Source organism: Foetidibacter luteolus, from assembly GCF_009650435.1.
In the GTDB taxonomy this organism is placed as follows: domain Bacteria; phylum Bacteroidota; class Bacteroidia; order Chitinophagales; family Chitinophagaceae; genus Foetidibacter; species Foetidibacter luteolus.
This window is the reverse complement of sequence record NZ_VVIP01000003.1, coordinates 11238-126580: the sequence shown is the minus strand read 5'-3', so window position 1 is coordinate 126580 and position 115343 is coordinate 11238. Positions and strand designations below refer to the sequence as shown.

General features: G+C 44.4%; 96 protein-coding genes and 17 tRNA genes (1 of these 113 only partly in view). 39 read left to right on the top strand and 74 right to left on the bottom strand.

What is annotated here, in order from left to right:
* The 5 genes from F0364_RS00660 to F0364_RS00640 form a co-directional block, all read left to right on the top strand.
* A protein-coding gene (locus tag F0364_RS00660; RefSeq protein WP_153795808.1) for an adenylosuccinate synthase crosses the window boundary here: on the top strand, nt 1-53 show its 3' portion. 1210 nt of this gene lie to the left of the window's left edge; only the last 53 of its 1263 coding nucleotides appear in the window; its start codon lies beyond the left edge, outside the window; it ends in the stop codon at nt 51-53.
* A gap of 92 nt (nt 54-145) precedes the next feature.
* Entirely contained in the window at nt 146-598 is a 453-nt protein-coding gene (locus tag F0364_RS00655) for a hypothetical protein (protein ID WP_153795807.1), read from the top strand.
* 8 nt (nt 599-606) lie between these two features.
* A complete protein-coding gene (locus tag F0364_RS00650; protein WP_235920975.1) occupies nt 607-1923 on the top strand; it encodes an anthranilate synthase component I family protein in 1317 nt (438 codons plus the stop codon).
* A gap of 401 nt (nt 1924-2324) precedes the next feature.
* Nucleotides 2325-2957: a hypothetical protein gene (locus F0364_RS28800; RefSeq protein ID WP_207632446.1), complete on the top strand. Its 633-nt coding sequence runs from the start codon at nt 2325-2327 to the stop codon at nt 2955-2957.
* Between the two features lie 257 nt (nt 2958-3214).
* Entirely contained in the window at nt 3215-4051 is an 837-nt protein-coding gene (locus F0364_RS00640; RefSeq protein WP_153795806.1) for a DUF5694 domain-containing protein, read from the top strand.
* Between the two features lie 310 nt (nt 4052-4361).
* Here the strand turns inward: F0364_RS00640 and pheT are convergent, their stop codons facing one another.
* The 10 genes from pheT to F0364_RS00590 all read right to left on the bottom strand — a co-directional run bounded on the left by pheT (nt 4362) and on the right by F0364_RS00590 (nt 20338).
* Nucleotides 4362-6776, bottom strand: coding sequence for a phenylalanine--tRNA ligase subunit beta (gene pheT, locus F0364_RS00635; protein ID WP_153795805.1), 2415 nt, complete (start codon nt 6774-6776; stop codon nt 4362-4364).
* 85 nt (nt 6777-6861) lie between these two features.
* A complete protein-coding gene (locus F0364_RS00630; RefSeq protein ID WP_153795804.1) occupies nt 6862-7449 on the bottom strand; it encodes a glutathione peroxidase in 588 nt (195 codons plus the stop codon).
* A gap of 64 nt (nt 7450-7513) precedes the next feature.
* Nucleotides 7514-9718, bottom strand: a complete 2205-nt coding sequence (locus F0364_RS00625; RefSeq protein ID WP_153795803.1) for an alpha-N-acetylglucosaminidase — start codon at nt 9716-9718, stop codon at nt 7514-7516.
* 78 nt (nt 9719-9796) lie between these two features.
* Nucleotides 9797-11035, bottom strand: coding sequence for an acyltransferase family protein (locus tag F0364_RS00620; RefSeq protein ID WP_153795802.1), 1239 nt, complete (start codon nt 11033-11035; stop codon nt 9797-9799).
* A gap of 580 nt (nt 11036-11615) precedes the next feature.
* Nucleotides 11616-13232 (bottom strand): RagB/SusD family nutrient uptake outer membrane protein, encoded by a 1617-nt coding sequence (locus tag F0364_RS00615; RefSeq protein WP_153795801.1) that lies wholly within the window; start codon nt 13230-13232, stop codon nt 11616-11618.
* A 24-nt stretch (nt 13233-13256) separates the two neighbouring features.
* A complete protein-coding gene (locus F0364_RS00610; RefSeq protein ID WP_235920974.1) occupies nt 13257-16607 on the bottom strand; it encodes a TonB-dependent receptor in 3351 nt (1116 codons plus the stop codon).
* 498 nt (nt 16608-17105) lie between these two features.
* The gene (locus F0364_RS00605) at nt 17106-18338 is read right to left on the bottom strand and encodes a FecR family protein (RefSeq protein WP_153795800.1); all 1233 of its coding nucleotides are present in this window, start codon (nt 18336-18338) and stop codon (nt 17106-17108) included.
* A 119-nt stretch (nt 18339-18457) separates the two neighbouring features.
* Nucleotides 18458-19063, bottom strand: coding sequence for an RNA polymerase sigma factor (locus F0364_RS00600; RefSeq protein WP_153795799.1), 606 nt, complete (start codon nt 19061-19063; stop codon nt 18458-18460).
* A gap of 175 nt (nt 19064-19238) precedes the next feature.
* A complete protein-coding gene (locus F0364_RS29405) occupies nt 19239-19493 on the bottom strand; it encodes a triple tyrosine motif-containing protein (RefSeq protein ID WP_153795959.1) in 255 nt (84 codons plus the stop codon).
* A 772-nt stretch (nt 19494-20265) separates the two neighbouring features.
* Nucleotides 20266-20338 (bottom strand) — tRNA-Lys (locus F0364_RS00590).
* Between the two features lie 444 nt (nt 20339-20782).
* On the opposite strand from F0364_RS00590, the gene F0364_RS00585 reads away from it, so the two are divergent.
* A complete protein-coding gene (locus F0364_RS00585; protein WP_153795798.1) occupies nt 20783-21739 on the top strand; it encodes an ROK family protein in 957 nt (318 codons plus the stop codon).
* Here F0364_RS00585 and F0364_RS00580 read toward each other — a convergent pair.
* The 9 genes from F0364_RS00580 to F0364_RS00540 form a co-directional block, all read right to left on the bottom strand.
* Nucleotides 21736-22638 (bottom strand): 3-keto-disaccharide hydrolase, encoded by a 903-nt coding sequence (locus F0364_RS00580; RefSeq protein WP_153795797.1) that lies wholly within the window; start codon nt 22636-22638, stop codon nt 21736-21738. The genes F0364_RS00585 and F0364_RS00580 overlap by 4 nt on opposite strands.
* A gap of 397 nt (nt 22639-23035) precedes the next feature.
* Nucleotides 23036-23446 carry a Dabb family protein gene (locus F0364_RS00575; protein ID WP_153795796.1) on the bottom strand — a complete coding sequence of 137 codons (411 nt, stop codon included), beginning with the start codon at nt 23444-23446 and terminating at the stop codon, nt 23036-23038.
* Between the two features lie 50 nt (nt 23447-23496).
* On the bottom strand, nt 23497-24186 hold the full coding sequence (locus tag F0364_RS00570; protein WP_153795795.1) for an aspartate/glutamate racemase family protein: 690 nt from the start codon (nt 24184-24186) through the stop codon (nt 23497-23499).
* 85 nt (nt 24187-24271) lie between these two features.
* The gene (locus F0364_RS00565; RefSeq protein WP_153795794.1) at nt 24272-24868 is read right to left on the bottom strand and encodes a hypothetical protein; all 597 of its coding nucleotides are present in this window, start codon (nt 24866-24868) and stop codon (nt 24272-24274) included.
* A 166-nt stretch (nt 24869-25034) separates the two neighbouring features.
* Nucleotides 25035-26492, bottom strand: coding sequence for an RtcB family protein (locus F0364_RS00560; protein WP_153795793.1), 1458 nt, complete (start codon nt 26490-26492; stop codon nt 25035-25037).
* A 187-nt stretch (nt 26493-26679) separates the two neighbouring features.
* Nucleotides 26680-27744 carry a nucleotidyltransferase domain-containing protein gene (locus F0364_RS00555; RefSeq protein WP_235920973.1) on the bottom strand — a complete coding sequence of 355 codons (1065 nt, stop codon included), beginning with the start codon at nt 27742-27744 and terminating at the stop codon, nt 26680-26682.
* Nucleotides 27722-28486 (bottom strand): nucleotidyltransferase domain-containing protein, encoded by a 765-nt coding sequence (locus tag F0364_RS00550; RefSeq protein ID WP_153795792.1) that lies wholly within the window; start codon nt 28484-28486, stop codon nt 27722-27724. The genes F0364_RS00555 and F0364_RS00550 overlap by 23 nt, the downstream gene beginning before the upstream one ends.
* A complete protein-coding gene (locus F0364_RS00545; protein WP_207632445.1) occupies nt 28483-29049 on the bottom strand; it encodes a DinB family protein in 567 nt (188 codons plus the stop codon). Before F0364_RS00545 ends, F0364_RS00550 begins: the two co-directional genes overlap by 4 nt.
* A 403-nt stretch (nt 29050-29452) precedes the next feature.
* Nucleotides 29453-29528, bottom strand: a tRNA-Pro gene (locus tag F0364_RS00540).
* Between the two features lie 114 nt (nt 29529-29642).
* Here F0364_RS00540 and F0364_RS00535 point away from each other — a divergent pair.
* On the top strand, nt 29643-29822 hold the full coding sequence (locus F0364_RS00535) for a hypothetical protein (protein WP_153795790.1): 180 nt from the start codon (nt 29643-29645) through the stop codon (nt 29820-29822).
* Nucleotide 29823: 1 nt separating this feature from the next.
* On the opposite strand, the gene F0364_RS00530 is transcribed toward F0364_RS00535, so the two are convergent.
* The 4 genes from F0364_RS00530 to F0364_RS00520 all read right to left on the bottom strand — a co-directional run bounded on the left by F0364_RS00530 (nt 29824) and on the right by F0364_RS00520 (nt 32964).
* A complete protein-coding gene (locus tag F0364_RS00530; RefSeq protein ID WP_153795789.1) occupies nt 29824-31344 on the bottom strand; it encodes a TROVE domain-containing protein in 1521 nt (506 codons plus the stop codon).
* Between the two features lie 118 nt (nt 31345-31462).
* Complete coding sequence (locus F0364_RS28795; protein WP_207632444.1) at nt 31463-32089, bottom strand: slipin family protein; 627 nt, start codon at nt 32087-32089, stop codon at nt 31463-31465.
* Complete coding sequence (locus F0364_RS28790; protein ID WP_207632443.1) at nt 32067-32561, bottom strand: hypothetical protein; 495 nt, start codon at nt 32559-32561, stop codon at nt 32067-32069. The genes F0364_RS28795 and F0364_RS28790 overlap by 23 nt, the downstream gene beginning before the upstream one ends.
* Before the next feature lie 350 nt (nt 32562-32911).
* Nucleotides 32912-32964 (bottom strand) — tRNA-OTHER (locus tag F0364_RS00520).
* A gap of 513 nt (nt 32965-33477) precedes the next feature.
* Here F0364_RS00520 and F0364_RS00515 point away from each other — a divergent pair.
* Complete coding sequence (locus tag F0364_RS00515) at nt 33478-34497, top strand: helix-turn-helix transcriptional regulator (protein ID WP_153795788.1); 1020 nt, start codon at nt 33478-33480, stop codon at nt 34495-34497.
* Here F0364_RS00515 and F0364_RS00510 read toward each other — a convergent pair.
* The 18 genes from F0364_RS00510 to F0364_RS00425 all read right to left on the bottom strand — a co-directional run bounded on the left by F0364_RS00510 (nt 34494) and on the right by F0364_RS00425 (nt 39575).
* Nucleotides 34494-35573, bottom strand: coding sequence for an AAA family ATPase (locus tag F0364_RS00510; protein ID WP_153795787.1), 1080 nt, complete (start codon nt 35571-35573; stop codon nt 34494-34496). The two genes, F0364_RS00515 and F0364_RS00510, sit on opposite strands and share 4 nt — an antisense overlap.
* Nucleotides 35574-35713: 140 nt before the next feature.
* Nucleotides 35714-36457: a hypothetical protein gene (locus F0364_RS00505; RefSeq protein WP_153795786.1), complete on the bottom strand. Its 744-nt coding sequence runs from the start codon at nt 36455-36457 to the stop codon at nt 35714-35716.
* A gap of 137 nt (nt 36458-36594) precedes the next feature.
* The gene (locus F0364_RS00500; protein ID WP_153795785.1) at nt 36595-37080 is read right to left on the bottom strand and encodes a ribonuclease H-like YkuK family protein; all 486 of its coding nucleotides are present in this window, start codon (nt 37078-37080) and stop codon (nt 36595-36597) included.
* A gap of 43 nt (nt 37081-37123) precedes the next feature.
* Nucleotides 37124-37194: transfer RNA gene (locus F0364_RS00495), tRNA-Trp, on the bottom strand.
* Between the two features lie 343 nt (nt 37195-37537).
* Nucleotides 37538-37609: transfer RNA gene (locus F0364_RS00490), tRNA-Phe, on the bottom strand.
* Between the two features lie 21 nt (nt 37610-37630).
* Nucleotides 37631-37716 (bottom strand) — tRNA-Ser (locus F0364_RS00485).
* A gap of 7 nt (nt 37717-37723) precedes the next feature.
* Nucleotides 37724-37806, bottom strand: a tRNA-Ser gene (locus F0364_RS00480).
* A gap of 5 nt (nt 37807-37811) precedes the next feature.
* Nucleotides 37812-37895: transfer RNA gene (locus F0364_RS00475), tRNA-Tyr, on the bottom strand.
* A 5-nt stretch (nt 37896-37900) separates the two neighbouring features.
* Nucleotides 37901-37972, bottom strand: a tRNA-Asn gene (locus F0364_RS00470).
* Nucleotides 37973-38063: 91 nt separating this feature from the next.
* Nucleotides 38064-38137 (bottom strand) — tRNA-Lys (locus tag F0364_RS00465).
* A gap of 96 nt (nt 38138-38233) precedes the next feature.
* Nucleotides 38234-38305 (bottom strand) — tRNA-Met (locus tag F0364_RS00460).
* A 3-nt stretch (nt 38306-38308) separates the two neighbouring features.
* Nucleotides 38309-38384, bottom strand: a tRNA-Leu gene (locus F0364_RS00455).
* A gap of 7 nt (nt 38385-38391) precedes the next feature.
* Nucleotides 38392-38464 (bottom strand) — tRNA-Ile (locus F0364_RS00450).
* Nucleotides 38465-38470: 6 nt separating this feature from the next.
* Nucleotides 38471-38543: transfer RNA gene (locus tag F0364_RS00445), tRNA-Arg, on the bottom strand.
* 158 nt (nt 38544-38701) lie between these two features.
* Nucleotides 38702-38774 (bottom strand) — tRNA-His (locus F0364_RS00440).
* A gap of 5 nt (nt 38775-38779) precedes the next feature.
* Nucleotides 38780-38850: transfer RNA gene (locus F0364_RS00435), tRNA-Gln, on the bottom strand.
* Between the two features lies 1 nt (nt 38851).
* Nucleotides 38852-38927: transfer RNA gene (locus F0364_RS00430), tRNA-Glu, on the bottom strand.
* 90 nt (nt 38928-39017) lie between these two features.
* Nucleotides 39018-39575, bottom strand: coding sequence for a hypothetical protein (locus F0364_RS00425; RefSeq protein WP_153795784.1), 558 nt, complete (start codon nt 39573-39575; stop codon nt 39018-39020).
* A 643-nt stretch (nt 39576-40218) separates the two neighbouring features.
* On the opposite strand from F0364_RS00425, the gene F0364_RS00420 reads away from it, so the two are divergent.
* Complete coding sequence (locus F0364_RS00420) at nt 40219-41667, top strand: vWA domain-containing protein (RefSeq protein ID WP_153795783.1); 1449 nt, start codon at nt 40219-40221, stop codon at nt 41665-41667.
* A gap of 282 nt (nt 41668-41949) precedes the next feature.
* Here the strand turns inward: F0364_RS00420 and F0364_RS00415 are convergent, their stop codons facing one another.
* On the bottom strand, nt 41950-42378 hold the full coding sequence (locus F0364_RS00415) for a GNAT family N-acetyltransferase (protein ID WP_153795782.1): 429 nt from the start codon (nt 42376-42378) through the stop codon (nt 41950-41952).
* 170 nt (nt 42379-42548) lie between these two features.
* On the opposite strand from F0364_RS00415, the gene F0364_RS00410 reads away from it, so the two are divergent.
* From F0364_RS00410 to rnc, 3 genes are all read left to right on the top strand, one after another.
* Nucleotides 42549-42785: an acyl carrier protein gene (locus F0364_RS00410; protein ID WP_068244159.1), complete on the top strand. Its 237-nt coding sequence runs from the start codon at nt 42549-42551 to the stop codon at nt 42783-42785.
* Nucleotides 42786-42873: 88 nt separating this feature from the next.
* Entirely contained in the window at nt 42874-44127 is a 1254-nt protein-coding gene (gene fabF, locus F0364_RS00405) for a beta-ketoacyl-ACP synthase II (protein ID WP_153795781.1), read from the top strand.
* Between the two features lie 3 nt (nt 44128-44130).
* The gene (gene rnc, locus F0364_RS00400) at nt 44131-44838 is read left to right on the top strand and encodes a ribonuclease III (RefSeq protein ID WP_153795780.1); all 708 of its coding nucleotides are present in this window, start codon (nt 44131-44133) and stop codon (nt 44836-44838) included.
* Between the two features lie 213 nt (nt 44839-45051).
* Here the strand turns inward: rnc and F0364_RS00395 are convergent, their stop codons facing one another.
* Entirely contained in the window at nt 45052-45612 is a 561-nt protein-coding gene (locus F0364_RS00395; RefSeq protein WP_153795779.1) for a 2OG-Fe(II) oxygenase, read from the bottom strand.
* Between the two features lie 12 nt (nt 45613-45624).
* Nucleotides 45625-46125 carry a hypothetical protein gene (locus F0364_RS00390; protein WP_153795778.1) on the bottom strand — a complete coding sequence of 167 codons (501 nt, stop codon included), beginning with the start codon at nt 46123-46125 and terminating at the stop codon, nt 45625-45627.
* Nucleotides 46126-46298: 173 nt separating this feature from the next.
* Here F0364_RS00390 and F0364_RS00385 point away from each other — a divergent pair, with 173 nt between their 5' ends.
* The 8 genes from F0364_RS00385 (at nt 46299) to F0364_RS00350 (ending at nt 52147) form a co-directional block, all read left to right on the top strand.
* On the top strand, nt 46299-46676 hold the full coding sequence (locus F0364_RS00385) for a hypothetical protein (protein ID WP_153795777.1): 378 nt from the start codon (nt 46299-46301) through the stop codon (nt 46674-46676).
* A gap of 42 nt (nt 46677-46718) precedes the next feature.
* Nucleotides 46719-46949, top strand: coding sequence for a hypothetical protein (locus tag F0364_RS00380; RefSeq protein WP_153795776.1), 231 nt, complete (start codon nt 46719-46721; stop codon nt 46947-46949).
* Nucleotides 46930-47349 carry a putative toxin-antitoxin system toxin component, PIN family gene (locus F0364_RS00375; protein WP_153795775.1) on the top strand — a complete coding sequence of 140 codons (420 nt, stop codon included), beginning with the start codon at nt 46930-46932 and terminating at the stop codon, nt 47347-47349. Before F0364_RS00380 ends, F0364_RS00375 begins: the two co-directional genes overlap by 20 nt.
* A gap of 467 nt (nt 47350-47816) precedes the next feature.
* The gene (locus tag F0364_RS00370; RefSeq protein ID WP_153795774.1) at nt 47817-50105 is read left to right on the top strand and encodes a hypothetical protein; all 2289 of its coding nucleotides are present in this window, start codon (nt 47817-47819) and stop codon (nt 50103-50105) included.
* Between the two features lie 180 nt (nt 50106-50285).
* Entirely contained in the window at nt 50286-50654 is a 369-nt protein-coding gene (locus F0364_RS00365; RefSeq protein ID WP_235920972.1) for a DUF1360 domain-containing protein, read from the top strand.
* 82 nt (nt 50655-50736) lie between these two features.
* Nucleotides 50737-50985, top strand: a complete 249-nt coding sequence (locus F0364_RS00360; RefSeq protein ID WP_153795773.1) for a hypothetical protein — start codon at nt 50737-50739, stop codon at nt 50983-50985.
* 86 nt (nt 50986-51071) lie between these two features.
* A complete protein-coding gene (locus F0364_RS00355) occupies nt 51072-51851 on the top strand; it encodes a glycoside hydrolase family 25 protein (RefSeq protein ID WP_153795772.1) in 780 nt (259 codons plus the stop codon).
* An 83-nt stretch (nt 51852-51934) separates the two neighbouring features.
* A complete protein-coding gene (locus tag F0364_RS00350; RefSeq protein WP_153795771.1) occupies nt 51935-52147 on the top strand; it encodes a hypothetical protein in 213 nt (70 codons plus the stop codon).
* Between the two features lie 14 nt (nt 52148-52161).
* Here the strand turns inward: F0364_RS00350 and F0364_RS00345 are convergent, their stop codons facing one another.
* Both F0364_RS00345 and serS read right to left on the bottom strand, forming a co-directional pair.
* Nucleotides 52162-52584, bottom strand: a complete 423-nt coding sequence (locus tag F0364_RS00345; RefSeq protein WP_153795770.1) for a YybH family protein — start codon at nt 52582-52584, stop codon at nt 52162-52164.
* A 227-nt stretch (nt 52585-52811) separates the two neighbouring features.
* A complete protein-coding gene (serS, locus tag F0364_RS00340) occupies nt 52812-54083 on the bottom strand; it encodes a serine--tRNA ligase (protein WP_153795769.1) in 1272 nt (423 codons plus the stop codon).
* A 316-nt stretch (nt 54084-54399) separates the two neighbouring features.
* Between serS and F0364_RS00335 the strand changes: the two genes are divergently transcribed.
* Nucleotides 54400-55407, top strand: a complete 1008-nt coding sequence (locus F0364_RS00335) for an NAD(P)H-dependent glycerol-3-phosphate dehydrogenase (protein ID WP_153795768.1) — start codon at nt 54400-54402, stop codon at nt 55405-55407.
* Between the two features lies 1 nt (nt 55408).
* On the opposite strand, the gene F0364_RS00330 is transcribed toward F0364_RS00335, so the two are convergent.
* The 3 genes from F0364_RS00330 to hemH are packed head-to-tail and all read right to left on the bottom strand — an operon-like array spanning nt 55409 to nt 58700.
* Nucleotides 55409-57040: an amidohydrolase gene (locus tag F0364_RS00330; protein ID WP_153795767.1), complete on the bottom strand. Its 1632-nt coding sequence runs from the start codon at nt 57038-57040 to the stop codon at nt 55409-55411.
* A 29-nt stretch (nt 57041-57069) separates the two neighbouring features.
* Nucleotides 57070-57618, bottom strand: a complete 549-nt coding sequence (locus F0364_RS00325; protein WP_153795766.1) for a CopD family protein — start codon at nt 57616-57618, stop codon at nt 57070-57072.
* A gap of 44 nt (nt 57619-57662) precedes the next feature.
* Nucleotides 57663-58700 (bottom strand): ferrochelatase, encoded by a 1038-nt coding sequence (hemH, locus tag F0364_RS00320; protein WP_153795765.1) that lies wholly within the window; start codon nt 58698-58700, stop codon nt 57663-57665.
* 474 nt (nt 58701-59174) lie between these two features.
* On the opposite strand from hemH, the gene hemA reads away from it, so the two are divergent.
* From hemA to hemL, 10 genes are all read left to right on the top strand, one after another.
* Nucleotides 59175-60392 carry a glutamyl-tRNA reductase gene (hemA, locus tag F0364_RS00315; RefSeq protein WP_153795764.1) on the top strand — a complete coding sequence of 406 codons (1218 nt, stop codon included), beginning with the start codon at nt 59175-59177 and terminating at the stop codon, nt 60390-60392.
* An 82-nt stretch (nt 60393-60474) separates the two neighbouring features.
* Nucleotides 60475-61479, top strand: a complete 1005-nt coding sequence (locus F0364_RS00310; RefSeq protein ID WP_153795763.1) for a hydroxymethylbilane synthase — start codon at nt 60475-60477, stop codon at nt 61477-61479.
* Nucleotides 61466-62164 carry a uroporphyrinogen-III synthase gene (locus tag F0364_RS00305; RefSeq protein WP_153795762.1) on the top strand — a complete coding sequence of 233 codons (699 nt, stop codon included), beginning with the start codon at nt 61466-61468 and terminating at the stop codon, nt 62162-62164. The genes F0364_RS00310 and F0364_RS00305 overlap by 14 nt, the downstream gene beginning before the upstream one ends.
* A 72-nt stretch (nt 62165-62236) precedes the next feature.
* The gene (locus tag F0364_RS00300; protein WP_153795761.1) at nt 62237-62590 is read left to right on the top strand and encodes a four helix bundle protein; all 354 of its coding nucleotides are present in this window, start codon (nt 62237-62239) and stop codon (nt 62588-62590) included.
* A 39-nt stretch (nt 62591-62629) separates the two neighbouring features.
* Nucleotides 62630-63661, top strand: coding sequence for a uroporphyrinogen decarboxylase (hemE, locus tag F0364_RS00295; RefSeq protein WP_153795760.1), 1032 nt, complete (start codon nt 62630-62632; stop codon nt 63659-63661).
* 409 nt (nt 63662-64070) lie between these two features.
* On the top strand, nt 64071-64256 hold the full coding sequence (locus F0364_RS00290; protein WP_153795759.1) for a hypothetical protein: 186 nt from the start codon (nt 64071-64073) through the stop codon (nt 64254-64256).
* 30 nt (nt 64257-64286) lie between these two features.
* The gene (locus F0364_RS00285) at nt 64287-64985 is read left to right on the top strand and encodes an ATPase (RefSeq protein WP_207632442.1); all 699 of its coding nucleotides are present in this window, start codon (nt 64287-64289) and stop codon (nt 64983-64985) included.
* A 16-nt stretch (nt 64986-65001) separates the two neighbouring features.
* Nucleotides 65002-65973, top strand: coding sequence for an oxygen-dependent coproporphyrinogen oxidase (hemF, locus tag F0364_RS00280; protein ID WP_235920971.1), 972 nt, complete (start codon nt 65002-65004; stop codon nt 65971-65973).
* Between the two features lie 21 nt (nt 65974-65994).
* Entirely contained in the window at nt 65995-66969 is a 975-nt protein-coding gene (hemB, locus tag F0364_RS00275; RefSeq protein WP_153795757.1) for a porphobilinogen synthase, read from the top strand.
* Nucleotides 66970-67062: 93 nt separating this feature from the next.
* The gene (hemL, locus tag F0364_RS00270; protein ID WP_153795756.1) at nt 67063-68346 is read left to right on the top strand and encodes a glutamate-1-semialdehyde 2,1-aminomutase; all 1284 of its coding nucleotides are present in this window, start codon (nt 67063-67065) and stop codon (nt 68344-68346) included.
* Between the two features lie 321 nt (nt 68347-68667).
* Here hemL and murI read toward each other — a convergent pair whose 3' ends face one another.
* The 12 genes from murI to F0364_RS00210 all read right to left on the bottom strand — a co-directional run bounded on the left by murI (nt 68668) and on the right by F0364_RS00210 (nt 90546).
* On the bottom strand, nt 68668-69498 hold the full coding sequence (gene murI / locus F0364_RS00265) for a glutamate racemase (protein ID WP_153795755.1): 831 nt from the start codon (nt 69496-69498) through the stop codon (nt 68668-68670).
* A 62-nt stretch (nt 69499-69560) separates the two neighbouring features.
* Nucleotides 69561-70181, bottom strand: coding sequence for an OmpH family outer membrane protein (locus F0364_RS00260; protein WP_153795754.1), 621 nt, complete (start codon nt 70179-70181; stop codon nt 69561-69563).
* Nucleotides 70182-70270: 89 nt separating this feature from the next.
* Nucleotides 70271-70789: an OmpH/Skp family outer membrane protein gene (locus F0364_RS00255; protein WP_153795753.1), complete on the bottom strand. Its 519-nt coding sequence runs from the start codon at nt 70787-70789 to the stop codon at nt 70271-70273.
* Between the two features lie 32 nt (nt 70790-70821).
* A complete protein-coding gene (locus tag F0364_RS00250; protein ID WP_235920970.1) occupies nt 70822-73506 on the bottom strand; it encodes a BamA/OMP85 family outer membrane protein in 2685 nt (894 codons plus the stop codon).
* Nucleotides 73507-73766: 260 nt separating this feature from the next.
* Complete coding sequence (gene uppS / locus F0364_RS00245; RefSeq protein WP_153795751.1) at nt 73767-74528, bottom strand: undecaprenyl pyrophosphate synthase; 762 nt, start codon at nt 74526-74528, stop codon at nt 73767-73769.
* Between the two features lie 718 nt (nt 74529-75246).
* On the bottom strand, nt 75247-76116 hold the full coding sequence (locus F0364_RS00240; protein WP_153795750.1) for a DUF6089 family protein: 870 nt from the start codon (nt 76114-76116) through the stop codon (nt 75247-75249).
* Between the two features lie 58 nt (nt 76117-76174).
* On the bottom strand, nt 76175-77053 hold the full coding sequence (locus F0364_RS00235; protein WP_153795749.1) for an NAD kinase: 879 nt from the start codon (nt 77051-77053) through the stop codon (nt 76175-76177).
* Nucleotides 77054-77521: 468 nt separating this feature from the next.
* Nucleotides 77522-78961, bottom strand: coding sequence for a POTRA domain-containing protein (locus tag F0364_RS00230; protein WP_153795748.1), 1440 nt, complete (start codon nt 78959-78961; stop codon nt 77522-77524).
* 131 nt (nt 78962-79092) lie between these two features.
* Nucleotides 79093-79800, bottom strand: coding sequence for a LytR/AlgR family response regulator transcription factor (locus F0364_RS00225; RefSeq protein WP_153795955.1), 708 nt, complete (start codon nt 79798-79800; stop codon nt 79093-79095).
* A 254-nt stretch (nt 79801-80054) separates the two neighbouring features.
* Nucleotides 80055-81104, bottom strand: a complete 1050-nt coding sequence (locus tag F0364_RS00220; protein WP_153795747.1) for a sensor histidine kinase — start codon at nt 81102-81104, stop codon at nt 80055-80057.
* Between the two features lie 354 nt (nt 81105-81458).
* A complete protein-coding gene (locus F0364_RS00215; RefSeq protein ID WP_153795746.1) occupies nt 81459-89126 on the bottom strand; it encodes a S8 family serine peptidase in 7668 nt (2555 codons plus the stop codon).
* A gap of 364 nt (nt 89127-89490) precedes the next feature.
* Entirely contained in the window at nt 89491-90546 is a 1056-nt protein-coding gene (locus F0364_RS00210) for a PorV/PorQ family protein (RefSeq protein WP_153795745.1), read from the bottom strand.
* A 457-nt stretch (nt 90547-91003) separates the two neighbouring features.
* Between F0364_RS00210 and pnuC the strand changes: the two genes are divergently transcribed.
* The 3 genes from pnuC (at nt 91004) to F0364_RS00195 (ending at nt 93409) form a co-directional block, all read left to right on the top strand.
* Nucleotides 91004-91630, top strand: a complete 627-nt coding sequence (gene pnuC / locus F0364_RS00205; RefSeq protein ID WP_153795744.1) for a nicotinamide riboside transporter PnuC — start codon at nt 91004-91006, stop codon at nt 91628-91630.
* A 39-nt stretch (nt 91631-91669) separates the two neighbouring features.
* The gene (locus F0364_RS00200) at nt 91670-92773 is read left to right on the top strand and encodes an acyl-CoA dehydrogenase family protein (RefSeq protein ID WP_153795743.1); all 1104 of its coding nucleotides are present in this window, start codon (nt 91670-91672) and stop codon (nt 92771-92773) included.
* A gap of 366 nt (nt 92774-93139) precedes the next feature.
* The gene (locus F0364_RS00195) at nt 93140-93409 is read left to right on the top strand and encodes a hypothetical protein (RefSeq protein ID WP_153795742.1); all 270 of its coding nucleotides are present in this window, start codon (nt 93140-93142) and stop codon (nt 93407-93409) included.
* Here the strand turns inward: F0364_RS00195 and F0364_RS00190 are convergent.
* From F0364_RS00190 to F0364_RS00175, 4 genes are all read right to left on the bottom strand, one after another.
* Nucleotides 93406-94377 (bottom strand): alpha/beta fold hydrolase, encoded by a 972-nt coding sequence (locus F0364_RS00190; protein WP_153795741.1) that lies wholly within the window; start codon nt 94375-94377, stop codon nt 93406-93408. The two genes, F0364_RS00195 and F0364_RS00190, sit on opposite strands and share 4 nt — an antisense overlap.
* A gap of 169 nt (nt 94378-94546) precedes the next feature.
* Entirely contained in the window at nt 94547-94969 is a 423-nt protein-coding gene (locus F0364_RS00185) for a TerB family tellurite resistance protein (protein ID WP_153795740.1), read from the bottom strand.
* Between the two features lie 60 nt (nt 94970-95029).
* Nucleotides 95030-97087: a sensor histidine kinase gene (locus F0364_RS00180; RefSeq protein ID WP_207632441.1), complete on the bottom strand. Its 2058-nt coding sequence runs from the start codon at nt 97085-97087 to the stop codon at nt 95030-95032.
* A gap of 387 nt (nt 97088-97474) precedes the next feature.
* Nucleotides 97475-99700 (bottom strand): xanthine dehydrogenase family protein molybdopterin-binding subunit, encoded by a 2226-nt coding sequence (locus tag F0364_RS00175; RefSeq protein WP_153795738.1) that lies wholly within the window; start codon nt 99698-99700, stop codon nt 97475-97477.
* 98 nt (nt 99701-99798) lie between these two features.
* Between F0364_RS00175 and F0364_RS00170 the strand changes: the two genes are divergently transcribed.
* Both F0364_RS00170 and F0364_RS00165 read left to right on the top strand, forming a co-directional pair.
* Nucleotides 99799-100218: a lipocalin-like domain-containing protein gene (locus F0364_RS00170; protein WP_153795737.1), complete on the top strand. Its 420-nt coding sequence runs from the start codon at nt 99799-99801 to the stop codon at nt 100216-100218.
* An 86-nt stretch (nt 100219-100304) separates the two neighbouring features.
* Nucleotides 100305-100781, top strand: coding sequence for a YcxB family protein (locus F0364_RS00165; protein ID WP_153795736.1), 477 nt, complete (start codon nt 100305-100307; stop codon nt 100779-100781).
* 285 nt (nt 100782-101066) lie between these two features.
* Here the strand turns inward: F0364_RS00165 and F0364_RS00160 are convergent, their stop codons facing one another.
* Nucleotides 101067-102380, bottom strand: coding sequence for a Gfo/Idh/MocA family protein (locus tag F0364_RS00160; RefSeq protein WP_153795735.1), 1314 nt, complete (start codon nt 102378-102380; stop codon nt 101067-101069).
* A gap of 534 nt (nt 102381-102914) precedes the next feature.
* Between F0364_RS00160 and F0364_RS00155 the strand changes: the two genes are divergently transcribed.
* Nucleotides 102915-104147, top strand: a complete 1233-nt coding sequence (locus F0364_RS00155) for an ROK family protein (protein WP_153795734.1) — start codon at nt 102915-102917, stop codon at nt 104145-104147.
* 92 nt (nt 104148-104239) lie between these two features.
* On the opposite strand, the gene F0364_RS00150 is transcribed toward F0364_RS00155, so the two are convergent.
* From F0364_RS00150 to F0364_RS00140, 3 genes are all read right to left on the bottom strand, one after another.
* Entirely contained in the window at nt 104240-105088 is an 849-nt protein-coding gene (locus F0364_RS00150; RefSeq protein WP_235920969.1) for an HAD-IIA family hydrolase, read from the bottom strand.
* A gap of 14 nt (nt 105089-105102) precedes the next feature.
* The gene (locus tag F0364_RS00145; RefSeq protein ID WP_153795733.1) at nt 105103-106146 is read right to left on the bottom strand and encodes a hypothetical protein; all 1044 of its coding nucleotides are present in this window, start codon (nt 106144-106146) and stop codon (nt 105103-105105) included.
* A 760-nt stretch (nt 106147-106906) separates the two neighbouring features.
* The gene (locus F0364_RS00140; RefSeq protein WP_153795732.1) at nt 106907-107506 is read right to left on the bottom strand and encodes a GNAT family N-acetyltransferase; all 600 of its coding nucleotides are present in this window, start codon (nt 107504-107506) and stop codon (nt 106907-106909) included.
* 72 nt (nt 107507-107578) lie between these two features.
* Between F0364_RS00140 and glmS the strand changes: the two genes are divergently transcribed.
* Together glmS and F0364_RS00130 are read left to right on the top strand one after the other, a co-directional pair.
* Complete coding sequence (glmS, locus tag F0364_RS00135; protein ID WP_153795731.1) at nt 107579-109414, top strand: glutamine--fructose-6-phosphate transaminase (isomerizing); 1836 nt, start codon at nt 107579-107581, stop codon at nt 109412-109414.
* A 288-nt stretch (nt 109415-109702) separates the two neighbouring features.
* Nucleotides 109703-111919, top strand: a complete 2217-nt coding sequence (locus tag F0364_RS00130) for a DUF4954 family protein (RefSeq protein WP_153795730.1) — start codon at nt 109703-109705, stop codon at nt 111917-111919.
* A gap of 70 nt (nt 111920-111989) precedes the next feature.
* Here the strand turns inward: F0364_RS00130 and F0364_RS00125 are convergent, their stop codons facing one another.
* The 5 genes from F0364_RS00125 to F0364_RS00105 form a co-directional block, all read right to left on the bottom strand.
* On the bottom strand, nt 111990-112250 hold the full coding sequence (locus F0364_RS00125; RefSeq protein WP_153795729.1) for a hypothetical protein: 261 nt from the start codon (nt 112248-112250) through the stop codon (nt 111990-111992).
* A gap of 326 nt (nt 112251-112576) precedes the next feature.
* The gene (gene mdh / locus F0364_RS00120; protein WP_153795728.1) at nt 112577-113506 is read right to left on the bottom strand and encodes a malate dehydrogenase; all 930 of its coding nucleotides are present in this window, start codon (nt 113504-113506) and stop codon (nt 112577-112579) included.
* Between the two features lie 69 nt (nt 113507-113575).
* A complete protein-coding gene (locus F0364_RS00115; RefSeq protein WP_153795727.1) occupies nt 113576-114076 on the bottom strand; it encodes a thioredoxin fold domain-containing protein in 501 nt (166 codons plus the stop codon).
* A gap of 126 nt (nt 114077-114202) precedes the next feature.
* Nucleotides 114203-114580, bottom strand: coding sequence for a hypothetical protein (locus tag F0364_RS00110; RefSeq protein WP_153795726.1), 378 nt, complete (start codon nt 114578-114580; stop codon nt 114203-114205).
* A 49-nt stretch (nt 114581-114629) separates the two neighbouring features.
* On the bottom strand, nt 114630-115022 hold the full coding sequence (locus tag F0364_RS00105) for a hypothetical protein (protein ID WP_153795725.1): 393 nt from the start codon (nt 115020-115022) through the stop codon (nt 114630-114632).
* Between the last annotated feature and the right edge of the window lie 321 nt (nt 115023-115343).

The following is a 115343-nucleotide window of genomic DNA, read 5'->3' as shown; positions in this document are numbered from 1 at the left end:
CTGTAAAGTACGTTTCCAACGGCCCAGGCAGAGACCAGATTGTAAAGCTCTAAAAAGGCATTGGGGCACTGATTTTGTGGAGAAAAAATTTTTTTTGCTTTTTGAAAAACTCGTTGAAATTTTACGCAGATAATTCACCCGGACTATGGCACCAAAATCGAATAAAGTACCAAAATCAACCGGTCGCAAAGCGACACAACCAGAAAATGATCCAAAACCATCTCCCAAGTCTAAAAAAGAACTGGAAGATGATGATGATGATTTAGAAGATGATGAGGAACTTGATTTGAAAGCTTCCTCAAAAAAGTCTCCTAAAGCAGCCGCCAAGAAAGCAAAAGGCGATGATGATGACGACGACGATGAAGACGGCGAAGATGTAGTGGATGACTGGGAAAAACCCGAAGAAGAGGAAGAGTGGGATCCTGACTTTGATGAATTTGACATTCCCAAATCAAAGGGTAAAAAAGCAGCCACAGGCGGCGCCGGCAAAAAAGGCGGCGATGATGATGATGACTTTAAACTTGACGAAGACTTTAAAGAGTTTGACATGTTTAACGATTCATCCCGCTTTGACGACGACGAAGAAGACGATTTTTAACCGCTTACGTGCAACTACAACGCGTTTCTGCCACTTATTCTGTTAAGGATATACAGGCTTTTAAACAGCAAATGCTAAACTGGGCCAACCGGTTTAGCATTTGCTGTTTTCTTGATAACCAAAACTACCGCCAGGCACATTCCACCATTGAATGCCTGCTAGGTGTGGGCGCACTTACTTACATAAACGCCAACAGCAATGCCCTGCTTAAGCTGGATGCTTACTGCCGTAATGTAAACGACTGGCTTTTTGGCCACTTAAGCTACGACCTTAAGAGTGAAACAGAGGACATCGCCTCCACCCATACCGATCACCTGCATTTTCCCCTGGTTTATTTTTTTCAGCCCGAAATTGTTGTGCAGGTGCAGCAAAATGAAGTATCTGTTTTTTCTGCCACAGAACAGCCGGATGCGGTAATCCGCAACATATTAAAGCTACCTGCTACACAGCCGCCGCCAACAGCGGCAACCCGGCCTGTTAGCATACAGCCGCGTATTTCGAAAGAAGAATACATTAACAGCATACAAAAAATACAGCAGCATATTTTGCGTGGCGATTGCTACGAGCTAAATTTTTGCCAGGAATTTTTTGCCGAAAACGCGGTACTTAACCCCTTGCAAACCTGGCAAAAACTAATGGCTATTTCGCCCAACCCATTTGCTTCTTATTACCGGCTGGAGGATAAATACCTGCTTTGCGCCAGCCCCGAACGCTACCTGAAAAAAACGGGCAGCCGCATTATCTCACAGCCCATCAAAGGCACTTTCAGGCGGGATACCGCCGACAGCGGCCATGATGCCGAACTGAAAAACGCCTTATACCAAAGCGAAAAAGACCGCAGCGAAAACGTAATGGTGGTTGACCTGGTTCGTAACGATCTCAGCCGCGTTTGCGAGGAAGGCACTGTACAGGTAGACGAGCTTTTTGGCATTTACAGTTTTCCGCAGGTGCACCAGATGATCTCCACCATCAGCGGCAGGCTGCAAGCCGGCATTTCTTTTACGGATATCGTCAGGGCCAGCTTTCCCATGGGCTCTATGACCGGCGCCCCCAAACGCAGCGTAATGCAGTTAATAGAGCAGTATGAGCGTTCCCGGCGGGGCATTTTCTCCGGCGCGGTAGGCTACCTGGCCCCCGGCGGCGATTTTGATTTTAACGTCATTATCCGCAGCATTATGTACAATGCCGCCCGGCAATACCTCAGCTACCAGGTAGGTGGCGGCATTACCTTTTACAGCAACGCTGAAAAAGAATACGAAGAATGCCTGCTGAAAGCAACAGCCATAGAGCAGGTATTAAATCCCGCCATTACCCCCATCCCCTGAAGGGGGCTTGGCTCTTGTATGGTAAAGTTTTCTTATGAGCCCGGCAGGAGAACCATGAATGAAGCTTTACTTGCGTCGCACTCTTGTGCGGTTGGATTCGCTGCGCGGCTTTTCCTACCGTGTAGACTTTGTTTCTGCCGCCTTCGGCGCCAGAAACTTTGCAGGAGCATAGCCACGGAGGCACGGAAATCAATGCAAGAACAATTCTGCATCAGCAGGGCGACAAATAAATCCTCATCTGTTATTACCAGCTACATCTCCTGCTGACCGAACAAGGATATGCAACAAGATAAGTTTTCAGCTTTTGTACCTTCAGCCGGCTTATCATGGGGTGAACATTTGCCCATGCCTAGCCGGACGCAAAGCTGTAAATCGTTGATTGAAATTTTAATAGACATACTGTGGACAAAGAGACAGCAAGTTACATAAGAAACTATTTCAGCAATTTAATGACTGACAGTGAGAAGTTGGCATTGAAGCATCACATGTACTCTTATAAAACTGAGGATAGCCCTAAAATTAGAAGATTAATGGCTGACAAAGGTTTGATCAGTGAGGAACCTGAAGTAAAAGAATTTCTCAAAAACGGTTTCGAAGAATTTGAATTGAGTGTAGCCAGGCGAATAATGAAAGAATTACCGGAAAAGGTTTTTCTGAACAATTGCCCAAAGTGCAACAAACTTACAAGAACCCCGTTTGCAAGACAATGCCGACACTGCGGACATAGTTGGCATAACTTGACTGTTGCACAGTTTAAGCTTGAAAGTTGTTTTCAATTAACTGGCGGACATTTTTTCTTACTTGGACAAATCACAAAAGGAGAAATCAAGCAAGGTCAATTTATGGACTTAACGATGTTAGGACTTACCAAGCGACCTAAAATTGAAGCAGTTGAATTTGCACTCAAACGAAAAGAAGACAAAGCTTGGGAAGACTTTGGTCTTGGAACAAACGACCTAACAGAAGAAGATAAAGAGTATCTGAAAAATATCTGTTCGTTTAAGAGATTATTTGATATAACTAAAGAGACATGATATAGATGCCTACCAAATAGATAGTATTGGCAATAATGAGCCACCCAGCGCTGCTCTGCGAAGTCTTTTGCTAACAACAGTTCTGCATCTGCAGGGCGACGAATAAATCCTCATCTGTTATTACCAGCTACATATCCTGCTGACCGAACACGGATATGCAACAAGATATGTTTTCAGCTTATGTATCTTCGGCCGGTTTAGATTTCGGGCTGAACGTTTACTACACTAAACAAACCGTATTTTGAAATAATTTAACTATGAAAATGAAATTCAGGACATTAGTTTCACTTCTGCTGTTATCAACATTTACATTCGGACAAGAAAAAAACAAAATTTTGACCTTGGGGACATTTCATTTCCACCTGGTGAAATCGCAATTTGGTGTTGATTTTGACATCAACAGCAAAGACAAGCAAACAGAGCTCAATGAACTTATAAAGCAAATTGAAGCTTACAAACCAACCAAAATTTTTGTTGAATGGGAAAACAGCAAACAGACTGAATTGAACGAGCTGTATAGTTTATTTTTGAGGGACACATCTTTTGAACTCATAAAACAGAAATACGGAAAAAACGAAACGATGTATTTTGACAGCGAGGTTCAACAACTTGGATTCAGGCTTGCAAGGAATTTAGGGCACAAGAAGCTTTATGCTTTTGATCACATAATAAACGAACCCAATGACACTGTGATAGCTGCTATTCAAAAAGCAAATCAAAATGACTTAATGAATGACATTCAAAAAGAGTTTGGCGAGTATGCTCAAACAATTATCACAAAATTTCAGCAAGAAAACTCTTTAAAAGAATTGCTTCTCTTTTTTAACAGCAAAGATCTTGAGGACAAACTAAATAGTGGCTACATAAGCTTATTCAACAAAGCGGGAAGTAGTGAAGATTTTTCGGGCGCCTATTTTGTTTCTGAAAGATTCAGACGAAATCTTTATATGTATTCCTTAATCCAAAAACAAATAGAAAAAACAGGCGAAAGAATACTGGTTATCGTTGGCGGACAACATTCAGCCGGGTTTAGGGATTTTATCCGGGATGATAAAAATGTAGAAAAAGTTGAACTTGAAACAGTACTAAAATAAGGCACAGCATGTAACATCGTGGTTTGCGCATATAATTAGTGGCCTGCTCGGCTGATATCAACAAACCTCTTGCTGGGTAACGTGTCTGGCACCTTTCGGTGGCAGACACTACAGCGCTGCTCTGCGAAGTCTCCGGACTTCGCAGGTGTATGCATCAAGTCTCTGACTTGATGTTTTCCTACCCGGGTCTGAAAAGATGCCATGAAATACCAGCCGATGAACGGATTGCGACGCAAGGGACGATGCCACAGGGATATATCGCTGGTATTATAAAACGTAACTGCCTGCGCCAATGGCGCAGGGCAGGATGTTACTTTCTTATTTCGGCGCCCAGCTCTTCTTCAAAGGCTTTGATGAGCTTGCCGGTAAACGCGTCTATTTCTTTATCGGTAAGCGTTTTTTCTTCGTCGAGAAAGGTAAAGCTAACCGCCACGGATTTTTTGCCGGCGCCCAGTTTATCGCTTTCAAACACATCGAACAGGCGCACCTGCTGCAGTTTTTGCAAGCGTAGCTTCTCCACCGTTTTTTCAATGCTGTCGTAGTTTACGGCGCGGTCAACCACCAGCGCCAGGTCGCGTTGCACGGCCGGGAACTTAGGCACTTCCTGGTAGCGTATTTTTTGCTTTTCCACCAGTTTTAAAAGCTGCACAAAATCCATGTCCACAAAATACACGGGCTGCCTTATGTCGAATATGGAAAGCACATTGCCGGGCACTTCGGTTACCGAACCCAGCATTTGCTTGGCGGCTTTAATGCTAAGGCCAGCGGCATTTTCAACCGCGTCAAACTGAACGGCGGGCAGTCCGCACCAACTTAGTACCGCCTGCACCAGCCCTTTGGCGCTGTAGAAATCGTAGCCCTTCGCTTTTTCACGCCAGCCGCCTTCCTGCGTACCGGTTATGTACAGGCACAAACGTTCTTCCTCGCTGTAGGCGCCTGCTTTTTTTATGCTGTAGGTTTTACCAAACTCAAACAACAACAGGTTGCTGTTCTTGCGGTTAATGTTGTATGCAATGGTTTCCAGGCCGGTTTGCAGCATGGAGGGGCGTAGTATGTCAAGGTCTGCGCTAAGGTTGTTGAGCATTTTAACAGCCGTAGCCAGGGTTTCTTCAGAAAAGTATTTGCTGTTGGTGATGGAGTTGGTCATTATTTCGTGAAACCCGCGGCCCACCAGCCAGTTGGCAATTTTCTCCCGCAGGCTTTCCTTAAAACCTAACTCTTCCACCGCCGGGGAAATGGTAATGCTGGAAGGAATGGTAATATTATCAAGGCCGTCAATACGCACAATTTCTTCCACAATATCAGCGGGCAATTTAATGTCGGGCTTGCTGTAAGGCGCAGCCACCCATATTTCGTCCATGCCTTCTTTAATCCACTCAAAACCCAATGCCAGCAGAATTTTTTTAACCGTATCCGGGTGATAGTTTTTACCGCTTAACTTTTTAAGGTAATGGTGCTTCAGCGGCACATGCGTTTTTTCTTTGGGGCTGGGGTACACATCCACCACGTCGCTGGCAATTTCGCCACCGGCAATTTCCTTTATCAGCAATGCGGCACGCTTAAGCACGGTAACGGTGTTGGATATATCCACCCCTTTTTCAAACCGGGCCGCGGCATCTGTTCTTAAGCCATGCTTCAGGGATGTGCGCCGTATATCCACCGGGTTAAACCAAGCGCTCTCTAAAAAAATGTTGCGGGTGGTTTCTTTAACGCCGCTGCCAATGCCACCAAATACACCCGCTATGCACATGCCTTCTGATGCATTGCAAATCATAAGGTCTTCGGCAAAAAGTTTGCGTTCTTTACCGTCCAGTGTTGTAAAAATGGTATCGGCAGGCAGGTTTTTTACCACAACGGTGTTGCCGGTAATGGCATCAGCATCAAAAGCATGCAGCGGCTGGCCGGTTTCGTGCAGCACAAAATTGGTAATATCAACAATGTTGTTAATGGGGCGCTGGCCTATTGACAACAGCCGGTTTTTTAACCACTGCGGCGACTCTTTTACCGTAACGCCGGTAATGCTTACACCGGAATAGCGCTGGCAGGCCGTAGCGTTTTCAATTTTAACCTGTATAGGCAGGTTGTGGTTATCTGCCTTAAATGCATTTACGAAAGGCGTTTTGGGCTTGCTATCGTTTTTTACATGGTGTGTAAGGTAGGCGCAAACATCCCGGGCGGTGCCCAGGTGGCTCATGGCATCTATGCGGTTGGGCGTAAGGCCTATTTCGTAAACATAGTCGTGGTAAACTTTAAAGTATTCCGCGGCGGGTGTACCGGCTTTAATATCTGCGGGTAATACAATAATGCCGTCATGGCTGTTGCCCAGGCCTATTTCATCTTCGGCGCAAATCATGCCGTAGCTTTCTTCGCCACGTATTTTGGCCACTTTCATGGTAATTGGTTCGCCGTTAACCGGGTAAATGGTAGTGCCTACTGTAGCCACCACCACTTTTTGGCCGGCAGCCACATTGCTGGCGCCGCATACAATCTGCAGAGGTTCCGGCTGGCCGGTATTTACTTTGGTAAGTTTAAGCTTATCCGCATTAGGGTGTTGTTCGCAGGATAGCACTTCACCCACTACAAGGCCGGCAAGGCTGCCTTTAATGCTCTCAAACTTCTCCAGGCTCTCCACTTCAAGGCCAATAGAGGTAAGAATTTTGGATAATCTTTCCGGCTCAATACGCTCCGGTAAATACTCGCACAACCAGTTATAAGAAATTGTCATGAAATAGCTGCTTTGTTATATTGGAGTGCAAATATAGCGGTTGCGCAGTTGAAGCGGTTTTTTAACTGGCGGGCGGCCATAATGGTTATTCAACGGCTTGCAGCAACTGTTTGCTTAACGGAGAAACCGAAGGGCCAAAGTAACCGGTTAAAATACCGTTTTCGTTTACCAGGTATTTGGAAAAATTCCAGCCTGGCGGGCGGTTGTTCCAGCCATTAAGGGTTTTATCGGTAAGCCATGTGAACACAGGGTTTTGTTCAGCGCCTTTTACAACCACCGTTTTTTGCATCAGCGGAAAACTGATGCCGTAATTACGGTGGCAAAAGGCGGCAATTTGCGCATCCGACCCCTGTTCCTGCTGTTTAAAATCGTTGGCGGGAAAAGCCAGTATTACCAGTTTTTCGCCGGCCTTATCCTGTAATTGCTGCAATTGGCTGTACTGGCCGGTGTAACCACAATCGCTGGCGGTATTTACCAACAACACCTTTTTACCTTTTAGCTGTTCAAATGAAAAATACTTCCCGTTGTTAAGGGTGCTGTGCAGGCTGTAAAAAGAAACAGGCGGCACCGCATGCTGCCGGTTGGTTTCTGCATCCGTATTTTTTCCCGTAAGTTTTGTTAAGCCCATCCACAAGGGGTAAACTGCCCTTAAAACCTTTTGCCTTCCTGTCATATCAACTGCATTGCGGTTAACGTATTGGTCGACGAAACATACCGCTTCGCCGCTGTCAGCCTCATTACCAGGCCGCGACCAGCTTCCTGTATTTGGTATAGATTTGCTTCACAGTGATACCTGGCTCACCAGAGGGTTTTACTGGATAAGATTTACGGCTGTTTACCCATTTCCACTCCCATGACGAAATTTCCCTGTCAAAAGCCGCAACATCCAGCTCCACGCCTTTAACCAAAGCCTTTTGTGCAGCTTCAAAAAAAAGCTCCCATCTTGGTTTGTAAAAATCTTTCAAAAGCCCGGACCACTGGCGGCAGGAATATTCATGCAATGGGCAATCACTATACCCCCATAAAGTTATCAGGTCTTTGGCATTCATTTCGTACAATGCCTTTTCTTTTGCATTATTCCCCCAGGCCCTGGCCGTTTCCACCCAAGGGCCCAACAAAAAATCTTTTTGCGTGGCCAGTAGCTTATCCAGGTCGTTGATGAGGTCGGTAAAGAGAGAACAGTATTTTTTAAATCCGGCAAGGTCTTTACGTAAATAAGCTGCAGCTATATGCTGCTGCACCGGCAGGGCATAATCTGCAAGCACCTGCCTGGTAACATCCACCAAATCGTAAAGAAAGCCGCTACTGCCGTGACAGGCATCGGCAGCTTTTACGAGGGCATCCCAGGCCGGCAACAGATCAGTTGCTTTGTAGTTAAGCCTGGTTTTGGCCCAGCGGGTCATGGAATCAAAGGTAGGTCTCGCCTGTATTACCGACTCAGCGCCATCTCTAATGTATTTTTCTCCAGGTACAGCATACGCGGTCTTACGTAGTGTTTCCCATGCTGCAAGCGCATCTTTGTTTTCCACGCCATACCTGTTGCGAACATAACGTGGTAACCATTCATCTATTTTGATGACGGTGTCCTGCCAGATATGCTGGGTCATCAACTCATACATCACCGGGTTTTGCTCTATGCCCTCCATGGTAAGGCCGATTCCTTTCAGCTTGCCGCTTTTTGGATCGTGCAATGCTTTGGCAGGCTCATTGGCAACGGTTTCCATACGTCCAAATAAGTTGGTATTCCCTCCGAAATTGTGAATCATATTCCATATCCAGGGCTTACCATAAAACGCATCGGTACGCTTCCAAACCGGTTCTATTTCAGTAGCAAGGTCAAGAATTATCATCTTGTCATCTGGCACCGCTTTCAGCAATGCCTCGGTCTGCGGCTCGTTCCAAAACTTCCTGTCGCTATAAAATAGCCACCCCTGCATTACCCAGACGGCCGCCGTATCAGCCTCGTGCATACCATCGTACACACGGGCACTTAGCTGCGACAGGTAGGCAGGATCGTCTGAAGGAGGTTCATTCTCATTAAAAGTGTCAGCACTATACAAATGGTCTGTACCCAGGAGCTCTGTTTGCTTCTGTAAGAATTTCTTACCTATCTGCGCAAACAAAGGGTCTTCTACATCCAAAATGTATGTGTCGGCAAAACCGTTTGTCCAGTTAGTGGCCTTGAGTTTTGCTTTGGGAAACCTGGCCTTAAGGGCCGAAGGGACATGTCCTGTAAAAGCCGGCAGTACGGGCTTCATTCCCAAGGCCCGTTGGCGCTGTAGAATTTTTTTCTGCAGTTTATAATGACTCTCCATCCAGCTAAGTGGAAGAGGCCCACCCCATCCATCAATGTTACCCATCCAGAACCAGGCAAAATAGGCAGGCCCTGTAAAGAATTTCTTCAGTTCCTCGTCCGTAAGCCCCATTTCTTTATATACCAGATACCACGTATATTCTTCACCTGTGATAGCCAGCGGCAGGTTGATGCCATGCAGCGCCATCCAGTCAATCTCCTTCTCCCAGCGCTGCCAATCCCACCAGGCCATACTGTAGTTAAACGTGCAGTAATTAAGGTAATAGCGATATTGGTAGGGCGATGTTTTTCTGACCGGATTACCTGGCTTTGGCAAAACTACAGGCATGCGAATGTTGACCCCATTCCATGTTATCTGGGCATGGCAGTATTCTGTTAGATAGTAGTACAGTGCCGATGCAACAGATACACCATTGTTGCCTTTTAATACAATTTTATTGCCTGCAGTATCAATTCCGAATACATCTTTTTGGTCTGTAGAATCCAACTTTGTTACAATAAAGTGCGAAGCATGAGATGGCAAAACTCTTTTAATCAGAGCCTCAGAAGCGGCTACATCCAGTTGAGCCTGCAAAGTATTGAAGCATACTGATATAGATATTGCTAATAAAAACCTCGTTACAGTCATTATTCAAGTTTTTTAAAATAAAAATGTAAGATGTACAATTCCGCTTTCCCCTTTAAAACAACCCTGGCCACTACTGGCTTATATTTTCCAGAATATCTTTCGCCTATATAAAAAATGAAGCCCCCAGAATTGTATCAAACTGACACCAAACCATAATGCTGCGCCATGCCATATTTGGGGAAGTAAGTTTATTATGCCGCCAAACAGAAACTGTGAGGTGGATTCAAAATTCACAAGACCATGTGCAGCCAAATATATCAGGATGGAATTCCTGCCCATCCATACAAATGGGGATGCCCATTTGCGGTACATCTTTATATCTGTGGTATAATAAAACAAGGCAAGCAGCAGGGCGCTCCAACCTCCCGCATACAACACGAAAGAGCTCGTCCACATGGGTTTGTTGATAGGAAATACAACTCCCCAGCACACTCCGGCCAGTAACATCAGCAATGCGGTTATAAGTAATATCCTAAACTTTTTGATTGGGGTATAATGCGGTGATTGCCAACGCATAAGGCTTCCTGCAAGTACACCGAGGATGGCTGTTGCGATGGCAGGCAGGGTTGACAAAAGTCCTTCAGGATCATACATTCGCCGGTGCAGCTTTCCCGGTAACAACAGCCTGTCAACATAGCCGCTAAAATTACCGTCCGGAGTAATTACGCCTGCACCAAATCCAGGTACCGGGCACCACGACAGGATAATCCAGTAACCCAATAACAAACCCAGCAACCAATATACCTGTCCGCGCCAAGTAGTGTTAATATAAATAATTGCAGCAAAAAAACAGGATAACGCAATACGGCCAAGTACACTGGCAAATCTTGTTTGCTCATATCCCTTCCACTGCAACAAACCATTTACTACCATTCCAAGTAACAACAGTATAAGGGTACGTTTCAGCAGACTGTTGTATATCTTTTTTTTCACCTGGCCCTTGCTTACGCCACTGCTGTCCAACTGGGCTCCAATGGAAAAAGGCATGGAAACTCCTGATACAAATATGAACAATGGGAAAATAAGATCATAAAAAGTGAAACCATTCCACGGAGAATGATGCAATTGGTTGCTCAATGCCACCACTGCCGTTTCCCACCAGGACAGGTTTCCATTGATTGCTATTCGAAAGTTCTCGGGATTGCGTGTCAAATTACGATCCAGCATCACTGCGTCAGCCAGGCTGTGAAATATGCCTTCACCACTTACTATCCAGAACATGTCGAAACCGCGCAAGGCATCCAAAGAATATAACCGGCCATGATTTACAGGCTTTATGTCTGATGCCCCGCCGTTTTCCAAAATGTTTTTATCCATTATAAGATATACCTGCTGTTGCAGGATTATATTAGAATGTCAGTTAAAATTCCACAGGAATGCTGCGATTCCTGCACCCATCTTTTTTTCGCATCACAAATGTGTGAGATCTTTATTGCTGACGATAAAAGGCTTTACGCTGCGGTTGGGATATATTCTCAGAACTGAAATTGTGCATGATTAACAAGGTGAGCTCTTGCCTCACTCTATCGCATCTCTGCGAATAGAAGCTACCCTCAAATGATTGATGCGCCGACGTAATGTTCGGAGTAGTATTCCAAAAAATCAAATCGTATCTTAGAAGTATACAGAATTTGTTTATAATAGAGAGCAACATTTAGTGCAGTGTTTTTTATGAGCCAAACTTTCGGTACTGCTATTAAACCCAGTTGCGTCGCACTCTTCAGGTCCTTGTCCGCTATTCGGCATAATACGGTCAACATTATTAAGCCATCTCCGTGCAATACAAATTATGTCCAATAAGTGATCAGCAACACTGTCCGGGCCGCATCTACTCCACACGTGGACAACACAGGCATTCCTCTGCCTGTGTTGTCTGTGTTGTCTGTGTTGATAAAAATTAATACCCTGGATTTTGAGTTAGTGCGGGATTGAGGGTTAATGCATTGGTAGGTATCGGGAATATACGGTGGTTTACATCAGCATCCGTTTTATACCCCCAATGCCCTTCATATTTGCCAAAACGTATCATGTCGTTGCGGCGCCAGCCTTCCCATGCAAATTCCCGTGTTCGCTCCCCATAAAGCATTTCCAGCGTTACGGTGCTCCAGGCAGCAGTTGTTGTACGTTCCGCTCTAACCTGGTTAACCAGGGATAAAGCAGTTTGACCGTTTGTTACACTGCCGCCCCTCAAAATGGCCTCTGCTTTCATGAGCAGTATATCGGCATACCTGAACACCGGGATGTCATTGTTCTGGTTGCGGTTCGGTGAGGTGCCGTCTGGGTAAAATTTGATATTTCGATAGCCCATATTCCAGGCTATTTCATCGTTACCTGCATCAAACTGCGCTTCATCTTGCCGCAAGACAACATCCGGGGTAAGATTTACATGATACTGATAGGCACCAGACGGATCGGCGCCGGAATAGAACTGATCATAACCCTGATTGGTTGTGGTTACCATTATAGGTGTAATTCCGTCGTTCATATACTGTAATCCTGTCAGCCACTGTCCGTTCCTTACGTCGTTGGCATCGTTGAAGAATGCATAGTATTCCGGCAAAGTACTTGCAGGCCCACTGGGTGTAAATGGTAATGCAAATTTAGCACGCTCACTCCGGGGAACATCGTAGCGGGAGTGCAGATTAACACTTCTGAAGGGGAAGGAATTGGAAGCCGTCGGATCGTAAGGAATGGCAAAGATGAATTCTTTTGTTTGAGGGCCATTATCCGGATAAAACATTTTAAGATAGCCATCCTTCGGTTCCAGGCTGTATTTACCGCTTTGTATAATGGCATCGCAGGCTGCAATGCAATCCTCGTTACGGGCCGAGCCTGTGTATTGCTCGGCATTAAGGTACATCTTGGCAAGCAGTGCGTACGCAGTATACAAATTTGGACGGCCATATGTGGTAATACCTGTCGCATTGCTTAAATAAGGCAAACAGGCGCTTATTTCGGCTTCAATAAAATCAAATACCTGCGCCCGGGGTACATTAGGCTTAGGAGAGAAATCCCCGTAAAGGGTATCAATTGGCACGTTGCCGTAATTATCCATCAGCATAAAGTAAGCAAGGGCCCTTACCATTTTAAGTTCTGCAAGAGTGGTTTGCTTGAAGTTACCCGGGGACATGTTTTTATTAAGAATGGAAACCGCCTGGTTAGTGGCTCCTATAGTAGCAGCCAGCCAATACCAGTTGCCATTAACATATCCGTTATCTTTCGTCCAGGTATGATAGTGCATTTCTTTATTCTGTCCGCCATCGTACCAGTTACCACCCCTTGCAGGCATAATTCCTTCATCTGTGCTGAAAGATTGCTGAAAAAAATACTCAACTCCATAGTTGCCGCGCAAAGCCACGTAAGCTGGCCCCGCAGCTTGTACAAACTGTTCCGAATCCTTCGGAAATACGTCGGGTGTTAACTCGGTAGATACTGGTACGGCTACCTTGTGACAGGAGCATAGCACGCCCATTATAAAAAATAAAAAGAAGGTATATGCAGATACTTTTTTCATGAGACATGTTTTTTTGGAAGTTCACTAAAAAGACACGTTTGCGCCAAATAGAAATGTTCGTGTTTTGGGATAGAAATTGTTGTAGTCTACCCCTGGGGCGATACCCCCTTGGTTTACTTCAGGGTCAACACCCTTGAATTTCGTAATAACAAACAGGTTGTTTACAGAAACGTATATCCTCATCGTGCGGATATAACGCCCCGTGTTTTTGAAGTTGTAACCAAGTGTGGCGTTATCAAAGCGCACATAAGAGCCGCTTTCGATAAAACGTGAAGAGTATTTGTAAGCGTTCACGTCAGCCATGGATTCGCCCGCAACATCAACCAGTATATTGGCATACTGTGCGGTTGTAGGTCTGAAAAGGTCTGCCCGCGTTGCGTTGAAAATCTTATTGCCGAATACTCCGCGCAGGAAAAAGTTGAGATCAAAATTCCCGTATTTAAAACTGTTGTTCCACCCCACGAGAAGCTTTGGCTGGGCGCTGCCCAGGTAATGATAATCTGTGCCAATGGCGGGGTTGGTGGTCAATTTACCATCGCCGCCAACATATTGCGAAACACCATTTTCATCTTTGCCTGCATAAAGCAGCGAAAAAAACTGTCCCAGCGGTTTACCAGCCTTCAGTAGCTGCAAAGAGCTGCCCGACTGACCGCCACCTTCAGGATAGCTTACAGCCAGCGAGTCGCCGCCTGAAAACAACGGGTTGCTCAAGCTGGTAACCTTGTTGCTGTTATGCGCCAGGTTAAGGCCTGATGACCAGCTAAAATTTTTGTTTTTTACAAGTATTCCATTCAGACTTAGTTCAACTCCTTTATTATTCATGCTACCTCCGTTGGCTGTGATGGTGCCGGCAGGAATCAAAATGGGGTCAACACGATATGGATAGATCATGCCTGTAGTGTTTTTATTGTACCACTCCAAAGTGCCTGAAAGCTTGCCTTCCAGGATGGAAAAATCCAGGCCTATATTAGTGGTGGCAGTTTTTTCCCAGCGTAGTTCAGGGTTATCAGCCTGGGTAGGCCCATATGCGGCAACTTGCGTGCCGTTGTAGTAATAAGTCCCAAGGCTGCCAGAAATAAGCTGTGCGGTATAGGCATTAAATCCCGTAGAGTTACCTGTTACACCATAGCTGGCCCTTAATTTCAAATCGGCAAAGATCTTTTGGTTATCCATAAATTGCTCTTTGCTGATACGCCATGCCGCACCTACAGAAGGGAAGTAACCCCACTGGTTGTTGACGCCAAAAACAGAGCTTCCATCTCTTCTTAAAGAAGCTTGAAGCATGTACTTTTCCTGGTAATTATAGTTAACACGTGCAAAGTCTGAAATCAGCCTTATTTGCTGGTAGACCCCATTAGGACCAAAATTGATGCGAAAAGAGCTGAAAGCGTATGGATTGCTTAATGCGAGGTTGTTATAGGCTATATTGTCAACAGGAAAATTAGATGTAGATGCTTGGAAGCCGTCACCATTGATAAAATTCTGCCAGGAGTAGCCAAGCACGGCGTTTATGTTATGTGCTCCAAACCTCCTGTTCCAGGTGACATAAGTTTCCAGCAGCTTGCTGATATTTTGATAGGAGCTTCTGACCGCCTGGCCGTTTGAACCAAAGGTTTGCTGGGTATGGTAACCCAGGCCCGGGTCCGGATTATCATACATATTGTTATAGTTGTTTGTAAAATACTGATTATAGTAGGCGCCGTAGAGAGATGTTGTGTTCTGATACCCGATATTTAGATCCCAGCTAAGGCCAAAGGGCAGTTTGGCCTGTGCGGTAAAACTACCGACCAGGGCATTATACTTATTGTTCACCTGGCTGTTTGCCAGCATGGCCACGGGGTTATAATAACTTTGGTTAAAAAAATTTTCGAACCAACTGCCATCTGCGTTTTTTACAGGCGACACCGGCAGGTACTGGGTGGATTGAAGCAATATGGTATTGCGATAGGCAATATCATCGGAATTGGTATGGGAGTTAGTAACTGCAATGCCAAATTTAAGTTTATCGTTGAGGGCATACTGCTCAATTGCCAGGCGTGCGATTACACGCTCCATTGCACTGGTTTGCAATATTCCTTCTTTGCGCATATAGTTTACACTGGCAACATAGTTGCCATGCTCACCGCCACCGCTGAACGACAGGTTGTGGTTGTGGGAGACCGCGGAGCTGCGTTGTATGGCGGTCTGCCAGTCCGTATCGGCGCCCTTATCGTCCGCCGGGGCAAAAGCCAGGTTATTTTTTGCAAGAAAATCGCTTATCTGGGTGGCATTCATCATTTTGAGTTTGTTGGATACTTTTTCAAGACCCAGGTAACCACTGTATCCAATTTGTTGTCCTTTTTTGCCACGCCTGGTTGTAACCATAATAACACCGTTGGCGCCCCTGTTGCCATAAATGGCGGTGGCGGCAGCATCCTTTAGTACATCAATAGACGCTATATCGTCTGGCGCAATTACGGATATGTCAGCCCCCGGTATGCCGTCAATTACGTAAAATGGCGTTTGGGAACTGTTGATGGTAGAAGCGCCACGCATGATAACAGCGGCCGGCTTATTGGGATCGCCACTGGCAGAAATATTCAGGCCTGGTACTTTACCCTGTAATAACTGTCCCACATCACTGATAGCGCCTCTGTTAAGGTCTTCGCCTTTTACGGTGGATACCGCGCTGGTTAACGCCGCCCTGTTTTGCCTGCCGTAGCCAACAACAACAATATCATTCAGCACTACTTTGTTTTCAGCAAGTGTTACAGCCAAAAAGGCCTGGTCGCTAAACTCCACTTCCTTTGCATTGTAACCCACGTAGGTAAACACAAGTATTTCACCCTTGTTAACGGCAATACTAAAGTTGCCGTCTGCGTCGGTCGCAGTACCCTTTTTGGTATTTTTGATCATTACGCTAACACTATTCAGCGCAGTACCGTCAGCAGCAGTTACTTTACCCTTTACCATTACCGGAGGAGGCGGGGCCTGGTAATAAGCCGGTTCTTCCTTTAGTTTTATAATAATGGTACGGTCAACAATCACATAATCAAAACCCTGCATGTCCAGGCAGCTTTTGAGGGCTTCCTCAATGTTGACATCCTTAAGTTCAACGGTAATTTTATCCGCTTTTTTCAGCAGCGAGGTTTTGTACCAGAATGAGTAACCGCTCTGTTTTTCTATTTCAGAAAACACTTGTTCAAGCGATGCGTTTTTGGCTTTGAGTGAAATTTTCTGAGAAAACGCTCCGGCACTAACCTGTAAAAAGGTGGCAAGCATTAAAATAGTGGTCAATTTCATAACCAACAGCATTTTGGTAAACAGCCGGTTGTGGGCAAAGCTGAAAATAGCAAACCCTGGCTTACCGGTTTTGCAATAAGCAGTCAGATTCATACTTTTGTTTTGATTGGGTTAACAATAAACAGTTCCTGAAATAATTGTTTAGTCAGTAAAGATTAACTCAACATCGGCTGGGAGTGGTTCGAACACTTCCAGCTTCTTTGTTTAGTCAGCAGTTATTTTCTTGTCATGTAGTATCAAGTTTTGGTTTTAATGGTGATGTGTATATGGAAGTTGTTTATACTTATTTCTTTATGAAACGGATTATACTGCACACCGCATAAAACTGTGTAAAGAAAAACAGCCAGGCCGCACATTGCCGAATAGAATTACCAGGCGTACAAGTGAGTGACACAACAGGCGCCTTATAGTAGCAATATAGCTGGCCACCAAAAAATGCTGTACAATTTTATCCGGCAACCAGTATAATTGGCAAAACACACTTTTTTAGCTGCCATCCGGCACAGCAAACTTTCTTCAAAAAAATCAGGCTTGACGTATACCCACGCAACGAAGTTGCCACGAAGCCCGGCGCTATTATCAAGAAAGTTTTTATGCCGTTACTATTATCCTCCTGCCTTCAATTTTGAAACGAACATCACTCAGTTCCAATATCTTCAGAGCTTTTTCCAGGGTAATATTACGTGGTATCTTACCAGTGAAATGATCTTCGGGAACAGGGCCGCTGTAACTTACTTCCACGTCGTACCACCTGCACAACTGCCGCATGATGGTTTCCAGATTGGCATCTCTGTAATGGAACATTCCATTTATCCATGCAGTTTCTACATCGGTATTAACATCACCGGCTACCTTTAAACTATTGTTTACTTTGGTAAACTGCGCCTGTTGCATGGGATCCAGCACAACGCTGCTATTGCTATTGCTCACTTTCACCGAACCTTCAAGCAGGGTTGTTTTTACAGTTTTTTCATCGTTATAAGCCATCACATTAAAATGGGTACCCAATACTTCCACCTCCAATCCATCCGCACTCCCATTGTTAATATGGACCACAAAAGGGATATTCCGATCATCGGCACGCATCTTATTTACCTCGAAATAAGCTTCTCCGGTAATATCCACACTCCGATATGCCCCGCTGAAGGATGTAGGAAACCGAAGACTGGACGCTGCGTTTAACCAAACTTTGGTACCATCGGGCAGGATGACTTTGTAAGTGCCTCCCCTGGGCGTAACAATGGTGTTGTACATTACTGCTCCCTCTTCTAAGCCCGGCATATATGCCAGTTGACCGTCGTCCATTTTAATAATAGTGGTACTGCCTTGCTGAGAAAGAGAACCCTGCCGGGCACTGTCAAGCACAATGGTACTACCGTCTGCCAACGTTAGTAGTGCTTTGTTGCCTCCAGGCATTACATCCTTTGACTGGCCCGTTATTTGAATTGCTCCAAGAGTAGGCGTATTCCTGTTTCTTGAGGAAAAAAAGTACAAGGCAAACCCAACTAAGCCGATGATCGTGGCTGCTGCGGCAAGGCGTTTAAAAGAGAAACGCTTAATAACATTAACAGGCACAGCGTCCGGTTCTTTGCCATCCTCGCAAAAGCCCGCTTTTGTCAAAACTTCAGCAAACATTTGCTGTAAGTGCGCTTCGTCGGAAAAACCTTGATCTATTTTGTTTTCCAGCCTGCTGCGTAATACTTCTTCAATGGCTCCCCGCCTATTTTCCTTACCAGCCTCATGCATAAACAACTCAAGTTCGCCCGGAGTTATCTCATCATGCAAAAAGCGTTGCAAAGCCTGTTCAAATTGCTTTTCTTCCATAAAGTATCGTGGTTACGACTGTCAATACCTCAAATTCCTTTCCCTGAGGCACAATTAATGCACCTTAGTGTGTGCTATTACAATAAAGACGAAACAGAAAATAGAAAGGGAGCGCTACCTTATACTTTTTTTTGGAGAAACATAATAATGAATATGCACACCAGGTAATCTCCTGAATGTTGTTGTATCACTTGCCTTAATTGCACTATAGCTCTAACAATGTAACTTTTTACAGATTGTTTTGAAATACCCATGTACTGGGCAATCTCTTCATGCCTTAAGCCCTGGAAGCGGCTGAGGCGGAATGCGGTTTGCTGTTGTGGGGGCAACCGGCTTATTGCCTGCTCAATAACAAGTTGCAATTCTTTAAATTCAAACTGTTGGTGTGACTGACGCTGCGACTCTTCAAAATAGGTTTTAAGGTACTGCTTGTTCTCCTCCACATATACTTCTTTTCTTAACCTGTCAATAATGAGATTACGTGCGGTGGTATAGAGATATGATTCAAATCTGCTTATCCCGGCAAGAGCTTTTTTTTTTAGCCATATCTTCACAAATATATCCTGTGCAATGTCTTTGGAAAGCTCAGCAGACTTGGTAAAAGTAAAGGCGGTGGAGTACACCTGATCCCAATAGTGATTAAAGATAACCTGATAAGCCTGCTGGTCTCCCGCGGCAATACGTTCCAGCAGATCCTTTTCATTATCTAGAGCCTTTAATAACACAGGGGTATTTCATTTAAATATAAAGGTCAAATATCCAAATTATCAGGATATTAGCTTCGTATTTTTTTGCATCCACCTCTGCTTCAAATTAAATCGAGTTGACTTCTGGCTAACTATTCTATTGAATATCGCATTGTGAGATAGAGGTAACTTTACTGATACCATCTCCATTATCTTAGAAATAACTCTCGGCGGCGAATTTCGGTTGCAACCGACCAATGCCACGGTGACGTACACTCCAAAATATAAAGACGGCAACGAGCACGTAAAAAACATAGGCATAACCTGTCATCCAAAACAGAAGTTTGATGCAGACCGGCATCGTGGCTGCTTCAGTCGTCGACTCTCCACCAGGGTTACCGGCTTTAACAAGTAAAGTATATTTGCCTGGATCTAAATTGGTAAATACAGCCGTATTATTGGCTCCAATATAGTTTCAGCTTTTGTCGAAACCACGCAGCATATAGAGATACAGGTATTCGCTGGGGTCTCGTATAGTCAAGCTTGGTAAGATCAATAGAGAAACTATGTTTATAAGTAAGTGTAATTTGACCCGCCATGGCAATTTCCGCTGTGAGAGGTACTTCTTTGTGCGGTACTACATCGTTATTGTCAACCTTTAAGCCCCTAAAGAAAAAGGTGGGAATATTGTGGTTATACGCAACCGCCTGCAGTGAAAAATAATTTAACCCTTCCAGTCCGTGGCCAGCATGAACCATTAATATCAGAATCTCTATTCTATGAAATACAGGATGTTCTTGATGGCAGAAAGAAAAGCATGCGATTAAAAGTGGAGGCAGCCCCAAATCTTCCTTTAAAAGGTCAAGAGCTCGAAACTTGTTATTAGAATGCAGTATAGAAGTGAATGACTATCAAATAATCAAATCTGAAAGTGAGCGGGAGCTGATCAGGCTGGAAGCAAAATTGAGTTCTTCCTTGAGCCAGAAACCAATTGACATAAACGCTTTGTGGGATAAGGCTGTAAATAATATTTCGAAGCTTGACGAATGATATACAAAGGGGTCAGTTGTGCAGCAACGTGTTATCATTAGTTCGATTTTTCCCGAAAAATTATACTTGATGGAATTCAACCTCGGACGCCCCGGGTAACGAAGCCATTGGATATATACAGCCGATTAACAATCAATCAGGAGATAAAAAAATAGAGACAAGTGCTCGTTTTTCGCACTTGTCTCTGGAGGTGACCCCGCAGAGACTCGAACTCTGGACCCGCTGATTAAGAGTCAGCTGCTCTACCAACTGAGCTACGGAGTCTGGTAATTTGGGGTGCAAAAATATTGATTTGATGATTATTATGTGTTTTTAAGGCGTTTTTTTTGAAGGCTGCTTTTTCGAGGCATGTTTCCATACCTGAAGTTTGCTATTGTTAACGGTGTTAATTCAATGTCGTTTAGTTAAGGATGTCAGCCTGAGCCTGTCGAAGGCGGATGCATGAAAATCAAAGTTTATAAACCGGTTTCGACAAGCTCAACCTGACATTGGTTTCTTAACCAAACGACATCGGGTGTTAATTGACAATAAGCCTATGGCGACAGGAATAAATTTTGTGCCCTTCCCTTACGCTCACCTCAAAAATCCACCTTCTGTAGTTTGCTGATTTTATTAATGCTCATCTTACCTTGATTCACTTATCAAAATCAGGCAGGTATAGGTTTACATTGTTATCTTCAATAACCAACTTTTTAATAATAGCGGCTTATGAATACAGAAAGTTTTATAGGCATTGAAATTGGCGGCACCAAGCTGCAAATGGTATTGGCTGATGCATCACTTAATGTTAAACGGAGGGCTGCATTTGCGGTAAACAAAACAGCGGGCGGACAAGGTATACGCCAACAGATTACAGAGGGCCTGCACCAACTTACGGGAGGTGAAAAAATTATCGCTGCCGGTATTGGCTTCGGTGGCCCTGTTAACCATGCTACCGGCTTAGTCAGCACATCTCACCAGGTAAGCGGGTGGAATAACTTTAATATTAAAGAATGGCTTGAGCAGTTGATAAAAGCACCGGTGTATGTAGACAATGATGCCAACATAGCGGCATTGGGCGAAGCTGTTTACGGCGCAGGCAAAAACTATCAGCTTGTTTTTTATATGACGGTAGGCAGTGGTATTGGCGGGGGCATGGTGATGGATAAAAAAATATATCATGGCGCCCTGCCGGGAGAAGTGGAGATTGGCCATGTTAGGCTAACCAAGAAGGGTGATACACTGGAATCCTTATGCTCTGGCTGGGCTGTTGATGAAAAAATTAAAAAAGCAGTTAAACAACACCCGAAAAGTATATTAGCGGGGTTATGTGCTGGCGTTTCAACGGGGTATGCCAGGTATTTAAAAGCAGCTATTAAAGAGGGCGATAGCGATGCTAAAAACATAGTGGAGGAAACTGCTGATAACATTGCTTTTGGCCTTTCGCATGCCGTGCATCTTTTTCACCCGGAAGTGATTGTTATTGGCGGAGGCTTATCCCTGCTGGGTAGCCTTTTGAGCAAGGCTGTATCCAACGCGATACCGCAATACCTAATGCAGTCTTTTTTACCGGCCCCGGTTATTAAAATTGCAACCCTTAAAAAAGATGTTGTTCCTGTTGGTGCGCTTGAGCTTGCAAAAAGCCGTTATGAAGCAGGGCGGATTAAAAAGAAACACACTGCCTAATATTTACATTTTGCGTTATCCGCTTTAATGTAATACGACTTATAGTTAATGGCCTTTTTATCCATACAACCCTGCAGGTTTAGCAATTCAACTTTTCTAAACTCAATGGGGTGGCTTTCTGCCTGCAGCGCAATATAACCAGATGTAAGCGGCAGCCCTTTCTTGTTCATCCAGTCTGTTGAATCCGCGGCAAAACCACCGGTTGTCCAGTTCATTTCGCTGTTAACAAAAAAGCCACTTACTACAGGCTTTTCATAAGTAAGCACCGTATCTCCGTTAATAATGTGGTGAACAATGCTATCCCCCATTACCACAGCTTCAGCAGTAACCCATTCATCGGGCCCAATGTTTTTTGAACGTGAGTCTATGCAATGTGCATCCACCGGTTTGCCGTGCATACTTACTTCTGTACCCGGTGTGCAAAGATTGCCTGTTGGCCTTTTGTATAAAGAATCGCTGGCAAGAAACTGCATCTCCAGCGATACCGGAAATGTTTGCTGCTTACTTAACGATGCGGCCGATTGCGAATGCACCATTACGCCACTATTGAGGTACGCATAATCCGGCCCGCCTTGTAACTGTTTGCCGTAAAAGCGGTATTCTACCTTTAGCTTGTAATACGAGAATGGTTCTTTGTAATAAATGTGGCCAAATTCTTTTATGAACTTTTCATAACCGCTGTAGTCAACTTTCAACACACTATCCTTTACATAAAAAGTGTTGGCGAAATTGTCGTTCATATCATAACCTGCAATCTTTATATCCCAACCACTCAGATCTTTCTTATTGAACAGGGGTTGCCAATCTTCTTTTGCGGCAGTTGCCGCATCGGGGCCGCTTTTGCAGGCATTAAAAAACAGGAAGCAAACAATAGCAATTACCGGCATGCATATTTTCATATATGAGATTAATTTCACTTTGTGAAAAATGAACAGCCTGTGGCTGTTAAAAATATTTTTCCAAATACCAGCGATATAGTTTCATGGCATCATCGTTGCGTCGCAATCCGTTCATCGTTCTGTTCCTTGGGCGGCTTTTCAGGCCCGGGTAGGGGTGCTTTCTAACTTCTCGACCCTGCTGCCGGGTAACGTGTCTGGCAGCAAAGCTGGCAGACACTGTGGCCAGAGCATGATGCCCTGCCGGGTCAGCATTGGTAAAGCTGACGGGCTGCCGGATTGAAGCGGAAAGCCCGCAACCACGAGGAACGAGTGGTGAGGACTTGCAGCGAAAAGCCGGAACTGTAGCTGCCACATGCACGGTTACTGAAAGCCCCAAATTTGCTGCGTTACACACGATTTATACATCTATGGCATCGTACACAATTACTTTCTCCCACAGGTGGCTGTGATTTTTGATAAACTCCTGGTGAATGGGATGCGTTTGATATGTTGCCTGGCCTGCCAGATCATCGAAAAACATTACCTCTGATACGCCCCAGGAGTTATCTACCACGTCACGCTTTTCTGTGCTGGCCACTATGCCCACATGCAGTTCGCGGATGGTTTCAATTTTACCCAAACTCTTAACGCCTTCAGCAAGTTTATCCCGGTCTTCAACAGAAGATGGATTTTTAAGCCAGAAAATAGCGTGGTGCACCAGGTATTTTTTCTTTTCCTTTTTGGAGCCGGGCGTCATTGCCGATACTGCCGCGCCTGTGCCCAACGCGGCTGCTGTGGCAATAAATTTTCTTCTGCTGGATTTTTTCATGGTAGTTTATTATGAAGGATGAAAATACGGAAGAAGAGGCAAATACTGCACTATGCCAATGCAAACGCCACAGCGGCGCGGGTATGTATCTCCGTGGTATCGAACACTGGTATGCTTACCTCGTCCTGCTTAATTAAAATGGGTATTTCTGTACAACCGAAAATTACACCTTCGGCACCGGCTTCAATTAGCTCATGAATGATTCTTAAGAAGCCTGCTTTGGTTTCTTCGAGAAATATATTCCTGCCCATTTCGTCATAAATAGCCTTGTTGATGTATTCTATGTCATCCTTTCCGGGAATGATTGTTTCGATACCCTTTGCAGCAAGTTTATTTTTATAGAAATCCAGTTGCATGGTATACTTTGTACCTAACAGCGCTACTTTTTTCAATTGTTTTTCTGTTATGGCATTGGCTGTTTCATCGGCAATATGAATGAGGGGGATATGAATGGCTGCCTGTATTTCATCTGCAATTTTGTGCATGGTATTGGCGCCTACCAACAAACAGTCTGCACCAGCTTCCTGCAGTTTTTTAGCCGCGGTACAGATTATTACGGCTATGCTACTCCAATCGCCAGCTTCCGTAAGCCTTTTTATTTCTCCGAAATCTACTGAGTACATAAAAATTTTCGCGGTTGCAGCGCCATTGGTTTTGTCTTGCACCAGTTGGTTAAGCAAGCGATAATAATCAAGCGTGGAAAGCCAGGTAAGCCCGCCGATGAGTCCGATTGTTTTCATGGGAGTGAAGATACCGTGGATTGACTAATTGGCGTAGCCAAATTGACAATAGGTAAAACAAATGGAGAGAAAATTTTCAGCAATTTTAATTTCTCTGTTTTAGCAGTTTATTTTTTGCCTTGCAATACTCAATGGCAAATGCTATATCTGTATAGCCAACATCAAAGCAGTCTATTACAAATGACTGTTGTAGAAACTCATCGTTCTCTTCGTCATAATAATGCACCAAAAGTTTATGGGTATCGGGATCATCCGGGATAGTTTGAACGAAGGTTGCGAGAATCATGTCCCATGACAAATAACCGTTCCACTTATGGTAGAATATTCCTGTTGCATTAATTTGCAATTTCACCTGTCGATCGGCAGCCCGTTTAATACCAGGAAGCAACATAACAACTAATAAGAATTCAGCAAACAGCAATTGCTTTGAACTAATCTGAGAGTAAATTTTTAACAGGCCGCAGAAAACCATCATCAAAAAAATGAAAATAAAGCTTCCAAATTGTTTGTCAAATCTAAAAGCATAATTATCATGTGGGTCTGGTACGGCTTTAGATTGGTGTCCGATTTCTGAGGTGGTATTATACTTTGGACTATTCTCCCACCATTTCTTTTTCCTGCTGTACTCTTCTTCTATGTGTTGAAGATATTGAAGCTTTCGACTTTCAAGGGTTGTATTCATATTGTACTGAATGCAAGGTATACTCTTCTAAAAGAAAAACCATTTATCATACGAAGAGGTAACAATAAGGTAATAATATAAAACGCAGGATATCATCATCACATACATAAACTGTATAATAAAACTCCCGCCAGCTTTCACCAACGGGAGTACCATCTCTAACAAACTACTCACCTTCCATCACCTCACCCTTCCCCTGTTTTGATTTCATCCAGGGTTTAGGGGCCGTACCATCCATCTTCACAATCTTAGGTGTAAACTTACCTACCACATCTACCAGTTGTTTCTGGCTTTGCATCACTACTTCAATATCCTTGTAAGCGAACGGCGCTTCATCAAGGCCGCCACCCAGCAATTTAACGCCGTGCTTTTCAAGTTCATCTTTCAGCGCCTTGTGGGTAATATTACCCATTGCCTGGCTACGGCTCATTTTACGGCCTGCCCCATGAGAAGCTGAGTTAACGGAAGCCACCTCACCCTTGCCCTTCACAATAAAGCCAGGCGCCGTCATGCTACCGGGTATAATACCCAGCACATCTTTACCCGCAGGTGTAGCGCCCTTACGGTGTACAATCACTTCACGGCCTTCATACTGTTCTTTCCACGCAAAATTGTGGTGATTTTCTACCATGGTTACAGGTTTACGGCCTAACTGTTTCGCTATTTTTTCGTGTATTACATGGTGACAGGCGCTGGCATAATCACCAGCCAGGTTCATGGCGTTCCAATATTCTATCCCCGCTTCTTCATCAAGGCTTAACCATGCCAGGTTTTTAGCTTCCTGAGGTAACCGGCGTTTACTAATGGCAATCTTAGTATAATGGTTGGCGATGTTGGCGCCCAATGCCCGTGAACCCGAGTGCGATAGTAGACCCACATATTTGCCGGCGGGCACCTGTAATGTCGCATCAGCTTCGCCAATTTCCACCATACCAAATTCTACAAAGTGGTTACCGCTACCGCTGCTACCTAATTGTTTCCATGCACGTGCATGCAGGCCCTTCAGAAAGGGCATTTCAAAAAACAACGGGTTATCCATCACTTCATGGTTAGATGATTGCTTAAACTGCGCACCGCTACCAAACAAAGTGGCTTCATTGATTTCCCTGGTAAAATATGCTTCACGTTGTGTAAGCTCTTTCACATCAATATCAAAAATGCTCAGGCACATACGGCAGCCGATATCAACACCTACACCATAAGGTATAACGGCGTTTTCTGTTGCCAGCACGCCACCAATAGGCAGCCCATAACCATGATGCGCATCGGGCATTAAAGCACCCGCAACGGCTATCGGTAATTTAGCCGCACTGTACATTTGATGCAGGGCCCCTTGTTCAATATGTTCCGCGCCAAAAATGTTGAAGGCAATACCGTTATTGTTCAGTGAAATTTCCGCCCCTTCCGTTGATTTTTTTGGAGCCAGTTTTTCCGCTATTAATCCAAGTACTGCATCGTCCAGGTATTGCGCAGGCGATGCGAGTACTGCTGCTAAAATTTCCATCGCCTCCTCCTTTGTGTGATGCTTATAATTCTTTTCCATCACGTTCATCGCTACCGGAATTACCGGGCTTTCCGGGTAACCCATGGCACGTAGTTCTTTTGCTGTTATTTTCAGTTTCATAACCTGAACCCCTAAGGGTTTAATTTTCGTTACTTATTCATTTTATGGCTGGCGATGATCAAAATTTTTGATACCAGCATTTGCTTTTCATGGCGACTTCGTTGCGTCGCAATCCGTTCATCGTCCGGAGCTATGTGGAGCTTTGCTCTCAGAACAAATAGTCACATTCATAACACACCTCCTCTTTTTATAATTTATAATAACTGGAACGCATTTCAATTAACAATTTATTTACCTGTACTAAATCAGGTTCGTCAGGTAACGATGAACTTTCGTATAATGACGGCAATTCATTTTTTAGAGCTTCAGCCTTCTCTACCAACTCGTCATACTCATACTTTCCTTGTTTTATGCTTAATAAAAAATCCCTGTCTTTTCGATGCACATTCACTTTTCTTTCTATTGCTATTTCCCTGGCCATCAACAACAGCCTGAAAACATGCATCATGTTCTTGGAGTCATAATTCTTTCCATGCGCCACGCTGGTATTGTAACGCTCTTCATTTCGGTTTTCTACCCATTCCCAATATTCTTTATAGCGTTTGCAGTAAACAGAGTACCCATCTTTATTAAAGTACAACAAACCAATCGGGTCGGCATTTTTGGGAATATTGCTCTGGCATACGTCATTGGCATCTTCCGTTCTTGTAACTCCTGAACAATTCAGATTAGCTGAATAATAAAGATTATAACAGTCCCGCATGTGGGGAATCGCACTAAGCCCAAGTTGTTCCTGGCTGTATCCTGTTATCGCCAGAAAATCACTTAAGTTCATGGATTTTTTTCCAGTACGGACAAAGCAAAAATCCAATACTGATTTTCTTCCTTTTTCAACCGGATTTACAAATTTCTTCTCTAACCCGTACGCCTTCTTTATTTGAGTAAAGGCATAATTAGCAAACGTCTTTTCGCAAAGCCTGGATAAGAACATTTCAGCTTTCACATTACCCATAAGTGCATGCTTTAACAGAACACAATGATCCGGTACATTCAACATCTCCATAATATTGGGATTATTCTTTGAAAGCAGTTCTATAAAGCGCCGCAATTCATAGTACACGATATCGTTTGTTTCATTAGATACCTGCGGTACATAGTCGAGGGAGTAAAACAATGCTTTCGGCAAAACATACACTCCCCGGATATCTGTATCCGATGTGGGCGTATCCAGGCCATAAGCCCTGCTTCCCATGACAGTTTCAAAAATCAGCCATCCATTTCCTTTTATATCATCTATCGTTAACATTTCCATTTATCATTTTAAGAAAGAAAGCATCAAGGTCAGCAAAGCTTGTTTTGCTAACGCCGATTTTTTTCCCTGAAGACTTCAGTTTAAACCACATGGATTCTACCCAGTTATGCATCCATAAGCTTTTGGGGTGCAGGTATTTCTCGTTAACACCAGCTTTCAGTTTTATCAGTTCTTCAAGCTTGCTCCTGGCCGCATCATCTATTGTATCCATCAATCCGAATATGTTCATTGGAAGTACAGAGCTATTCTGTATTATCCAGTTGCAAGACAGCAATGACCTTACCAGGTAGAAGAAGCTTTTTAGCTTTATTTCATTTTTATCTTTCAAATCATCCCAAAACTTGCCAGCCAGGGAATAATGATGAAAAAATACAGCCGTTGGCGAGTAATGCGCTTCTATCAGTGTTTTAAACGCCTGCGAGAAACCAGCCTCATCAAAGTAAACGATGGGAGATTGAAACCTTTCTATCAAAGGCGTGTTTGATTTTTTCAGCAGCAGCAGCGATTTTCTTAAATCCCAGCCTGTTACATCAAAATCCCCATCCATGTGTTCTATTGAGTCTTTATGATGCCCCAATGATAAATACCAATCCCGTTTATGCATATATAAAAATCTTACATCATAATCACTGTCGGGTGATGGGAAGCCCCATGCCCTGCTGCCTGTTTCACAGGCATAGAGTATTTTTATTTTGTATCTGCTTTCTATGTCAGTCAGCATATCCTTTATTCTATGCTTCATATCTGATCTTTTTTAAAATTCCTTTCAATATTTTCCATTTGTGAAATATGCCTCTTCGCATGTTGCCCCAGGAAAAGAATATAATGATACACGTCTATCTTCCCGAGATTATTTACACTCATCATGGTTTTGTATAATGCACCTTCCCCATTTGGCATCTGATTGAGGCAACTCAAACATTGAATCAACTGATCTTTCATTTTCTGCCTGGTTTCCGAAAGTTCAACATTTCCGGTTGGTTCCATGTGCTGAGGTCTACTCCATACAAATGAATTATGTACAGCGATGGTATTCAAGTTAAGCCAATCAATTTTATAATCAGCCTGTACTGAATACACATTCATTTTAGCAGCCTTATTAAGCGACTTTATTGTTCCCTTCTTAATAAGAATCAGCAGATAGTAGTTGGTTAGGGTAATGTGCTCCAATATCTGCCTGATTGTCCAACCGGTTTTGTTTGGTCTATAGTCCATCAACAATTTGTCTATATCAAACCATGCATCAACATCTGCAAATGTATCTGACAGGCTTTGCCTGATACTTGCGATTATGTTATCATTCATACGCATACATTTAATTTGCCACGAATTGCTCAATAGAATTATTGCTGTTGAACGGAGCGTCGCAAGCAAAGCTCAATTCATATTCTGTCGCTGACGACCAAAATTCAATCATTGCTTCAGGGTAAAAATCGAAAGGGTACGCTGCTCTGCCAACTGAGCTACCAGCCTGCTTTTTTTGCAGACCAGGCGGGACTCGAACCCGCGACCTGCCGATTAACAGTCGAAGTAGCCCTTGTCTGCGACACCTGTAACAATGACCCTTTTTTAAAACAGGGTAATACAGCGAAAAGAGATTCATTCATTTGCTCTAACCAACTGAGCTACCTGCTGAATATTCAGCAGTACCGGGCTCGAACCGGCGACCCAATGATCCCATCGAAGTAACTCTTTTCTACGACACCTGTGGTATAGCAGGCAGGGCTCGAACCTGCAACCTCTCCGCTCCAGACGGAGTATCCAACCAATTGGAATGCTGCTATATAAAACAGCGGTAATATTTGAACAGTACTTGTTTTTGCCAGACGAAGTATTACTGTTGCACGACACGCTGTAAAGGGTAGGGATAAAAACGTTGCAAGGATAAACAGTAGGGAGTGAAAATTGAGACGAGAAATGGCGGCTTTCAGGCCGGGGAGTTGCACCCCTCCTTTATAAAAGGCTCTGCCAATTTGAATGGAGACGAAGTATCTCATCTCTACGACATCCCTTCTTGTAAAACTTGTTCAAAGAGCTTTGTAAAAGTAGCATCCGGCATACACCGGTATGCTACTTGATTTATAATTCGATGCTGTTAATCATTTGCACTGCATCTGTACCATCTTCTATGGCACGAAGCACATCAAAGATCTTGTCGCTCCAGCCGGCAATCAAAAACACATCATCCCGCAACACATTCAATGGCGTATTGCCATGGCCGGCAAGGTCAAACAGGTATAGCTTAGCGGCAGGGGCAATTTTTTTGTATTGCCTCCACAGGCCTGCAATGGTTTCACCTGTGTTGTTGCTGTTCCACAACTGGCAGTCGGTAAACATCATAATCTTATCAACTGCTTTGTTTTTCATCAACAGGTCTTTAATAACCAGGTAACCGTTGGTGCTGTAGCCAACTTCTCCTTCACGGCGGTGATACTCCTGTACATTGGCCAGGATATTCTTTTTTGGCACGCCGATTATTTTCCAGCTATCGCCAAACATACCTGTAGTTACATTTTCGCAACGGCTTTGCAACAACATTGCCAGCATGAGCCCTATATCATAATTCTGTATTTTGCTTTTTGGGCTTATAGCAGTTTGCATACTTCCGCTAACATCTGCTGCAATAACCACTTTGGTACCTGCATCGTAGCCGGCTATATTCGCTGCGCTGAACAATACTGCCTGTTCCAAAGCTTCCAATACCAGGCCTACCCGGCCATCAGCCAATTGCTTTAACTCACGGTAAGCGCCCAGGAAACGGAATGGCAACTGCTTGCTGTTTGCTACAGCTTTTTCATTTGACAGGTAAGCGCATACTTTTTTTAAAGCTTCATTGCTTACCTCTGCTTCCATTATATTCCGTAGGTTACGCAACGTTGCCATATAACCCAGTTTGTTGCTGAATATCAGTTCCTCCCATTTTCCACGAAAAGCCTGGCGCTTTGTTTCTGCATCGTCAAATTTAAGCTGGCCAAGCGCACTCAACTCTACTTCCCAGGTATAGGGAACTTCCAGTTCATCTTTGGCTATCTTATCAAACAATTGCTGCTGTGCTTCATCTTTTGCCTTTGGGTGTACCAGGAATAAAGCATCTTTCAATTTTACATTAGCATCCCGGTTGTACTTGGCAAACTGGTATTCATCAAAATTGTTGAATGCTTCAGCCACTCCTTTTTGCAATTGTTTGCTCAACTTATTCAGTTGTTTAACTTCTTTTCGTGCATTGGCCATGGCATAATAAGCCAGCAACTCGGTTATCTCGTCTGCACGCTGAATTACACGTCCGGTTAGTTTGCTTACCAAATTATCTCCGCTATGGCGTTTAGCCAGCTCAACTACCAATACCGGCGGAATGCTGCGCAGGTACATTTGTTCCCGTGCATAAACAGCCAGCTTAGCTACAAAAGCTGCATCATTCTTTTCAATCAGTTCTATGATACGTTGCAACTTATCGTTCGCTTTCTCATAAAACTGCTCGCTTAATGCGGCGGTGGCTACAGCGGTGTACAGCTCTAACTGTATTGGTAGTGCGAAAGCTGTTTCACCTTCTTTGTTGATTATTTCTTTTTGTTGTTTTGAAAGCATGAAATTGAATTTCATTCTGCACCCCCTTTATTTTGGTTTGATGATACAAACCTCTTACGTTACTGTGCAACCTTTTTGCACAGTAAAAATTATTTTTTAATAGATGCCGCCTCTTATGGCGACATCTATACTATTACTTCTGCGGAACGAAGATTTGCTTCAACTGCTCTATCAACACGCCATTTCCACTAAGGCTGATATTGGTTATTTTATCCGCTATCTTTTCCACGTATTCCATTTCTTTCAATTTGAACAGCATGCTGTTTTCCTCCATTAGCTTTGCAGTATTCAGCAAACTTCTTGTGCTGGCAGTTTCTTCGCGGCGCATGATAACATTTGCCTGTGCCTTTTTCTCGGCTATCAATACCTGGTTCATAATTTCCTTTACATCACCAGGTAAAATGATGTCACGAATACCAAAGTCGTTTACTTCAATACCACATGCCAACGCTTTTTCTGTCACAGCTTTCAAAATAAAGGGAGCGATGCTTTCCTTTTTCTCAAGCAGTTCATCAAAGCTTAACCCGCCGATATATTCACGTAAGGCCAACTGAAAAGCCACATACAATTGTTTATCGAAATCTTTATTGTATAACAGAGCCTTTTCAATATCCACAACTTTGTACTGTGCCTGGCCGTTAAGACGCAATGCCGCTTTGTCCCTCGTTAATATTTCCTGTCCGTTAATCTCCAGTTGTAACTGGCGGGTATCCACTTTTCCTACACTAACGGCGATATTATTCTTCCACCAATAGTACACCCCCGCTGTTTAATTGCTGAACATATCTTCCATCTACAAACAACAGTGCTTTTTCATAGTTTTCTACACTAAAGCTTCTTACAAATGGAGCAAGCAATTTGTGTTGCAAAGTGGCACGGCCTATTTGCTCTGTTATCTCAGCCTTGCTTATATCTGCATAAATAAAATCATATTGAACAATTCCTTTCCAAAAGCTATAACGGCCAGCAGTCAATACCTGCTTCAGTAAACCATTTTCATACTGCAACACAATCTCATTATCTTTTACATCTACTACATGTAATGCATTCAGCAGCATGTTATCTTGTAAGAGTATGTTTAATTCAACCGGTGAATGGAACTGTTTGGTTGTATCACAAACAACTGCATATTCATTCCACAGCCAGTAGTTACCTTCTTTCAGCATGCGCTTATAAGAATCTTTCTTAAATACCAAACCAACCTGGTAAGCGCCAATTTTTACATGTTTCATTTTTGTTGTTTATGGATTTAATCATTTTTTTAAGGGCCTTTACCTCTTTCCATTTAAAAGCAACGGAAGCCGGTTTCAGGAATAGTTTGGGCAATAGTTCAATACAACAACAGAAAGTTATTTCTGTATTCAGTAGATTGAAGTAATGCACTCCTCTATACCTTTTACACCCGCCTGCAGGTAACTTTTAACTTGCCGCATGTTTTTAACATAGTTAAGTTTAGGGCTGTTACACAGCAGGAAAGCGGTAAAGGCTGTTTTACTTCGCCATTTTTTGAGAAGCAGCGTACTTCTTCTGAATCCTACATTAACAGTGTAGTGCTCTAACCACCTGAGCTACCCAAGTGAAGTTGGAGTGGGATTCGAACCCACGCATTTCCTGTTGCTCTACCAATTGAGCTATTCCGCATTTGCGGAAAGAGGAGTCGAACCTCTGACCCACAGATCCTATGGCGGACACCGTCCAATGATGCAACAGCATACAGATAGTTACTACGTCTGCACTGCGATGCGGTTAAACATCCACCTGGTTTGCATTCAAAGAATCAATATCCGTCTTCCCGTTAAGGAAGCTTTTGCGTTAGCTTAACTGCTAACAATATTTTATTCTAAATAGTTATTTTCGCTACTCAGAAGACCTACACCCCATGATGGAATTTTTCGGCACACTTACTCTTTTTTATTTGTACTGCTGTCCTGAACTTGTTTGTCTGTATCAGCCTGCTGCACATTGCTAAGCAGAGAACAAGGCGCACAAGTGAGTGACACAACGAAGCTTCATAGCAGCAATGCCGTTTGTCTCATGATATTTTTCGTCTCAGAGTACTTGTTTTGCTTTGGTGATACAAACTTCATGGACTACTGTGCAACCTTTTTGCACAGTAAAAATTATTTTATACTTTTCTCAAAAAAATTCATGCCTGTAAACCGAAACGCATTGATACGGTACCGTACCATTGATAAATGCCTGCAAAACCGCCGTCGTAAATGGACGATTGATGGCCTTATTGAATCATGTAATGAGGCACTCTACGAATACGAAGGCATAGATAAATCCGTTAGTATGCGTACCATTCGGTTTGACCTGAATGCAATGCGCAGCGATAAGCTGGGTTACAATGCGCCGATCATTGTTACTGATAAAAAATATTACAGCTATGAAGACCCGGAATACTCGATCGCCAACATCCCACTTACTTCCCAGGACCTGAATATCCTGCAGGAAGTATCGCACCTGCTGCGCCAGTTTAAAGGCTTCAGCCACTTTAATGAAGTAGCTGAAATGCTAAACAAACTGGAAGACAAAATTTACAGCGAACAACACAACAGCCAACCTGTAATTGATTTTGAAAAGAATGAACTGCTTACCGGTATTCAATGGCTGGATATTTTACACAAAGCCATCGTATCCAGGTCAACAGTTCAGCTTACGTATCAGTCTTTCAAAGCACGGGAGGCCAGCGACATTATCTTCTATCCCTATCTCTTAAAAGAATACCGCAACCGGTGGTTTATCCTGGGCATGACCAAAAAGGGCAAAGAAATCTGCACATTTGCACTTGACCGCATCCGGGAAATTGTTACCTTACCAGGTGAAATCTACCGTGAGCATAAGAGCTTTGACCCACACACTTATTTCAGCGATATTGTGGGTGTAACACGAAATACAGGTGATATACCCACAATTATTGAATTTCTCGCCGATCGCTACCAGTCGCCTTATATAAAAACCAAACCTATTCATGCTTCGCAAAAAATTGTGGAAGAAACGCTGGAAGGTACTGTTTTCAGTATCTGCGTAATACCCAACTTTGAACTGGAACGCGAATTGATTGGCTTTAGTGAAGGGTTGAAAATTTTATCCCCGGCGCCATTCCTTCGGCGTATTAAGCGAAAAGCAAGGTTGATGTACGAAGTGTATTTTGGAGAAGATTAATTCTCCAGTACCGCATCTCTGCGAAAGCCAAGTACTTCTATACGTTGGGATGGTTCGAAAGTTTTCTCGTGCTGGTTGCTTATTTCAGCAACAGTCATGGGCTGGGTGATTACTGTATCAAAACCAAAATGGGTACTTAATCGCTGCGCCTTCTCAATACTCAGCTTACCGAACTCATATTTTGCAATAAGCCGTCCTTTACGCATAAGCGCACTGTCTACCAATGTCAATGAGCTATTAAAAGTGCAAATAAGCTGTACATTCAGAAAATCGGCAAGCAGTCCGTCTGAAATATTCAGCAGGTTGGAGACGGATGAGTCATTGCTCATGCGTCTGTCGAGTATTATATTCTCTGCATCTTCAATAATCAAAACGGTGTCAGGATTGTCTATGAGCAGATCAATAAAATCCGGGCTCATCAAGTTACCCGCAATGTTTGGCGATAAAAACAACACTCTTTTTTTTATTTTCCCAATCAGGTAGCGCAAGTAAGTTGTTTTACCGGTTCCAGGCAACCCATGCAGTAAAACGATACCCTTGTCTTTCTTTTGGTTCAGGCGCTTGATAATGGTATCATTAACAGGCTTAAACTCATCTTCATAAAACAAATCAATATCCAGCCTGGCCCTTTTTATTTCCATTCCTCTAAGCGTCATACCATTACCTTCCCTGCATATAAGATTTATTTCCAATGGTTGCCTTCGCTGCCTTTCTTTAAATTGCATTGCCAGAGTGGTTACAATGCCTAGCATTTCATTTTGTGTCCCATCATGCAACAAGTAGCAATATTCTTCATCAAATTCAATCAAAAAATTGCAGTTTAGTACTACCATTGCCATGTCAAAAACATATTTCTTCTTTTTGTACTCAAACCAGGAGTATTCATGTATGTCTTTTATATAAGCATGATACGTTTTTGTAAAGGCATTAAATGCTCTCTCTCCATCCACGCTGCTGATGTAATTTACATTGGGTAACTTCCCAAAGTAATGCATGTATAAGCTTTTCGAATTAAGGAAACGATTATCAAACACGTTAATGTTGTTAGTCGTTTTCTGGTTATTCTGAGTGTTCATTGTTATTTAGTTTAATCAACTTGAAATAGCTGCTATTAAGCAAAATGATGTTGGAATAAGACATCTTTCTAATGCAACATTTTTGTATAAAAGCATTGCTCTATTTCAATACAAAGTGCGCATAAGTGAGTTTTGAGAGTTTACATTTCCTGTTCTTTTATAGCATCAAGAAGTCTTGGCAATGGCGTATGCTTAAAGGCAAGAGGTTCTTTTTTCTTATTTGTTCTCCGTCTGTATGGATAGTGCCCATCAAGAAGATGACCTATACGTCCGGACAAATTACTTTGGTGTACATAATTACGTATTTCGCGTAACCTTTTTTCGATCAGCGCATCATGTTTCCTGACCTGTGAGATAAAATTTGGTTTTATTTTTAAAACATATCGCCAGGGCTCATTGAATACATAGTACTTTATAAATCCATTTTTTGATTTTTCAAAACGATATTCCGGATGAAAGAATTGCTTTTCATTGTCATTGAAATTCAGTTTATTAAAATGCTGCTCATCAGGCTTCAACAACTCTTGCTTGGGAATAATATAAATTCTCCGGGTTACTCTTTTCTTTTTCTTTCTGAAATCCTTCGTCGCATTCCATTCACATGTATTAATCTTCCTAAGAATCTCTTTGAAGAAGTCAGCATGTTTGCTTTTTGCAACATCATTGCTCAAAACAAAAAAACGATTCCACCCCTTTTGGTATGGGGGATTTAATGGTTCCCACCCTAAATTTTTCTGCTGTTCATAAAGTAAATTCTCTTCTTTTTCAAGTGCGATTAATTGCTTGTCAAAATCTTCGTACTGCATACGCTTCTTTTGCCGTGCAGTACGTAAACGGTAAGAAAGAATTTCCGTACCGAATTGGTGAATAAGTTTTGTGTCCATAATGAATTATTTGATTCGATCGAAAACTCCTGTGCCATTGTTCCATGCCTATCCGGCTTCTCATTATGAACTGTAAATTCTTTTTCATTCTATACTTTTATAGATGCCGTGCAATGGGCACGGCATCCTGTTATTTTTTATGATTGCACCACTTTATCTGCGCAGTTAGAGCTGGCAAATGCATGCGGCTTTGCTTTAAACTCAAACCCCATCCCCATAATGTAACCCATTGCATCTTTCAATGCATCGTTACTTTTAAAAGCGGGGTTGGTGTTTATATCCGCATGAACTTCCATGTGCACATTAAACGCAATAAAGATGTCTGTTAAAGCGAAAGTAATTTCCACGCTCCTTGATACTTCTTCCAGCATCCTTTGTTTAATACCCATTCTGCGCTGTACAGAATCTTTGTTGATGTACATAAAGCCACCTTTTCCTTTCCGTAGAAATACAATAACGGTAGCAAAAGTTGTTTCGCGGCTTTTTACCTGGCTGTCAGTACCAATGCACACTTTAATCTCATGCCCCATATCTTTTTCCCTCATCAGCATTTGCCGTATTTCTTCCTTAATCGGCAGCTTTATCCGGGTACCGTCAAGCCGTCTCCATTGTTGATGTTCCATGTCATACCATCCTTAATTTTTAGGTTACAGAGTTTTCATTTTGCATGGGTTCTCAGACTCGAACTAAGACCAACGGTTTTGGAGACCGCTATGCTGCCATTGCACCAAACCCATATTATTTTCTTTTTTTTATGAGCCCAACTGTATTGCTGCTATTAAGCTTTTCTTGCGTCGCACTCTTGTACGTTCTGAACATTATTCATCCTTTTTCCTTCTCCTTTAGGAGAAGTTGCCCAAAGGGCGGATGAGGTTCTATTAAGCATTTGCCTCAATAGCGCACCCTGAGAAAACGAAGAGCTTTGTTCATTATTGAGCAATATGCCAAATCGCGTAAGCGGGTACCAGATCATATATATGAACCATTTACCCCCGAGTCGTGCAGAAGATTCGAACTTCTTTCTTCCGGGTTGCGGCCGGATGCATAGGCCATCTCTGCCAGCACGACATTTACATCAGGTGGACGAAGCTGGACTCGAACCAGCACTGTCACGGCTTCAGCGTGATGCTCTTCCATTGGAGCTATTCGTCCATTTAATTTAGCCAGCAATCGCGGAGGATGTAAGAATCGAACTTACCTGGGTTTCACCCCAACCCTGGTTTAGCATACCAGTACCTTACCATCTCGGTCAATCCTCCATACCTGCGGAGAGAGAGGGAATCGAACCCCCGGACCTTTTACAGCCTACTGTTTTCAAGACAGCTTCCTCTACCAACCGGACTCTCTCCATTTGTGTGAGTGGCTGGATTTGAACCAGCTAAGTTTTAAAACGATGGTTTTACAGACCATTGCGGCTCTCCAGCTTCGCCGCACTCACATAAGCGGATGAAGAAAGAATCGAACTTTCAACCTGGCGCTTAACAAGCGCATGCTCTTCCATTAAGCTATTCATCCATTACCACGATCGTAACCTGACTTTACTGATTAACCTGATAGTAACTTCCCAAGGCAATCATTTTAATCAGCATGAAATCGTGGTCGTTTGTTGGCCCGGTGAGAATCGAACTCACAACCCTCCGGTTAAAAGCCGGATACTCTAACCAATTAAGCTACGAACCAATCTTTACCAGGAGTTTAGTGTGATTATTCTGATGAGCCTGATGGTAACTTTTAACGGCTATCATCTTAATCACACTAAAGCCGCTGTTCAGATAGTTGCGGCTGTTGGATTCGAACCAACATTTGAAGCTTATGAGACTTCCGGGTTAGCCATTACCCTAAACCACATTCTGGTAAACCTGAACAGATTCGAACTGTTACTAAGTGGCTTCTAAGACCACTGCCTCTTCCGTTGGGCTACAGGCTTATTTTTGTCGATCCGGCAGGGCTCGAACCTGCAGCCCTGAACGTATAAGGTTCCTGCTCTTACTATTGAGCTACGGATCAGCAAGGTTGGCTTAAGAAGATTCGAACTCCTGTCTCCGCGTTCGTAGCGCGGTATTCTCATCCATTAAACTATAAGCCAGTGTTTGTGCGGCTTCCAGATTTGAACTGAAAACATTCGCCTTATGCTTACCTCCCAGAAAGGGAGGAAGACGAGCATGTTACCCTTACACCAAGCCGCATTATCTTTTGTCGTATTTCAACATTCCCCGCTCATCATACCTTGTTCTGAATTCACCTGGTTGACTCCGGGGCTCGAACCCTGTTCTCCACATTCACAGTGTGGTGCTTTACCAGTTAAGCTAAAGCCAACATTTGTTGCAGGAACAGGGCTCGAACCTGTATCACCAGGTTCAAATTCTGGCATGTTGCCATTACACCATCCCGCAATGGTAATCTGCACGGGACTCGAACCCGTATTATAAGATCGAAAATCTTATGTCCTGGCCGGTTAGACGAGCAGACCCTTTTTAAAAAGCTTGGAAAAGCAGCCCCCTTGAGGGAGCTGCGTTGTTCCCTCCTTTTATAAGCCAATACCTTCTATATTTCTGATTGATCAGTTCATTTCAGGTTGCCGGGCAAATCCTACTACCTGTACCTGGGCAGAAGATGAAGCGGCTGATTGAAATTCTGCCAGCTTCTTCACTACCCTGTTAGCCCACGCATAACTCTCTGGCCCATGCAATAAATGGCAATAGTTGGCGCCTAATTCAATCATCCTGTTACCGGTAAGCACAAAAACAGTGTTGTTGAAAAAACTTTTCTGTTCGGCCTGGTCAAAATAGCAATGCTGGTACGTATTTGTAATATCGGTTTTAAAAACGTCTGCTATATAGCTGTAAGCTTCTGCAGCATCCAGCTCGCTAATGAACTGAACACAGGGCACCCGGTCAAATTCAACTATGTAAAAAACTTTCACATCTAAAAAGTGCCCGCTAAACAAAGGCCCGGCATTTGTAATCTTTCTTCGTAAAAACCATTTCATTTCACACCTCCGGTTTATTTCTGTTTTATCCTGACTTTCATTATTTGTTTTTCTTTCCATCCTTCTGTTGCCCTCAATAACCAATATCAAGAGGCAAATAATAATGATGACTATACAATATGAAAACATATAAGATGATTTATGGCCAAATAAAAAGCCCGGTCAGTTGTTACCGACCGGGCTTCTACCTGCTGATAAAAAATCAGCAAAGCATACTATTACACGCCGGTCGTTGTTGTATATAAAATTTTCCTATCGCCTCAAAACAATTATCACTTTCCAGGATATGCACACTACTGCCATTCGAATTGGGCACAATATCCCTCCACATCTCACAGGGTGAGCTGCCGGGGTTTGTAGCCTTCTGTCGCATGATAATATTGTAGCTGTGCATGTGGGTTTTTATATTTTATTCTTTTGTGATAGAATTTAAAATAAAAACCCCGCATTTTGTGCGGGGCCTTTTATCAGTCAGTTAGTTTTGTTTGCAAATTAACTTACAGTTTTACATGCCCCGCAGATAATGTAGCCCAGCGGACTAAACCATCTTTTTGATTCTATGTGAAGATTTAATTGTTGCATGTATTAACTGTTTTAAATTTTTTTGTGACGCAAAATTGTATTTTTTTTCTAATTGCTTCCAAATTTTTTTAAAACTTTTTTTAGTTTTTTTTTATTAAGGCACACTTACACCCTTTAACAAAAACTTTGCACGTCATCTTATGCAATACTCCAAGTTGCCTAATCGTAGCGGCAAAAAAGAAAACCGCTTATGAAACCTCAAATCATTAAACCGCTATTACTGTTAAGTATTACCATCTCCCTTTTTGCATTTTACAATTTTCGCGACGAGCACAAAAGGGTCTCAATTTCTTCATCTAAAGGCGCCGATGATTTTGCAGCACCTCAGCCTAACCAGTTTTATGGCACTACAGATTCGCAAAAGAATGGTTTACTCAATTGCAGCATAGGGTTAGATAATGACAGTTATTGGATTGACAGTGCCAGTAAAATAGCCTACCTGTACGTGGAGATAAAGGCGGATAAATTTGAAATGCCTGATCATGTAAGAACACCACTTAACTTATCTATTGTTATAGACAGGAGCGGCTCTATGGCCGGCGATAAAATTAAGTTTGTAAAGCAGGCAGCTAAATTTGCCATTGATCACCTTACGCCTGAAGACTATATTTCAATTGTGGCCTACGACGATGTGGTTGAAATTCTGCAGCCATCTGTGAAGGCCGATAACAAACACCTAATCAAAGAAAAAATTGACCGGCTTACAGACCGTGGAAGCACCAATTTATCCGGTGGTGCACAGGAGGGATATACACAGGTAAAAGCCAATTACAAAAAGAACTTCATTAACCGTGTTCTGCTGCTTAGCGACGGACTGGCAAACACCGGCATTACAGACCCTGCAAAAATTAAAGAAACAGTAAGGGCCAGGAACTATGAAGATGGTATAAGCCTTTCCACATTTGGCGTTGGCCTTGATTATAATGAAGACCTGATGACAGCCATGGCCGAATCCGGCGCAGGCAATTATTTTTTTATAGACAATCCCGAAACAATCGCTTCACTTTTTGATAAAGAGCTGAAAGGCTTGCTGCATGTTACAGCCCAAAATACCAGGCTTACAGTAACGGTGCCTGAAGGCGCCAGCCTTGAAAAAGTGTATGGTTACAGTTTTATTCAGACAGGCAACCAGGCTACAGTGGAAATGAGGGATATTTTTTCTGAGGAAATAAAAGGCGTTCTAATGCGCTTTACGTTAAACAATGGTATTAAAAAAGAATTGAAGTTTGATGCAAACATATCTTTTGATGCCACTGAAAGCAATAGCCATTCAACAATAACGCTGAGCAAGTTGCTTAAGCCTGAAAAAGATAAAACCACATACGCTAACAATTTTAATAAGCTGGTAATGGAGCAGGTGGCATTGTACAAATCCAATGAACAGTTGGAGCTTGCCATGCAGGAAGTGGATAAAGGAAACTATGAAAATGCCAGGAGGATGGTTACAGCCAACCAGGCGTACCTTAAATACAATACATTGCATTTTTCAGCTTCAAAGGAGTTGGTTAAAATGGATTCGGTAAACACTGCATACCTGGAAAAGATAAAGCAGGCGGAAACAATGGAATCAGGAGAAATGAAGATGCTTCAAAAATCTTCTAAAAGTTACAACTATAAAGTAAGGGCTAAAAAAAATTAGGCATTCTTTTGTACCAGCCATAAACGCTGTATAGTATGCAGCTACCCGTAATTTCAACCCGGCCCTTCTTATTATTCCGCACAGTATAGGTTAAGCAATCTTTACAATACCTGGCAGTTTGCATACAATACCAATGTAGTTAAATGCCACATCCTCAATCTACATGGGCTGAAAAGCCGCGCAGCGAACAGAACGTACAAGAGTGCGACGCAACGGAAGCTTAATGGATGTTCCTGCCGCCGGGCCCAAAAAAATCTTACTTAATAAGTAAATAGTTGGGGCTTATAAATCTTTCTGCATTTCGTAGTGTGGAACTGTAACTTCTATAAATTCATCGCCGCAGGCCCTGTAGCCCAGTTTCTCATAAAAGCCCAGGGCCGTTTTGCGGGCATGCATGGTTATTTTTTTATACCCCATATCCCGGGCAACATTTTCAGCAAACTGCATTAAGGCGCGGCCAAGGCCCTTGCCCTGCAGACCGGATATGACAGCCATTTGCCGCAGCCTTACCACACCAGGTTCTGTTTGGGTAAGCAGGCAGCAGCCCTCCATCCGGTCATCATCAAAGCAACCAATTAAAATATCGTTCTTTTCCTTTTCCAGCTCTTCTTCGGTAAACGAAAGGTTTAATGGCTTACGCAGCATTTGCAGGCGCAGGTCAACCATTTGCCTGTACTCTTTAGAACCGTGATCTATCAATTTTAAAGCCATATACGAAGTTTGCCGCCTCAAGATACCAATCATTTTTTAGATATAGCCCGGTACCAAAGGCCCAACGTGCATAAAACACCGCCAAAACACACGGAAAAAACAAAAAACAGATAACCCATTGCGGATTGGTCAAAAATTATATTTTTGCGCCTGTATCAAAACTTAAAACAATGTCAGACATTGCAACAAGGGTAAAAAAAATAATAGTTGACAAGCTGGGTGTAGACGAAGCAGAAGTTACCAATGAAGCTTCTTTCACCAATGACCTGGGTGCTGATTCTTTAGACACCGTGGAATTAATTATGGAGTTTGAGAAAGAATTCAATATTTCCATTCCCGATGAGCAGGCAGAAACAATTACCACCGTTGGCCAGGCAATAACTTACCTGGAAGAGCATGCTAAATAAAGCAGGTTTTTATCATACCCACAATCCGCCAACGGTAGCTTTACAGCGGCCGGCGGCGGATTTATCACTTTAAAGAGAGGCTTACCGTATGCAGTTAAAAAGAGTTGTTGTTACCGGCATGGGTGCATTAACCCCCATAGGAAATACATTGCCGGAGTACTGGAATGGCCTTATTAATGGCGTTTCAGGCGCTGACTATATTACTCTTTTTGATGCAGCCAAGTTTAAAACAAGGTTTGCCTGCGAGGTAAAAAACTTCGACCCCACTCAATTTCTGGATAAAAAAGAGGCCCGCAAAATAGACCGGTTTACCCAGTTTGCACTTGTGGTAAGCGATGAAGCTATGGCGGATGCCGGCCTTAACGCTGATAATATTAACCCCGACCGTGTGGGTGTGGTATTTGCCAGTGGTATTGGCGGCTTAACCACTTTTCAGAACGAGGTGATGGACTTTGCCAAGGGTGATGGTACCCCCCGCTTTAACCCTTTCTTTATTCCTAAAATGATATTGGACATTGCAGCCGGCCAAATTTCTATGCGCCATAACCTGCGTGGGCCCAACTTTGCCGTGGTAAGCGCCTGCGCCAGCAGCACCAATGCTGTAATGGAGGCTTTTAACCTGCTAAGGCTGGGCAAAGCCGATATTATTTTAACGGGTGGAAGCGAGGCTGTGATAAGCGAAGCCGGCGTTGCGGGCTTTAATGCCATGAAGGCAATGAGCGAACGCAACGATGACCCCAAAACGGCCAGCCGCCCTTACGATAAAGACCGTGATGGTTTTGTAATGGGCGAGGCCGGCGGCATGCTGGTGCTGGAAACCCTGGAAAGCGCCCTGGCAAGAGGCGCCAAAATTTATTGTGAAATTGCCGGTTGCGGTGCTACTGCCGATGCCCACCACATTACAGCCCCGCACCCCGAAGGTCTGGGTGCAAGAAATGTGATGCTTTCTGCACTGGACGATGCAGGCATGCAGCCGGAACAGATTGATTACATAAATACACATGGTACCAGTACGCCCCTTGGCGATGGCGCAGAGGTAAAGGCTATACTGGATGTGTTTAAAGACCATGCATACGAGGTAAATATCAGCGCCACAAAATCTATGACAGGCCACTGCCTTGGCGCAGCAGGCGTTATAGAAGCCATTGCCTGCATACAGGCCGTGGTTAACGATATGGTGCCGCCTACCATTAACCACTTCAACGACGATCCGGGCCTGGATCCCAAACTTAATTTCACATTCAACAAAGCGCAACAGCGTACCGTGAATGCCGCCCTGAGCAATACATTTGGCTTTGGTGGCCACAACGCATGTGTAATTGTAAAAAAATACGTAGCTTAAAGTGTGGATTTAATCAAAAAGCTTTTCCGCAAAAAATCTGATCCAAGTTTTGAAAGCCAGCTTCGAAATGTGCTGGGCGTTAAGCCTGGTAACATTACTTTGTATCAAATCGCATTAAGCCACCGCTCTGTTAAAGAGGGCCCCGATGAGAACAATGAACGGCTTGAATACCTGGGCGATGCCGTGCTAAGCGCCATCGTGGCAGACTATCTTTTTAAACGCTACCCCTACAAAGGCGAAGGTTTTCTTACCGAAATGCGCAGCAAAATGGTTAACCGCCAGCAGCTAAACGATATAGCGCTTAAAATGGGCGTTAAAAAGTTAACCATGTACAACAAGTTTGATAATGCGCTTAAAGCCAGCCAGATTTTCGGCAATACGCTGGAAGCGCTTATCGGCGCTATTTACCTTGACAAAGGTTACATTAAAACACAACGCTGGGTATTGCGCAGCATAGTTTTGCCGCACATGTTTGTTGACGACCTGGAACAGATTGATATTAACCTTAAAAACAGGCTTATCGGCTGGGCCAGCAAAAACGGCAAAGTGCTGGAGTTTGAAACTATTGACGAAAAGCTGGAAAACGGCCGCCGTATTTTTACCATTGCTGCCGTGCTGGATGGCGAAAAAGTATCGCAGGGTAAAGGCTTTAATAAAAAAGACGCCAGCCAGGTAGCCGCGCAACTGGCCATAGAAAAGCTGGGGCTATAAGCTAACGTGTGCAATGTGAACAATTGCCCACTTGCGATTGACCATTCACGGCTCACGATTCGGATACCGGCGATAGATTTTCATAGCATCGTCCGTTGCGTCGCAAACCGACGAAGGAGGTTCGCCAGCACCAAAATAAAATAACAAAACCCGCTGGCAATCCTTTCATCGTTCATACCATTGGGCGGCTTTTCAGACCCGGGTAGAAAACTCCTAAACATTCTCTTCCACCAACCGGTACATAATATCTGAACGTAACACATATTTTACTCCGCTTAAAACAGCAGAACCCTCATGCTCAAGTGAGTGAAGAAAAATAAGTGCCATCCCTTTTTCCGGTTTTATTGAGAGGCGGTTAAAAGTAGTTTCGCCCCTGGTATAACCATCATTCAGGTAAATCATAAATGTGTAATAACTGGCCTCAGTGCTGCTTCTTATATAGCTTTGATCGCGATGGCGCCTGAATTGTTGTCCCGGTAAGTACTTGTAAAATCTAAAAAGCTCGTTTAAACCAACTGCCTTACTAAGGCCAATCTGCGCAGGAGCATAAGGTTCAAGCTTTTGCCAAATGGCATCAGCAAGGGGCACGTCTGTATAAAGTACCCTGTTGTTGTTTCTAACAAACTCCACAACCTTTTGCCCTCTATCAGTTTCAATAGCCGCTTTTTCGTATCCTATCTGTTCACTTTTAGTTATGAAGTTTTCGCATTCCTCTCCAGTCCAAAAACCGGGAATAACAAAAATGTGCTCCTGCAACTTTTTAACTAACATCATTCACTAATATTTTCATATAAACAATCCCCACTCATCTCCGTAATCATCCTTTTCAAAACTGGCTACCCATTCTTTAAAAATTTCCCTGAATTTATCTATCTCTTCGCGTATAAACAGCCGGTGCTCTTCTTCCATTACACCATCCATTACAAAGCCATTAGTGGCCACTTTAATAAACTGTGCATTCTTTCTTATAATGGCCGCGTTTTCCATTCTTATTATGTACAGGCCTGCTTCAGAGCTTCTTATTTTGGCAGCTACTTCATAAGCATCGCCCAGCAGCATAGATTTGTGATCTTCAAAGTAGTCTTTACCAAAAACACTATCGTCTCCGGGTTCTTTCAAACTGTCAAAAGCGGCGTTTAATACTATCATTACCTGGTTCCACTGCTGGTACAGTGCCTTGCATAAGCTTCGGGTGGGGTTAGGTTTCCAGCTTTCCCCTTCTTCATCATGTTCAGACGGGTCATCATCGTTCCATTCAGGCAATTCGTTAAGGTTGTCAATTTTCATACGATACAGTTTAATTCAATAATAAGCTTAGAGAGGCGTAAATGTAATTATTTTCGGTTGATACTGCTACTGGCATAAGGGCGGTATCGCCATACTATTAAGCATGGTTATTTTTTCAACAAGGCTGCAACATTTTGCATAGTAGCATCGTCATAAAAAAAATTATTGACACGATGAAAATCTTAAAACGCCTGGCAATCTGCCTGTTTTTTATCTCAGCCTGCAACAGGGATGAAACAACAGAGCCGTTTGAAGAAGTGCAAATCAGGGTGCTGAATGCAGCCTTCGCTTCTTTTAAAAATTGCAAGGTAAGTACTTATGATGACCTCTATAATTATGGTGATATTGGTGTTAACGAGTATTCAGCTTATCATACATTTCAAAAAGCTTACAGGTATGGTTACGTAGAACTTACAATGAATAACCGCCCCTATATATTGCAGCCCACAGATTTTGTTGGCGAAACCCCGCTTTCAAAAGGGAAATACACCTACAAAATTATTTACTCAGAAGAAAGCAAAAACATAGATATTCAGTTAATAAAGGATTAACACGGTATGGATATTTTTAAAATTAGTTTTTAACTTTGAAATATGCGTACACTCAACATTTCGATATCTGACATCGAGTTTGAAAAATTTGGCTTTAACAGGCAAAGCTTTTCGTTTTCAGATTTTGTTGACATTCTGAGCAGGGAAATTGCGAGACAAAACCTAAATGAAAGTTTAAAGCTGGCAGAAAAATATGGGTTGTCGGGCATGTCAATGGATGAAATATCTGAAGAAGTAAAGGCCGTACGAAAAAATGCAAAAGATAATAATTGATACAAATGTTTTTGTATCGTCTTTAATCCAGAAAGGATATTCAAACTATATAGTTTCAGAAATTTTTTTAACTGACGATATTGAAATCTGTATTTCGGATGAACTTTTTGAAGAATACTACGATGTATTAAACAGAAAGCGCTTTAGCAAATATCCAGATTTTGTTTCCTCCGCTCTCTCGTTACTTATCACTATAGAAAAAAAGGCCGTTAAGTATTTCCCTTCCATCAAACTTCACATAATTTCTGATAAGGACGACAACAAATTATTAGAGCTTGCAGAAACCTCCTGCGCTGATTTTTTGGTTACCGGCAATACAAATGATTTCACTATGCAGGAGTACAAGGGCACTAAGATTGTAACGCCAAAACAATATTGGGAGCATTATCTTCATCAATAGCCAATTTTAGCTATTGGCTTGATACTCTATAATTACGCTATGTCCCCGCTGCGCCAGGGATTGAAGCACAACCGAGCCAAAGCAACATTCAGTTGCTTTGACGACGGTTGCGAACGCAGTTCTCCCCGGTGAAGCCATCGCAGCATAGCTTTTGTGCCGGAGTATGAGCACAAGCAAGGCAAAGCAACTGAATGTTGCTTTAACGAAGATTGCGAACGCAGTTCTGCCCGGTGCCCATCGCCTTAGCGTGGGCAGGCGCCCTTAATAAATTTCTCTTCAATATTACCCTATGGCAACACTATTTAACTGCTAACATGTTCTCACATGGCTCACATGGTTTAAAATACACGTATGTGATTAATCACACGCATCTTTCTATTTCCCCCATTGACACCCGCCTCTGCCCCGGAGTATTTTGTTCTCCGCTTATTATTCGGTTGCTATTTTTTAACTCTTCAAAATTTAGTATGAAAAAGTTCTCAAAAGATACCCGGGGCATCCAGTTTATGATTGCCTTTGAGGGTAACCCGGAAAACGCCATACCCGTTACGGCACATGTGTTTGATAAGGCGGACAACTACGTACAGTCTGCTGAAATTAATGAAAAAGGCTATTTTACTTTAGACATCAACGCCGCCCAGTTACGCAGTGCCAAACTTTTTATTGCGCCAGATAAAGGCGGCAAGCGCAGCAGGTTTTCTACCCCTACCGTTAAAGACATGGACCGCCGCAATGCTTACCAGCCGGCACTGTATTTTGACAATATTCTTGACGACATTGTGCAACTGAAACCCATACCCGACATTTACTGGAAATGGTGGTTTATCTGCTACTGCCGTGTACAGGGCAAAGTAGTTAAACAGGAAACTTTTGGCGGCACTACCCACTACCGCCCTGTATGCGGCGCCAGGGTGCATATTTGCGAAGTTGACCGCTGGCCGCTGATTATTCAATACTTTCCCAACGATATTATTTACAAAATACGCGACGAAATTTTAACCCGCCCCTTCCCACCCGTTCCGCCAGACCCAGGGCCGTTGCAAACCAAAATACCGTTACAGGTTGACAGGCTTAACCTGCTGCGTAAATCAACCGCCAGCTCGTTGCTGCGTAATGTAAAGGCCGCCGTTACTTACACGGAAGCTCCCTATATTAACGAGGATTTTATCAAGCAGATAAAAACCGATTCCGTTTTTACACTGAAGGAGTCTTTTACCGCTAACCTGCAGTTGCTGATACCCTGGTTCTGCTACTGGAAATGGTTGTGGCCTTACTTTTATCATTGCGATGAACTTGCCGTAATAGAAACTGATGCGCAGGGCCGCTTTGATACAGAGATTAGCTACTTCTGCTTTGGGGATCAACCGGATATTTATGTTTGGGTGGAATACCTTATCAACGGTGTATGGACAACCGTGTACAACCCAGGCCGCGCCTGCAACACATACTGGAACTACAACTGCAATACCGAAATAAATATTACGCTTACCCATCCTGATGTTCGTGGCTGCGGCGATGGCCGCCCCGGCGAAGTGGTGGAAATCATCAGCATTGGCAATGCCGCCATGCTATCCCACATACAGCAGCGCAACATATCGCAAACGGTACAGGGTGTTTCCTTCAGCTCGCTGGGCCTAACCGATACCAACCTGGCCGGCATACCGGGCATTCAATACCTTAACCCGTTTGGCGAAACGCTGAACATTGTGGCTGATTTTGGTTCTACCCTGCCTACTGCGGCTATCTCGCATTACCGTTGCTCGTATAAAAAACATTCCGATGCGGATATACCCGCCAACTGGACGGCGCTCACAGCCAGCCTGGGCCGGGCTTATAAAGACGAAATTGACGATGGCATTAATCCGCCATTCTTTCAGCAAAGCGCTTTTGAACTGAAAGACTCGGTATATGCCGAACTGTACCGCATTCCGCAGGATGATGCCATGCTGCAGGCCGAAATTACCGCACAGCCCGGCCTGGTTGACAGGAACTGGCTGCACGAAGAGTTTGTAATCGCTTCCATACCATCTACCACGCTTGACAATGATTATTACGATGTAAGGATAGAGCTTTACAGTGTGGCCGGTGGTACGCCTACGCTTACCAGCGTTGCTAAAAGCGTGTTCCAGATTCCTGATATTGCCAACCCGCTGCTTAGCCTGCCATTGTACTCCGATAGTGACCCACTGCCCGTTATTAAGCCTTACCCCAATGCCACCTACCCTGATTTTCACCCCGGCGATTACCTGGTACAGGACGGCGGCAACCCGGCCAATGCTGTTGGCTTTCAGTTTATCATACGGGTGGACAACAATGATTGTACCGCGGCCATTGATGATATTGTGGTGCATAATTTTGATGGTACAGATGCTGTATCCGACCCTGATTGCGGTTTTGTGGCCTACAAAGACCCTGTTACTTCCACCGCCACTTTCTCCTTCACGGCTTCGCACCCCAACAACTTTGCGGTGTTTGGGTTTAACGTAACCCGTGGCAATGGCAACCCGGTACCGGTGGCCAATACCAGCGGTATGGTAATAGGCGACAGTTCCAACGGTTACGTACTGGCCGGAGGAAAGTTCAGCAAAACCATATTTGTAAACCAGTTACTGGGCGCCTGCTCAAAAGCGGCTTTTGCAGAAACACTTTCTGTAACCAACCTGGCCACCAATGGTTCTGTGCTTATCGGGCAAATTAACTCCGGAGCTTATGATGCGTATGCTGTAGCGGCATTCGCTTTGGAACTGGCGGAGTAATGTGTTTTTTTGGAGCCCGGCTTTTGCTTTCCATGGCATCGCCTCTTGCGTCGCACAGCGTGTACGTTCTGTATTTCATGGCGACAGTTAAGCGGGTACCAGGCATGGGGCTCCGGCCATTTACTTACGGCTGATATATACAGATGGGGCAGGCTTTTTCATTAGCCTGCCCTGCCTGTTTTGAATTTTCAACAACTAACTGTATTTTATAGCACAGTTACCAGCGCCATGCACTATTACTACTTTATACTTGCCGTTTTAGCCGTATGGCGCATTACCCACCTGCTTAGCAATGAAGACGGGCCTTTTGATATTGTTTTTCGTTTACGCAGGGCATTGGGCAACAGCTTCTTTGGGCGGCTGATCGATTGTTTTTATTGCCTCAGCATTTGGGTATCGCTTCCGTTTGCTGTTTGGCTGCAGAAGCACATTGTGGAAATGTTTGTTACCTGGCTGGCCATTTCCGGTGCGGCTTGCCTGCTGCAAAAAGCGGTGGAGCAAAAGAAACCGCCGACAACACAGTTTTACGAGGAAGAGGAACAGAAATAGAATTAATGCCAACCATTAACAACTAATCAACCTGCCCTTTTAAACTTAACCGCATTTACCAACACCGTATAAAAGATTTAGTATGAGCTGCTGTAATAAAAAAAGAACAACATTTACCCAACCCGCCGCGGCACAGGTGCAACAGCAGCCGGCCCCGGCGCATTTTCACGGCCACACTATACAGTTTCAATATACCGGCAGAACAGCACTGTCTGCCGTGGGTAATATTACCGGCAAACGCTACCATTTTTACCGCCCCGGCGATATACAATCTGTTGACTACCGTGATGCCGCCGGCATGGAAACAGTGCCAGTACTGAAAAAGCTGTAACCACCGCCTTACTGTTAACATTTTAGCAATTAATAAACTTCTGTTTTTTAGCCATCATACAGGTTTTGTATTGATTTTTGCAGCGCATGGCTACAAAAAAGCAGAAGAAGGGCAGCAAAGCGTGGCTCATCATCTGGATAATCATATTTGGTCTTGGCGGCTTTACAGCGTACACCTACTGGCGGCAGCTACAGGAAGAGCGGCAGGCCCGGTTTGTGCATTACCCGGAATTTGGCATTGATGTACCCGCGGGCTACAGCATCCACGGCATAGATGTAAGCAAATACCAGGGCGCCATTTATTGGCCATCCGTAAAAAAAATGCAGGTGAACGATATTAAACTCCGCTTTGCTTTTATAAAAGCCACCGAAGGGCTGGGCCGGGTAGATGCCAGCTTCAGGCGCAACTGGCTTAAAGCTAAAGAAGCAGGGCTAACGAGAGGCGCCTACCATTTTTTCCTGGCCACCAAAAGCGGCAAAGCACAGGCGCAGAATTTTATTAATACGGTATCCATCTCCAAAGGCGATTTACCGCCGGTAATTGATATAGAGCAATTGTATGGCGTACCACCCGCCAAAATGCGCAAAGAAGTAAAAGCCTGGCTGCTGGCTGTTGAAAAAGCTTATGGCGTACGCCCCATCATTTACACCTACGCCAATTTTTACCAGCAATACATGGGGGATGAGTTTGACGACTACCCAGTTTGGATAGCCCATTATTTTGAAAAAGAGCGCCCACGCATTAACCGCAACTGGTTGTTCTGGCAGCATAGCGAGCTAGGCCGGGTAGATGGTATTGCCCACCGTGTTGATTTTAATGTTTTTAAGGGCGATTCAACCGCCTTTGCCGGCCTGCTGGTACCATAAAGTTTATTGCTGCCGGGCGGCCTGCATGCGTACATTTGCCAACTATGGAGCCGGGCGTTAGAGAATACCTCAGAAGAATCGTAATGACTTTATCAGTGGGCTTATTATGGATGGCCAGCAACACTACAGCCGGCATTATGTACGGCTATGCTTTTGTAGAGGGCAAAATAAAAACCGGTAACATTATCTATTACATTTGGTTTGTTACAAGCCTGGGCCTTTTTCTTTGGTACGAGTACCGGTTATGGACTAAGCCCATTGAAGCCGGAGATGAAACCGATAGTGACAAAAATTAAATCAATCCGCCTCTTTAACTCGTATGGTCGCAAACAATTACCCATTTGCCTTTCACCTTTCTTATCAGCAAAGTATAAAAGCCACCTACATTGCCAATGCTTCTTGTAAGGTGCCATTTGCCCAGCACAAAAAAGTATTCTGCAGATAGCTGCTCAACTGATTGCAGGTCAAACTTAAGCTTGCCCATAACCGTGGTATCAGGATAGGTTCTTTTGTAACGTTCCAGCGTGTTTTGCCAGCCGTAGGTGGCACCTTTGGTGCTTACAAAACGCAGGCTGTCGCTCTTCCAGTAGGTTTCCATAAAAGCGTCAATATCACCGTTGTTCCAGTCAGATACCTGTTTGGCCAGCAGCGCCCTCACTTCTTGTTCATCTGTTTGCGAAAAACAAAACTGAAAGCTTGTTAACAATGCAAAAAGCAGTACTATTTTTTTCATTTTCATGGTTTATAAAGTGTAGAGAATAGTTTTGGTTAAGCACTTAAACCATATTTTTTCAGGGGGTGCCCCCAAGCTATCGCAAGGGGTCGGGCTTTCCGCTATTACTCCGCCACAAAGCCGGGCTGCGAAGGCTTCAGCGGGGTAGCCGCTGCAATCCCTCACCCGGCGGTGCAACCTGCTGCATATTTTCGCCACCATTTTTCAGGCCTGGCAGCCTGCACCCATCAACTAATGCTGTCAGCTCCAAAATAAGACCGGAGCGCAACGGGTATGGCAATGCCCTGCTCTGTTTGGTTGTTCTCCAGCAGGCTGGCAAAAATGCGTGGCAATGCCAGCGAACTTCCGTTAAGCGTATGCACCAGTTGGGTTTTGCCATTGGCATCTTTAAAGCGGCATTTCATGCGGTTGGCCTGGTAGTTTTCAAAGTTGCTTACACTGCTCACTTCCAGCCAGCGTTGCTGGGCCGTACTATACACTTCAAAATCGTAGGTAAGCGCACTGGTAAAGCCCATATCCCCGCCACAGAGTTTTAATATGCGGTAAGGCAGCTCCAGGCTCTGCACCAGCTTTTCTACATGGGCCACCATTTCCTCAAGCACATCATAACTTTTCTCGGGGTGTACTAATTGTATAATTTCTACTTTTTCAAACTGGTGTACACGGTTAAGGCCACGCACTTCCTTACCAAAACTACCGGCCTCTCTTCTAAAACAGGGTGAATAGGCGGTAAGCATCAGTGGCAGGTCGGCTTCTTTCAATATCTCATCCCGGTAAATATTGGTTACCGGTACTTCGGCGGTGGGTATCAAATACAGGTTATCTTCCGTTACATGGTACATCTGCCCTTCTTTATCAGGTAACTGGCCGGTACTGTAGGCAGACTGCTCATTTACCATAAAAGGAGGTATAAACTCGGTATAACCGGCGGCAGTATTAAAATCAAGAAAGTATTGTATAAGCGCCCTCTGCAGCTTTGCACCTTTGCCCTTATACAACGGAAAACCGCTGCCGGTAATTTTAGCGCCTGTTTCAAAATCAACCAGGTTGTGTTTTTTAATAAGGTCCCAGTGGGGTACAGCGCCGGCATACAACGCTGGTATATCGCCACCGGAACGCACCACTACATTATCTTCCGGTGTTTTGCCGGGCGGCACTTTTTCTGATGGCAGGTTGGGCAGCATTACAATTTTCTCCTGCAACTGTTTTTCAACCGCGGCCATTTTTTCTGTAAGCCCTGTTATTTGCGATTTAAAGCTGGCAACATTGGCTTTCAGCTCTTCAGCTTCATCTTTTTTGCCCTGTCCAATAAGTTTGCCGATATCCTTTGAAGCACTGTTTACTTTTGCCTGTGTAGTATCAAACTCAGTTTGTAATTTTTTGCGTTCATCATCCAGCGCCACTATTTCATCTACCAGCTCTGGCTGTTTAAAATTTCTTACAGCCAGCCTTTCTTTAGCCCATGCCGTGTTCTGCCGCAAAACATTCACCTGTAACATACAATAAGTTTGCGGCAAAGATAACAGGTGAAATACAAACCCAACATGTAGACTGCGGCAATGCAGGCTGAAAAGTTTCCGGCGCCGGAGGCGGCATAAACAAAGGTTATATGGTGGGCAAAGCTGAAGAGTGAATCTAACCGCTTAAGAGTGCGACGCAACGGAAGCCTCATGCCTGTGCTTTGGCCGGGCTCATAAAAAGAACCCGCAAGGGCATGGGCCGGCGGCCCATAAAAACTATTTACGCGTAAAACGTTTGCACTAAAACGCAAGCCATACTATTTGTATGTTTGCCGTTACAATTAAACCTGCCATTATGCAATTTGGAATTATAGGCAGCGGAAGCTGGGCCACCGCTTTAACCAAGATGCTGACAGATAACATGCACAGCATTAAGTGGTGGGTAAGAAACGATGCTACCATAGCGCATATACACAAGCGCAAGCATAACCCGCATTACCTTAGCACAGCCTACTTTAATACATCTCTGCTGGATATAAGCAGCAGCATCGGTTATGTTGTAGAGCAAAGTGATGTGTTGGTTGTTGCCTGTCCATCGGCCTTTGTGCATGATGTGCTGAGCGGTTTGAATAAGGATGCTTTTAAGGGAAAAAAAATTTTGTCTGCCGTAAAAGGTATTTTGCCAGACAGTAACCTGCTGCTGAATGAATACCTGTTTAACGAGTTTGATGTTAACCTGGAAAATTACTTTGCGGTGCTGGGCCCCTGCCATGCGGAAGAAGTAGCGGCGGAAAAATTATCGTACCTGACTTTTGCCGGCGTTGATGAAGTTTCTGCTGCAGAAATTGCCGAACATTTTACTACCGATTATATTAATACAGTAGTAACACATGATGTGATTGGCGTACAGTATGCGGCCGTACTAAAAAATGTGTATGCACTGGGCGCCGGTATTGCACATGGGCTTGAATATGGCGATAATTTTCAGAGTGTATACATAGCCAAATGCGCCGATGAAATGGTGGGCTTTTTACGCAAGGTTTACCATGCCAATAACGATGAAGAGAAAGAGCATATTAACTACGCCGCATCTGCCTACCTGGGCGATTTGCTGGTAACCTGCTACTCGCTGTACAGCCGCAACCGCACATTTGGTAATATGATTGGCAAGGGTTATTCCGTTAAGGCGGCCCAGCTTGAACTGAATATGGTGGCTGAAGGGTACAATGCCAGCCGCTGCATGTTTAAAACCAACGAAGCGGTGGGTGCTGCCATACCTGTGCTAAACATTATCTACCGGATTTTGTGGGACCATTTGCCCGCTATGGAAGGCTTTAAGGAAATAGAGCGTGTGCTGGTGTAAGTTACTTTAGCATATAAACTTTTTTACCTCCCGAATAGGTGGCAGTTACTTTAGTTTCCAGTATTTCTGTGGCGTTGGATGTAAGCAGGTCTTTATCCAGGATAATGAAATCGGCTTTTTTTCCAACTTCTATGCTGCCCACTTCTTTTTCAAGAAAACCTGCTTTTGCTGCCCAGGTAGTCATGCCTTTTAAAGCGTCTTCTTTGGTTAAAGCGTTTTCTGTTTGAAAACCGTTGGCCGGCCAGCCTTTGGCATCCTGTCTGTACACGGCTGCAAGAAAAGTTTTGAAGGGAGAAATATCTTCAACAGGAAAATCTGTGCCCAGCGGCAGCCAGCCATTTTGTTGCAACAGTTGCCGGTAGGCATAAGCGCCCTTTATTCTTTCGTTGCCCAACCTGTCTGCAGCCCAGTACATATCGCTGGTGGCATGCGTTGGCTGCACAGAAGGAATTATGGAAGCAGGGCCGAATAAATTAAAATCGCTGGTGTTTACCACCTGCGCATGTTCTATACGCCAGCGCTTATCATTTTTACCATTGAGGTATTTGTTGTAAATGGTCAGGATGGCGCGGTTGGCACTGTCTCCAATAGCGTGTGTACACATTTGAAACTCTGTACTTGCAAGGGCTGCTGCCAGGGAATCGTAATGGTTTTTATCCCGCAGCAAAAAACCATAGGAACCCGGCCTGTCGCTATATGGCTGCAGCAAACAAGCGCCACGGCTGCCAAGAGCGCCATCCGCATATACCTTAATGCCTTTTACAAAAAGCCGGTCTGTTTTGTAAGGGCCTTTGGAAAGATAACGTTCAAAATTGCGGGCATCATCGCTAAGCATTACGTACAGGCGCATATTTAGTTTCCCTTCTTTCTGCAGGGCATCTATCATTTCAACATCGCCGTAGTTAAGGCCGCAGTCTGTAATAGTAGTTAAGCCTTGGGCAAAACATTTTTCCTGGGCAGCCATCAGCCATTTTTCGTAGTCCGCTTTAGATGGAGCAGGAATTTTGGAAGCCACCAGGTCAACGGCATTGTCAATAAGAATGCCTGTTAAGCTGCCATTCTTTGTTTCTATTTCTCCCCCGGTTAACTGCTGGTTGGGTTTTACCTGCGCCAGTTGCAGTGCTTTGGCATTGGCAATGGCCGCATGGCCATCTACCCTTTCCAGTAAAACGGGTGTTGAAGTAAAGAGTTTGTTCAACGCTTCATTGGATGGATATGCTTTGTTGGGAAATTTGTTCTGGTCCCAGCCGCGGCCCCTTATCCATGCTTCGTTGGGATGTTCCCCAGCAAACTTTTTAACCCGCTCTATTATTTCATCCATACCGGTACAGCCGTATAAATCCACCGCGAACAACGACTGGCCATAGCCCACAAAATGGGCATGGGCATCAATAAAACCCGGATAAACCGGTTTGCCCTGCGCATCAATTACCTCACCGGCATTGTATTGGCCAAGTATGTTATCGCTTTTACCTACGGCTATAATTTTGCCATCCTTTACGGCCAGTGCCTGCGCAATGGTAAAAGCACTGTCAACAGTATAAACAACAGCGTTATGAATAATTAAATCCGCCTGTTTTTTAGCAGTGCAGGAAACGGCCAACAAAGCCAGGCAAAGGCCAAATATTCTCATGTATAGCTTTTGTATAAAGATAGGGATGCCTATTTTTTTGCCCTTACGGCTTTGTAAATTTTAATGGCGCTCATTAACAGGATAATAAAAGCAACCAGGCCTACCAGGCCCCAAACAAAACTGATGCTTTGCTTAACTACGGCCAGCATTACAATAGCCACCAGGAAAATAGTAGCTACTTCGTTCCAGATGCGCAGTTGCTGGGAAGTGTATTTGTACACATCCTTCATTTGCTGTTTGTAAATATTGTTAAGCGTAAAGTGGTACACATACAGCAGTACAACAAAAACAAGCTTTATCAACAGCCATTGTCCATCGGGGGAAAACAACATTTTATCCCATCCGCCATTAACCATTACCCAAGGGCCGAATACCAGGGTAAGCACCGCGGATGGCCAGGTAATACCAACCCACAGGCGCTTCATCATCATTTTAAACTGCGCCCTCAGTACGTTGCGCTCCGCTTCATTTTTTTCTCCGGCTTCTGTATTGTAGACAAACAGCCGTGGCATGTAAAACATGCCGGCAAACCAGGTTACCACAAAAATGATGTGCAGGGCTTTTATATAAGAATACATGGTGATTAGCCGGGTTAATAGCGATAAGTTATTTGCAATATGGTTTACGCGTTAAGCGCAGCAGGCTGTATTTTTTGCTGAATAAGTTTGGTTACCGCCCTTACCCATAAAGGCTGCACATTCATACACGGTATCATTTCGTATTGTTCGCCGCCAGCTTCCAGGAATGTTTCTTTACCGCGTTCGGCAATTTCCTCCAGTGTTTCCAGGCAATCGCTTACAAATGCCGGGCAAAGAATCAACAGGTTCCTGATGCCTTCTTTTGGCATCAGCTCAAGGCGTATATCTGTAAAAGGTTCCAGCCAGCCTTTGCCAAGCCTTGACTGAAACGAAATGCTGTATTTATCTTTTGATATGCCGAGTTGTTCAGTGACCAGCTTTGTAGTTTCAAACACCTGGTGCCTGTAACAGTACGCATGTGCGGGAGAAGGCAAATTGCAGCAATTGGCCGATTGCAGGCAATGGCTTTTGGTAGGATCTGTTTTAACGAGGTGCCTTGCAGGGATGCCGTGATAGCTGAACAGGATGTGGTCGTGAGGCTTTGCTATATAAGGCTTCATGCTTTCTGCAAGGGCATTTATATAATCCGCGTTATTGTAATAAGCGGCTACCGTTGTTAACTTAAAGGGGTATTTGTATTTGGCATGCACCTGTTTCATGTATTGCACCGCTGTTTCGTAGCTGCTCATGGCATAATGCGGGTATAAAGGAAACAGTATTACTTCTTCAATGCCGGGGTGCTCTTTTATCAGCTTGTCATATGCTGCCTTTGGCGTGGGGTTGCCATACCGCATGGCTATTTCAACAGGTTCTTCAAAGTTTTGCTGAACGGCTTTTTGCAAACGTCGGGTCAACTCAATTAACGGGGAGCCCTCTTTCCACCAGATGGTTTTGTAGGCTTCGGCACTTTTTGCCGCCCTAAACGGCGTAATAATGCCCTTAACCAGCAGTGCCCGCAACAGGTAAGGCTTGTCAATCACCCTTTCATCCATTAAAAATTCGTCCAGGTAACGCTTTACATCTTTTGTTTCAGTTGAATCAGGAGAGCCCAGGTTCATCAGTACGATGCCTCTTTTTGCCATTTCATTCGTTTTACAGTTGTGCAAAGCTAAGCGTTGAAGTTTATTTGTGGTGAGTGATGAGGGGTGAGTAGTGAATAGTGAGTGGTGAGTGGGGGGCTTTTACTTCGTAATTCAACATTCCTTGTTCCTTGTTCGATATTAAAATGGTGAGTGGGGCAAAGCGAGTGGGTAGAGGTAAATGGCGAGTGGTGGGCATTCCTTCTTCATTCAACATTCCTTGTTCCTTGTTCGGTATTCTCTACCCGGGTCTGAAAAGATGCCACAAAAAACCGAACGATGAAGTGCTTGCGACGCAACGATGATGCCATGAAAATATATTGCTGGTATCCAAAAAAGCTAAGGGCTGTTAGCCCGATGTAAAGAAACGAAGCAGCAGACACACAACAGAAATGACATTTGAATGACAAAAAACCTTTTCTTCACCTGAGCGATGCGAGTACTTTTGCGTATCCATATTACTGACGATACAGACGAATGAATATTAACCAGTTTTATATAGCAGGGATTAACTATAAAAAGACAGACGCCTCCGTACGTGGGGATTTTGCCATTGGTAATGAACACTATACATCTCTTTTGCAGAAGGCCTCGCACAGTAATATCCAGGAATTTTTTGTTTTAAGTACCTGCAACCGCACCGAAATTTATGGGGTTGCCGGCTCTGCCAAAGAACTGGTGCAATTGCTTTGCAGCGAAACAGCCGGCGATATAGAAACTTTTCAACGTTTGTCGTATGTGAAGCACGGCTGGGCGGCGGTGGAGCACCTGTTTAATGTAGCGGCGGGTTTAGACTCCCAGATTTTGGGTGATTATGAAATTGTGGGCCAGCTAAAACAGGCGGTTAAGTTTGCGAGGGAACATGATTTTATCGGAACTTTTTTAGAGCGCCTTACCAATGTAGCGCTACAGTCTTCTAAAGCCATTAAATCTCAAACCCATTTAAGCAGCGGCACTGTATCTGTTTCTTTTGCCGCCGTTCAATACCTGCGCCAAACCCTTACCGGCGCCAAAGACAAAAAGATTGTGCTGCTGGGTACAGGCAAAATTGGCCGCAATACCTGCCGCAACCTGGTGGATTATCTTGGGACGAATAACATTACCCTTATTAACCGTACAGAAGACAAAGCGGCAGAACTGGCTACTTCTTTAAACCTGCGTTATGCCGGTTTTAACGAAAAAGCCCAACTGGTAAAAGAGGCAGATGTGATAATCGTAGCTACCAACGCGGAACAGCCTGTGGTTATGAAAGAAGATATAGCCGGTTGTGGTGATAAAATATTGATAGACCTATCTATTCCTTACAATATTGACCCTCTCTCCAAAGAGCTGCCAGGCATTCAACTGGTAAATGTTGATGACCTTTCCATGATTAATGACGCCACCTTGCAAAACCGTATGGCTGAGGTTCCGGCTGCGAAAGCTATTATAGCGGAACATACTGCTGAATTTGCAGAATGGTACACCATGCGCAGGAATGTTCCTGCACTAAAGGCCATCAAGCAAAAACTTACGGATATGCAGCAGTGCAGCCTGTTCTTGTCTGTATCTGCCAACTGTGGTGTTGCTGAAAATGCGGGCATTGCCAGCATACAAAAAGTGGTAAACAACATGGCAGTTAAAATGCGTACGCAACACCAGCCAGGCTGCTATTACATTGAAGCAATTAATGATTTTATTACCGGGGCAAATTAGCGTTAATGGTGAATAGTCAATGGTGAATGTATTACATTAGCCGCTGTTGACCATTCACCATCGACTATTCACCACTCACTATATGAACAGGATTCTCCGCATAGGAACCAGGGATAGCCAGCTTGCGGTATGGCAAGCCACACTGGTAAAAGAGCAACTGGCACAACATGGCATTGAAACTGAACTGGTTTACATAAAAAGTGAAGGTGATATTGACCTGGTTACGCCCTTATATGAAATTGGCGTTCAAGGCATTTTTACCCGTACACTTGATGCGGCCCTGCTAAGCAATAAAATTGATATTGCTGTACACTCCATGAAAGATGTGCCTACGCAAATGGCCCGGGGCATAGTACAAGCGGCTGTATTAAAAAGAGCTTCTTATAAAGATTTGCTGGTATATAAGGGTGAGTGGAAAGTAGTGAGTGGCGAGTTAGGAATTGTAAATGGCCAGTGGCCAATAGCTAGTAATAGCCAAGCACCATCATTCACCGCTCACCATTCGCCATTTACCATAGCTACCAGCAGCATACGCCGCAAAGCCCAATGGCTGCATCGTTACCCGCACCACAGCATTGACAACCTACGCGGAAACGTAAATACCCGGCTGAAAAAAGTTGAGGAAAATAACTGGAACGGAGCCATCTTTGCAGCGGCAGGACTGGAACGTATTCATCTACGCCCCCAAAATTCCATAGAGTTAGACTGGATGTTACCTGCACCGGCCCAGGGCGCTATCATGGTAGTTTGCCGGGAAGCTGATGTGGAAGCGAAGGAGTATTGCGATGTATTGCATGATGCCGCAACGGCCTTGTGTGTGCATGCGGAGCGGGATTTTTTAAGAACCTTAATGGGCGGCTGCTCTACACCCATCAGTGCGCTTGCGGAAATTAAAGGCAATACCTTAACTTTTAAAGGCAACCTTTTTTCACTGGATGGCAAAACGCATGTGGAAGTAGAAATGGGTATGGATTGTTCTGGTTTTGACACTCATGAGAAAACAGATATTGGCATTACAGCCGGCCGGCAGGTGTTAGCAGATGGCGGCGAAAAAATAGTGGAATCCATTCGCAATGCAACCAGATAAAAAAGTTTTATGCACCCGCGTACTTGATGCGCAATTTGTAAGTAAAGCCGCGGTACACCATATACAAATTGATGCATTGCCTTTTATAGAAATACAAAAGTTGCACACGCAGCAGTTTAAAGACCAGGTACAACAACTGGCGCTGCAAAACATCAGCGTTGCTTTTACCAGCGTGAACTCAGTGGAAAGTGTGGGCCAAATTGTAAACGGAAAGCCCAACTGGAAAATATGCTGCATTGGGGGTGTTACCAAAGATGCGGTAGTAAAATATTTTGGAGAAGAGGCCATACTGGTTACGGGTAAGAATGCGTCTGTACTTTCCCGTAAAATAATTGAAACAAAGAATATTAAAGAGGTTATCTTTTTCTGTGGCGACCAGCGCCTGGATGATTTGCCGGAAACACTGCGCACCAATAACATACGGGTACAGGAAGTGATTGCTTACCACACGCTGCAAACACCACATGATGTGCAGGAAGATTACGATGCCGTGATGTTCTTTAGCCCTACGGCTGCCCACAGCTTTTTTTCCAGCAATACTGTACGTACAGATGTTCCTTTGTTTTCCATAGGAAAAACCACTACAGCCACCATTCATTCATATTGCACCAACGAGGTTATTACCAGCGAATGGCCCGGCCAGGAGAATTTAGTGGAAAGAGTGGTGGAATATTTTAGTGAGTAGTGAGTGGTGAATAGTGAGTGAGAACCTGCAATGGTAAGCTATAATTTTTTTGTACCCTATAAAATAAAATGTATGTTCTTGCAATTAGCACACACTAAACTGGAGGTGTTTAAAGAGTCTCAGTTATTGGCACTTGAGTGCTATAGAATAACAAAATTATTTCCTGCGGAAGAAAAATTTGCGCTAACTCAACAGATAAGAAGAGCCGCTATTTCAGTTCACTTAAATATCGCCGAAGGCTGTTCAAGAAAGTCAGAACCTGAAAGAAAACGTTATTATGAGATAGCAAGGGGTTCAGTAATTGAAATTGATACTGCCATTGGAATAGCGTATAAGTTAGATTATTGTTCTCTTGAGTTTATTCAACCGCTTGGCCAAAACATTATTAAAACTTTTAAAATTTTAAGTGGTATGATTAGCCGGTAAAGCTACTCACTACTGACTACTCACCACTCACAAAGGCATATGAACGAGCTTAAGAATACATTGCTTTTAGACACTCTCAACGGCCTTACAACAGAACGAACACCAGTATGGATGATGCGGCAGGCCGGAAGGTACCTGCCGGAATACATGAGGTTGCGTGAAAAATATGGCTTTTTTGAGCGCTGCCAAACCCCGGAACTGGCCGCGGAAATTACCCTACAACCCGTGGATATTGTAGGCGTGGATGCCGCCATTTTGTTCTCAGACATATTGGTTGTGCCACAAGCCATGGGGCTTGAAGTGCAGTTGATAGAAAGCAAAGGCCCACTGCTGCCGGAGCCCGTTAAAACAATCGCCGACATGCAGCGCATACGCGTACCGGATGTTGATGAAACATTGCACTATGTGTTTGACGCTATAAAGTTGATTAAGCAGCAACTGAATGGCCGGGTGCCGCTAATTGGCTTTGCCGGCGCACCGTGGACTTTGCTTTGCTACATGGTGCAGGGCAAAGGCAGTAAAACTTTTGATGAAGCAAAAATATTCTGTTACACCCAGCCGGCGCTTGCACACCAGTTACTACAGATGATTACCGACACCACCATTGCCTACCTGAAAGGGCAGGTAAAAGCCGGCGCTGATGTGGTGCAGATCTTCGATAGCTGGGGCGGCCTGCTGAGCAAGGGCGATTTTGAAACTTTCTCCTTACAATACATCAGGCAAATTGTAGCGGCGTTAAAAGAGGAAGTGCCCACCATCATCTTTGCCAAAGGCGCCTGGCATTCACTGGAAAGTATGGCTGCAACAGGCGCTCATGGCCTTGGTATAGATTGGTGTATAGAGCCGCAAATGGCCCGCCGGTTTGCTGGCAATAAGGTTACACTGCAGGGCAATTTTGACCCGGCCAAGCTGTTATCGCCTATCCCCACTATTCAACAGGAAGTAAAGCAAATGCTCAAGGCCTTTGGTGGCAGGCAGCATATTGCCAACCTCGGCCATGGCATACTGCCCAATGTACCGGTTGACCATGCGAGGGCTTTTGTAGATACGGTGAAAGAATTTGGCGGGTAGCATGTACAGCCTTGCATTCACTACTCACTTTATGTACTTAGCTGCATTGCTACTATGAGGCTTTGGTTGTGTCACTCACTTGTACGCCTTGTCCGCTATGCAGCATGTTGCGGCAACTTGCCTAATCAGGTACATGCCCTTATGGAAAAGTGTTTACCTGGGAAGATGTTTAAATTTAAATTTTGAAGATTTGTATAAACCTGGAGTCCCCATTATAACTGAACGATGAACGGATTGCGACGCAAGGGACGATGCCATGAAAACCACTGCTGGTATTAAAATGCGTTGTTTCTAAATACTTCGTGAAGGTTTTCCCTCTCTAAGGTAGTATTATAGCTGGCCTTTAAAATGACAATTGTGTGATAGTTGTCATTGTGGCCTTAGCCAGGTAATTTTTTATCTTTGCGATATGAAGAAACCTCAAAAAGAGCTTACCGGAAAAGAGCTTGCCATACTTGCCAAAAAAGCATCTGACCGTGCGTGGAACGAAAATTTTGCTTTGGGTTTACCAATTGTTATAGAAGAAAATGGAAATGTGGTAAAAAAGTATAAGGATGGGAAGACAGAAGTAATTAAAAAAACCACCAAATCCTAAAGATTGAGCGAGGTAATAAAAAGGATGCGGATGATTGCCGGCCCAAATGGCTCAGGAAAATCAACATTGATTGAAACTTTAAAGCCTTTAATTTCATTTGGGGTGTATGTTAATGCAGATGATGTAGAAGCATCCCTTCAAAAGAAACCTCTTCTGCACTTTGAAGATTTTTCCATCAAAACAACAACATCTCAATTTCACTCATTTGTTACAAAAGCCTCTACCATCGGCAACGATTCATTTAAGGAAGCTATTTTGCTTAAATCAAGTGTAGCCAGTAACATCCTGATAGTAGAAACTTCACTAATCAATTCTTATCTCACATCACTTATATCGGATTTTATCCGGCATCAGCTATTACAGAAAAAAATAAACTTCAGCTTTGAAACAGTAATGTCACATCCTTCCAAAATAGCTACCATTGAAACAGCTAATAAGAAGGGTTATCAAACTTATCTCTACTTTATAGCTACTAACAATCCCGCTATCAATTATGGAAGAATTATAAGCAGGGTAGCCAAAGGTGGCCATCGTGTTAACCGGCAAAAAGCCTTAGAACGATATGAGCGTAGCCTGGCACTATTAAAAAAAGCCATCGCAAAAAGCTATCGTTCTTTCATTTTTGACAATACCGTCTCATTAAACTTAATGGCTGAATTTAAAGAAGGGGCATTTCTTCAGCAATACGCTCCTTTTAGTGATTGGTTTATCAAACTAGGCGTTCTTTAGAATAAATTCTTCACCAATGGAAAATCAACTATCTCCTGTTGGAATGTACAAAACCACTACAAACGAATTTCGCGGTAACTGGATTCAATATATATATACCCTGCAGGAACAAATCTGCAAAGCCCTGGAAACGGAAGATGGTAAAGCCATTTTCTCCCACGATGAATGGCAGCGTGCCGAAGGACGTGGCGGCGGTGGTTTAACAAGGGTTATCAGTAACGGTAACGTGCTGGAAAAAGGCGGGGTAAACACTTCTGTTGTATATGGCCGCGTAACAGACAAGATGCGCAACCAGTTAAAGATTGATGGAGAAAAATGGTTTGCAGCCGGGCTTAGTTTGGTGATACATCCGTTAAACCCGTTTGTACCTACCGTACATGCCAACTGGCGGTACTTTGAGCTGTATGACGAGGATGACAATGTTAAAGACCGCTGGTTTGGCGGCGGCACAGATTTAACGCCGTACTACCTGTTTGAAGAAGATGCCAGACATTTTCATCAAACACTTAAAAACGCGATAGAACCTTTTGGAGAAAGTTTATACCCGCAATTCAAAAAACAATGCGATGAATACTTTGTAAACAGCCATCGCAACAATGAAATGCGCGGTATTGGCGGCGTATTTTACGATTACCTGCGGCCGGTGGATGAGGCTGACGCAAACCGTTTATTTTCTTTTCAGCAATCAAACGGCAATAGTTTTTTACAAGCCTATTTGCCCATTGTAAAAAAACGCAGGGGTATGCAATGGAATGCCGCCAATAAATACTGGCAGGAAATAAGAAGGGGCCGGTATGTGGAATTCAACCTTGTTCACGACAGGGGCACTTTATTTGGCCTTAAAACAAATGGCCGTACCGAGAGTATTCTGATGAGCCTTCCGCCCACTGTAAGGTTTGATTACGATTACAAGCCGCAGCCCTACAGTGAAGAAGATAAATTATGGCAGGTTTGCCTTAAGCCGGTAGACTGGCTGAAGAAAAACTAAAATCTCAAAAACAGATATAGCATGTATTTACAAAGACGAAACAGGATATTGAGAAAGAATGCAGCGGTAAGAAGTCTTGTTGCGGAAACTGTGTTAACGCCCAACGATTTTATTGTGCCGCTCTTTATTGATGAAGGACAGAATGTAAAAACAGAAATAGCATCCATGCCGGGATATTACCGCAACAGCCTTGATGTAACGGTGAAAGAAGTAAAGGAGCTATGGAGCATGGGCTTAAAGAGCATCCTGATTTTTGTAAAAAGCAAAGACGAACTAAAAGACAATACCGGCAAAGAAGCCTGGAACCCGGATGGGCTGATGCAGCGCAGCATTAAAGCTATTAAAGATGCTGTTCCTGAAATGGTGGTAATGACGGATGTGGCGCTTGACCCCTACTCTTCTTACGGCCATGATGGTATTGTGAAAGACGGCGAAATTGTAAACGACGAAACCGTTGATGCGCTGGTAAAAATGAGCATCAGCCATGCACACGCCGGGGCTGATTTTGTTGCACCCAGCGATATGATGGATGGCCGTATCGGCGCTATCCGTGAAGCGCTGGAAGAAAGTGGTTTTACTAATACCGGCATAATGGCTTACAGCGCCAAATATGCTTCCTGTTTTTATGGCCCTTTTCGGGATGCACTGGATAGCGCACCCGGTTTTGGAGACAAAAAAACTTACCAGATGAACCCCGCCAACCGTATTGAAGCCATCAAAGAAACGCTGATGGATGTAGAAGAAGGCGCCGATATTGTAATGGTAAAACCCGGCTTGCCTTATCTTGATATATTGCGTGAAGTAAAAGATGCCGTGCAGGTACCGGTAAGCGTGTATAACATAAGTGGCGAGTATGCCATGATAAAAGCCGCCGCTAAAATGGGCTGGCTGGATGAAGACAAAGCCATTATAGAAACCCTTACCGCGTTCAAACGTGCGGGCGCCGATTTAATCGCAACTTATTTTGCCAAAGATGCAGCCCGGTTGTTATCGTGAACGGGCAATGGTGAATAGTAATAGGGTGCACCGCAATCTATTACTATTCATTCACTACTCACCACTCACTATTCACCACTCACCACTCACCACATGATCCAGACAAGCATACAACTTTTCGAAAGGGCCCAGCAGTCCATCCCCGGCGGCGTTAATTCACCGGTACGGGCATTTAAAAGCGTGGGCGGAACACCATTGTTTATATCCAAAGCCAAAGGCGCTTACCTGTACGATGCCGATGGCAATGAATACATAGATTACATCGCCTCATGGGGGCCTATGATTTTAGGCCACGCTTATGGGCCGGTAGTAGAAGCCATACAGCAGCAGGCAGTTTATTCCACCTCGTACGGGGCACCTACAGAGCTGGAAATAAAAATGGCCGAGCTTATCAAAAGCATGGCGCCCAATGTTGATTTAATACGCATGGTAAGCAGCGGCACCGAAGCATGTATGAGCGCCATTCGTGTAGCACGTGGCTATACAGGTAAAAATAAAATCCTCAAATTTGAGGGTTGCTACCACGGCCATGCAGACAGTTTCCTGGTTAAGGCAGGCAGTGGTTTGGCCACACTTAATATTCAAACTGTTCCCGGTGTTACCGGCGGTGTAAGCAACGACACCCTCACCTGCGCCTACAACGATTTACAAGCCGTTGAACAACTGGTTGAACAAAACAAAAATGAAATAGCCGCCATTATTATAGAGCCTGTTGCCGGCAACATGGGCTGTATCCTGCCCAAGCCTGGTTTTATTGAAGGCATCCGTAAAATATGCGATGCGGAAAACATTGTTTTCATTTTTGATGAAGTAATGACCGGCTTTCGCCTTGCCTTAGGCGGTGCACAGCAAAAGCTTGGCGTAGATGCAGACCTGGTTACTTATGGCAAGGTAATAGGCGCAGGCATGCCCGTAGGCGCTTTTGGTGGTAAGAAGCATATTATGGAAGTGGTTGCCCCTTTAGGCAACGTATACCAGGCCGGCACATTAAGCGGCAACCCAATTGCCATGATTGCCGGCTATACATTGCTTTCTATTTTAAAAGAGCAGCCGCAGTTGTTAACAGAGCTGGACGATAAAACGGCCTATCTTAAACAGGGTCTCGATGAGGTATTAAAAGCATCCGGCATTCCCTATGTTATCAATCATCTCGGCTCCATGATAAGCGTACATTTTAGCGATCATGCCGTTACCGATTTTTCTTCCGCGGCCTCTGCCAATAACGAACTGTTTAAAAAGTATTTTCATGCCATGTTAAACCGGGGCATCTACCTGCCCCCATCGGCTTTTGAAAGCTGGTTCCTCAACAACGCGTTAACCAAAGAAGATTTAGATAAAACAATAGAAGCTACATCAGATAGTTTAAAGGAACTATAGATATTGCATGCGATAAGACAGATTTTTATGGGCCCGGCAACAGGAACAACTATGGAGCTTTACTTGCGTCGCACTCTTGTGCGGTTGGATTCGCTACGCAGCTTTTCCCGCATAGTAGTTTTGTCAGTTGCTTTAAGATTGTAATCCCTGGTGCGTGTCTTCACGCAACAGCATACCCGGGTCTGAAAAGCCGCCCAATGATTTGAACGATGAAAGGATTGCGACGCAACAGGCGATGCTACGAAGGTATGTTGCTGGTATCCTAATCCTAAGTCGCGAATGGGAGTTGCAAGTGGGGCGATACATCCATCTTATACAGCTTTATCCTTCCAATTCTACGTGTTCTGATTGTACAGGCTTTCCAAAAAACACGGTACCATGTGCATCAAAATCACTGGTAGAATCGGTAGTATAAAACTTTAATTTGCCGCCACGGTTAATAAGTTTTTCCATTTCCGGGTGCCGCTGCAGGTAATCCTGCAGGCTGGCTGCTACAATATTGCCCTGCGCCAATACTTCGGTACCCACAGGCAATAGTTTTTTTATTTTATCCTGTATCAGCGGGTAGTGGGTACATGCCAGTAAAACAGTATCAATACCAGGGTCTTTAGCCAACAGTTCGTCAGTATATTTTTTAATAAAGTAATCCGCCCCGGCATTTTCATGCTCACCGTTTTCAATTAATGGCACCAATAAAGGGCAGGCCTGCTGGTACACCTGCAACTGCGGATAAAACTTTTCAATTTCTATTTTATACGATTGTGACTGCACGGTACCATTGGTAGCCATAATGCCCACTTTACCGGAACGGGAATGCAGCCCTATTATTTCTGTTGTTGGCCGTATAACGCCCAACACCCTTTTTAAAGCATCTATTTTGGCAAGGTCTTTTTGCTGTATGGTGCGCAACGCCTTTGCAGAAGCAGTATTACATGCAAGAAGCACCAGCGGACAACTCTGCTGAAAAAACCATTTAACGCATTGCAGCGTGTAATGATAAATGGTTTCAAAAGAACGGTTGCCGTACGGAGCACGGGCATTATCGCCCAGGTAGATGTAGTTGTATTGTGGTAACGTATTTACTATTTCTTTTAAAACGGTTAAACCGCCATAACCGGAATCGAATACGCCAATGGGGCCCTGTTGTTGCATATACCAAAAATAAAAGAACCATGCAGGTTTGCATGGTTCTTATGTATAAAACTTATAAATGATTATTGTTTGGGCTTAGCCTGGGGTTTGGTTGTAGCCGGTGGCGCCGCCGCAGGTTCTTCTTCAGCCCCTGCCCCCTGTTGCTGCATAGGTATTTTTAACTCTTTTGCCACCAGCACTAACAGGTTTACTATAGCTTTTTCGTCTGTTCCATACTCAAGAGCGCCGGGTTTTAATACCAGGTTTACCTTGGTAGCGGCCAGTACTTTTCTGTAGGCTGCTTCTACCTTTACAAACAAAGGCTGAGATAACTGGGCCCTTTTCTGCTGAGATTTATTCTGAGAAATCTGCTGCCAGTAAACCAGGTTAATACCAACCTGCTGCTTTTGTTGCTGAATGGCATCTAAAACAGATTTTGGTTTTCCTTTGGCAGAATCTGCTTTATAAGTGCTGTCAAGGCGTTGAAATTCATCCTGGTAAAACTGGTACTCTAACGCAAGTGAATCTCTCTCAAACAATGCAACGCCTGTGTCTACAGCCCCATAGCCGGGCATAGCCTGTACCATTTGCTCAAAATCAAAGTAACCAATTTTCAAGGGCGCAGTTGTGGTTTGAGCTTTTGCTGTTGTTCCTGCTGCAAACAAACTCGTAGCTAACAGCATAGAAATGAAAACCTTTTTCATTGTTGATTTTAGTTGTTTTATTGATTGTTTTTTTGAGTTACCATTTTAAGACAACCAGCTTAGCAATAACGCTGCCACTTTCTCAAACCTTAGAGATTCTTTATTCCAAGTTCACTCAATACATCCTGGCTCTTGTCTAATTTAGGGTCGGCAAAGATAACAGTAATTCCTTCACTTTTATCCAGAATAAAATCGTACGATCTTGCCACCGCTATCTTTTGCACGGCATTATAAACCCTGTCCTGTATCGGTTTTACCAGTTTCTGCCTTTCCTTAAACAAATCCCCTTCATACCCAAAGCGTTTTTTCTGTAAATCCCTCAACTCCTTTTCTTTGTTAAACAGTTCATCCTCCCTTTTCTTTTTCAGTTCATCACTCAGCATAAACTGCTCGGCTTCATAATCCTTGTACATCTTGTCAAGGTCGGCCTGGCGCTGGTCAATATCTTTCTGCCATTGCTCGCTAACAAGCTGTAATTTTTTTTCGGCGTCTTTGTATTCGGGTATTTTATCTAAGATAAACTTGGTATCTATAATGGCATAACGCTGCGCATCAACGCTTGATGAGGCAGCACAAACTACCAGCAACAGGAAGAATATCTTTTTCATGTCCAAATGATTTTTAATGAAAGATATTAATATTATTCAGGTTCAAAGCCTAACATAAAGGTAAATCTTGCGGCATCCTTAAGCCCGCTGCCTGGTGTAAAGCGGTCAAGGCCAATACCATAGTCAAAGCCAAGCAGGCCAAACATAGGCAGGAAGAAGCGCATGCCAATACCCACGGAACGGCGTAGTTTAAATGGATTATAGTCTTTAAAGCTGTACCATCCATTGGCGGCTTCAAAGAAAGTAAGGCCGTAAATAGTACTGCTGGGGTTAAGGCTTAAAGGGTAGCGAAGCTCCAGCGTATATTTATTGAACATGGTAAAGTATTGTGAAGCACCCTGTTGGTCAGGGTTTACACGCGGGTCAGAGCTTTCGTAAACCGGGTAGCCCCTGTGCGCAATAATGTCGTAACCCAGCAATGCATAGGTATTGCTGATACCGGCATCACCCACCTGGAAACGTTCGAACGGAGATATGCCCAGCTTGTTGGTGTACCTGCCCAGGAAGCCATACTTGGCCGCAACTTTCAACACAAATTGCTTGTTGCGTTCCTCGCCATGTGGCCTTCCTATTGGCACATACCACTCACCGGTAAAACGCCATTTATGGTATTCAATCCACTCGTAAGGATTAGATTGGGTAGCCACATTTTTATTAAAGGCTGAATAAGGCGGCGTTAGCTGAAGGCTCACCATAAAGTTGGAGCCTGACCGTGGGAAGATCGGCGCATCTACCGATGACCGGGAGAGCGCAATCTTTAAGCTAAGGTTATTGGAAAACCCATTGTTGAAGAGTGTGCCGTCGCTCAGCTTGAGGTTTTGGTCAATAGCGTAATTCTTTAAATGGTAACGCACATAACTAAGGGTAAAACCAAGTGAGAAATAGTCATCCGGCCATTTTAACTGCTTGGCAAGCCCTACAGACATACCGGTGGTCTTGAAATAAGAGTTGTTAGCTGCCTCGCTGGTGTACCTGCCCGTAAGCGGATCGTATGCGTTGCTGAATTTGGTATCGTACAGGTTAACGGAAAACTGGTTTCGTTTTTTACCGCCCAGCCAGGGTTCTGTAAACGATATGTTGTAAGAGCGGTAAGCACGGCCATTACTCTGTACACGAAGGCTGAGTTTTTGTCCGTCACCGGTGGGCAACGGGTCCCATGCTTCTTTGTGGAATATATTTTTAATAGAGAAGTTATTGAAAGACACACCCAGCGTACCCGTTAAACCAATGCCACCGCCAAAACCGGCACTCAGTTCTAACTGGTCGTTGGAGCGTTCCTCCACCGTCCAGTTAATATCCACTGTTCCGTCTTCGGGGTTGGGCACTACGCCGGGGTTAATTTTTTCCTGGTTAAAGTAACCCAGGTTAGCCAGCTCACGGGTAGAACGTATCAATGCTTCGCGGCTGAATTTTTCACCGGGTATCGTCCTCAGTTCACGGCGTATTACGTGTTCTTTGGTTTTATCGTTACCGGCAATAGTTACCCTTTTCAGGGTAGCCTGCGGGCCTTCCGTCATACGTATCTCGTAATCAATCGTGTCGTTGTACACAGCGGTTTCAACGGGGTTGGCCTGGAAGAAGAGGTAACCATCATCCAGGTACAGGCTGCTGATGTCGCCACCTTCGGGAGAAGCGGAGCGGCCCAGCTTTTTATTCAGGATGTCTATATTGTAAGTATCACCCTTATGAATTCCAAGAATCACATTCAGCAAAGAATCGCCGTACTTGGTATTACCCCTCCAGGTTATATTGCCAAAGTAGTACTTGCGGCCTTCGTTAACTTTTATATCTATGTTTATGTTGCCTTTGGTACTGGGGTAAATCAAATCCTGTTCAATAGCCGCGTCCCTGTAACCCAAAGAGTTATAGTATTCAATAATATGCTCTTTATCTTCCAGGTATTTCTTTTCATCGTATTTGGCCGAACTGAATATTTTAAACCTGAAATAGGGGTCCAGCAGTTTTTTGGTTTTGCTGGGTACTAAAAAGCCGTAATCGCTCAGGTATTGTTTAAAAGTGTACACTTTAGGTACAAACAGGCCGCCACTGTCTTTGGGCGGAAAAAGTGTAAGACGGGATTTTTCTTTGGTACCCTTTAACTGGCCTTTCAGTTTGCCTTCGCTTACTGTGTTTCCGCCAAAATTGATGGTATTAATTCTTACTTTACCGCCTTTGTTAATATTGAAGGTGAGCACCATGGAGTTTTCATAACCGCTATCCCTTTTTTCATTTATGTTTATCTGCACATTACGAAAACCCTTTTCAAAGTAAAACCTACGAATGGCATCTACCGCTGTCATTTTCATGTTTTCGGTAACCACACGCCCCTTAATGAGCCCGGTTTTACCGCTCAGGTCTTCCTGTTCGGTTTTCCTTACCCCTCTGAAGAAAAAGTTAGACAGCCTTGGCCTTTCCGATACAGCTATTTCAACATCTATCTCTGTTCCCTCCAGCCGGGTAATGTATATTTCTACGTCGCTGAAATAGTTTTGGTTCCAAAGTTTCATGATGGCTTTGGAAAAATTGTCGCCACCGGGTATTACCACTTCATCCCCGGTGTTAATGCCTGCCACGGATAGCAGCAAAGCCTGGTCAAAATACTTGTTACCGGTAATTTTTATATTGGCAATCTTGTATTTTTTGGGATTCTTCTGGTTAAAGATGTTCAGAAGGTCGGCATCCAGGGAGGTAACGGATGTATCAGTCTGCTCCGGCACCTGTGCGTATAGGACACTGCAAATGCAAGTAGTTATACAAGACAGGACAAAAAGTTTACACAATTTCTGCATCAAAATGGATGTTTTATTCCGGGGTTCTGTCAGAGGCTTTTCTCCAGCAGGTATAAAAAGTTTTAAGTGCGGCAAATTAACGGGAATATTTAAAAGTGTTTGTTAATTCTACCTTAGTAGATAATAAGGTATCCCAGAAACACTTATGCCTCAAAAAAGGGGGTGCAATAGCTGTATAACACATGTTATTAATGTATTTCAGCTTCCTGCTGTATTTGTTCGCTTATTTTTCCAAACCTTCTTTCGCGGCCCTGGTAGTCAAGAATGGCTTCGTAAAGGTTTTCTTTTCTAAAGTCCGGCCAGCGTGTATTGGTAAAATACAATTCCGCGTAAGCCAACTGGTACAAAAGAAAATTACTGATGCGGTACTCCCCGCTGGTACGTATCATCAGTTCCGGATCAGGAAATTCGCTGGTAGTAAGGTACTGCTGCAGGGTATCCTGCGTTATGGTAGAGGGGTCCATTTTGCCATCTTTAACATCCTGCGCAATGTTCTTAACCGCGTTCACCAATTCCCAGCGGCTGCTGTAGCTAAGGGCCAGTACCAGGTTAAGGCCATTGTTAACACTGGTTTCATCCAGGGCTTCCTGCAGGCTTTGCTGGGCACGTTGGGGCAACATTTCAATATTGCCTATTACGTGCATGCGTATGTTGTTTTTATTCAGTACCGGTACTTCTTTGCGAATGGTATCTACCAGCAGTTCCATCAGGCCAACTACTTCGTACTCCGGCCTGTCCCAGTTTTCGGTACTAAAAGCGTACAGAGTAAGGTACTCCACGCCTATTTCCGCGGCAGATTCTACAATATTGCGTACGCTTTCCACCCCCTGGTAGTGGCCATATAGCCTGTCATGACCTTTTTCTTTGGCCCACCTGCCATTACCATCCATTATGATAGCTATATGGCGTGGCAATCGGGTTTTATCAATCTTACCGGTTAAATCATCCATCTGGAAATTACATTAACAAGCGCCAAAGGTAGTAAAATGAAAACATGATGGGGAGAATGTTTTGCTGCAGGTAAAGATGAATTATAAGCAGGTACGGGTTACTAAGTACATAGTACAGCCCACATCATTATGGCAAGGGGTGAGTGGTAAATGGCGAGGGGGACGAAGGTCAGTCAGCTTTGTACAGTTGACAATATGGTTTTACATCGTACATCCCACATCAAAAATCTTACATAAAAAAAGTACTTCGTACTTCAAACTTCGTACTTGTTTTTTGGGGGTGCCCCCAAGCTATCGCAAGGGGTCGGGCTTTCCGCTTATACTCCGGCACAAGGCCTGTGCTGCCATGGCCTCACCGGGGTATCCGCTGCAATCCCTCACCCGAAAAACAGTTACCGGTTACCAGTTGCAGGTTACCCGTCTGTTGACATTACTTTCTGTTAATGCAGTGTACTTTCGGTATGGTGGCAGAGCCGCTAACATGGAACGTTAAACAAAAAGCATTGAACAACCAAAACTTCTACCCGGGTCTGAAAAGCCGCCCAATGAACAGAACGATGAACGGACTGCGACGCAACAGGCGATGCCATAAAATACTTCAGCCCGGTACATAAAAAAAATTTGCCCATCCGGGCAAATCTGAATTTTTTTAGCTGGAAAAAATACAACTGGCAGCACCTATCTACATCGTACACCCAACATGATACATCGTACACCCTTATGGTTTGGGGCACCTGTAAGAAGAAATATTAAAGGAAACGCCAATCTGGAAAGTGGCATAAGCGTCTTTCTGCTGGCTGTTACCCCGCTGGCGGTCTTTAATGCCAATAGGTGTAGAACCTGTTTCATAGCTTCTGTCCTGCAGCAGGTAAGCAGGGTTTACAGAGCCATCCGGCAGGTAAATAGTACCGGTGGAAGGCACAATAAAAGCTTCTTCACCTGCATAAACAGTGCTTACATCATCCAGGTAGTCTGTACCGGTAAAACGGTAGCAAACTTCTGCAAACACGTTAATATTGTCGTTTACATTGTATTTAAAACCAAAAGCCAGCGGAAAGCAGAGTGCCATAGTGCTGTACTGCTTTCTTTCAGGATAAGCTGTGGAGCCCTGGCCTTCTGTACCCAGCGGACGCAAGAAATATTTTTGCCCGTTGAGGTATGCGAAGGGATCGTATGAAAACAAACCTACCCCCAGCGACACATAAGGCGTATAATGGTAGCCTTCTACCCCGGGGTAGAATTTAAAGAAATTAAAATCGCCACTTAAAGAAAATTCCCAAAGATTGGTATTGAAGCTAAGGTTGCGGCGTTTTTGGGTTTCATTACTGCTGTAAATGTCAGAATAGCCCAGGCGTGCATAGTTAGCCGCTATTTTTAAACCAATATAATTACTGAATTGCTTGCGAAAGAAAGCGCCACCGGCAAATTTGGGGCGATTAAGGGCCGCACGGGTATTTAAATCGCCAAAATAATGGCCCAGGCCAATGGATAAGCCAAACTCCCCTTCCTGTACATAACTCTCATATTGTGCTTTTACACCCAATGAAGAACCCAATACTATAAGGATAATGAATATTTTTCTAAGCATGTCGCAAGTTAATAATGAATGTAATAACGAAAATCCTGATATTTTCGTGTGCTCCCAATTAATTTCTTTTATCAAGCCCCCAGGTAAGCTTGGTGCGCAGGGTAGAAAGAAAGCTGTTTTCATTCAACCTTACCAGGCTTACGGTAAAATTTTCCTTTTTAATGGCCAGTTGCACTGTTTTGTCAACAATTTCCCTGCGGGCATCCAGCACACAGATAAATTGGTCTGCCCGGCCCTCTATTTCAAAGGAAACGATATTGCTGTCTGCCACAATAATAGGCCGTGCATTAAGGTTGTGCGGTGCAACCGGGGTTATTAAAAAACTGGAAGATTCAGGAAAAACTATGGGGCCATTGCAACTCATGCTGTAGCCCGTAGAACCCGTGGGTGTGGAAACGATGAGCCCATCTGCCCAATAGGTATTTAAGAATTCCCCGTTTAAATAGGTATGGATTTTTATCATGGGCGAAATATCGCGTTTATGTATGGCGAATTCATTTAATGCAAAAGGGGCATCTCCAAAAAGGGGTATGCTGGCATCCAGGTGCACCAGGGTTCGTTTATCTATTACGTAAGAACTGTTTACCAGCGAATCTACGGCAGAGGTAAGCTCTTCTTTGCCTATGCTGGCCAAAAAGCCCAGCCGGCCAAAGTTAATACCCAGTATAGGAATGTTTTTATCCCTAACCAGGGTAACGGTATCCAGTATGGTACCATCGCCACCCAGGCTTATCAGGCAATCTATAGAGCTGCTTAACTGTTTGGAATTTTCAAAAACACTTAAAGCGAAACCGTGATTAAACAGTGCAGGGTACTGATCGGCAAGGGCCTTGTACAGCAATATGCTTATGTTTTGGCGGTGCAGCTCCTGCAACAGGGTTAATAACTGGGTTTGCAGGTCATCTTCAAGTCCGCGGCTATATATTGCTACTGTCATTAAAGTTGTATTTGTAATTTCCGCGGCTTAGTTTAACAGCTACCCTGCATCACCGGCCTGGCGGATGCTTGATACAGCGCTGCAAAATACCACCAAAATTTCGCTTTGGCCCGGCAAAGAACCTAAAAATATGTGCTTGGCGCAGCAATGGGGAAGGATTTAATCAAAATTTATCCGGTCTGTATGCACATGGGTAGCATTATTTGTGCGCAGCGCACAGAGCGGTTTATAAAGAAGCAGGATGTTTCACCTGAGGGTGAGGGATTGAAGCACAACCAAGTCAAAGCAACGTTTAGTTGCTTTGCCGAAGGTTGCTAACGCAGTTCCCCCGGTGAGGCCATGGCAGCAGGGCTTTTGTGCCGGAGTATGAGCACAAACGAGGAAAAGCAACTAAATGTTGCTTTGACGAAGGTTGCGAACGTAGTTCTGCCCGACCCCTTGCGCAGCTTGGGGGCACCCCCTATAAATCTAAAAATCTTCCCGTGTGTGAAAGTAAAATCCCCTGTCGCCCAACTGGTTAAAGCTGTACTCCAGCTTAAACACTACATCATAAATAGTTATAATATCAAGGCCAACGCCCCATGTACGCAGCGGCTTATGGGTAAGGGTGCTGCTGCCTGTGTTGCGGCCATAAGCGTAACCTGCATCGCCATAGGCTTTTATAAAAAAGCGGAAAGGCACCTGCCTGTAAGCGGGATTTTTAAGCAGGGTCCGTACACGTATGGAGAACAGTTCCTGCTTGCCGGTAACGCGGCCCATTATACCCGCTACACCATCCACCACGTAATACTCCAGGCCACGCATATACATTTCCCCATAGCCAAAAAGCCGCTGGTTGTAATAAGGCTGGTCAAGCGGCAGGCTAAGACTGCCAACCCCCTGAAACTGCAGCAATGTTTTCTTTCTTAACGGTATTGTGTATGTGCCGGATGCCTGGAATATCCAGGCGTTCATATTCTTGCTAAAACCCTTTTTGGTAAAGGATGCATTGGCTATAAGCCCACGGGTGGGGTAAGGTATATAATCAACATTAAAGTATTGTAATCCATACCCAATTTCCAGGAAATTAATCTTACTTATCCCATTTTCAAAATAATTGGGGTTAAGTTTTACAATGGTATCCAAAAGGCTTTCAGAGGTATAGCCAATCCTGAAGCTGTGCCTGGCTTTAATGGCGGGCCGGTACAGGTAGCTGGCATCTACCCGGAAATTCTTACGAACAAAATTTTGTTCATCTTTAAAAAACACCTGTTTGTTCATTACAGAGCCATAATTCAGCTCACGCTGCATGGCGTAGCCAAAACCTATGTTGAAACCATGCTTTAAAGACTTATCTGCAAAGGGCTGAACATAACGCAGCGATACCTGGCGGCTGTAACCATTAATAAACCATACCTGCAGCTCATCGTTACGGCCGCTTACATTCTGCTGCAAAAACTTAAGACCGTAATTGGTACGGTTAAAATCCCGCTTTTGCTCCACCCACCACTGGTTAAAATTGCGGTCAATCAGGCTAAAGTAAGGTATAGGAAAAAAGTACCACCGTTCCTTTACATCCACGTTAATAAAAAGCAGGTTGCCCTTTTGCTCCGCTATATATACGTTCACATATACAAACAATGCGGTATTCATAACCTGCTGGCGGGCAAGCAGCAGTTTGGCCTTCAAGTCGGTCTTTGACAGGTATTGCCCCTGTTTTACAGGTATTTCCCTTTCAATAATATATGGTTTGGTTCTTTTGTAGCCGGTAATATTAATATCCGCTACCATGTAAATGGTGGAATCTGAGTCACCGTTAAACTGTATCTCCGCACCGGGTGCAATAATGGATGAATCCATCTGCCCGGCAGCACAAAAAAACATTCCACTGCAAATACAAACAAAAAGCTGCCGTACAAAATACTTCATTCGCTACAATTGGTGATAGGCCTGTAAAAATAGGGCTTTGCACGTACAGCCCTGAAAAATCTTTAGTTTGATAGTATACGTTTGATTACCGGGTAAAGTTTGCCGCGGCACTGGATATTAACCTTTTAATGTTACCCCGCCAGCAGTTTAAAGAATTGTTCGGCGTACATGTTGCCGATAGGTATGGCGGTATCTTTCACAAAAATTTCCTGTTTTTCTACGCTCACAATTTTGTCAAGCGCAACCATGTAAGATTTATGCACCCGCACAAAACGGTTGGCCGGCAGCGTATCTTCCAGTTGCTTCATGGTTTGCAGGGTAACAATGCGTTGCGTTTTGGTAAAAATAGATACATAGTTTTTTAAGCCCATCACATAGCAAATGTCGTCCAGTTCTACCCTCACCATCCTGGTTTCTACCTTTACAAAAATGTAACCGCCGGTTTTGGGTTGCCAGTCGGGCATGGCCCTGGGCGGCTCAGACGGAAACTTTAGTTTATACGCTTTTTCCACACCGCGATAAAAACGCTCAAAAGAAATAGGCTTCAGCAGGTAATCCACCACATTGTGCTCAAAGCCGTCAATAGCATATTCCTGGTAGGCGGAAGTAATAATTACCTGGGCCCTGTTTTGCAGCACCTGCATAAACTGTATGCCCGTAAGCTGGGGCATTTGTATGTCAAGAAAAATAAGGTCGGCGGGGGAAGTGTTTAAAGATACCAGTGCCTCTACGGGGTTATGGCTTGATGCGGCATGCAGCAGAAAAGGCACTTTTCGCACATATTCTTCCAGCAGTTTTACCGCCAGGGGTTCGTCGTCAATAATCAGGCATTTCAGCATGCGTTTAAGATAGGTAACTGTATAGGTACGCAGCCTTGAAATTGGCAATAATTTGGGGTTCTGCCACAGACTTATGATTTTTTAATGGTAATTTATGGGGTTAAACGCTACGCGTTTTAAGGCTTTTATGGGCCCGGCAGAAGGAACTACTATGAGGCGTCCCTTGCGTCGCACTCTTGTACTATATCTCTTTACGCAGCAACCCGCCATTATTGGTATATGGCATTTTACCCCCATAAATAACAGGCAACACCTTACAGCGGTAACTTTATCGTTACAAAAAACTGCCCACCACTATTCTCTATATCTATAGAATGCTTTCCCGGGTACATCAACTCCAACCGCTTCTTTACATTCTCCAGGCCAATGCCACCGGTTTTATCCTTTAGATAGCTGTTAATATAGTTGTTTACAGTAAATTTTAGCTGTGTACCGGTAATGGCAAGCTCTATGTTAACGGGCTTTAAGGGATCGTCAAGAATACCATGCTTGCACGCATTTTCCAGCAAAGGAAACAACAGTAAGGCCGGTATGCGCTGGTGGGTTATATTGCCTTCAATAGAAAAGTTGATATTAATGCCGCCATCATAACGCAACTTTACCAGGTCAATAAAACTGTTGAGAAAATCTACTTCTTTTTGCAGGCTTACACGGTTGTTGCTGTCCTCTTTCTCGTACAGCATGTAACGTATCATGTGGCTAAGCTTCATTATACCGTCGGCCGTTTTGCTGCTTCGCTCAATGGTAGCCAGCGAAAACAGGTTGTTCAACGCATTAAACAAAAAGTGCGGGTTTACCTGCATCTTCAAAAAAGCCATTTCCGCCGCATGCTTTTGCGTTTCCAGTTCACGCTTCTTTTTTTCAGAAGCAATCCAGTCAAAAAAGCTGCGGTGCGCTACACCCATTAACAGGCAAAGGCCGGAGTTACGTATGGTAACAATAAAAAAATGAACGGCTACTGAAAATTCATTTTTTTCCAGCATGCGGAACTGCTTTAATACAATATCCCCAAACAGGTAACCGACAAAATACTTAAACACACCAAAAAAGAAAATCATGCCTATACAGGCCCATACAAAGCGCAGGTATTTTTTGGGCCTGAAATAACGGGGCGTAATAAAGAAGGAGGCTATGTAAAACATTACGAAATTAATAAGCCCGAAAACCCCATATTGTACAGCAAAGGTTTTGGTAGCCAGGTAGCCGGGATTAACAAAAAAAACCTCCGGTGTCATCAGGAAGAAAATAAACAGCATCCAGCCGGTTAGCAACCAAAGAAATCCCCGCACTTCTTTTTTACCCATAATATGAGAGTAGTAATTTGTTATTGTTTGTGCCTGCACAACTTACAACATTTAATATGGAATGATACAATTACAGGGCAGGATGCATTTTTTGGCATGCTATCATGCGGGCAAGCTGAACAGCGGACAAGGCGTACAAGAGTGCGACGCAAGTAAAGCCTCATTCTTATTCCTGGTGCCGGGCTCATAAAAACACCCCTTCAGGGGATGGGGCGTTCCTTCTGCCGGGCCCATAAAATTGCCTGCAAATATTACGTGCCAATACCGCACAACGTATACTTTGTAATACCGGCTTTGTAAAAAAGGCAGCCCCGGAAAAAACGGGGCCGCCAGTATTGGATTTAACCTGAATGACTACAATTTAGCTATTTGAACAATGCCTGTTTTTCCATCTATCGTAAACCGCAGCAGGTAGTTACCGGCAGCCAGGCCGGAGAGGTTGGCCTGTATGCTTTGGTTGCCCGCCTGTTTGTTTCCATCAAACAACACGGCCTGCAGTTTACCATTCATGCCCAGCAGGTCTATACGCACTTTTTTATCTGTACCCAACTGGAAGCGTATATTGGCAATGCTGCGCACAGGGTTGGGCGCTACGGTAATATGGTAATCGTTAACAATATTGCCCTTATTGTTCAGCACGGTAAGCATAAAGCTTCCCGTTACCGTACCGCCATTGCCGTCGCTGGCTGTTACATGCACGATGGTGTTGCCGGCAGTAATGCCTGTTAAGGCAATATCGCTGCCATTGAAGGATGCAGTAGCCAGTGCCGCGCTGTCAACCGTAGCGGTATAAGTAAGGGCATCGCCATCCGCATCGCTGAACCATGCGCTTACATCGAACCTGCGTGGCGGTGCGCCTGCTTCCACTACCAGGTTAGGTATAGCCGAAGCTTCGGGAACGGTGTTGCGTTTAACAACCAACACCAGCGTATCAGAAGCCGCTGCTGCAAATGGATCGGTGGCCGTAAAGCGTAACTGTACTGTGCCGCTGTCTTTAGGGATTATACTCAGCAAGCCGCCGCTTACAAACACATCGGCCAGGCTGGTGGTATCTCCGTTAAAGCTGTAGGTTAAGGTATCGCCATCTTCATCGCTGAACACGGTGTTTAGGTCTTTCTGCCATGCGGCACTGCCAACATACAGCGTAAGCGTATCGGTATGGCCGGTTACTTTTGGCGCACGGTTTATGTTAAGCACATTAACCAGCAGGGTATCTTTACGTTTGTTGTTGTAATTGTCGCTCAGCTCTATTTCAAACCAATGCCAGCCTGAATCTGCATAACCCGGCGTATAAACAAAACGGCTTACGGAATCTTTTTCTATGGCCACGTTTTCCGTATCGGTAGCGGTGATGGTTATTTCACCATTCTCATCATCTTTCGCAGGAATAGCATAACGCAACGTATCGCCTTCATTTACTGTTAATGTATCGTGGCGTGTAAGGTATGGCGCCTGGTCAATACGCACATTCACCCGCACTTTTGCTTCCGGCGTATTGATGTCGTTGGAGCGAATGATGATGTCTGCTGATTCTGCCGGTGGCGGTACCAGCGGGCCTGTTACAGTAACCGTAAGCTCTTGAGACTTACCTTTTTGCACTGTACCGGGTGCAGACGGCTCAACCATTAACCAGCCTTTGTTGGCGCTGCTGTCGTCTTGCGCATAAGCGTTAACTACGTAGCGCCATGGGTAAAAATCTTCACTGAAAGCGGTTTCAAAGGGAAACTTGTAATAGAAAGAGCCTTGCAATACCTGGTCATTAGGCACGAATTGTACCGCCTGCGGAAACTGCATGCCGTTGGCATACTCCCACTCTACCCAAAAATCTTCATTGGGGTACAGGAGCAGGGCACTGTCCAGCTTAACGGTAATATAAGTTCCGCTTGTATCCGCTGGCAGTTGTACGGTTTGCTCACGCACCACAGTTGACGAATTAATATTGCTGCCCAGCCTGATGCGCAGGGTAGCGCTACCATTATTTAGAGACGATGTGCGGTACCCGTTACCGATATGCGACAGGTTGAAAGATCTGCCCCCCGTGTTAAACCTGGTAACGGTAGTAATGGGATTATTGTCATCTGAAGAACCCATATACTCTATAAAGTTGTTGCCGGGCACAGGCATGATGATGGAATCGGCGAAATTGCCATCCTGTGTTCCAAACAGGCTTATGGGTGCGTGGCCTCCAGCGCCGTATGTACCTATATGTTGCCCTTGTTTTGGCTGTGTTTTGTTAATGATAACCGGCTTACCCAAACTGTTGTAGGTAATGCCCGGCCTGCGGTACATAAACCCAAGTGAATAATTTAAGTCACTTTCGCCTTCATTGTTTATTTGCAGGTAACGCACAGCGGTATCGCCCTGCTGCATAACAATGTTAATGGCGGCACTGTCGGTAGTAATTACCGGGGGTAAAGCCACTGCCGCGGTTACGGGTATGTCAAATGTTTCCATTCCCGGCTGGTCGGTAGTTACCGTAAGTTTTTCGTTAAAGCTTGTAAGGGTGGCATCCGGCGTAAAGAACACATTTGTCTTATAGGTTTCGCCGGGGGCCAGCACAACGGGGAATGATACATCCCAGTTAAAGGCCAGTTTATCGGAACTGAAGGTGGCGCTGTTAAGGGTAACCGTTTTGTAACCTTTATTGCTGATGGTAAATGGTTTACTGTATTGCTTAGCCATTCCGTTTCCATCTACAGCGGCAATCACATTACCATAAGCAATGGTGTCAACGGGGTCTGTATCATAACTACCGGTTACCGTAAGCTCCAAGGGTATATCAACAGATTGCTGCAATGGGTCGTTCGTGGCAATCCTCAGCCAGTCTTTGTACACGCCGTCCGTCATGCTGGTAGTAGTCCACGTAACAGGCAATTCAATTGACTCGCCTGCCTTTACCGTATAAGCCAAAGAAGGTACAAATTCTATGGCGCCCTTGTCTTTCCAGAAAGCGGTTTGGTTAAAGGCCATAATACCATCCGTGCCATCCTGGTTTTCTATACCCACGGTAAAATTATGCGTATAGTTAGCGGTTGTTTCCCCCTCTTTATACTGAGTTTTTATGCGGCCGTCTTTGTATATAATCACTTCGTAGGTTACAGTTCCGCTGGCGAAGAAATTAAAATAAATCACCTTATAGAACTCAATCACCAGCCTGTTGGTATCGGCATGATAATATATCTCTCCATCGTACTTACGCGTATCGAAATTAAATGAACGGTACATGGGTACATTGGCTGTAGCAATAAACCCATTGGGCGCTGTAGGCGCAGGCAGGCCGCCTTTTATTTTCTCCAGTGCATTGCCAGGGTTTTCCAGGTAAACATCTCCCCAGTAATTCAGGAATACAGACTGGTAATTTTTACCGTAGAAGGGCAGTGAAAATGGTAGCTTAATTTCCTGGTATGGCGGGGCCTGCTGGTCAACAATGGTAGGTGTACCCAGCCCATCCGCCAGTTCTATCCAGTTATAAGCGGCGGTAGCGCTGTCCATTGATTTGTGCACAGTGTAAGTATGCGCATTCGCCAAGCCGTTACCAACACCTTTGCCATCCTGCGGCAACTGTAGCCATTGCGGGTGTTGCAGCATCACTTTAAGATCGCTGGCGCCGTTGTTAGTAATTTTTACTTTGCCATCAGCCGTTTCGTTTATGTTCAGCGTTTTACTTTGGCCGCCTTCCAAACTGTACTGTATGCCAGGCGCTGCTATGCCTTTGCCGTTTACGTAAAATGTAAAGTTTGTTTGAGAGGGGTTATCTGTAACAACGGTAACTGTTCCGGCATAATCATTTACTGCTGTAGGCTTAAAGGTTACAGGTATGCGCAACTCAGAAAAGGCAGGTACGTTTACCGGCTGGATGTTTGTACTGAATGCGGTATTATCAAAAGTTACACTTACCAGCTTAACAGGCTTGCTGCCTGTATTAAGGAATATGGCATCCTGCGCAGCAGATCCGCCATTGTACACATCTCCAAAGTGCAGGCTATCTGTTTTCTGCAATACACCCTGAACACCGGTTACAGTTAGTATTACAGGTATATCCAGCGATTCATTAACAGGGTCGTTGGTGGTTAATGCCAGGGTATTGGTGTACACACTGTCAACCAAACCTTTGGCCGAAGCTGTTACTTCCACAGATACACTATCACCGGGTGCTACAGCGCCGTTAAGCGGTTTAACAGAACTGATGAAATCAGGTGTAACAGGCACAAACCAGATGGAACTGTTGTCTGTTGGGTTCCAAGGTGTGGGGCTGAGGAAATAAGACACATTAAAGCCTTTTGTTTCCGTCTTGTTTTCTATGCCAATCATGGCAGAATAAGCCCAGGATGCGGTTGAAATATCTTTGTAGTTAACCGCTACCTTGCCATCAGAATAAAGTATAACCTGGTAGGTAGCCTTACCCAGGCTGAAGCTGCCACCACCCCAAAAGCCGCCTTCAAATTTTTCCACATCGTTGTACTGCACTATAAATTTGCCCGGTTCGTATTTAACAAAAACCTTCATGCCGGTATTAAGTACGGGGTCGCTTTCCTGGCTCCACAACGGCGCAATACAACCGTTAATGCCATCTCCTTCCTGCGGCAGGTCTGTACCAAATACATTCATAGCGCCAGGATAATTAAACGAAAGCATACCCATACCCGTAACGTACAGTTGGGAAATGGTATCCCCATACACCGGCATGGCAAAGCCCAGGTTAAACAGTTTGGCTGTTCTGGCATCGGCGCTTAGCTGGGCTGTAATATCCATGCCGCTCAGGCTTATATCGTTCCAGTTATATACAGGGCCGCCTGGTTCTTTATCATCAATCCATACATAAGAACCATACGCTTCTTTGCCTTGCGAGAGTAAGCCGGCCGCTTTAGCTTTTTTAATAGCTGCCACTTCGGGGAAAGAATAGTTAAGGGGGTATTTGCCATTCTTGTTAGAGATGATGAAGCTGTTTTTCCCGGTGGAATCAGCTTTAGCCACTATCTGAACCGGCACGCCGGATAAGGATAATGCCGGAGGCTCTACTCCATTACCGGTGGCAGACAAATTGATGCTGCCGCCATTGCTTCCAATGGTTATCACCGCCTGCTGCGGGCCGGCCGCTTCCGGTTTAAAACTTATTGTAAGCGATGCAGAATCGCCGGGGTACAACGTATCGGGCAACGCCACTTTTGTAAACAGGTTATTGGAAGAACTGAAAGTAAGATTGTACAATTTGGAAAGCCCGGCATTGTACAGCTTTACAGTTTTTTCCGCCGTTTTGCCCAGGAACACATTGCCACAATCAAACAACCCGTTGTTGGTAGCCAGCGTTGCTTTCTGGCCGCTTACATTTACAATAAGCGGTACGCTTGCCATAGGATTATTGAGGTCGTTGGAATTAAACTGCAACCTGAAATGGTAGGTACCATTCCGTACAGTGGCCGCATTGGCATTAACCTTAACATTAGCGGATGCATTGCCGGCAACAGAACCAGTGTTGGGCTGCATGGTTACAAAACCGCCGAAATAACCATCATTGCTAAGGGCATAAGTATAAAACTTTACAGGCTGGAATACACTTGAAATAGTGGCCCAGGTTTTACCATTGTTGCTGCTGAAAAGGAAGTTGCCGGCAAGAGAATCTGCCGCGCCGCTTTCGTAACCTTGCGCATGCCCGTACTCGCCATCGTATTCGTACACAATCCAGAACCACTCGCCTGGCTGAAACAGGAACATACCATCCAGTTTGCTGATATGCAGGCCACCCCATTGCGGCGCACCGGTAATTTGTTGTTTTATCAGCAGCGTTCCTTTGGATGGGTCTTCACCACCTTTGTACACGTATGCCCATATAGGCTTTTCTACTCCCTGTGTTTGTATGCCATTACCTATGTGGGTAAGGTTAAAGGGTTTCCCTTTTACATAAAAACGCGTTGCAGCAGAAAACGGCGTTGCTTCATCATCACCTACATAACCGCCTACCCACGAATATTGTGTATAAAGCAGCGTATCATTAAATCCATCCTGTCTCGCCCATTCAGATGACACAGGAACCGCTGAAGACGCCCAGTCGAGCGTACCCTTGCCATTGTTGCCAAACTGCAGCGATGCTGACTGCTGTGGGCTGGTTTCCACGTTTATATTCATCGTAATAGTACCAGAAGGCAGGCTGATAATGGCACCCTGCATGGTGGTTACCTTAACAACTGTTGATAATGAAGCTTCGTTGCCCCAAAGATCCTTGGCCGCAACGGCTATATAGTAATCTGTTGACGGCACCAGCCCTGACAGGTTAAAGTTTTCTTTTGTGCCTGCCGCCAACGCTTTAGGGATAATAATTTTTTTAATGGTATCTTTTTGCGTACTGTCAAAACTATGCGTGGCATAATACACGGTATAGTTTTGCGCATTGGTATTATCGGGGTCTGATGGGGCTGTCCAGGTTAGGTCTATACTGTTCTGGGTATTGCTTATGCCTGCAAGGTCTAAAATTTTTGCCGGTGGCAATGCCTGGTCTGGCTCCACGGCCCTGCCGGCGTTTAACCTGCCTATGCCCATCAAACCATTATAAGCCGGATTTAGTGCAATAAATTTATCAACTGTGGCAAACAACCTGTTCTTAAGGTCTTCATTGCTGAAACCCTGCTTACCGAACTTAGACACAATCAACGCCGCTACACCTGAAACATGCGGGCAGGCCATGGATGTACCAGACAGGTAGCCGTATTTATTACCCACCACGGTGCTGGCAATCTGCTGGTTATTTGGCACATTCAGCTCGCCGCCAGGGGCAGATATATCTACCCAGCTTCCGTAGTTGGAAAAGGAAGATTTATTATCAAACACTGTGGTAGCGCTTACAGCTACTGTTGCAGGATAATAACCAGGATAAGATTCATCATTTATATTGTCGTTACCGCTGGCAAAAAACACTACCCCACCATTCATGGGGCCTGTTTGAATGCCGTTTTCATCGCGGCCTGCTTCTTTTGTAAAATAATCTACCGCATCCAGCACCACCTGTGCGTAAACACCGGGGGAAGTATAGCCCCATGAATTTTGAGAAATCACTGCTCCATTATTGGCGCCGTAAACAATAGCTGCCGCGGAGGCAGCGCCATCAGGTGAGTTGGCGCCAAATATCTGGCTGCTCATAAGCCTGGCGCCATCACCAATACCTGTACCCCCGGCAACACCCGCCACGCCAATTCCATTGTTGTTAACCGCGGCCACTGTGCCGGCAACGTGCGTGCCGTGATCGCCTGGTGCAATGGCGGCTGTTTTATCTGCAAAGTTGTACCCGTAAATATCATCAACATAGCCATTATTATCATCATCAACACCATCCTGGCCATTAAGTTCAGCCTCGTTTTTCCACATGTTGGCGGCAAGGTCTTCGTGGGCATAATCCACACCACCGTCAACAATATCAACAATTACATTGGGCGTACCACCGGTAATTTTCCAGGCATTGGGCAGGTTAATATCGGCGCCCTTATACCCACCTGTCTGACCGGTATTTTCATAGTGCCACTGAAGGGAATAGAAAGGATCGTTAACAGAAGCCGCACCCATTGGTTTTATAACCGGCGCGCCCAGGGGCTTTACAGTAGTTGGGTTTATAGAGGCAATTCTGTACACCGGTTCAGCATACTCCAGTTCGCCCAGGTTTTTAAATGATGCCAGCGCCGCTTTAACCGATGCCGACTTATCTACCTCCAGCACATACCATTTATCAAGACCGTATTTACGCTGTTTGGCTTCCATTTTACCGGCATTGGGAAAAACCCTTTTAAGCCCGGAAGCTTTTAACTTGCCGGCAGCAGCATCAAACGCAGCAAGGCCGGTGTTTAGACGGCCTGGTTGCACGTTGGTTAACCGGGCGCTGTTTTGCTGAATTCTTGCAACAGCCGCAGGCTTAAACTTTACCAGTATTTTGCCCGGCGCCATATCTTTTTCGCTCTGCGCCAATGCCAGCGTTTGCAGCATGGCAAACACAGCTACAAAACATAAACGCAACAAATGGAGGGTATTAAATTTTCTCATAGTTATACTTTACAAAAACACCTGGAATAATATTTTTATGGGCCCGGCAGAACGAACTACTATGAGGCGTCCCTTGCGTCGCACTCTTGTACCACAGCAATTCTACTGAGCCGGGTTTTGCCCCTGACTTATCTTATTAACCTTATTGTAGCATTCACCTCATTTCGCTTTGTCACGCCCAAATAGCCGGACAATTCTGCCAAACCTGGTACGGCCCCTGTGGTTGGTATCACTTCGCACTGTCGGGTGAGGGATTGAAGCGGTTACCCCGCTGAAGCCTTTGCAGCGGGACCCTGTGGCGGAGTATGAGCGGAAAGCCCGACCCCTTGCGCAGCTTGGGGGCACCCCCTGAAAACTCTTCACCCTACTTGAGTATAAAACCCAGCCCCAGCTTGAATGTGTTGTTAACCATTGCACCGGCCCCTTTGCCCGATGGCAGCAGGTACGCCATATCGAAACGGCACACTTTATACTTTAACCCAATACCTGTAGTTATAAACTGCAGGCCGCCGGTTGTTTTGCTTTCATGACTGTAACCTGCCCTTACGGAGAACATGCTGTTATAAGTGTACTCTCCGCCAAAGTTGTACTGCAGTGTATTGCCAAAGCTGTTTTTTCCGTTTGCCGGCGCTACCAAAAGCTTGTTGAACTCGGTGGAAAAAATAAGTTCATGGTCGTCTTCTATTTTTTGTTTGAAAGCGACACCCAGCGCCAGGTTGGTGGGTAACTGGTAACTGTTGAAGGCCGCGCCATATTTTACTTTTGAGCCTATATTGGTTAAGGCCATGCCCAGGTGCCAACTTTGGCCTTTGACATTGGCTTTTGACTGGTAGTAAAGCCCCAGGTCTGCACCCACGGCAGAACCATTCCTGTAGCCGTCGTAACTGCCGCTGATAATGCGTGAATTGATGTAGCGGAAAGAAGCGCCAATATGCAGTTCGTCTGTTATTTTACGGGCATAGGAAAGGTCAAGCGCCATGTCGTAAGGAGATGACTCGCCAAGGCTTTGGCCGTAATCATCCGTCATTTGCAGGCGGCCCTGTTTAAAGTAACGTACCCCTGCCGTAAACACATCTTCATCGCTGAATTTGTAATAACCGGAAACGCTGTATAGTGCAATATTTTTAGCCAGGTTGGTCATCCACGGTGTGTAAGCCACATTAATAGCGCTTTTACTTTGCACCTGCACCATGCGTGCAGGGTTGGCATAATGGGTAACATTATCGCCTGGCAGCGCCACACCAGTCTCGCCAATGCCGGCAGAGCGTATATCCTGGTTCATGCGTAAAAAAGGAACCGCCACGGGGCTGGCCTGGTAAAGGCCATTGATGGATAAAGAATCGCTATGGTCTTGCGCCATAACGGGTGTTACGGCCACAACGGCAGCCATAGCTGTAAGCAGTTGTACAATTTTCTTCATGCAGCGGGGTTTTACAATGCAACAATTACCAAATATATCCGCAGGACGAAACGGTTATTCAACCGTTGTACCAACAAGGGTAAATGATTGACGAAATGCCGTGGCGGGAGGATGAACATACATTAAAAAATACTTTATGTTACTATAACCCTTATTGGCAAACTACAATAGCGCCGGCCAGGAACACTTGCAAAATGGCCACTAAAATTTACCTGTTTTTATTTTTACCTACATTTGCCCCACATACTCACAGGGGTGCCTTGCAAAACCGGCTAATACATATAAGCCGGCAATGCGTAAAAACAGGCTGAGATTATACCCATTGAAAGAAAATATGCCCAACATGTTTTCTTTCAAGCACCTGATCCGGGTAATGCCGGCGTAGGGAACAATATTACCATCTGTTGCCACATGGCGCCATTCTGTTGAGTAATTGTTTATTTATTATCTATTGGTTATGAATGCAGAACAATGGCTGGCTTTGCTGGGGCAACAATTGAAAGAAACACCTTTTATACAATGGCTGGCGCTGGCATTGGGTGTAAGCGAGGTATTGCTGGCAAAAGCCAATAAAATATGGCTGTACCCCACGGGCATAGCCGCCACCACCCTATCCATCTGGATATTATACGAAGCCGGCCTTTTTGCCGAATGCCTTTTAAACGGGTATTATATTGTTATGAGCATTTACGGCTGGTGGTACTGGATTAAAAAGAAAAACCAGCCGCCGGTAAAAGCCTCTTACAGTACACGCGGGGAATGGAAAATAACCCTGTTGATAGCGCTGGGCGGCTTTGCGTTGCTTTCTTTTTTGCTAAGGTTCACCCCTTCCACCGTTCCATTCTGGGATGCCTGGGTAAGTTCTACCGCATGGGCAGGCATGTGGCTGCTATCCCGCCGTAAAATAGAAAACTGGATACTGCTGAATATTTCCAATGCTTTTGCCGTGCCACTGCTTTTTCACAAACAGTTACCCCTATATGCAGCATTAACCATTTTTCTTTTTATAGTAGCGGTGCAGGGCTACATAAAATGGGCAAAAATAATACGGCGGGATGCAACACCACATTACTCAGCCAGCTAATAGGCCTAGCCGGCAACCATAAAACAAATTACAGATGCCATGACAACAGCAGCACACCCATACAGCTTTATTGAAGCAGAACAAGCACTTGTTATACAGCAATTTTCCGCCAAGGCCGAAAAACTTGGCCAACTGCACCCTAAACAACTGGAGGCCATATATTGCAAAAACTGGTTTAACCTGTACGTGTCGGCAGCCTATGGTGGATTGGAGCTTAGCCTGCCTGAAGGTTTACATATTGAAGAAGGGCTTGCCTATGCCGATGGCAGTACCGGCTGGACGGCTACACTTTGCAGCGGCGCCAACTGGTTTGCAGGTTTTTTACAACCCTCTGCGGCCACTGAAATTTTTGCGGACAAACAGGTTTGCCTTGCAGGCAGCGGCAAACCATCTGGCATTGCAAAAATGAATAATGGTGGTTATGAGGTAACCGGTTACTGGCACTACGCCACGGGCGCCCCACACGCCACCGTTTTTACAGCCAATTGCCTGGTTGAACAGGATGGGCTGTTGCTAAGGGATGAGCATAGCCAGCCGCTGGTGCGCTCTTTCTGGTTTTGGAAAAAAGAAGTGGTAATACACCCAGACTGGAATTGCAACGGCCTTATTGCTACGGCCAGCCATAGTTTTGAAGTGAAGCAGTTGCAAATACCAAACGACAGGAGTTTTACCATAAGCCCGGAACATGCCCAAGCAGGACAGCCTATATACCGGTACCCGTTTTTGCAGTTTGCCGAAGCTACGCTGGCAGTAAACAGTTCCGGCATGGCTATGCGTTTTCTTGATGCATGCCTGCCTGTTTTCAAAGAAAAATACAGCGGCAAGCATGAGTATTTGCTGCAGGATATTAATACCCTGCATAAAGAAGCCACTCAGCAATTGCAGCAAGCAAGGCAGCAGTTTTATACAGCTATTGAAGCATCCTGGACCGCTGTTGCCAATGAAGAGGCTTTACCAGCCACCCTGCTGGACAGCGTTAGCAAAACCAGCCGTGCCATGGCAGCCGTGGCCAGAACAGTTACAGATGAGCTGTACCCTTACGGCGGTATTACCGCCGCCACCGTTTCCACAGAAATAAACAGGGTGTGGCGTAACCTGCATACCGCCACACAACATAGCCTGTTGCTGCTGCCGCAAGCATAAGATTTGTGCAGGCAATACCCGCCGGGCAGAATAACTTCACCAAAGTTGCTGCTGCCCATATATTGATATCCCGCGGCTTTTGTTTAATACTTATCTTGTATCAATACAATTAACCGTTACAGTATGATTACGAAGGCAGATATAGAAAAATAATTTCTTGCTGAAAAGCAGGCCGGGCTGCTGTTTATATGCATTGGCATTATTGGTATAGCCGTTGCTTTAGCAGGGTTTTTTATTATTAAAACCAATACATGGAAAGGCATTGCCTTACCTTTTGTCATACTCGGTGTTATACAGGTTACCATTGGCTTTACCGTTTACAGCCGCAGTGATGAACAGCGGAAAACAAATGTATATGCCCTTGACATGAACCCGGATAAGTTAACCAATACAGAATTGCCAAGAATGCAAAAAGTAAACAGGAATTTTACCATAGTACTGGCAGGCGAATTGCTGCTGCTGGCAATAGCGGCATGGCTAATGATAACTTACCGCAACAATGCTGAAAAACAAATATGGTTTGGAGTAGGTATAGGCTTGTTTATTCAATGCCTTGTTAGCCTTGGCGCCGATTTTATGGCAGAGCGGCGGGCCAAAACTTATACAACCGCACTCAACACTTTGCGGCATGCTTAATGCACAGCCGCATTGCTTACCTGCATTACACCACCCTGCAATGGCGGGGCAACGTTTATATTTTTCTTAAGCTTCCCGGCAATATTAAGCCTTGACAGGTCCAGCATTTTAAGAATGGATTGTTTTATGCGGTCTTTTTCCAGGTAAGCAATCACATGGCCTCTGCCCTTCAACATCTGTATATCCAGGTACGGTGCGTTGGTTAAGTGCGTTTTTGCAAACTGCGCATTACTGGTATAAACAAGCTCATCTTTTTCTCCCTGCAGGTATATAACCGGTATGTTTATTTTGTTCCAGTAAGGCAGCATTTTTGCCAGTTCTTCTTTATGGTGCACTTTTTCAGTATTGGCAGACTGAAGCATACGTGGTATGAACCAGTTTAAGGCGGGCGACTCAATCATGTGCGTAAACCAAAAAGTTTTTTCTTCGCCCGGGGCAAGTGCAGGAGCAATTAATACAAGGCCATCTGCCAGCTCTGGATGATCCATTACAAGCCTGCAAGCAACAGATGTACCATACGAAGCGCCGACAATAATTACAGGATGGCGGACTTTGTTGAGGCTGTCCAGCACAGGTACAATCATTTGCACCTGTTTTTCTATGGAAGGTTCCGGGTGGCCAAGATCAGAATAGCCGTATCCCGGCCTGTCAACAGCAAACATGGCCGCCCTGGCAAGCAGCAGGCTGTCGCTCATATATTCTTTGTAATAGCTAAAAGAACTGGGCGCACCATGAATAAAAAACAAAGTGGCCGAAGTGTCTTTACCAATAGAGGCATACCTAATGTTGCGTTGGTGGGTATTATAATACCCTATGTGAGGTTGCAACCCCTTTTCCGCAAAATATTCCAGGTATTCTTTATCGCTCATCCTAAACTGCACAAACCTGTCAAGCACCATTAGAGCAACAATAAAAAGCACCATGCAAATAACAATCAAACGCAGCAAGAACCTGCCAATTCTCTTCATACGTCAAACTTAACTTTTTAGTATAACAAGGAAAAGAGCGCTAAGTTGATTTTGTGTTAAGAAAAATGAGACTGCAAAGAATATTTTTATGGGCCCGGCGGCAGGAACACGTATGAGGCCTCCGTTGCGTCGCACTCTTCAGGGCTTTGTTCATTCATCAACACGTTGGCTAAAAAAACTGCTGTGTTTCCACTACTTTGCGCTGTATCATCAGCTTGCTGATAAAACCAAGCTGCTCGCCGGTAACAGACAATAAACCCGCCAGGTTTGCAAGCAGTGCTTCTTCCCTTGCATCCAGCAGGTCATCGCTCAGCATTAACTCTGCACAGTAAGATAGAAGAGCCGCCTCGTTTGTAGGATTGATGCAGGATAACAGGTGAGAAAGATAGGCCTGCTCATCCGTTATGCTTTCCCTGTAGCCTCGAAAGCTAACCATCTCATCCTTAAAATTCAGTGTTTTCTGCATGCCCAGCAAAGTAAACTTGGCAGAAACGTTATCCAGCTCTTCATCTTTTACCTGCCCATCTTTAAAGCAGCAATAAAGGAACAAATGGCAAACAGCAACATCTGGTGTTGTAATGGTATTGTACATAGGTAAATTTTAGTGCTTTAAAACAAGTATAATGCCAGTCGGTTGTGGCACATTGCATCTTCAGGCTGCCTGTGTTATATTGATGGGGATGCTAATGGTAATGCTTGTGCCTTCGTTCAACCTGCTGGAAATAGAGATATTGCCCTGCATTATCTTCAACATGTCCTTGATGATGAGAAACCCAAATCCCTGCCCTTTAAGCTCGTGTGTTTCCGATACCACATTCCTGTTGGATTGCAGTAAATCCTGTATCATGCTTTCCGGTATCCCTATGCCTTCATCCGTAACGGTAAGGGCCACCACTTTTTCCGTTACCTCGGCCCTTACCTGTATTAACCCCCGCTCAGAATACTTGATGGAATTGGTAACAAGTTGCACCAGCAGGGTTTGCAGCAGTTCCTGGTATTGAACAAGTACTGTATTCTCCGGCACTTTATTTACCAATGGAAGTTTTTTTGTTTCGGCCATGGGCGCCGCATTGGCCAATACAGATTTTACAAGGTCCTTAAGCTCGAATGCCGCCGCTATAAACTGCATGTTTTTATCATGATGCTTTATCCATTTAAGCATATTACTGGCCATGCTGTGCAGGTTACCGGAAGAATCCATAATCAATTGCAGGGTTTCATCAACTTCGGCCCGGCTCATTTGTTGCTGCCTTTTAAACAAAGTACCGGCCACACGGTTTAAAAATTTAAGCGGTGTTATAATATCGTGGCCTATAATTGATATAAGCCTGTTTTTAAGCTGGTAATCCTGCTCAAGCTTACCCTGGTAATCTTCCAACTGTTCAATTTGTTGCTGAAGTTCTTCATTCTTTTCCTTTACTATTTCAGCATGTTTGGCGTTCTCCGCAGCCAGCAGCCTGTTCTTTTTGTTCCTGTAATAAAAAACCATGCTTATTGAAAAGAGCAATACAAATATGCAAACAGCGGCATACACAGTAGTGCCCAGCTTCTGCTTTTGCCTGGTTACCGCAAGCTGGGTTTGTAATAGCTGGCTGTTTATCTTTTCTGAATTATACTTTTTCTCTGCTTCGTACACCACGCCACGGTTATCAAGAATTTTTCTTTCATTAGTATAAGCTATCAGTTTTTCAAGGTACAGGGTGGCATTGGCGTAATCCTTTTTCTTTTTATAATAACTGTACATTTCGTTTAAGTACAATTCAAAAAAAGTATTGTTGGCCAAAGGCTTCAATTCGTTCAGCTCCTGCTTTATCAATTGCAGGGCTTTGTTTTCGTTGCCGGTCTTAAACAATACCAGGGCAGTCATGGCGGTACGCTCATCCTTTATATAACCGGCGTATATATCGTTGCTTAACGCCTTGGGGCTGTTGGAAAGGTCAATATGTTTTTTAGCAGCGGCATAGTCCTGCCTGGCATAAGCAATTTTAGAGCTTAACAGGTTATATGTACTGTAAAACACAATAGTATCCCGTGGGCGCTGTGCCCTGTAGCCTTCTTCCAGCGTGTTCGCCGCACTGTCAAGCAACGCCTTGTTACCGGTAACATAAAACTCATTTATATAACTGGCTGTGGCATTGCAATTAAAGCTATACACGTTGCGCAACCACAGGGAATCTACCAGGTGGGCTTTGAGCGCTTGCGATTTTTTTGTGTATTCAATACAAAGGGCGTAGTTATTAAGGTTCATGTACATTTCGCCCATTACACCCAGCAGCCGGCTTTTGTTAATCACCTGCCCGGGGTATTTCTCAATATAATCCAGCCCTTGCTGATAGGTTGTGATAGCATCCTCGAATTTTTCCTTATAGGAATACGCTGTTCCTTTTGCCACAAGCGCTTCTGCATAATGCAACCTTTTAAGTGCTGTATCTTTTTCAAGCTGCGCTATCAGCTTATCTGTGTATAACAGTATGGAATCAGAATCAACAATGGTTTGGTAATAGTATTTTACAATAGCGCGGTACAGATTTACTTTTTCAGCCGTCTCATTGCTGGCTACCGCGTATTTTTTAGCCAGGTAGGTAAGAGAATCTAAAAGCGCTTGATTGTACTTGTTGGTGTATTGGGTATTGAATATTATTTTACAAATTTCAGCCGGCGTAACAGCATCACCCCGGGGGTGCAAAGAATCTGGCAATATACTGAACACAGTATTTGCTTTTTGCGCATGTAAGCACAAAGAAATACAGGTAATACAGAATAATTGCAGAAGGGCTGCCGGTTTCATTAGAGTCTCTGATTTACTTGGGGGCTGTACAAATTTAAGTAAAACCTGCAAGCTTTGAAGCAGGCCGGCATTAGTGAATTGTAAAGTTACCACCGCTAACTGCATGCAAATTTGGCAACCCGTTACGCCGTCGGGTGAGGGATTGAAGCGGCTACCCCGCTGAAGCCTTCGCGGCCCGGGCCTGTGGCGGAGTAATAGCGGAAAGCCCGACCCCTTGCGATAGCTTGGGGGCACCCCCTAAAACAAGTACGAAGGGTAAAGTACAAAGTATTTGTTTATGTTAGATGTGGTATGTATGCTGTGGATGTCTTACAACAACTTATCTAATGTTACCGGAAGTTGCCTGATGCGCTTGCCCGTAGCATGGTAAATGGCATTAACCACCGCGGCGGCAACACCAACAACACCTATTTCTCCAACGCCTTTTACACCAAGCGGGTTTACAATATCATCCTGCTCTTCTACAAAAATTATCTCGATATTGCTGATGTCTGCATTAACCGGTATGTGGTACTCTGCAAAACTGTGGTTGATGTAACGGCCATAATGATGGTCGGTAACAGACTCCTCCTGCAAGGCCATTGAAATGCCCCATACAACACCACCCATAACCTGGCTGCGTGCGGTTTTTGGGTTTAGTATGCGGCCTGCTGCCACCGCGCTAACCACCCTGGTTACTTTAATGGTACCAAAATCTTCATCCACTTCCACCTCAACAAAAACGGCCGAATGCGTATTAAGCGCATAACGCATTTGCTGCAATGCATTCGGCAAAGCGGTGGCGGTATTTTTTAACCGGTCTGTTTTGCTTTGCTGCATAACAGATGCCAGGGAAAGCGATGTTGACCTGTTACCGGCAAGTTGTATGTATCCATCGCTGAAAACAACATCGTTTAAGCTGCATTGCTTAAACGGGGAATTTTTAATACGCTTTGCCAGCTTAAATACATCCTGCTTAATTTCCAGGCATACCTTCTGTACAGCGGCGCCAACGGAAGCCGCGGTATAAGAACCACCCTGCACAAATGCCAGCGGAAAATCAGTATCACCTAATTGAAAAGTAACATCATCTAATGGCAGCCCCAGGGTTTCGGCCGCTATTTGCGACATAATGGTGTAAGTTCCTGTTCCTATGTCGGCTGTGGCACTGGTAACTGTAAGTTTGCCCTGCGCATTAAGCACCGCTTTTGCACGAACGGGAATGCTCAACGCATCCCATATACCGGTTGCCATGCCCATGCCCACCAGCTTATTGCCTTTTTTAACAGAGCGTGGCAGCGGGTTGCGCTGTTGCCAGCCAAACTTGTCTGCGCCTTGCAGGTAACATGCCTTTAACGCCTTGCTGCTGTAGGCTTTGCCACTAACCCCATCTTTTTCTGCATAGTTTATAAGGCGCAGTTGCAGTGGGTCTATGCTTAACTGGTATGCCAGCTCATCCATGGCACACTCCAGCGCAAATACGCCGGAAGCCGCACCCGGTGCCCGCATATCGGCCGGGGAATTAATATCCAGCGGAACCAGTTTATAGTCCATCTGTACATGGGCGCAATTGTACAGCATGCCACTCCAGTTAACAACGGCTTGCACATAATCTTCAAATCTTGAAGTTTCCTGTATGGCTGTATGGCTAATAGCCTGCAGTAACCCATCAGCCGAAGCGCCTAATGCCAGTTGCTGTACAATTGCCGGGCGATGGCCCAAAGAAAACATTTGCTGGCGGGTAAGGCTTATTTTAACGGAACGCTTTAACTGCAACGCTGCCAGCACAGCGGCAAAAAGCTGGTATTGCGGCCTTAGCGCTACGCCAAATGCGCCACCCACATAAGGCGATACCACCTTTATATTTTTAAATTTTAAGTTGAATATGCCACGTATGTACTGCTGGCTGTTGAAAACGCCCTGTGTTTTATCGTAAATAACCAGCTTGCCACCATCCTGGTAAATAACCGTACTGGCCATTGTTTCCATGGGGTTATGGTGCTCCGCACCGTGCCGGTATTCAGCCTTTACTGTAACCGCCGAGGCAGCAAATGCTTTACTGAAATTGCCGCGGCTTTTGGGTTTTTTAATACCAATCCTGCTGCCTTTTGGCTTTCTTGCTTTATGCAGGCTGGCATATACATCCGTTTCCGCAGGCAACGTTTCGTAAGTAATATGTACTAATGCCGCGGCATGCCTGGCTATCTCAAAAGTTTCGGCAATTACAATAGCCACAGGCTGCTGGCTGAAATAAATTTCATCTGTTTGAAAGTAGCGGAAATGTTTGCCCGGCGGGGCCGCAAGATCCCAGTAGCTAAAGTTGAGCCATGCAAGCGTGGGAATATTTTTATGCGAAAAAATTGTTACTACGCCTTTTACCTGCATAGCCGCTGATTCATCAATACCGGTAATCCTGCCCCTGGCTACAGTGCTGGATATAATTACCCCATGCAATGTTTGGCCGGTGCTGAACTCAGCCGCGTACTGCGCCCGGCCGGTAACTTTAACCGGGCCATCCACACGGTTAACAGGTTTTCCTGTAAAGGTTGTTTGCATTTGCAAAAGCGGTTGTGATACATAAAGTTAGCGGTGCAAGGCAATTTTACCGGTATGCTTTTTAATTTTTTGTGTACTTTAAAGCACAAAATTGCCTGATGAAAAAGCTATACATCCTCCTTACGATTACTGCAGCATGCGCAGCATGCAACAAAGATTCCGACAAGCCATCCAACGCAATTACAAAAGAAAACCTGGTAGGCTCGTATAAAATCACATCTGTAAAACTCACACTTTTCACCCCACCGCTGGAGGTGATAGATAGCCTGCCTGCCTGCCAGCGGGATGATGTTTACCAGTTAAAACCCGATGATACCTACACGCTGACTGATGCCGGTGTACAATGCAGCCCTGTTACCACATCATCCGGTACCTGGAGCCTTAGCGGAAACACTTTTAACCTTGATGGAGAAGACCTTGCTATTGAAAGTTTTAACGGTACAAACCTTGTTGTAAAAGGCGAACAGGATTTTAACGGTATTTCTGTTGCGGGAAATATCACCTTCACCAAACAATAAAGTGCCTTCTTTTTGATGCCTTTTATTTTTCTGTGAAACACCGTTTGCAGACAAAAAAATTCACTTAACCTTGCATACTTTTAAACATGCAGCATAGCTTTTCATACAATAAAAAACAGGTAATACAAGGCCTGCGCTATCATTTTATAACGCGGCCCGAAATACGTGCATTAATTATTATCATTAATGTATTTGCCATAGGTTCGGCAATATTGTACGGCATCAAAAAAATAAGGCCGGAACCTTTTTTGCTGGGCTCCTGCCTGTGGCTGCTTATTATGGCAGCATTCTGGTATGTTTTACCCAATGCGGTGTATAACCGGCACCTTACTTTTAAAGAAAGTTTTATTATTTATTTTAACGATAGCGATGTAAGGCTGGAAGGGTCTCACAGCTATGTTGACTGGAACTGGAAACAGTTTACCAACTTTTTTGAAAGCCCTAACTTTTTTCACCTGTATTTTTCTACAAAATCATTCTTTTTGGTGCCTAAGGATAATATGAGCGATGAATACCGGCATGAGTTAAGGGGCTTGCTAAACAGTAAGATTAAAAAGAAATGATATATCCGTCCGAAAAGTTAACAGGTATGGTTTTCCGTAATGTGAGAATCTCAGAGGGTGCCCCCAAGCTATCGCAAGGGGTCGGGCAGAACTGCGTTCGCAACCTTCGTCAAAGCAACATTTAGTTGCTTTTTCTCGGTTGTGCTATTACTCCGCCACAAGGCAGCGCTGTCCCTCCACCTTTAGGGGGAGTTGGAGGGGGTCTTCAGCGGGGTAACCGCTTCAATCCCTCACCCGATAGTGGTTCCTGCCGCATATATTGCAGGCAGCTTCTTTGCAAGGTGTTTACACTTTTGGCGCCCAGCCACTTTCATATTCACGTTTCCATAAAGCAGCCGCCTCTTTACTGTTAAGTATATGGCCATTGGCAGCATTGCAATGCAGTGTTTGCCCGGTGCGTTGGGCTATGTTTGCCAGGTGGCAAAGCAGCACGCTTTTATGGGCTTCTGTTACGGGGGCAGTTAACTGCTCCTGGCCGCGTATGCTGTTTACAAAATTGTTGAAATGGTAAAGGTCAAGATTTCCGCTGGCGCTTACAGGGTTATTGGGATCGGCTTTTACATCGCTCTTTATTTCTTTTACCAGCTTATTGGCATAGTCGTACACTTTATAATCCCCGCCGCCATCATTTACAAGTGTGCCTTTGTCGCCATAAATTATAAAGCCCCTGCCGGCGCCTTCTACCGGGAACACGTTGCAGCTACGGCTTTCCCAGGCTATTGATTTACCGGGGCCAAATTCAAACGTAGCTACCTGTGTATCTGGTGTTTCCCAATCGTCTTTAAAAGCATAACGGCCACCGCCAGAAGTAACTTTTGTGGGAAATTCCGCATCTAAAAACCAACGGCAGCAGTCTATTTCATGTGTACCGTTGTTGCATGCTTCGCCGGTGCCCCAGTGCCAGAACCAATGCCAGTTGTAGTGCACCAGGTTGTCTTTATAATCCCGTCGCGGCGCAGGGCCCTGCCAAAGCTCAAAATCCAATGTTGGCGGTACCGTTATTTTGTTGCCTGTGCCAATGCTTTTACGGTTATTGGCATACCAGCCCTTGGCAAAATATGGGTTACCAATAATACCTTCCCGCACTTCTTTTACTGCCTGTATAAGTGTGGGGAATGAGCGGCGCTGATTACCCATTTGCACCAGCTTTTTATGTTTTACCATGGCTTCTGCCAGCAGTTCGCCTTCGTATGGGTTTTGTCCGCATGGCTTTTCCACATATACATGTTTGCCATGGGTGATGCCCAGTATGGCCGCGGGTGCATGCCAGTGGTCCGGCGCCGCAATAACAAGGGCGTCAAAATCTTTTTTGTTTACCAGTTCCCTTATATCTTTTACCAATGTTGGTTTGCGTGGGGCATTTTTTAAGGCTTCCAAACCGTTGGCGATGGCTTTTTCTTCAACATCGCATATATAGGCCACTTCTACATTGGCCAACTCAGAAAAACATTTGGCCAGGTAGGCGCCACGGCTGTTAACACCCATAACAGCTACCACAACCTTATTGGATGGGGCATTTTTACCAAATACAGGAAAATTGAGGATGGTGATACCTGCGGATGCCAGCGTGGTGTTTTTGATAAATGAGCGTCTGTTCATACAGCAAAAGGTGATGGTTAACTGGTGTGAATATAGGGAATATGTGAAATGTACGGTATGCAATGTATGATACAAGCTGTTATGAGGGATAACACAAAGTTTTCCCCAATGGGTTTGTAAAGGCTTTTGCCGTTTACACAACAGGTGGCTAATAAATAATTTTGCTGTGTAACTACCGCGCCAGGGATTGCAGTGGATACCCCGCTGAAGGCTTTGTGCAATGGCCCTGTGGCGGAGTAGTAACGGAAAGCCCGGCCCCTTGCGCAGCTTGGGGAGGCGCCCTAACCTTGCAAAAGATTCTCAATTACCTGTAACCTGTTTTATTTCCGTTCCGGGTAACTACTTCTTAAATACACCGTTTAACCGAAAAATTAATTTAATAATCTTAAGCTATCCGGTTATTGAAGTTATTTGCACGAATAAATGGAAAAATTGAAATAAAGAAGATAACTTTTAAAAATACATTAAAACTTTTATAAAAAATTTAATAAGTTTTAGTATCTTAACCGCAGTTTAGAAAACCAACCGTTGCACATGGGAGAAAAGAGTTTATTGTACCGGAGAAAAATTATGAAGCAATTGTATTTCTCAAAAATGCTTTCATGTGCTGATTTGAGCGATAAAATTGGAAAAAGCCTGCCCCTTACCACTAAAATGCTGAACGAGCTGATTGACAATGGTTTTGTAACAGAAACCGGGTACGCGGCTTCCACAGGTGGCCGCAGACCAATCATGTATTCCATTAAGCCGGATGTGGTGTACGTGGTAGCAGTAGCAATGGACCAACTGATTACCCGCATTGCTATTATGGACATGCAGAACCGATATCTTACGGGCATTGAAAAAATGGAACTTCCACTGGCTAATAACCCTAAGGCCCTGCCTGTTGTAGCCGAAAAAATAGCGGAACTTATTACAACATCCGGCATTGACAGAAGTAAAATTGCAGGCATTGGTATTGGCATGCCCGGTTTTGTAGATGCCACCAAGGGCATTAACCACACTTTTTTAGACGCCGGCGGTAAAAGCATTAATGAATACATAAGCGAAAAAATTAAACTGCCTGTTTTTATTGATAACGACAGCAGCCTTATTGCCCTGGCCGAACTTAAGTTTGGCGCCGCCCGTAAGAAGAAAAATGCCATGGTTATTAACGCAAGCTGGGGGGTGGGCCTGGGGCTTGTGCTAAACGGAGAACTTTTCAGGGGTCAAAACGGCTTTGCCGGAGAACTTAGCCACATTCCTCTTTTTAATAACAATAAACTGTGCAGTTGCGGCAAAAGCGGCTGTCTTGAAACCGAAGCTTCTTTGCAGGTGGTGGTTCAAAAAGCCATTGAGGGCCTTAAGGCCGGCAAGGTTTCGCTGGTGGATGACTTACCCGCCGACCATGTGGAACAAGCTTGCGATGCAATTGTGGCGGCAGCCGGAAAGGGCGATAAGTTTGCAATAGAACTACTCTCTGAAGCCGGTTATAACATTGGCCGCGGTGTGGCCATTTTAATACACCTGCTTAACCCGCAGATTATTATACTTAGCGGCCGCGGCTCATCGGCCGGAAAAATATGGCAGGCGCCCATACAGCAGGCGTTGAATGAACATTGCATTCCTAAATTGGCCGCTAATACGGAGATTGAAATATCATCCCTGGGTTACCACGCGGAAATGATTGGCGCCGCGGCGCTGGTAATGGATAATTATGAAAAAAGCAGCCTTAAAAAAGATACTGCAACCGAAAAAGTTGAATTAAGCGCCGTGTCAAGTAATTAACGTATATACCCCCACTACATATCCCCCATTGATTGGTTCCATTTGAACAACGGACGCCGGAACAGCTAAACACAGCTTCCGGCGCCTTCGTTTTACGATACAATAGAAGCGCAGATATAATCCGGTATAATGCCGGAAGCGTTTATCTGCAGTTCGGCATCGGCAGCGCTGGTATTACCAGATAGTACCAGCGTTGTTTTAAGCCCAAATTTATTGCCCCCTAATATGTCTGTATTGAGGTTATCGCCCACCATTAGTATTTCCTGCTTGCTAAAGCTGCCGGAAAGGTTAAGCTCATCATACGCGTACATGAACATCTGTGTATCTGGCTTGCCAAAATGAATGAATTTTTTGGTAAGCATATTCTCCACCAGTTTGGCTATGCCGCCCGTGGCAACAGATACGTCGTTGCGGCTTACAGGGTATAATTTATCAGAGTTGGCTACAATAACCGGTATGTTGCGGCGCCGCAGCAGGTTAACAGTTTTGTTTATGTCGGTATTCCAGTCAAAGCCCTCATCATCCAGGAAAACAAAAGCGCTTATGTCGTCAATGGCATCAAACTGCACATCGCGTATAGCTACATGCTCCAGGCCGGATTGCAGTATATATTCTGCGGAGTTTTCTGTGCCCAGGTAAGCAATACGGCCGCCAAGAATTTTTTGCTGCAAAAACTGTTTGGCCATCATACCGGACGTAACTATTTCATGCGTATCTATTCCTTTAAGCCCAAGTTTTAAAAAGCTCTCGGCCTGTTGCTGCTGGCTGCGGCTTGCATCGTTGGTTAAAATGCGTATGGCAATATCCCTGCTTCTTAAAAAGTCAATGGTGTTTTGAGCGCCTTCTATAAGGCCCTTGTGATTTTTTATAACACCATACGAATCCAGGAAAACAGCTTTGTATTTTTCAGCAACAGCAAAAAACGATAAGATTTCCATCATGCGGTTTAAACAGGTTAAAAATTTAAAGCCTTTAATAGCACATCGGGGTCAAACCCTTTTTCAATAGAAGGCAGGTATATTTCAAATGCTTCTTTCTGTAATTGAGTGGCAAATATTTCATGAAAAAAATGTCGCCCGTCTTTTATAACATAATTGAGTATAAAAAAACGGTAAGTTTCTTTCAATAAACGTATTTCATCTTCCTGCAATGGAAACACGGCATGGTATGCTTTTAAAAAAAGCAGGAACCGTTCTTCCATCAACGGGCCAATATAGTAACTGAATACCGTTCTGTCGCCAATATCTGAAACCACACGGCTTAAAAAATAAAAATCAAGTACCCTGGGCCCCACCCTAAACCAGTCATAATCCCAGCGGGAGTAGAGTTTAAAAGAAGACGACACAGAGAAGTTACCAATGTTCCAATCCACAAAAACCGGTATTTTATAAAGCTCTTCAGCTTTTAATTTTTGAGAATTTTCCAGGAACAGGTCTGAATGTTTTTTGATGGTATCTATATGCAGCCGGTATTCATATTTGCCGTAATCGGTATCCAGTATGCGCAGCAGGTGGTCCACATCCACCTTCAACGTTTTTGATGATGGCGGCAACGTATTGCGTATCTGGTAACAGGCTTTGTGAAAGCTGGCTACCTGCTCAGCGAATTTTACAATCTGCTCATCATCCAGCCGCCGGGGCATTTTTTTCTTAATGCCTATAGGCCGGTAGAAAACCACCCAGGCATCCAGTATTTCATTTTCAAAGCGGTAAACAAATAAAGAGCTGCCCTTCATTAAAGAACGGGCCATAAAGTTTTCAAACGGCGCGGGCAGGTTATTGGATAAGGAGTTGATGATGCTGTGGTCTTCCACAAAATGTTCAAACTTTCCAAAGTAAGACAGCTTGGCAATAATGAAGCTTCTGTCGCTGAAAGTAACCCTGAAGACATAGTTGGTGGATACCTTGGCACTGATATCTACAATTCTCACTATTTCACGGGTACTGTCGTATGCATTCCACGCCTCTCTAACAATCGAAGTAAAATCTATGTAAGTCATATAAGGAACATAAGGTTGTAAAGATGCGCAATTTACGGTAATCGGTTTTTGATGGCAGTTAATGTTTGATTATATAAATAGCCTTAAAATGCCAGGCCCGGCAGCTAAAGGAAATTGCATCCCATTAATAGAGTGAGTTTTCCTAAAATGAAACAGCCGATGAAAAAATTTAGCTTAACTAATTGATACTCAGAATAGAATTTTTCTGGCATCCACCTTGCCAATAATGGTCAGGTTTTTCATAGGATATTGGATTAAAAAACGGGGCTGGATGTCTATCCGGCCCCTATTATTTTTATAGCCTGCTACCGCAGGTTTATTAACCATTTTAAAAAAGCAATCAGGGGCTTTGAGCTACTGAAGCTTTGTTAAGCTGCGGTACCGGCTTTTCACTGCAACTCCGCTACAGGGCCATTGCACAATGCCTTCAGCGGGGTTTTCGTTTCAATCCGGCAGCCATTCAACTTAACCAATACTAACCCGGCAGGGCATCCGGCTACGGAAATGAGTTAACAACTTTGCATACGATCTGCCAACAAATAATGCAGCCAGTTACACCATTGGGTGAGGGATTGAAGCGGTTACCCCGGTGAAGCAATCGCAGTGCTGACTTGTGCCGGAGTAATAGCACAACCGAGAAAAAGCAACTAAATGTTGCTTTGACGAAGGTTGCGAACGCAGTTCTGCCCGACCCCTTGCGATAGCTTGGGGGCACCCCCTGAAAAAATCCTATTTCAAATTACAGGCACCCCCAACTGTTTTACAACCGCTGTAACAATCTTTCCTTTACACCTCCAAACCATTCATCTTTTAAAATACTCAGCACAATACTATCCCTGCGGCCACCCTCTCTTTTGGGCATGTTGCTGCGTAAAATACCATCCACTTTGCAGCCAATACTTTTCATGGCGGCAATGCTCCGTTCATTATTGGCATCGGCCCTGAACTCCACACGCTCCAGTTGCATGTTTTCAAAAGCATTGGTCAGTAACAGGTATTTGCAGTGCTTGTTAAGCCCGGTACCATGAAACTGCCTGCCGTACCAGGTATAGCCAATCTGCACGGTTTGAAAAGGCAGGTTGATATCGTAATAACGTGTGCTGCCGGCATACTGCCGCAATTGTTTATCAAACACAATAAAGGGGTATTCTTTTTGCTGCTCCATGGCATCAAGCGCCACCTGTACATAGTTGCGCAGGCCATCTTCTCCTTCGCCGCTAATAAGTGAATATTTCCACAGGTATGGTTCTTGCAGCGCAAAAGGCAGTAGGTGCGGGTAGTTATCTTTGCTTAGCGGTTGTAACAAAACACGCTCATCTTCCAAAGAAAGATTATTAAAAACATCGTTGAACTGTAGCATGCGGTAACTGGCATTTTTGAGTAATCTAAACTATCTTTCAGTTTTTAAATAACAAAAATTAATTCAATACCTATGTGCGGAATAGTTGGATACACCGGCCACAGGGAAGCCTATCCTGTAGTATTAAAAGGCCTTAAAAGGCTGGAATACCGTGGCTACGACAGCTCCGGCGTTGCCTTGCTTAATGGCGGCCTTAAAGTTTACAAGAAAAAAGGAAAAGTTGCTGAAATGGAAGATGCTGTGGTTGGCAAAGACCTGCACAGCCATATAGGCATCGGCCATACCCGCTGGGCTACACATGGCGAACCCAGCGATCGTAATGCTCACCCCCACTTATCCCAAAGCGGAGACATTGCCATGATACACAATGGCATTATTGAAAACTACGCCAAGATTAAAACAGAACTTGTTTCCAAGGGTTATACTTTTAAAAGCGACACTGATACCGAGGTACTCCTTAATTTTATTGACGACATCAAGAAGAACAACGAGTGCTCCCTTGAGGAAGCGGTGCGTATTGCGCTACGCCGTATTGTGGGCGCTTACTGCATTCTGCTGATACACAAAGACGATCCCGAAACCATCATCGCGGCACGCAAGGGAAGCCCCCTGGTAATAGGCATTGGCAAAGGCGAACACTTCCTGGCATCAGATGCATCGCCTATTATTGAGTACACGAAAGAAGTGGTGTATGTAAACGATTATGAAATAGCCATTGTAAAGCCGGATGAACTGATACTGAAAAACCTGGGCAACGATAAGCAAACACCTTTTATTACCAAGCTGGATATGGAACTGGCGGCCATAGAAAAAGGCGGCTATGACCATTTTATGCTGAAGGAAATTTTTGAGCAACCGCAAACCATTTTCGATTGCCTGCGTGGAAGGCTGGATGCGGATAAAGGCACTATTACCATGAGCGGTATTGAAAAATATGCCGAACAGATTATACAGGCAGGCCGCATTATTATTATCGCTTGCGGTACAAGCTGGCATGCAGGGCTTGTAGCGGAATACATTATTGAAGAACTTTGCCGCATACCGGTGGAAGTGGAATATGCTTCGGAGTTCCGTTACCGCAACCCCATAGTTAACAAAGGAGATGTTATTATCGCCATTTCGCAAAGCGGCGAAACAGCGGATACTTTAGTGGCCATTGAAAATGCCAAAGAAAAAGGCGCCATAATACTGGGTATTGTTAATGTGGTAGGCTCTTCCATAGCCCGTTTATCCCATGCCGGTGCCTACACCCATGCCGGCCCTGAAATTGGCGTGGCAAGTACCAAGGCATTTACAGGCCAGTTGGCGGTTTTAATGATGGTAGCGCTAAAACTTGCGCAGGTAAAACAAACCATTACTGCAGAACGCTATACCAGCCTTTGCAAAGAGCTGGCCGAGGTGCCGGATAAAGTAGCGGATATACTAAAGCTGGATGAACATATTCAAAAGCTGGCTGAAAAATACAAAGACGCTACGGATTGTCTTTTCCTGGGCCGCGGCTACAATTTTCCCATTGCGCTGGAGGGTGCTTTAAAGCTGAAAGAGATTTCCTATATACACGCAGAAGGCTACCCTGCCGCGGAAATGAAGCATGGCCCTATAGCTTTGGTTGATGAACATTTGCCCGTAGTATTTGTGGCTACCAAAGATTCTTACCACGAAAAAGTGGTTAGCAACATGCAGGAGATAAAGGCCCGCAAAGGCAAAGTAATAGCTGTGATAACCGAAGGCGACACCGTATCCCCAACATTGGCCGATGATATCATTGTACTGCCGCCAGCCGATGAAATTATAGCGCCGCTGCTTACTACCATACCATTGCAATTGCTGGCTTACCATATTGGCATTGCCAAAGGTTATGATGTTGATAAGCCTCGCAACCTGGCTAAAAGTGTTACGGTAGAGTAGCCCCGGTTACAGCATATACGCCTGCCTTATTTATTGCGGTTTACAAGGGATAAATAAATGAAACGGCTTGCGCTGGGTTGAGCAATGAACTGAACCCTGAAGTGTGCGACGCAACGGACGGTTAATAGTAGTAATGCAGTCCGGCTCATAAAAAAAATCACAATATTGCCCCTTATACAGTACAGAAACCGGGTTGCATCGGCCATCTTTTTACCAGTACGCCTTTAACAGGCCCAGGCTTACGGCATTAACCAAACGGCATTAATTCACCATTGACCATTCACCATTATGGCTCAGAACAACATAAAAAAAGTAACATTTTCATCACTGGGTTACGGCTTTATACCGCCGTCATTATTACCGGAAGGAAAAGATGAATATCACCTGCGCAATATTCAAAACCGCAGCGGTATTGAGTACCGCAACCTTACCGCGTACGAAATTGAATCGCTGGTGCGCAACCGCAACACCAGCGACGACTGGAACAAGATCCTGGTGAGCGATGCCTTTAACCCTGAGTTGGTAAAAAATTGCAAGTTTTATGGCCTTATCCGCATTGGCAAACTGGAGCCCTATTGCCTGGAATACAGTGATTTAATTATGCCGGTAGGCCTATATAACTCAACCATTGTAAGCTGCGACTTTGGCGACAACGTAGTTATTGATAATGTCAATTACCTGTCTCATTACATTATTGGAAATGAAGTAATCATTGTAAAAGTTAATGAGCTTTCTACTACCAACCATGCCAAATTCGGTAACGGTATTGTAAAACATGGGGAAGAGGAAAGCATTCGTATATGGTTAGAGATTTGCAACGAAAATGGCGGCAGGAGTATTATACCTTTCAACAGTATGCTGCCGGGGGATGCCTGGCTGTGGAGCAAATACCGTGAAGATGAAGTGATGCTGAAAAAATTCGTGGAATTTACAGAACAGGAATTCGATATTCAACGCGGGTATTACGGCAAAATCGGTGACCGGACAGTAATTAAGAATACCCATATTATAAAGGACGTTTGGATTGGCAGTGATGCCTATATAAAAGGGGCCAACAAACTAAAGAACTTAACCATCAATTCCGGCCCGGAAGGCACTTCGCAAATTGGTGAAGGCTGCGAATTGGTAAATGGCATTGTAGGTTTTGGGTGCCGCATCTTCTACGGTGTTAAGGCTGTTCGTTTTGTTATGGCCGCCCATTCCCAGCTAAAATATGGCGCAAGGTTAATTAACTCATACCTTGGTAACAATGCCACCATTTCCTGCTGCGAAGTGCTGAATTCGCTTATTTTTCCGGCACATGAGCAGCACCACAACAACTCTTTTCTTTGCGCTGCACTAGTGCTGGGGCAAAGCAATATACCTGCTGGTGCTACTATCGGCAGCAACCATAACTCCCGCAGCCCGGATGGGGAAGTGATAGCTGGCCGTGGCTTTTGGCCTGGCTTGTGTGTTAGCATTAAGCATAACTCAAAATTTGCCAGCTTTACTATACTGGCCAAAGGAGATTATTCTTATGAACTTAACATACCCATTCCCTTTTCTCTGGTAAGCAACGATCTTACGCATGACAGGCTGGTGGTAATGCCGGCATACTGGTTTATGTATAACATGTATGCCATGGCCCGCAATGCCTGGAAATATGTTGATCGTGATAAGCGTGTTGAACGTGTGCAACAGATAGAATACGATTTTCTGGCGCCGGACAGCATTAACGAAATGTTCGACGCCCTGGCCATTTTTGAACACCTGGCTGGTAAAGCTTTTTACAAAAGAGAAGGCAAAGAAGTTACAGAAACCCAATGCAGTAAAAAAGGGAAAGAGCTGCTGGAAAAGAAAGATGCGGTTATTAATGAGCTTGAAATTATTGCCGATGGTTTCGAAAACACAAAGCGTAAAACGGTTATTATCAAAGTGCAGCAGTCCTGGGATATTTTCCGCGAAATGATTGTGTATTATGGTACCAACCAGTTGCTGGCTTACATAAAGCAGCAGCATTGCAAGAGCATGGCGGATATTACTGCTTCGCTGCCAGCCATATCCAAAAGAACGGCATGGCTTAACGTTGGTGGGCAGTTAATGCCTGCAAAAGAAGTTGACCAGTTACGCAACAAAATACGGGGCGGCAAAATAAGCTCCTGGGATGAACTTCATGATACGTATAAAACATTGGGCGATAAATATGCACAGCAAAAACTGCAGCATGCGCTTGCTTCATTAACCGAATTACTTGGCATTAACCTTAAAAAGCTAACTGATACCCAACTAGGCCATTTACTGCAGCAAACCATCGCCACCAAAGAGTGGATAACAGAAGGCATCCGCTCATCCAGGGCAAAAGATTATTCTAACCCTTACCGCAAGATGGTGTACGATACACAAGCGGAAATGGACAAAGTGCTGGGAAAACTGGAAGATAACAGCTTCATTAAACAACAGCAGCAGGAACTTGTTTCTTTTACCAAGGAAGTAAATACTTTAAAGAAAGCACTTAAACTTAAGTAAAAGGGTCTAGCGTTGGTTGTTCAGGGCTTATACTTCAAGCAACGGTATCTTTTAAATAGCAGCCTGCTGGTTACTTTGTAATGTATTCCAGCAACCTTTCTACTATGTTCTTGTAGGTATCGCTGTGCAATACCGGCAGGCTGTATTCAGTAAGCCATTTACTGTCCTGCTTCAGGAACAAAATTTCTTCACCAAGTTCATCCTGGTCCGTATGGGGTTTAAGGAGAATCTTATTCGGTTTTGCCGCGTCATCTGCAAACAGAGACGCAGTTACAATACAGTTATAATGAGCAAAACTCACTTCTCCAATTAGGGTTACTGATTTATTCATCGAGGTGCTGTTATATACCTGCAAAGATGATTTACAATTGGGAGAGTGTTTTTTAAAATGCTCTTAAAGCAGCCATTGTGGTTATAAAAGATGCTTAAAAGGCTGTACAAGAAATACTAAGGTTTGTTTGCATTACCCCGGATATGTTAATAAATACAAAACCCCAGCCTTAAGAACTGAGGTTTTGTATTTATCAAGTTTTTCTGCACATTGCCGCATAGCGGACAAGGCGTACAAGTGTTCTCCCGAAACTTCGGGACTGCTTCGTCACGCAAGATTGCTCAACCAAAGCTAAATAGCAGCAATGGCGGTCGTCCCAAAAAAAATTACAATGTTTTCAGCACATCGTTCATATTTCTAACGGCATCTGCGCTTTTGCTGAATAAAGCCTGTTCTTCCTCGTTCAGGCCAAAGTCAAGAATTTTTTCCCAACCGGTTTTGCCGATGATAACAGGCACGCCCAGGCATATATCTTTCTGGCCATACTCACCATCCAGCGATACACTGCAGGTAAACAGTTTCTTTTCATCACGCAGTATAGATTTAACCAGTGCCGCGCTTGCCGCACCAGGCGCATACCAGGCAGAGGTACCTATTAATTTGGTAAGTGTAGCGCCACCCACCATGGTATCTGCCACAATTTGTTTTTGCTGGTCTTCGCTCAGGAATTTGGTAACAGGCACGCTGTTCCATGTAGCAAAGCGTATAAGCGGTATCATGGTTGTATCGCCATGGCCGCCAACAACCACCGCGTTAAGGTCGGCAGGGCTGGCGCCCAGGTGCTGGCTAAGCTGGTATTTAAAGCGGGCACTGTCTAAGGTACCACCCATACCTATAATACGGTTTTTAGGCAAACCGGTAGATTGCAGCGCTAAGTAGGTCATGGTATCCATCGGGTTAGAAACCACAATAATAATAGCGTCGGGCGAGTTTTGCAGAATGTTTTCAGCAACGCCTTTTACAATACCGGCATTTACACCAATCAATTCCTCACGTGTCATACCCGGTTTACGGGGCAGGCCAGATGTTATTACCACCACATCGCTGCCGGCGGTTTTTTTGTAATCGTTAGTGCTTCCGGTAATGCGGGTATCAAAACCCAGCAGGGCCGCGGTTTGCATCATATCCTGCGCCTTGCCTTCGGCAATGCCTTCCTTAATATCCAGTATAACTAACTCTTCAGCTAAAGCGGCACGGGCTATATTGTCTGCGGTGGTTGCGCCCACTGCTCCGGCGCCTACAACGGTAACTTTCATAAAGCAAATTGATTTATTAGGTAAGATAATATTTCGCGCTGCAAAGGTAGGGGATGGCCCTTCTGCCACTTATGATTTTTTGTGCAACAATTTTGCTACAGTATCCGGGCCGGTACCCTGGGGATAGGTTTCCAAAAGTTTGCCCTTTTTATCGTACACGGCCATAAACGGGGTAAAGCGAACATCGTAAAATACAGGGATAAAGTACTTGGTATCGGTACCCAGCCGCACATTGGCAAACTGGTTAAGCTTGTATTCTTCGCCAAACTTCTTTACTTCCTGCGGGGCATAACGGCTTACCCAAACCATAAACACGTCATCCAGTTCATTCATCTTTTCAGCAAACTCCTTGGCGGTTATCTGGCAGTGGCCACAATCCGGGCTGAAGTAAATAATGATTACAGGTTTGTTTTTAGGTATGTTTTCTTTGGCAAACCAGGTACTGTCTGTTTGCAAAATTTTAAATGCCGGTATATAAGGAGATTTTTTAAAAGGAGGTATGGTATCTGTTTGGGCAGCCGCTATTAAAAAGCCGGCACTTATTGCCATTAATAAAAACAGTTTTTTCATGCGCTGAAAGTACAAAGGTTTTCAATAAATAAAAGAATGTGGTTGTTAAGATTAACCGTTACTGCAACAAAAAGCCGGCGCTTTTACACGCCGGCCTTACATCCCCCTAATCTAAACTTAAACCAATCAGTTTCCGTTAAAGCGCCTTCCGCCACCTTGTCTCATTTGCTCACGCATACGCTCTTCCATGGCTTCGTATTTTTCAATCTGTTCATCGCTCAGCACAGCTTTAAGTTTTGCTTTACGGGCAGTTCTCAATTCGCCCAGTTTAGCCATTTTGTCTTCACGGCTAAGGCCCTGGTCACGCATTATATCCCTTTGCTGTGGCTGAAACTCCTGCAGTATCACGGCAACGGAATCTGATTGTGCATCAGATAACTGTAAAGAATCTTTCAGCCTCTGCTTCATCATTTCCCGCATACGCTCCCCATGTTGTGGGTTTTGCGCTTGTGCATAAAAGCCAACGGTTAAGGCAACGGCCAGAAAAAAGAGTATCTTTTTCATAGACATAAATTTTTGCTTTAATAAACGGCAAATTAGATGCGGCGTTTAATTAGCTGTTGCCGGTATTCGGCAAAGCGGTGGATGTACGGGGTGAATGATTCTTTCTTTTCTCCCTGGCTTCTTTCATTTTTTGCTTTTGCTCATCGGTTAATACAGAAGCAAAATGCTTACGGCTGTCTTCTCTTAATGCTTTTAATTGTGTTTTCTTATCGGTGTCAGACAATGACTGGTTGTTCTTTATAGCGTCTCTCTTTGTCTTCATGTCTTTATTGTAAGCATGCAGTTTATCCTTCTGTTCCTGTGTAAGGTTAAGCTGTTTGTGAAGGTTCCTTTTGTGCTGCATGGCACGTTTGTGTTTGGTTGAATCCTGTGCCGGGGCCTGCGCCATACTTACGCTGTATATGCCCAGCATTAACATTGCTGCCAACATTATCTTTTTCATATTCTGCATTTTTTAAGTTTTTAAATACGGTGTATACAGACCTGCGCAGAAAGCCCGGGTTTAAAGCCAAAACAAAAAACATTGTGAAAGAGGAAAATGGAAAGACCTGCAAACCTGTACACAAATATTAGGAATAGGTTTAAGGGGGTGCCCCCAAGCTATCGCAAGGGGTCGGGCTTTCCGCTCATACTCCGGCACAAAAGCCTGGCTGCGATGGCCTCACCGGGGTATCCGCTTCAATCCCTCACCCGAGGGTGAAACAGGCTGCTTCTTTTGCAGGCAGGTTGTTTTAAAGTACGATTTACGAAGTACGAAGTACCT

Coding starts and splice junctions, on each gene's coding strand:
- F0364_RS00255 (WP_153795753.1), bottom strand. CDS start 70,789: ATGAAAAAGATATTCTTCCTGTTGCTGGTAGTTTGTGCTGCCTCATCA.
- F0364_RS00375 (WP_153795775.1), top strand. CDS start 46,930: ATGCAAAAGATAATAATTGATACAAATGTTTTTGTATCGTCTTTAATC.
- uppS (WP_153795751.1), bottom strand. CDS start 74,528: ATGGATGATTTAACCGGTAAGATTGATAAAACCCGATTGCCACGCCAT.
- F0364_RS00515 (WP_153795788.1), top strand. CDS start 33,478: ATGCCTGTAAACCGAAACGCATTGATACGGTACCGTACCATTGATAAA.
- F0364_RS00240 (WP_153795750.1), bottom strand. CDS start 76,116: ATGCTTAGAAAAATATTCATTATCCTTATAGTATTGGGTTCTTCATTG.
- F0364_RS00510 (WP_153795787.1), bottom strand. CDS start 35,573: ATGAACACTCAGAATAACCAGAAAACGACTAACAACATTAACGTGTTT.
- F0364_RS00305 (WP_153795762.1), top strand. CDS start 61,466: ATGCAACCAGATAAAAAAGTTTTATGCACCCGCGTACTTGATGCGCAA.
- F0364_RS00215 (WP_153795746.1), bottom strand. CDS start 89,126: ATGAGAAAATTTAATACCCTCCATTTGTTGCGTTTATGTTTTGTAGCT.
- F0364_RS00170 (WP_153795737.1), top strand. CDS start 99,799: ATGAAAAAGCTATACATCCTCCTTACGATTACTGCAGCATGCGCAGCA.
- F0364_RS28790 (WP_207632443.1), bottom strand. CDS start 32,561: ATGAAACATGTAAAAATTGGCGCTTACCAGGTTGGTTTGGTATTTAAG.
- F0364_RS00575 (WP_153795796.1), bottom strand. CDS start 23,446: ATGAAAAAATCCAGCAGAAGAAAATTTATTGCCACAGCAGCCGCGTTG.
- F0364_RS00195 (WP_153795742.1), top strand. CDS start 93,140: ATGAACCCGGATAAGTTAACCAATACAGAATTGCCAAGAATGCAAAAA.
- F0364_RS00345 (WP_153795770.1), bottom strand. CDS start 52,584: ATGAAAAAAATAGTACTGCTTTTTGCATTGTTAACAAGCTTTCAGTTT.
- F0364_RS00505 (WP_153795786.1), bottom strand. CDS start 36,457: ATGGACACAAAACTTATTCACCAATTCGGTACGGAAATTCTTTCTTAC.
- F0364_RS00145 (WP_153795733.1), bottom strand. CDS start 106,146: ATGACTTACATAGATTTTACTTCGATTGTTAGAGAGGCGTGGAATGCA.
- F0364_RS00160 (WP_153795735.1), bottom strand. CDS start 102,380: ATGAACAGACGCTCATTTATCAAAAACACCACGCTGGCATCCGCAGGT.
- pheT (WP_153795805.1), bottom strand. CDS start 6,776: ATGACAATTTCTTATAACTGGTTGTGCGAGTATTTACCGGAGCGTATT.
- F0364_RS00165 (WP_153795736.1), top strand. CDS start 100,305: ATGCAGCATAGCTTTTCATACAATAAAAAACAGGTAATACAAGGCCTG.
- murI (WP_153795755.1), bottom strand. CDS start 69,498: ATGCAACAACAGGGCCCCATTGGCGTATTCGATTCCGGTTATGGCGGT.
- F0364_RS00200 (WP_153795743.1), top strand. CDS start 91,670: ATGACAACAGCAGCACACCCATACAGCTTTATTGAAGCAGAACAAGCA.
- F0364_RS00230 (WP_153795748.1), bottom strand. CDS start 78,961: ATGAAGTATTTTGTACGGCAGCTTTTTGTTTGTATTTGCAGTGGAATG.
- F0364_RS00210 (WP_153795745.1), bottom strand. CDS start 90,546: ATGAAGAAAATTGTACAACTGCTTACAGCTATGGCTGCCGTTGTGGCC.
- F0364_RS00325 (WP_153795766.1), bottom strand. CDS start 57,618: ATGTATTCTTATATAAAAGCCCTGCACATCATTTTTGTGGTAACCTGG.
- hemF (WP_235920971.1), top strand. CDS start 65,002: ATGGAAAATCAACTATCTCCTGTTGGAATGTACAAAACCACTACAAAC.
- F0364_RS00560 (WP_153795793.1), bottom strand. CDS start 26,492: ATGAAACTGAAAATAACAGCAAAAGAACTACGTGCCATGGGTTACCCG.
- F0364_RS00185 (WP_153795740.1), bottom strand. CDS start 94,969: ATGTACAATACCATTACAACACCAGATGTTGCTGTTTGCCATTTGTTC.
- F0364_RS00130 (WP_153795730.1), top strand. CDS start 109,703: ATGGCTCAGAACAACATAAAAAAAGTAACATTTTCATCACTGGGTTAC.
- F0364_RS00220 (WP_153795747.1), bottom strand. CDS start 81,104: ATGGGTAAAAAAGAAGTGCGGGGATTTCTTTGGTTGCTAACCGGCTGG.
- F0364_RS00545 (WP_207632445.1), bottom strand. CDS start 29,049: ATGAATGATAACATAATCGCAAGTATCAGGCAAAGCCTGTCAGATACA.
- F0364_RS00555 (WP_235920973.1), bottom strand. CDS start 27,744: ATGGAAATGTTAACGATAGATGATATAAAAGGAAATGGATGGCTGATT.
- F0364_RS00300 (WP_153795761.1), top strand. CDS start 62,237: ATGTTCTTGCAATTAGCACACACTAAACTGGAGGTGTTTAAAGAGTCT.
- hemE (WP_153795760.1), top strand. CDS start 62,630: ATGAACGAGCTTAAGAATACATTGCTTTTAGACACTCTCAACGGCCTT.
- F0364_RS00260 (WP_153795754.1), bottom strand. CDS start 70,181: ATGAAAAAGGTTTTCATTTCTATGCTGTTAGCTACGAGTTTGTTTGCA.
- F0364_RS00570 (WP_153795795.1), bottom strand. CDS start 24,186: ATGAAAACAATCGGACTCATCGGCGGGCTTACCTGGCTTTCCACGCTT.
- F0364_RS00110 (WP_153795726.1), bottom strand. CDS start 114,580: ATGAAAAAGATACTCTTTTTTCTGGCCGTTGCCTTAACCGTTGGCTTT.
- F0364_RS00580 (WP_153795797.1), bottom strand. CDS start 22,638: ATGAAAATATGCATGCCGGTAATTGCTATTGTTTGCTTCCTGTTTTTT.
- F0364_RS00655 (WP_153795807.1), top strand. CDS start 146: ATGGCACCAAAATCGAATAAAGTACCAAAATCAACCGGTCGCAAAGCG.
- F0364_RS00370 (WP_153795774.1), top strand. CDS start 47,817: ATGAAAAAGTTCTCAAAAGATACCCGGGGCATCCAGTTTATGATTGCC.
- hemH (WP_153795765.1), bottom strand. CDS start 58,700: ATGGCAAAAAGAGGCATCGTACTGATGAACCTGGGCTCTCCTGATTCA.
- F0364_RS00350 (WP_153795771.1), top strand. CDS start 51,935: ATGACTTTATCAGTGGGCTTATTATGGATGGCCAGCAACACTACAGCC.
- F0364_RS00425 (WP_153795784.1), bottom strand. CDS start 39,575: ATGTTTTCATATTGTATAGTCATCATTATTATTTGCCTCTTGATATTG.
- glmS (WP_153795731.1), top strand. CDS start 107,579: ATGTGCGGAATAGTTGGATACACCGGCCACAGGGAAGCCTATCCTGTA.
- F0364_RS00125 (WP_153795729.1), bottom strand. CDS start 112,250: ATGAATAAATCAGTAACCCTAATTGGAGAAGTGAGTTTTGCTCATTAT.
- F0364_RS00630 (WP_153795804.1), bottom strand. CDS start 7,449: ATGACAGGAAGGCAAAAGGTTTTAAGGGCAGTTTACCCCTTGTGGATG.
- F0364_RS00530 (WP_153795789.1), bottom strand. CDS start 31,344: ATGAAATTCAATTTCATGCTTTCAAAACAACAAAAAGAAATAATCAAC.
- F0364_RS00190 (WP_153795741.1), bottom strand. CDS start 94,377: ATGAAGAGAATTGGCAGGTTCTTGCTGCGTTTGATTGTTATTTGCATG.
- F0364_RS00640 (WP_153795806.1), top strand. CDS start 3,215: ATGAAAATGAAATTCAGGACATTAGTTTCACTTCTGCTGTTATCAACA.
- F0364_RS00410 (WP_068244159.1), top strand. CDS start 42,549: ATGTCAGACATTGCAACAAGGGTAAAAAAAATAATAGTTGACAAGCTG.
- F0364_RS00310 (WP_153795763.1), top strand. CDS start 60,475: ATGAACAGGATTCTCCGCATAGGAACCAGGGATAGCCAGCTTGCGGTA.
- F0364_RS00620 (WP_153795802.1), bottom strand. CDS start 11,035: ATGGATAAAAACATTTTGGAAAACGGCGGGGCATCAGACATAAAGCCT.
- F0364_RS00290 (WP_153795759.1), top strand. CDS start 64,071: ATGAAGAAACCTCAAAAAGAGCTTACCGGAAAAGAGCTTGCCATACTT.
- hemL (WP_153795756.1), top strand. CDS start 67,063: ATGATCCAGACAAGCATACAACTTTTCGAAAGGGCCCAGCAGTCCATC.
- F0364_RS00385 (WP_153795777.1), top strand. CDS start 46,299: ATGAAAATCTTAAAACGCCTGGCAATCTGCCTGTTTTTTATCTCAGCC.
- F0364_RS00105 (WP_153795725.1), bottom strand. CDS start 115,022: ATGAAAAAGATAATGTTGGCAGCAATGTTAATGCTGGGCATATACAGC.
- F0364_RS00380 (WP_153795776.1), top strand. CDS start 46,719: ATGCGTACACTCAACATTTCGATATCTGACATCGAGTTTGAAAAATTT.
- F0364_RS00225 (WP_153795955.1), bottom strand. CDS start 79,800: ATGCTGAAATGCCTGATTATTGACGACGAACCCCTGGCGGTAAAACTG.
- hemB (WP_153795757.1), top strand. CDS start 65,995: ATGTATTTACAAAGACGAAACAGGATATTGAGAAAGAATGCAGCGGTA.
- F0364_RS00235 (WP_153795749.1), bottom strand. CDS start 77,053: ATGACAGTAGCAATATATAGCCGCGGACTTGAAGATGACCTGCAAACC.
- F0364_RS00615 (WP_153795801.1), bottom strand. CDS start 13,232: ATGAAAAAAGTATCTGCATATACCTTCTTTTTATTTTTTATAATGGGC.
- F0364_RS00335 (WP_153795768.1), top strand. CDS start 54,400: ATGCAATTTGGAATTATAGGCAGCGGAAGCTGGGCCACCGCTTTAACC.
- F0364_RS00150 (WP_235920969.1), bottom strand. CDS start 105,088: ATGATGGAAATCTTATCGTTTTTTGCTGTTGCTGAAAAATACAAAGCT.
- F0364_RS00585 (WP_153795798.1), top strand. CDS start 20,783: ATGAATACAGAAAGTTTTATAGGCATTGAAATTGGCGGCACCAAGCTG.
- hemA (WP_153795764.1), top strand. CDS start 59,175: ATGAATATTAACCAGTTTTATATAGCAGGGATTAACTATAAAAAGACA.
- fabF (WP_153795781.1), top strand. CDS start 42,874: ATGCAGTTAAAAAGAGTTGTTGTTACCGGCATGGGTGCATTAACCCCC.
- F0364_RS00155 (WP_153795734.1), top strand. CDS start 102,915: ATGGGAGAAAAGAGTTTATTGTACCGGAGAAAAATTATGAAGCAATTG.
- serS (WP_153795769.1), bottom strand. CDS start 54,083: ATGTTACAGGTGAATGTTTTGCGGCAGAACACGGCATGGGCTAAAGAA.
- F0364_RS00610 (WP_235920974.1), bottom strand. CDS start 16,607: ATGAATCTGACTGCTTATTGCAAAACCGGTAAGCCAGGGTTTGCTATT.
- F0364_RS00625 (WP_153795803.1), bottom strand. CDS start 9,718: ATGACTGTAACGAGGTTTTTATTAGCAATATCTATATCAGTATGCTTC.
- F0364_RS00420 (WP_153795783.1), top strand. CDS start 40,219: ATGAAACCTCAAATCATTAAACCGCTATTACTGTTAAGTATTACCATC.
- F0364_RS00140 (WP_153795732.1), bottom strand. CDS start 107,506: ATGCTACAGTTCAACGATGTTTTTAATAATCTTTCTTTGGAAGATGAG.
- F0364_RS00550 (WP_153795792.1), bottom strand. CDS start 28,486: ATGAAGCATAGAATAAAGGATATGCTGACTGACATAGAAAGCAGATAC.
- F0364_RS00500 (WP_153795785.1), bottom strand. CDS start 37,080: ATGGAACATCAACAATGGAGACGGCTTGACGGTACCCGGATAAAGCTG.
- F0364_RS00285 (WP_207632442.1), top strand. CDS start 64,287: ATGATTGCCGGCCCAAATGGCTCAGGAAAATCAACATTGATTGAAACT.
- mdh (WP_153795728.1), bottom strand. CDS start 113,506: ATGAAAGTTACCGTTGTAGGCGCCGGAGCAGTGGGCGCAACCACCGCA.
- F0364_RS00355 (WP_153795772.1), top strand. CDS start 51,072: ATGGCTACAAAAAAGCAGAAGAAGGGCAGCAAAGCGTGGCTCATCATC.
- F0364_RS00415 (WP_153795782.1), bottom strand. CDS start 42,378: ATGGCTTTAAAATTGATAGATCACGGTTCTAAAGAGTACAGGCAAATG.
- F0364_RS00390 (WP_153795778.1), bottom strand. CDS start 46,125: ATGAAAATTGACAACCTTAACGAATTGCCTGAATGGAACGATGATGAC.
- F0364_RS00330 (WP_153795767.1), bottom strand. CDS start 57,040: ATGAGAATATTTGGCCTTTGCCTGGCTTTGTTGGCCGTTTCCTGCACT.
- F0364_RS00605 (WP_153795800.1), bottom strand. CDS start 18,338: ATGGAAGAAAAGCAATTTGAACAGGCTTTGCAACGCTTTTTGCATGAT.
- F0364_RS00115 (WP_153795727.1), bottom strand. CDS start 114,076: ATGAAAAAACTGTTTTTATTAATGGCAATAAGTGCCGGCTTTTTAATA.
- F0364_RS00395 (WP_153795779.1), bottom strand. CDS start 45,612: ATGATGTTAGTTAAAAAGTTGCAGGAGCACATTTTTGTTATTCCCGGT.
- F0364_RS00360 (WP_153795773.1), top strand. CDS start 50,737: ATGAGCTGCTGTAATAAAAAAAGAACAACATTTACCCAACCCGCCGCG.
- F0364_RS00175 (WP_153795738.1), bottom strand. CDS start 99,700: ATGCAAACAACCTTTACAGGAAAACCTGTTAACCGTGTGGATGGCCCG.
- pnuC (WP_153795744.1), top strand. CDS start 91,004: ATGAATGCAGAACAATGGCTGGCTTTGCTGGGGCAACAATTGAAAGAA.
- F0364_RS00565 (WP_153795794.1), bottom strand. CDS start 24,868: ATGAATACAACCCTTGAAAGTCGAAAGCTTCAATATCTTCAACACATA.